Source organism: Nocardia sp. NPDC050713 (assembly GCF_040654315.1).
Taxonomy (GTDB): domain Bacteria; phylum Actinomycetota; class Actinomycetes; order Mycobacteriales; family Mycobacteriaceae; genus Nocardia.
Genome location: NZ_JBFAHS010000001.1, coordinates 461,373 through 576,715 on the forward strand (window position 1 = coordinate 461,373; position 115,343 = coordinate 576,715).

Here is a 115,343-nt window from a genome sequence, read left to right on the forward strand (position 1 = left end):
GAAACCGGTGTTGAAGAACATCAGCAGCGTGTTGACGATCGTGATCAGGCTGACCAGCAGCACGCCCTCGGTGAGCGTCGCGAGCGCCGTGCACAGCACCGCGAAGCCGATGCCGAACAGCACCGGGATGCAGATCAGCGCCGCCGCCGCGAGCGGCCCCTGGCCGAACCGGAAGCCGAGCGCCATGCCCACCGCGATGACGAACAGCGTGGTGATCAGCACCCGCACCGCCTCGGCGAGCAGCCGTCCCGTCAGGCTCGCCGCCCGGTTCATCGGCATGGTCCAGAACCGGCTCAGCAGGCCGGTGGCCTTCTCCACCTTGAAACCGAGCGCGCTCACCACCGCGCCGGACATGGCCGCCACCAAGGTGATCAGCGGCACCTGACCGTAGATGGCGTCCATACCGGTGTTCCTGGTGATGGTCCCGCCGAGCACGACGTCGAACATCAGCAGGGTCAGCGCCGGATAGACCAGCGTCTGGATGGTGGTCGCGGGATCGCGCATCCACCCCATCAGCAGTCGCTTGCACTGCAACAGGCTGTGCTGCGCCCAGGTGCCGATCGCCTGCTCCGAGCGCGGCGTCACCGTCGGCAGCGGCGCGAACTCCGTGCCCTTCTCCTCGGACTCCGTCGTCACAGTCATGACCGCCTCACACTCGCCCACACCGCGAACGGCGTGAACACCACCGTCAACCCGATCAGCCACAGCAGCGGCACCCACAGCACGCCCCAGCTCACCCCGTCGCCCGCCATGTCGCGCAGCGCGAAGGAGAACTGCGAGATGGGCTGGTTGCGCACGAACGGCTGGATCCACTCGGGGAAGCTCTTCTCCGGCACGAAGCCGCAGGACAGCATGCCGAAGATCAGCGTCGGCAGGGTCAGCGCCTGACTGAGTTGCTCCGGACTCTTGGTGAGGCTGCCGAGACCGTCCGCGCCGATGGCGAGCACGGTGCCGATGGCCAGGGAGAACGCGCAGAACAGCACGGCTTGGCCGAATCCGGCGCTGAATTCGAAGCCGATCAGGTACCCGAACAGCACGGCGCCGGTCAGCGAGGTCACCGAGCGGACCAGACCCGCGCAGATCCGTGAGGTGAACGGCACCAGCGTGCCGATCGGCATGGTCTGCAGGCGGCTGCTCAGGCCGGTCATCGCCTCGAACGCGGCGAGCTGCGCGTTGGACAGCATGGTGAACGCCATGGTCTGCAGCACGATGATCGGCATGACGAACTGCGCGTAGTCGATGCCCTGAAGCTTCATCACGAAGCGCAGCGGCAGATAGAAGCCAAGGGTGAACACCAGCGGCGTCACGAAGGCGACGATCAGCTCGCCCTTGGTGGCCATGGTCTTCACCACGCGACCGGTCAGCGCCTGCCACTGCGCGAAGGAGGACGGCCGGGCCACGGGTAGCTCGGCGAAGAGTGCGGCCCGGGTGTCCGGTTCGGTGGCGCTCGCGGTCACGAGTGGCCGCCCGAATGGCCGGTGAGGGAGAGGAAGACGTCGTCGAGCGAGGGCCTGCGCAACGCGATGTCGGCCAGCGTGACTCCCGCGCTGTCGAGCCTGCGCAGCGCCTCGGACAGGGTGGTCGCGCCGTGCGGGGCGGGGAACGAGAGCCGGTCGCTGCCGTCGAGTTCGGCCATGACGGCGGCGGGCACCAGGTCGCCGAGCGCGTACCCGGCGGTGAGCACCTGCTTCGGATCGAGCGGGACCACCTCGCAGTAGCTGCCGCCGGTCTTCTCCTTGAGTTCCTCGGCGGTGCCCTCGGCGATCACCGTGCCCTTGTCGATGACGATGATGTTGTCGCTGAGCACGTCGGCTTCCTCGAGGTACTGCGTGGTCAGCAGCACCGTGATGCCCTGCTCCTTGAGCACGTTCACCAGATCCCAGACGCCTTGGCGGCTGCGCGGATCCAGACCGGTGGTCGGCTCGTCGAGGAACACCACCTCGGGACGCACGACCAGACCGCAGGCGATGTCCACCCTGCGCCGCATGCCGCCGGAGTACTGGCGCACCGCGCGCTTGCCCGCGCTCACCAGGTCGAACTCCTCGAGCAGGGTGTCGGCGCGCTTGCGGGCGGCGGACCTGCCCAGACCCATCAGCCTGCCGAACAGTTCGAGGTTCTCGCGGCCGGAGAGGTTCTCGTCCAGCGCGGCGTACTGCCCGGTCATCATGATCGAGCGCCGCACGCCCGCCGGATCCTCGCGCACATCGTGGCCCGCGACGACGGCGGTGCCCGAGTCGGGGCGCAGCAGCGTGGAAAGGATCTTGACCGTGGTGGTCTTGCCCGCGCCGTTGGGGCCGAGGATGCCGAGCACACTCGCCTTCTCGGCGGTGAAGCTGATCCCTTGCAGTGCGTGCACGTCGCCGAACGACTTGCGGACGTCCTCGACGCGGACGGCAGGCTCGTGCTCCGTCGCTTTCGATTGACGTGCCGGCGATTCTGCTTGGTTCAAGCTCGGCATCAACTCTCCACTATCGGCCGGGGGCGGCGATCCGATCGCCGAACGCACACGAATGCGTCGGGGTGGTGATCCCTGCCGCCTGGCGTGATGTTACCGGCATCGCGCGTCCCGGAACGACGACTGCTCAGTACCCACTAGCGAACCCGGATAAGTGTGTGCTTCATCACATTCCGAGCCTCGTGCGCACGCCACGCCCGATCGGCGCTGGTCGAGGCGTGACAAGGGCAGTGCAAGGGCGGTGACGCAGTCTTGTCGGCCGGGGGCGACCGACCATAGTCTGCTGAACGGGGGCATACACGCACTCACTCGTCTGTGGCGGGACCGCGCTGGGAGCCGGTCCGTCAGGGGTCGGCTCGATTCGGGTGGGAGCAACGCGGGTCGAGACTGCGAAGAGGTGACCATGGCCGAGTCCGCGCAGCCACGTTTGGCAGCGCATCCGGGAGGAACGGGCCGATCGAACGTGCTGATATCCCATGATCCGCGCACCGGGGAGGTAGTCGGGAATTACGCCGTGATGGGCGGCGGCGAGCTCAATCGCACCGTCCGCGCCGCACGCGCCGCCGAAAAATGGTGGGCCGATTTGGGTTTCAGCGGCCGCAAACGCTGGCTGCTGGACTGGAAACGCAGCATCGCAAGGCGGGCAAGCGAATTGGTGGAGCTGGTCTCCGAGGAGACCGGAAAACCCGCGGCAGACGCCGCGATCGAGGTGATGCTCGCGATCGAGAATCTGGATTGGGCCGCGCGCAACGCTTCTCGCGCGCTGCGGCGGCGCAGGATCGGTTCGAGCTGGCTCAGCCGCAATCAACAGGGTTCGGTGGGTTATCTGCCGCTCGGCGTGGTCGGGGTGCTAGGGCCGTGGAACAACCCGGTCTTCACGCCGATGAGCTCGATCGCCTACGCCATGGCGGCGGGCAACGCGGTGGTGTTCAAGCCGCACGAGCTGACCACCGGCGTCGGGGTGTGGCTTGCCGAGAGCTGGGCCGACCTGGCCCCGAACCAACCGGTGCTCCAGGTGGTGACCGGCGACGGCGGCACGCGGACCGCGCTGTGCCGGGCCAAGCTGGACAAGATCGCCTACGCGGGCTCGGAAGCGGGTGCGCGGGAAGTGATCTCGCTGTGCGCGCAGACCATGACGCCGGTCGTCGTCGAGCGCGGTGGCAAGGGCGCGATGGTGGTGCACGTCGACGCCAAGCTCGACGAGGCCGCCGAGGCCGCGGTGTTCGGGGCGATGGCCAACGCGGGTCAGAATCCCTCCGGCTTGCAGCGGGCCTACGTGGCGGATTCGGTGTACGACAACTTCCTCGGGCTGGTCGTCGAGCACGCCGAGCGGCTGCGTCCCGGCGCGGACAAGCGCGCGTCCTACGGTCCGATGATTCTGGAAACCCAGGTCGACGTAGTGCGCAAGCAAGTGCGCGATGCGCTCGCCAGGGGTGGTCGCGCGGTGGTCGGTGGGCTGGAATCGATTCGCGAGCCGTACGTCGAGCCGATCGTGCTGGCCGAGGTGCCGGAGGAGAGCATCGCGGTCACCGGCGAGGCGATCGGACCCGTGCTGATCGTGAACCGGGTGCCGAATATCGAGGAGGCCGCCAAGCGCATCAACGCCACCGGCAACGGTGTGGCGGTCTCGGTGTTCACCAGGGACGTGCACAGCGTGGAGTCCTTCGCGGAGACGCTGCGCGTCGGCGTGGTGACGATCAATTCGACCACCGCTCACCTCGGCATTCCCGCGCTGCCCATCGGCGGCGTCGGCGAATACGGCCAGGGCCACAGCCACGGCGACCACGGGCTGCGCGAGTTCAGCAGAACGCTGGCCGTCGCCCGCAAGCGCTATCGCGCGCCGATGAACCTGGCCACCTTCGACCGGCACCCGCGCCATCTGCGGATGGCCAAGGCGCTGTTCCGACTACGCCACGGACGCCCCGGCTGAGCGAGATTCGCGCCTCGAGTTCGCGCAGACAGGCCACGGACAGGGATGAGGCGGTGTGGAAGAGCCTCGCCCGCCGGTCCATCCGCGGCGTCTGCGCGGACGGCGGCGACCTCAGCCGAGGAGAACCGCGTCCATCAGCGCCGTCACCCTGGCCAGCTGGGCCGGGCGGGCGTCGAAGCGGATGAGCCTGCCGATGTCGATGACCTGGCCGATGGCGGCGTGCACGCGGAAGCGGGCCTCGACCGCGTCGCCGTCGAGCAGGTTGGCCCACTCCAGGACGTTCTGGCGCTGGATGGCGCGCAGCTTGTGTTGCTCGGCCTGCGGCAGGTTGCTGAACTCCGCGTAGTAGACCGGCATGATCTCCGGGGTGGAGAAGGTCAGCTTGGCGTAGCGCGCGGCGATCAGGCGCACGGCTTCGGGCCTGCTGGTCGCCTCGGCCAGCGCTTCGGTCATGGCGACCGAGACACGGTCGCCGGTCCGATGGAACGCGGCGGCGAGCAGATCGGACTTGCTGCTGAAGTACCGGTAGACGCTGGACGCGTTGATACCGACCGCGGCGCCGATCTCCTCAATGCTCGCCTCGTGATAGCCCTGGCGACCGAAGATCCGGATGGCCTCGGCGAGCAGCTGTTCGCGCTTGGAGGTGACCGGCAGGCCGCGCGCGACGGGCCCCTGGTCCGGTTGCGTCGGCGCGGGCGGCAGCTCGGCGCGCAGGACCGACCAGCACATGTCGCGCAACAGCGGAAGCAGCCGCGCACCGGACAGCGCCGAGCGGTGCGCGGAGATGCTGGCCACCACGCTGAGCACCGAGGCGGCGAGCATCCGCAGGTCGGCCTCGGGAGCGTCCGGCCGGAGTTCGGCGATGGGCGCGGCGATGGTGTCGTTCAGATCGTCGTAGATCTTGCGGATCCGGATCCGATCTTCACGCTCCAGGTAGCGGCGCTCCCACCGGTACAGGCCCGCCTCGCGCCGGATGTCGATGGTGTGTTCGGCGATCGCCTTGATCAGTCCGTCGAGCCGCGGTTCTGGGTCCAGCTCGGGATCGTCGGCATTGCGCGCGACGGTGAGCAGGTGTCGTGCGCCCTCCTCGGCGGCGGCGACGAGCAGCGCGTACTTGTTCGCGAAATGCCGGTACAGGGCGGGGCCGGAAATGCCGACGTCGGCGGCGATCTCGTCGACGCCGACCGGGTAGTACCCGCGCTCGCTGAAGGCGCGCGCGGCGGCCCGGATGATCTGCGCCTTGCGGTCCTTGGGGCGGCGGCGAACACCGGCGTTCTCCGCTCCGGCCCTTCCCCCGTTTGGTTCGGGCCGCGCGGGCGCGAGGTCTACCTCGCCGTGTTCCGCGACCATGCACCTCTCCGTTCTGGGACGGCGCCGCCTGGTTGACAGCGCCGGACAAGTCCACATAAGTTAACCACAATTCGCAAAGTTAACCACCATTCACAGCCCGGCGTCCGCCGAATCGCTGACCAGGAGCGAAAAATGAGCAATACCGATTCCGCATCCGCCGCGACGGCTCCCGCCGGCTTCACGGCGGTGCAGGACGGCAAGGTACTGCGTATCACCCTCACCAAGCCCAAGCGCAAGAACGCCATCGATTACGACACGATGGTCGCGCTCGGCGACACCTTCCTGGCCGCGGCCGAGAACCGCTCGGTGCGCGCGATCGTGCTGACCGGCGCGGGCGACGACTTCTGCACCGGCGCGGACTTGGCCGCGGGCCCCGGCGAGGCGCAGCGCGGCATCACCTCCGACATGGTGATGGACGCCGCCAACCGGTTGGTGCGGGCGATCGTGGACGCGCCGGTTCCGGTAGTCGCGCGGATCAAGGGCGCGGCGGCCGGTGTCGGCGTCGGCATCGCGCTGGCCGCCGACCTGGTCTACGCGAGCGAGGACTCCTACCTGCTGCTGGCGTTCATCAACATCGGCCTGATGCCCGATGGCGGCGCGGCCGCGCTGGTGGCGGCGGCCGCGGGACGCCCGCTGGCCGCGGAGATGGCACTGCTCGGCGAGCGCCTGCCCGCGCCCGCCGGGAAGCAAGCCGGACTGTTCACCGCCGTGCTGCCCGACGACGAGCTCGACGCGGCGGTGGAGGCCGCGGTCGCCAAGCTCGCCGCGGGCCCGCGCCGCGCGCTGGAACTCACCAAGAAGGCGCTCAACCAGGCCACGCTGACCGCACTGGACGCGGCGCTCGCGGCCGAGAAGACCGGCCAGAGCGAGCTGCTCGCCTCCCCCGATTTCCGCGAGGGAGCCACCGCCATGCTGACCAAGCGCAAGCCGGTCTTCGCCGACTGAAAATGCCTCTCGGCGCCGCGGCGATCCCGCGGCGCCGACGGAAATCCCGGACACAGCTGGGTGCGCGGGAACGGTCGTTCGCGGGTGGCAAACCGGTAGCTCGGGCCCGCGAACACCACCCTCCCCCGGCAGGTCCCCATGTGAGTAGACGGCCCACGAACAACCCGGTCATATCCGTTGGCAGGTGCTCACACGGAGAACCCCGCCATGAGCAGGCACACCTGCCCCCACTATGTTGATCCGCTATGACTTACCTGGTTACCGGAGCAACTGGGTTCATCGGTCGTTTTCTGATCCCCCAGCTGCTCGAGCGCGATACGGACATCCACGTGCTGGTCCGGCCCGGTCAGCAATCGGCCGACCGGTACGCCTGCTGCGCCAGGGAATGGGACGCGGGCGATCGGGTGCGTCCGGTCCGGGGCGACCTCGGCGCGCCGAGCCTGGGCATCGACAGCAACTGGCTGGCACAACACCGCGGCGCCATCGACCACGTCTTCCACCTGGCGGCGGGCTACGACCTGACCGAACGCGGAGCGGGCACCCGCAATGTGGTCGACGCCGCCGAGGAACTGGGAGCCGGTCTGCTGCACCATGTTTCGACCGTCGAGGTGGCGGGCTCGTACGAGGGCCTGTTCACCGAGGAGATGTTCGACAAGGGACAGGCGCTGACAACTCCGTTGCAGCAGGCCAAGTTCGAGGCGGAACGCATCGTGCGGGACTCGAATCTCGCCTGGCGGATCTACCGGCCCTCGATCGTCATCGGCCACTCCAGGACCGGCGAGATCGACCGCATCGACGGTCCCTACTACTTCTTCCGTCTGCTGCGGATGGCGGCGCAGCTGCCGCGCATTCTCCCGGTGCTGGTGCCCAAACTCGGCGAAACCAACATGGTCCCGGTCGATTTCGTGGCGCGGGCCCTCGACCACATCGCGCACCAGCCGGGCCCGGCGTCGAGCACCTACCATCTGGTCGACCCGCGCCGGATGAGCGCGGTCGAGGCGCTGAACCTGTTCGCCGACGAGGCGGGGGCGCCGCATCTGGTCGAGGTGATGCCCAAGCGCGCGATGAACATGCTGCTGCGGGTGCCGGGCGCCAACTGGATGTTGCCGCGCGTCGGCGTCCCGCTCGACGTGCTCGAGCACAGCGAGTTCACCTGCTGGTTCGACGCCAAGCGCGCCACCGACACGCTGGCGGGCACCGACATCAAGGTGCCGCCGCTCGCCGCGTACGCCCCGCTGATCTGGAAGTACTGGATCGAGAACTGGGTGTAGCCGTAAACACGACCGCCCTGGTCACACGAGGGGTGTGACCAGGGCGGTCGATGCGAAGCGGGTGGTCTCAGAGACCGAGGCCCTTGGCCAGCACCGGCCAGGAGCGGGGGAACTCGTCGTTCCAGTAGCCCCACGAGTGGGTGCCGGTCGGACGGAAGTTGAAGGTCGCCGGGATACCCAGCTCGTTCAGCTTGGTCTGGAGGTTGTGCGTGCAGTAGTTGGTGCCCGCCTCGATCACGCCGCCGATCAGGACCTGGTTGGCCAGACCGTAGGCGCCGGGCAGGGCGTACTCACCGTTCAGCACGTCGTGCTCGCCGGGAATACCGGTGCCGGTGGAGATGTAGAGCTCGAGACCGCGCAGGCCCTCGGCGTTCACGTACGGATCGTTCTTGACCCATCCCTCCGAGCCCTGCGGACCCCACATGTTCTCGGTGTCGCCGCCGCCCCAGGTCTCGACGGTGAGCTTCACGAACTCCGAGCCGACCGGGTCACTGGTCTGGGCGCAACCGCTGTAGGCGGCGGCCGCCTTGTACAGGCCGGGCTTGGCGATCGGCAGCGCCAGCACGGTGGTGCCCGAGGTGGACAGGCCCGCGATGGCGTTCACGCCGTTGGTGCCGAGCGCGCCGTCGACCAGCGGCGGCAGCTCCTCGGTGAAGAAGGTCGTCCACTTGTTGCGGCCCAGCGTCGGGTCGTCCTTGATCCAGTCGGTGTAGTAGCTCCACTTGCCACCGATCGGCTGGATCACATTGACGTTCTTGTCCTTCAAGAAGTCCAGCGCTTCGGAACGGGCCACCCAGGACGCGTCGTCCTCGCCGCCGCCCGCGCCGTTGAGCAGGTACAGGGTCGGCCGCGGCTCCGAGGCGTCGGCCGGACGCTGCACGTCGATGATGACGTTCTCGTCCATCGCGGCCGAGTACACGTGCAGCCGGATGTTGCGGGAGTCCTTGATTTCCGCCTTGACGATCTTCGAGCCGTCGGAGGAGACCGGGTTGGCCAGCAGCGCCTTCGACTCGACGATCGGGTCAGCAGTGGCCGAGGATGCGCCGAATCCGGACATGAGTCCCGCGAACACCGCAGTAGTCGCGATCATCGCCGCGGCACGCGTGCCACGGCGCCGGGTCTGTCGACGTATCAATTTCGCACCTTCACTTCGTATCGGGATCACGGATGGGCTTCCCCTGGCCGCCGGACGTCCACGCGTTGGCGCCACGCCCAGACCATACGGCCTATGTAGTCGTCAGAACAGGGGGCATTGTTACCTACCCGTTGCCCCATCATGCCTGACCAGCCGGATTGTGATCTTCTCCGGCCCCGGGAATCAATGACGACAGTCTCGGTCCGATCTCGGCTAGCGCCATCTGCGAGGTCATCTCGTCGTGCGTCGTCTGAATCGGGTGATCGGCGACGACGCCGTCGACGAACGGTTGCCACTTGTTCGCCGAGGTCTCCGGGTCGATGCCGTGCACCAGGTTCGCCCCGAGGATCCGGGCGCTGAAGTACTCCAGCCTGCCCCGGAACACGCCGGGCCGATGCTCGGCGATCAGCTCCGCCGAACGGACCGCGCTGCGGTAGATGCGGCGCAGCCGTTCCGGCGTCAGCACGGCCAGCTCCGGCGGGATGGTGGCGTGCAGCGCGGCGAGCGAGGCATCGCTGAGATCGTGCACGTCACCGCCGCCGAGCAGGTCGTCGGCGCCGATGCCGATCTCGGCGAGCGCACCACGCAGCGCGTCGCGGAAATCACCGGCGCCGATGTCGTGGTGGCTGTCCAGCATGGCGAGCAGCGCGACCCGCTCCCCCGCCGCCTGCAACCGCACCGCGACCGCGTGCGCCAGGATGCCGCCGAGCGACCAGCCGAGCAGGTGGTACGGGCCCTGCGGCTGGACCGAGCGGATCTCGGCCAGGCAGCGCGCCGCCATCGCGTCGAGCGACTCGGGCAGGTAGTCGTCCTCGGAGAGCGCGGGCGACTGGAGACCGATGATCGGACGCGACCGATCCACGTACGGCACCAGGCCCGCGTAGCTCCACGAGAGTCCGGCCATCGGATAGAAGCAGAACAGCGGCTCCGCCGAACCGGTGCCGCGGATCGGCAGCAGCGGGCCGAGGGCGGCGGCCGAATCGGCCGAGTAGTCGACGCCGTTCTCCTGCGCGGTGCTGATCTTGGCGGCGAGCGCGGCGACCGTGGAGTCGGTGAAGAACCACTGCACCCGCACCTCGGCGCCGGTCAGCCCGCGCAGCCTGCCGACCACGCGGGTCGCGACCAGCGAGTTGCCGCCGAGATCGAAGAAGTCGTCGTCGGCGCCGACCCGGTCCACGCCGAGCACCTCGGCGAAGACCGCGGCGACGGCCTGCTCCATCGGCGTCGCCGGTGCGCGGTAGTCGCGGGACGCCAGCTGCGGCTCGGGCAGCGCCCGGCGATCCAGTTTGCCGCTCGCGTTCAGCGGCATCGCCGTGAGCGGCACGATCGCCGAGGGGACCATGTACGCAGGCAGCGCGGCACGTGCGTACGCGAGGAGGTCGTCGATGTCCACGGCCGAGCCGGGCACCGGAACGACGTAGGCGACCAGCCGATCGCCGGTGGCGAGCCGGACCAGCGAGACCGCGACGTGGCGCACCTCGTCGTGATCGGCGAGCACGGCCTCGATCTCGCCGAGCTCGACACGCTGACCGCGCAGCTTGACCTGGAAGTCGCTGCGGCCCAGGTATTCCAGCGCCGCGCCGTCGCCGACCGGACGCCAGCGCACCACGTCGCCGGTGCGGTAGAGCCGCTCGCCGTCCTCGTGCGCGACGAAGCGTTCCGCGGTGAGTGCGGGCGCGCCGTGGTAGCCGCGGGCCAATTGCACACCCGCGACGTACAGTTCGCCCGCCGCGCCGAGCGGCACCGGGCGCAGCTGGCGGTCGAGCACGTGCACCTGGGTGTTGGCCACCGGCATACCGATCGGCACGGCCGAACCACCGTCCGCGTGGCCGGGGTGCGCGGTGACGACCGTCGCCTCGGCGGGGCCGTACCAGTTCACCAGCTCGGCGTCGGGCAGCGCGGCGGCGAAGGCCTCGGCCGTCTCCGCCGAGAGCGCCTCACCGGCCGCGAAGACCCGGCGCAGCGCGGGGAGATGGGCGTCCTCGTCCGCACCGTCCAAGAACGCGTCGAGCATCGAGGGCACGAAATGCACCGTGCTGACGCGATGTTCGGCGATGACCCGTGCCAGGTAGGCCGGATCGCGGTGCCCGTCGGGCTCGGCGATCAGCACTGCGGCGCCGGTCTGCAACGGCCAGAACAACTCCCACGTCGAGATGTCGAAGGTGATCGGCGTCTTGTGCAGCACCACGTCGGAGCCGTCGTGCGGGTACGCGCGCTGGGCCCAGCGGAACTGGTTGGCCATCTGCCGGTGCGTGATCGCCACGCCCTTCGGGCGGCCGGTCGAACCGGAGGTGTAGATGACGTAGGCGACGTTGTCGGCCCGCACCGGCGCATCGGCGGTCGCGACAATGCTCGGGGCGTACTCGAGCGCGTCCACCGCGACCACCGGCACACCGGTGGCCGTGCCGAAACCGGTACGCGCCGTGGTCAGTACGCACACCGGCGACGCGCCCGCCAGCACGTACTCGCTGCGCTCCACCGGATGGTCCGGGTCGACCGGCACGTACGCGCCGCCCGCGCGCAGCACGGCGTAGATGGCGACGACCAGATCGACGCTGCGCCGCATGGCCACGGCCACCAGCGATTCCGGGCCGACGCCGCGCGCGGAAAGCTCCCGCGCGAGCCGCCGCGACCTGGCGTCGAGTTCGGCGTAGCTGACCTTGGTGTTGCCGAAGATCAGCGCTGTCGCGTTCGGTGTCTTGGCCAGCTGGGCGTCGAACAGCGAGAGCAGCGTCGAATCGTCCAGCAGCTCGGGCACTTCGGTGGCATTGCGGGCGGTCAGCGCGGCTCGTTCCTGACCGAGCAGCGCGTCGACCTCGGCGACCCGCGCGCGCGGCTCGGCGACGAACGCGCCGATCAGCGCGGCGAGCCGGTCGGCGAGGGTCCGCGCGGCGGCCTCGTCGAACAGGTCGCGCAGGTACTTGATCCCGACGTGCAGCTGCTCGCCGAGCGCGACGATCACCGACACCGGGTAGTGCGTCCCGTCGGCGACGTGCACGCCGCTGACGCTCATGCCGTCGATCGCACTGGCGCGGCGCAATCCCTCCCTGTCCACCGGGTAGGACTCGAACACCACGAGCGAATCGAAGAGGCCGTCCACACCGATGGTGTTCTGGATCTCGCTCAGGCCAAGGTAGTGGTAGTCGAGCAGGGCCGCCTGCTCGTCCTGCAGCGTGCGAAGCAGCTCGGCGAGCGTCTGCGTCGCGTCGAGGCGCACCCGCACCGGAATGGCGTTGAGGAACAGGCCGACCATGGTCTCCACGCCGTCCAGCTCGGCGGGTCTGCCGGAGACGGTCGCGCCGAAGACCACGTCGTCACGGTCGGTGACACGGCCGATGAGCAGCGCCCACGCGGCCTGCACCACGGTGTTCACCGTGACGCCCGCGCGCGCGGCCGCGCCGGTCAGTGCCGCGGTCTGCTCGGGCGAGAAGACGAAGTCGACTTCGCCGATGCCCGCGGCGATCTCGCGGTTCGCCGCGCCGACCAGCGGGGTCGGCTCGGTGACGCCCGCCAGCGCCGAGCGCCACGCCTGGCGCGCCGCGTCCGGATCCTGCGCGACCAGCCACTCCAGGTAGTCGCGGTAGGGCCGGATCTTCGGCAGATGACGAGAGCGGACGCCGAGCGCGTAGACGGTCAGCAGCTCACGCATCAGCAGCGGCACCGACCAGCCGTCGAGCAGGATGTGGTGGCTGGTCACGATCAGGTGGAACCGCTCGGTGGCCGTGCGCAGCAGCGTGAAGCGCAGTAGCGGCGCGGTTCGCATCTCGAAGTGCTGCGCCATGTCGGCGGCCTTGATCCGCTCCGCCTCGCTCGCGGCGACGGCCGGATCGAGGTGGTCGAGCGCGATCTGACGCCACGGCGCCTGGACCGAATCCGGCACCACCTGCACCGCGCGGCCGTCGCCGGTGTCGGCGAAGGCGACCCGCAGGTTGGCGTGCCGATCGAGCAGCGCCTGGGCCGCGGCGTGCAACCGCGCCGCGTCCACCCTGCCGTCGAGGTCGAGCACGAACTGCAGCATGTACGCGTCGATGGAGGCGTCGGCGAGCTGCGCGTGGAACAGCATGCCCGACTGCAACGGCGTCATCGGCCAGACGTCGCCCAGTTCGGGGTACGCGCCGCCGAACCGGTCCAGATCGGACTGGGTGAGCCGCACCAGCGGGAAGTCCGACGGCGTGTAGCCGCCCGCGCCGGGGCGCAGGGCGTGCTCGGCGAGACCGCCGAGGGCCCTGACCCAGTGCTCGGCAAAGGTTTTCACGTCGTCACCGGCGAAAACGGCTGCGGCGAAGTCGAACCTGGCGCGCAGGCCCTCGCGGGTGGCCTCCACGACGATGTCGAGCAGCAGATCCTCGGCCGCGGCGTCGGTGTGCATCTTCGCCGGGCGCACGTCCCGGTAGCGCAACCGAATCAGGCCCGCGGCGGGCAGTTCGGCCGCGCCGTTGAGGTAGCGCAGCAGGCCGTAGCCGACACCGCCCGAAGGCACCGAGCGGCGCAGCTCCTTGATCTGCCCGAGCGCGACGCCCGCGGCCGGACCGCCGACCAGTGCGTCGGCGATGTCGACGCCGGACAGCACCAGCGGCAGCGGGTAGTCGGTGGTGAAGCCGCCGACCAGGTCCGAGTGCGCCCGGTCGCGTGCGTCGGCGGTGAGCCGGACCACCGGACCCGCGGCGCGCACGAGGGTTTCCTTCCCTGCCGTGCGCATGGCGATGGCCAGCGCGGTGAGCAGCACCTCGTCGACGGTGGCGTGGTAGGCCTGCGCCATCGTCGTCACCGCGGCCGCACCCTCGGAGGTGATGGTGAGCGAGACGCGCGAGCGAATCGAGAGATCGGCTCCCGCAGGCGGTTCCGCCGTCACATCCGCCAAGGTCTGCTGCCACCAGGGCAATTCGGCGAGCGTCGCCGGGTCCTCGGCCTTCGCGGCGAGGGCGCGCAGCACCGTGCCGAGACCGGATTCGGTCGCCTCGGGCGCGGCGTGGCGGTGCCGCGACCAGCCCGCGGTGAGCTGATCGATGACGGTGCGCCACGAGTGGTCGTCCAGCACGAGCCCGTTGGCGACGACGACCAGTTGGGCGGCCGTGTCCGGACCCATGCGGACGAACCGGATGTTGCGCCCCTGCGTCGGGTCGAGCGCCGCGGCGGCGGCCTGCACCACGTCGTCCAGCGGGACGGCGGCGGCCGCGGTGTCCTCCAGCAGGTAGAACGGCTGGTCGTCCGGCGTCGGCGCGGCGGGCAGGTCGAAGGCCGCGGGAACGCCGTCGGCCGCCGGGCGCAGCCGCACCCAGAGCATCGGATTCTGCTGCAGCACCGCGTCGATCGCGGCCCGCACCATCGGCACCGGGCGGTCGGCGGGCACATCGAGCACGATCGCCCGCACCTCGACACCGTCCGGACGCGCCGCGAGCAGGCGGGCGGCCTCCGGGGTCAGCGGCAGCTCGCCGGTCTGCTCGGCGACGGCGGCTGCGGCCGAGGTGGCGACCGTGGCGAGCGCCGCGACGGTGCGCGCCTCGAAGACGTGGCGTGGGGTGAACAGCACGCCCTTGGCCCGCGCCCGCGCCACCACCTGGATGGAGACGACGCTGTCGCCGCCGAGGGCGAAGAAGTCGTCGTCGACGCCGACGCGCTCGATGCCGAGCACCTCGCCGATGACCGACGCGATGACCTCTTCCTCCGCCGTGCGCGGCGCGCGGTACTCGCGGGTCGGCAGCACCGGCTCGGGCAGCGCCGACCGGTCCACCTTGCCGACCGAGGTGAGCGGCAGCTCGTCGAGCACCACGACCGCCGCGGGCACCATGTAATCCGGCAGCTGGTGGCCCAGCTGCGCGACGAGCGCGTCGGGGTCGAGCCGCGCGCCCTGGAGCGGCACCACGTAGGAGACGAGAGTCGTCGTCGCGCGCCCGCCGGTTTCGCGGCCGACGGTGATCGCGAAGTCGACGCCGGGCTGCGCGGTGAGCGCGGCGTCGATCTCGCCGAGCTCGATGCGGAAACCGCGGACCTTCACCTGGAAGTCGGTGCGGCCCCGGTACTCCAGCTCGCCGTCGGCGTTCCAGACCACCAGGTCGCCGGTGCGGTACATCCGCGCGCCCGCGTCGCCGGAGACCGCCGCGGCGATCGGATCGGCGACGAAGCGGTCGGCGGTGAGACCGGGACGCGCGAAGTAGCCGCGCGCCAATTGCGCACCGGCCAAGTACAACTCGCCGGGCACGCCCGCGGGGACGGGTCGCAGCATGGCGTCGAGCACGTAGACGCGGCTGTTCCACTCCGGCACGCCGATCGGGACGGAGCCCGCATCGGCATCGGTGACCGGGTGGTTGGTGATGGACACCGCCGCCTCGGTCGGACCGTACAGGTTGAACAGCTCGGTGCCGCCCGCGCGGACCCGCTGGGCCAGCGCGGCGGGCAGCGCCTCACCGATCGCCAGCACCCGCCGCAGCGACTCGGGCAGCCGCCCTTCGGAGTCGGTGAGCAGCGCGTCGAGCATCGACGGAACCACATGCAACGTGGTCACACCCGTCGAACGCATCAACGCGTTCAAATACGACGGATCCCGATGGCCATCGGCGGAGGCGACGACGAGGCGACCACCGCTGACCGCCGCGGACCAGAACTCCCACACCGACAAGTCGAACGTCGCCGCCGTCTTCAGCAGCACCACATTCTCGCTGTCGAGACCGAATTCGTCCGACTTCCACAACAACTGGTTCACGATCGCCGCGTGCGGCACCGCCACACCCTTGGGCTGACCCGTCGAACCCGACGTGAAGATCACATACGCCGTATTCGCCGCAACCAGAACACCATTGCGCTCGTTCGCCGCGATCGGCGCGGGTGAGAAGGCCGTCAGGTCCAGCGTCTCCAGCGACACGGTCGCCGCGGCGGTGCTGGCGAAGCCGTCGGCCGCGGTGGTCAGCACGCAGCGCGGGGCCGCGGTGTCCAGGATGTAGTCGACACGCTCGGCGGGCTGACCCGGATCGATCGGCACGTACGCCGCACCGGCCTTGGCCACCGCGTACATCGCGATCACCAGATCCGCCGACCGGCGAATGGCCAACGCCACCCGATCCTCCGGACCCACACCACGACCGATCAGATACCGCGCCAACCGGTTCACCCGAGCGTCCAGCTCGGCGTAGGTCAGCTCGAGCAGGCCCGCGCCGGTGTCGGCGACGAGCGCGGGGGCATGCGGCGAACCGGCCACGGTCGCGTCGAGCAGCGACACCAGGGTCGCCGCGGAATCCACCGGGTGCCCGGTGTCGTTCCAGGACCGCAGGATTCGCTCGCTCTCCTCCGCGGAGAGCAGATCGATCTCGCCCACCGACACCGCGGCGTCGGCGATCACGGCATCCAGCACGCGCTCGAACCGCTCCGCGAAGCCGCGCACGGTGGCCTCGTCGAACAGGTCGGTGGCGTAGCTGAAATCGGCGACCAGCTCCGCGGGCGCGCCGTCCACGGCGTAGCGGTCGGTCACCGTCAGCTGCAGATCGGTCTTGGCCAGCCTGGCGTCGAAATCCACCGCGCCGACCGTCATTCCGGGCAGCTCGAAGGTGGACTCGGCGAGGTTCTGGAACGAAAGACCGATCTGGAACAGCGGATTGCGCGCCGTCGACCGCGCCGGGTTGAGCACCTCGACGAGACGCTCGAACGGCACGTCCGCGTTGGCGAACGCCTCCAGGTCGCGTTCGCGGACCTCGGTGAGCAGGTCGGCGAACCGCTCGCCGGGGCGCACCTTGGTGCGGAACACCACGGTGTTGACGAACATGCCGATCAGGTCGTCGAGTTCGCGCTCGCCGCGACCCGCGAGCGGGGTGCCGACGGCGATGTCGTCGGTGCCCGAGAGCCGCGCCAGCAGCACCGCCAGCGCCGCGTGCACCACCATGAACAGCGAGGCGTGGTTGGCACGCGCCAGCTCGTGCAGCGCGGCGTGCCGGTCCGCCGGGATCACCGTGCGCAGCGTGGCGCCGCGGAAGGACTGCACCGGCGGCCGCGGACGGTCGGCGGGCAGCTCCAGCTGATCGGGCAGCCCGGCCAGCGCCGTGCGCCAGTAGGAGATCTGCTGGGCGGCAATGGATTCCGGATCGCTCTCGGAACCGAGCACCGCGTCGTGCCACAGCGCGTAGTCGGCGTATTGCAGGGGCAGCGGCGCGAAGCTCGGCGCCGCGCCCGCCGCTCGGGCCGCGTAGGCCGTCATGACGTCGCGGGCCAGCGGGTTCATCGAGGCGCCGTCGGCCGCGACGTGGTGCACCACGATCGCGAGGACGTGCTCGGTGGGGGCCAGCCGGAACAGCGTCACGGCGAACGGCACCTCGGCCGTCACGTCGAAGGTGGTCAACGCGAAATCGACCACCGCGGACTGCAGATCGCCCTCGGTGATGTCGATCGGGACCAATTCGGCGGGCTGCTCCGACGCGGGATGGACGAGCTGGTGCGGCGCCTCGTCCGAGCCGGGGTAGGTGGTGCGCAGCACCTCGTGCCGCGCCACCACGTCGGCGATCGCCTGGCCGAGCGCGTCGACGTTGAGCGCACCGGTCAGCCGGACCGCGAGCGGGATGTTGTCGACGGCCGACGCGGCGGTGTCGAACTGGTTGAGGAACCAGTAGCGCCGCTGCGCGGGCGAGAGCGGAATCCGCTCCGGGCGCGGACCGGCGACCAGCGCCGGTCGAGCGGGTGCGGCTCCTGGGCTCTGCGCCAGCCGCGCGGCCAGACCGGCCACGGTCGAGGCGTTGAACAGTTCGCGCACCTCGAGGCGACCGCCGAGCGCGCTGCCGAGGCGGGCCATCACCTGGGTCGCGATGAGCGAGTTTCCACCGAGCGCGAAGAAGTCGTCGTCCGCGCCGATCGGCTCCTCGGAACCAAGAGCCTCGCCGAACAATTCGGCGATGAGCTGCTCCAGCGGCCCGCTGGGGGCGCGGAACTCCTTGATCTGCAACTGCGGTGCGGGCAACGCGCGACGGTCCAGCTTGCCCGCCGGTGTCAGCGGGATCTCGTCGAGGACGGTGATGGCGGTGGGCACCATGTGGCGCGGCAGCGTCTCCTCCGCGAACGCGGTCAGCGTCGCGACGTCCACCAGCGCGCCGGGCGCCGCGTGCACGTAGGAGGCGAGAATCGTGCTGCCGCTGTCGAGTTCGTGTCCGACGGTGACCACGAAGTCCACGCTGTCGTGCGCCGCGAGCACCGCGTCGATCTCACCGAGCTCGATGCGGAAGCCGCGGACCTTGACCTGGAAGTCGTTGCGACCCAGGTACTCCAGATCGCCACGCGGGGTCCAGCGGACCAGGTCGCCGGTGCGGTACATGCGCGAGCCGCCCGCGGCGAACGGATCCGCGACGAAGCGGCTCGCCGTCAGGCCGGACTGGCCGCCATAGCCGCGCGCCAGCTGCGCGCCCGAGACGTACAGCTCACCCGCCACGCCGGTCGGCACCGGGCGCAGCCGCTCGTCGAGCACGTACGCGGCGATGCCGCGGATCGGCGCGCCGATCGTCACCGGCAAGTCCGGCATCATCGACGACGTCACGTTGGTCATGACCGTCGCCTCGGTCGGACCGTAGGCGTTGAAGAACTGCCGCATGCCGTGCGCGACCGGAATCACCCAGCGCCGCACCAGTTCCGGCGGACACGCCTCGCCGCCGGTGATCAGCACGCGCAGTTCGTCCAGACCGGCCGGGTCCATGGACGCCAGCGCCGCGGGCGTGACGAACGCGTGCGTCACCCGCTCGCGGCGCAACAGCTCCGCGAGACCGGCGCCGCCGTAGACCTCCGGCGCGGCGACCACCATCGTCGCGGCGCCGCCCACCGCGAGCAGCAGCTCGAGCACCGAGGCGTCGAAGGACGGGGACGCGAAGTGCAGCGTCCGCGAACCGGGCGTCACCCGGTAGCGCTCGCGCTGTTCGTCGCAGAAGCCCGAGAGACCGGCGTGTGTGACGACGACACCCTTGGGCGTGCCGGTCGAGCCGGAGGTGTAGATGACGTAGGCCGGGTGCTGGGGCCGCAGCGGACGCACCCGGTCGGCGTCGGCGATCGGCTTGGCCGAGTACACCGCGAGCCCGCTGACGAATTCGATGTCGTCGAGCAGCAGCCATTCGACGAGCCCCGGCAGCGCCCGCTGGGCGTCGGAGACCGTCAGACCGAGCACCGCGCCCGAATCCTTGACCATGTGGCCGATGCGCTCGGCCGGGTAGTTGGTGTCCACCGGCACGAAGGCGGCGCCGGTCTTGGCCACCGCCCAGACCGCGAGCACCGACTCGACCGAACGCGGAATGCCAACGGCCACCACGTCGTCCGGGCCGATGCCGCGATCGATGAGCAACCGGGCCAGGAGCGTCGAGCGCAGATCCAGGTCGGCGTAACGGAGTTGGGCGTAATGCTCGGCGGCGTCGGCGACCACGACGGCGATGCCGTCCGGGTTGGTCTGCACCGCGGTGCGCAGCAGCTGCGGCAGCGTGATGTCGCGCGACACCGGAATACGGTTGGGGCGCAACCGGTCCCGCTCGACCGGCTCGAGCAGGTCGATCGCGCCGACGCGCTGGTGCGGGTCGGCGGCGACCGCGCTGGCCACCATGGCGAGGCGGCGCGCGAACGAACGCACGGTCGCCTCGTCGAAGATGTCGATGGCGTAGGTGAAGACGGCGGCGAGCTCGGCGGGCGAACCGTCCTCGCGGTGGCGCGGCTCGACGTTCAGCAGCAGGTCGAACTTCGCCGCGATCGACTCCGAGTCCAGCACGCCAACGGTCAGGCCGGGCAGCTCCAGGGTCGGCCGCTCCAGGTTCTGGAATGCCAGAACCGCTTGGAACAGCGGATTGTTCGTGCCCGCGCGACCGGGTGCGACGGTCTCGACGACGCGCTCGAACGGGATGTCGGCGTTGGCGAACGCCGTCAGATCCGTCTCCCGCGCCGCCTGGACCAGTTCGGCGAAAGTGGCGTCGGGATCGACGGCGGTGCGCAGCGTCAGGGTGTTGACGAACATGCCGACCAGGTCGTCGAGCGCGCGGTCGCCGCGGCCGGCGATCGGAGTGCCGATGGCGACGTCCGAGTCGCCGGTGAGGCGCGCGAGCAGCACGGCGAGCACGGCGTGCAGCACCATGAACAGCGACGAGTTCTGCTCCCGCGCGAGGCGGGCGAGTTCGCCGTGCACGTCCGCGGGCAGCCGGAAGCCGACCGAGGCGCCGCGCATCGACGGCACCGGCGGGTGCGGGCGGTCCTGCGGCAGCGCCGCGGCGCCGGTGAGACCGGCGAGCTGTTCCGACCAGTACGCCAATTGCCGTGCGGCGACGGAGTTCTCGTCCTCCACCACGCCGACGACGTCGCGCTGCCACAGCGCGTAGTCGGCGTACTGCACGGTCAGCGGCGCCCAGCCAGGCGCCTCGCCCTCGGTGCGGGCGATGTAAGCGGTCATGAGGTCGCGGGCGAGCGGCGCGAGCGAGGCGCCGTCGGCGGCGATGTGGTGCGTGACGAGGACGAGCAGGTGCTTGTCCGGAACGCCGCCGTTGAGCAGCGCGATCCGCACCGGCGGCCGCTCGGTGACGTCGAAGCCGCCCGACATGAGTTCGACGACGCGGCCCATGATGTCGGTCGGCTGCTCCACCGCGAGCCCGCCGGGCAGCGTGTCGGCGACGGTCGAGATCTCTTGGTGCGGAAGCTCGCCCGCGGCGGACACGGGGTAGCTGGTGCGCAGCGCCTCGTGCCGCTCCAGCACGTCGAGCACGGCCTGTTGCAGCGCGGCCACGTCGAGCCTGCCCGCGAGCTGGATGGCGAACGGGATGTTGTAGGCCGCCGAATCCGGGTCGATCTGGTTGATCACCCACATGCGCTGCTGGGCGAGCGAGAGCGGCACCAGGTCCGGACGGACAGCGGCCACGAGCGGCGGCCGGGCGTCGCCGGGCTCGCCAGGCACGACGCGCGCGGCGAGCGCGGCCACCGTGGGAGCCTCGAACAGTTCGCGGACCTCGATGTTCGCGTCCAGTGCCGCGTTCAGCCTGGCCACCACCCTGGTGGCGAGCAGCGAGTTGCCGCCGAGCGCGAAGAAGTCGTCGTCGAGGCCGATCTCGTTCGCGCCGAGCAGCGCCGCGAACACCTCGGCGACGGTCTGCTCGATGGGCGTGCTGGGCGCGCGGAACTCCGAGCCGCCGCCGAACACGGGCGCGGGCAGTGCCTTGCGGTCCAGCTTGCCGGAGGGGTTCAGCGGGAAGGCGTCCAGCACGACCAGCGCCGCGGGCACCATGTAGCCGGGCAGCACTGCCGCGAGCTCCTTGCGCACGGCCTCGGCTTCGAGCGACGAATCCGGCTCGGCGACAACGTAACCCACCAGCTGATCACCGGCGTGCGGATCGGTGCGCAGCACCACCACCGACTGCGCGACACCCGGCTGCGCCAGCAGCGCCGCCTCGATCTCGCCCAGCTCGATACGCAGACCACGCAGCTTCACCTGGAAGTCGGTGCGGCCCAAGTACTCCAGCTCACCGTTCGCGTTCCAGGTCACCAGGTCACCGGTGCGGTACATGCGCGAACCAGCGGCGCCGTAAGGATTGGCGACGAAGCGATCCGAGGTCAGGTCGCTGCGGCTCAGGTAGCCCAGCGCCAGCTGATCGCCCGCCAGATACAGCTCACCCGCGACACCCGGGGCGACGGGGTGCAAACGCGAATCCAGCACGTACAGCTGGGTGTTCCACACCGGACGGCCGATCGGCACCGAGGTCTCGTCGGCGTCGATCACCTCGTGGTAGGTGACGTCGACCGCGGCCTCTGTCGGGCCGTACAGGTTGTGCAGGCGCGCACCGGTCAGCTCACGCAGGCGCTGTGCGGTCGGCGCGGGCAGGGCTTCACCCGAGGCGAACACCTGACGCAGCGGCGGCACCGGCGCACCGTCGGCCAGCGTCGAGACGAACACCGAAAGCATGGAGGGCACGAAATGCGCCGTGGTGACGTTCTGTTCGAGCATCACCGTGGCCAGGTACAGCGGGTCGCGGTGACCGTCCGGCTTCGCCACGACCAACCGCGCACCGACCTGCAAGGGCCAGAAGAACTCCCACACCGACACGTCGAAGGTGGCCGGAGTCTTCTGCAACACCACGTCGTCCGCGCCGAGCGGGTACTCGTACTGCATCCACAGCAGGCGGTTCACGATCGCGGCGTGGGTGACGGCCACGCCCTTCGGGCGGCCGGTGGAACCCGAGGTGAAGATGACGTACGCGGTGTCGCCCGGCCGAATCGGGCGCGCCCGTTCGAAATCCGAGATCGGCGCGGATTCGTAGCCGTCGAGTTCGAGCGCGTCCACCGCGAGGACGGGCGCGGCGGAGGTGTCGAAACCGTCCCGCTGGGTGGTGAGGACCAGGGCCGGACGGGCCGTCTCCAGGACGTAGTCCACGCGCTCGGCGGGCTGGTCCGGGTCGAGCGGAACGTAGCCCGCGCCCGCCTCCAGCACCGCGTACATCGCGACGACCAGCTCGGTCGAGCGTCGAATAGCCAGCGCCACAAGCGAACCGGGACCGACACCGGCGGCGAGCAGCAGCCGGGCCATGCGGTGCACCCGGGCGCCGAACTCCGCGTAGGTAAGCCGCTCGTCCTCGAACACCAGCGCGGTCGCGTACGACGTCGCGGCCCGGCGGCGCTCGAACAGCGAGACCAGGGTGGCGGCGGGCACCGGGTACGCGGTGTCGTTCCAGCCGGTGAGCACCGCGGCGCGCTCCTCCGGCGCGAGCAGGTCGATGTCGCCGATCACGGCGGTGGGATCGCCCGCGATCGCCGCGAGGACCAGCGCGAAGCGGTCGGCGAACCCGCGCACCGTCGCGGGATCGAAAAGGTCTGTGGCGTAGGTGATCTCGGCCGAGATGCCTGCGGGGGCACCACTGGAATCGACCCGCTCGGCCATCGAGAGTTGCAGATCGAACTTGGCCAACGGCACCGTCATGTCCACGCCGGACACGGTCAGTCCGGGCAATTCCAGTTCGGTGCGTGCCAGATTCTGGAAGGTCAGCATCACCTGGAACAGCGGGTGCCGCGCCGCCGAGCGCACCGGGTCGAGCAGCTCGACGAGCCGCTCGAACGGCAGGTCGGCGTGCCCGAAGGCGGCGAGATCGCCCTGCCGGACCGCAGCGAGCAGCTGATCGACCGTCGCGGCCGGGTCGACATCGTTGCGCAGCACGAGCGTGTTGACGAACATGCCGATCAGATCGTCGAGCGCGGCGTCACCGCGGCCGGCGACCGGCGTGCCGATGGCGATGTCCCTGGTGCCCGACAGCCGAGCCAGCAGCACCGCCAACGCGCTGTGCACCACCATGAACAGCGTCGCGTGATGGCGTTGGGCCACCCCGGCGAGCGCGGTGTGCAGTTCGGCGTCGATCTCGAAGCGCAGCACATCGCCGCGGTAGGAGGCGACCGACGGACGCGGACGGTCCGCGGGCAGCTCCAATTGCTCGGGCAGCCCGGCCAATTCCGCGCGCCAGAACGCGACCTGCTCGGCGAGCACCGATTCCGGGTCGTCCTCCGCGCCGAGCACCTCGCGCTGCCACAGCGTGAAGTCGGCGTACTGCACCGCGAGCGGCGCGAGCTGGGGCGCGCGCCCGGCGACGCGGTCCGCGTAGGCGGCCATCAAGTCGCGGGTCAGCGGGCCCATCGAGAAACCGTCGCCCGCGATGTGGTGCACCACGCAGACCAGCACGTGCTCGGTCTCGCTCAACGCGAGCAGGCGCAGCCGGATCGGCGCCGCCGCGGTCACGTCGAAGCCCTCGGTCACGGCCGCCGCCACCAGGTCGAACACCTCGGCCTCCGTGGCGGTCTCGGCGACCAGCTCGGGCAGCGCGCGCGGGTCGTCGGCGGGCAGCACGAGCTGGTAACCGGCGCCGTCGAATTCGGGGTAGACGGTCCGCAGCACCTCGTGCCGCTGCACGAGGTCACGCACCGCCGCGCCGAGCGCGGTCACATCGAGCGCACCCGAAAGCCGCACGGCGACCGGGATGTTGTTGACCCCGCTGGCCGGATCGAAGCGGTTCAGGAACCACATGCGCTGCTGGGCGTACGACAGCGGGATCCGCTCCGGACGCGGCTGCGGCTCCAGCGCGCGGCCGAGCGCCGACCCGGCATGCTGCTCCAGCAGCGCGGCAAGCCCGGCCACCGTGGAGGCGTCGAAGAGCAGCTGCATCGGCACCCGCGTCCCGAGGGCCGTGCCGATCCGCGCGATGGCCTGGACGGCGAGCAACGAGTTACCGCCCAGGTCGAAGAAGTCGTCGTCCGCGCCGACGCGGGCGTCCGGGTCGTCCGTCAGCAGCAGGGCCGCGAACACCTCGGCGACGATCTCTTCGGTCGGGGTCGCGGGCGCGCGGTACTCCTTGACCGCGAAGACGGGCTCGGGCAACGCGTTCCGATCCAGCTTGCCGACCGGCGTGAGCGGGATCTCGTCGAGCACCATGATCACCGCGGGCACCATGTAGCCGGGCAGCGACCGGCCGACGAACTCCGTGAGCGCGTCGGTGTCCACGCTCGCGCCGGGCCGCGCCAGCACGTACGACACCAGCGCGGTCGCGCCCGAGGGCAGCGACCGGCCGAGCGTCGCGGCGAAGTCGATGTCCGGGTGGGCGGTCAGCGCGTTGTCGATCTCGCCGAGCTCGATGCGCAGGCCGCGGATCTTCACCTGGAAGTCCGAGCGGCCCAGATACTCGATGGTGCCGTCGATCTCACTGCGGCGCACCAGGTCACCGGTGCGATACAACCGCGAGCCCACCGGATCGGACTCCCCGCCGAACGGGCTGGCCACGAAGCGTTCCGCGGTGAGGCCGGGACGGTTCAGGTAGCCCTGCGCCAGCGCGGGGCCGGAAAGGTACAGCTCGCCGACGACACCGGCGGGCACCAAACGCATCCCGCTGTCCAACACGAACGCGCCCATCCCGGAGATGGCCGAGCCGATGGTGATCGGCGCGTCGGCGTGCAGCGGCGCGGTGCTGGTGGCGACGATGGTGGCCTCGGTCGGGCCGTAGGCGTTGTAGACCTCGCGCGTGCCGTCGGCCCAGCGGGCGACCAGTTCCGGGCCGATCTTCTCGCCGCCGGCGATCACGACGCGCAGGTCGTCGAGTCCGGTGGGGTCCACCGACTGCAACGCACCGGGGGTCATCAGCATGTGCGTGACACCCTCGCGGCGCAGCAGATCCGTGAGTTCGTCGCCGCCGTACACCTTCGGCGGCGCGATCACCAGGGTCGCGCCCGCCGCGAAGGTCAGCAGCATTTCGAACACGGACGCGTCGAAGTTCGGCGACGCGACGTGCAGCATCCGCGAGTCGCCGTCGAACCCGAAGTGGTCGCGTTCGGCGGCCACCAGACCCGCGAGACCGGTGTGGGTGACGACGACGCCCTTCGGCTTACCGGTCGATCCGGAGGTATAGATGATGTAGGCCGGGTGGCGCTCGTCCAGCGCGCGAACCCGGTCGGCGTAGGTGATGGGCCGCTCTTCCCGGTGCAGGATGCGCTCGGCCACCACCGGGTCGTCCAGCTCGATCCAGTAGACGCCGGTGCCTAGCGCCCGTCGGTGCGCCGAGGTGGTCAGGCCGAGCGCGGCCCCGGAGTCGGAGACGATGTGCGCGATGCGGTCCGGCGGGAAGCTCGGATCCACCGGAACGTAGGCCGCGCCGGTCTTGGCGATGGCCCAGACCGAGAGCACCGACGCGACGGACCGCGCGATACCGATGGCCACCACGTCGCCGGGGCCGATGCCCCGCTCGATCAGTTCCCTGGCCAGCCGAGACGAGTCCTCGTCCAGCTGGCGGTAGGTCAACTCGACTGCGGTCTCGGGGTTGTTGGCGGGGTCGAAACGCACCGCCACCTCATCGGCCGCGGACTCCACCGCGGCAGTGAGCAACTGCCCGAACAGGAGACTACCTGGCCTGCGGCGACGACTACCACGCGTAGAGCGACGGGCAGTTTCCATTCGAGCGTATTCACCTCTCGCGTCGAGCTATCACCGCACGACCGAAAGCAGATCAGTCCCCGCCCATCCTGAACTGCCGTGGGTCGGCGCGGTCCGAGCAATCACATCAGTGTAGGCGGGCGGCCGCAACAGGCCGACCGGTCTGATCTACTCGGTTACCAGACCAATCGTTGACGCTTGCGCCGCGTTACACCCTGGTCGAGGCTACCTTCACCCTTTTGTGGCAGCTCACAGCCACCCTCGGCGGGTGGCTTGTACACCGGCCTGGAAGCGAGTACTCGCACCGAGGCGTTCCAACAGGCGGGCGGTGCGGCGGACCACCGTGCGGCGGGACATGCCGAGCCTGCGGGCGATCGTGTCGTCGGTGGCGCCGAGGCCCATAAGGGTGAGGATCGCTTTGTCGCGGTCGTCGAGTTCGTCGGCGCTCGGGTTCACCGAGATCGGCGCGGCCAGTGACCACAGCACGTCGAAGGTGCGCACCAGCAGGCGCAGCGCCGGGGATCCGGTGAAGCGCAGACCCATCGGGTCGGGACGGCGTTCGTCGGCGTGCAGCACCAGGTTCGCCCGCTCGTCGTCGACGATGATCAGTTTGAACGGCGGTTCGGGCAGCGTGCGCGCTTGAGCGCCGCTTGCGTTGGTGGACAGCGCATGCCGTAGCCGTTCCGCGTCCTGGTAGATCGTGTCCTGGTAGAGGGTCTGATAGCGGATGCCCTCGCCGAGCCTGGCCCGCTTCAGCAGGTATTGCTGGTTCTCGCGCTCGATGTCGCTGAGGTAGGGGCCGCGTTCGATGATCTTGACCGAGGTGCGCGCCGAGGTCTGCATCTCCTCGAAGTCGGCCAGCATCTCCAGGCGTTCGAAGACCGGGACCACGGATCCGTTGCCGCGCGGCGAACGTCGCACCGAGCGGAAGGTCTCGCTGAGACGCGCTGCCGCGGCGTGCATCTGGTTGATCTCGTGCTGGCGGCGCCGAGCCTCGGTCTCGGACAACGATTCCGGGGCGTGCGCGTCCCAAACCGGTTCACCTTCGGCATCTTCGAGCCGGACCGCGGCCTGCAACGCACAGAGAAGTTCGAGGGTGGCGGCGGCCTCTTCCGGCGTCACGTCGAGGTAGCGCGCGATATCGGCGAGGCCGGATCGGGGGTGGTGCACCAGCACGGCGTAGGCGCGCCCGTGCGGTGATCCCGGCTCGAAGATATCGCCCAGATCGGTCACGAAGCGAGCCTAACGGGCGCTGTCGGACGCCAGTCCGACGTCAACCGGCGCACGGCCAGAGCGAAGGCGGAGATACGCCGAATCGGTACTGCCGAACGCCAATCCGTCGTCAACCTGGCCGCAGCGAAGGAGGAAGTACGCCCGACCGGCGCTGCCGACGGCGGGATCAGACCGCGGATGGCCGCGGCGGAGGCGGAGCTACGCCTGAATCGCACTGGTGGACAGCGGAATCAGTGGGCGGAGGGGCCCCAGTGCATCGGGACGCCCTTGGAAGCGAGGTACGGCAGCGGGTCGATCTTCGCGCCGCTCTGGTCCCAGATCTCCAGGTGCAGGTGCGGGCCGGTGGACTGGCCGCGGTTGCCGACGGAGGCGATCACGTCGCCAGCGCGGACCCGCTGGCCCTCGGCGACATACATGTCGTTGACGTGGCCGTAGACGGCGGTGGTGCCGTCGTCTTGCAGCACCCGCACCCACAGGCCGAAGCCGGAGGCGGGACCCGCCTCGATGACGGTGCCGTTGCTGACCGAGTGGATCGGCGCGCCGAGCTGGTCGGCGAAGTCGATGCCGTAGTGGAACTGGCCCCAGCGGGTGCCGTAGCCGGAGCTGATCGCGCCGGCGACCGGGCGCACCGCGGGCGCGGGAGCGACCTGCTGGTGCACGCCCTTGAGGATGTCCTCGACCTGGGCCAGCGGGCCAGCGATCTCGGGCGGCAGGTTGTTGAAGCCGAACGGGGCGGCGACGGGCGCGGCCACCTGGGTCGCCTCCGGCGCGGGGGCAGCGATATCGGCGACCGGCGCCGCGACCTGCTTGGCCGCCGCGACGTTCTGGATGTCGGCGGTGCCCTTGAAGGTGATCTCGTCCGCGGCCTGGTCGGCGTCACGCGAAGGCGCCAGCGGGGAGGCGTTGGCGATGGCCGGGGCGACCTGGGCGACACCGCCGATCAGCGCACCGGCGGCGACGGCCGCACCCGCGGCCGCACGAACCCGCTCGACCTGCGACGACTCGGCGCGGTGCCGCGTCGGCCGACCCGTCACGCCATCGCCGATGAGGCTCTCGACCGTAATGGAACTGGGGCCTACCCGGTGCTGCGACAATGCTTCGTCCTAGCGTCCGACTACATTTCGGAACGAAGGCCGCCGCGTCGCGAACGAGATACCGGTGAAGTCGTTAGGCCCGAGGGCTCAGATTTCCCGGTGACCGAAGTTTGTAACGTTTCGGCATCCGTTGTGACGGGAACTCTACCCTGTCGTGACCATTCCGCAACCTTCGATCGCGAAGTCGCAGGTGAGGGCTGGATCACAGGTCTCGATGGGCGAGACTTGGACCGTGATCATCGACGAATTGCGCGTCCCGATAGTGCTCGCCCCGATGGCGGGCGGCCCGTCCACCCCCGAGCTGACCGCCGCGGTCGCGGAAGCGGGCGGACTCGGCGTGCTGGCCGCCGGTTACCTGAGCGCGGCCGACACCGCTGCCCGGATCGCCGCGACTCGCACCCTGACCGACGCGCCGCTCGGCGTGAACCTTTTCGCGCCGGGACCGCCGACCCCGCCCGCCGAGTACGCGGACTACCTCGCCGAACTCGGCGCCGGCCACGAGCTCGGCGCGGCGAAGCACGACACCGACGACTGGGACGCCAAGCTGGACCTGCTCGTCGAGTCGCCGGTCGCGGCCGTCACCTGCACCTTCGGCTGCCCCACCGCCGCCGAGGTGAACCGGCTGCACGCGGTGGGCTCGGAGGTCTGGGTGACCGTCACCTCGGTCGCCGAGGCCGAGACCGCGGTGGCCGCGGGCGCCGACGTGCTGATCGCCCAGGGCGCCGAGGCGGGCGGACACCGCGCCACCTTCGTCGACCGGGTCGCCGACGACGCCGCCGATCCGCTCGGCCTGCTCGCCCTGCTACAACTGCTCACCGCCGCGGTGGACCTGCCGATCGTCGCCGCGGGCGGCATCGCGACCGGCGCGGGCATCGCCGCCGCGCTCACCGCGGGCGCGTCGGCCGCGCAGCTCGGCACCGTCTTCCTGCGCTGCCCCGAGGCGGGCACCAACCCGGTGCATCGCGCCGCACTGCCGAGCACCGCCGCGACCATGCTGACCCGCGCGTTCACCGGACGGCGCGCCCGCGGCCTGCGCAACGAGTTCATGGACTCGCACAGCGCGACGGCGCCCGCCGCGTATCCGGAAATCCACTACGCGACAGGGCCGTTGCGGGCCGCCGCTCGCGCCGCGGGCAACCCCGAGGAAGTGAACCTGTGGGCTGGCCAAACCCAAGCGCTGACGCCGGAGCTACCCGCCCGCGAACTGATCGCCGAGCTGGCCGCCGCGACGAAAACCGCACTGAACTCGGCACTTTCGCGGCGAATCCAGGATTGTTGACAACCACTTTCGATTAGACTTCAGGGGCATCGCACCGCCATCCACCCCTTCCCAAGGAGGAGAGCGCTATGTCCCTCGATGTTCCCGCCGCACTGCTCGAACGCGCCGAGCGTGGCGAAGTCGACGACGCCGAATTCGTCGAATGTGTCCGGAACTCGCTGCCCTACGCCTGGGAAGTCGTGAGCCGGGTGGCCGGTGAATTGAAGTCGGGCACGGCCGAATTCGCCGACAACGTGGTCCCGCCGCCGGACGAGGTGGCCCGGGGTCAGCTGCTGCGCGCCCTGGCCTCGGACGCCATCCGCGGCGGCCTGGAGCGGCACTTCGGCGTGAAACTCGCCTTCCAGAACTGCCACCGGGTGGCGGCCTTCCCGATCGCGGCGGTGGGCGGCGAGACCTACCGCACCTTCATCGGCACCAGGGCGCAGCTACTCAACCAGAGCCCGGAGCTGCGCAACTGCTGAGGTGTTGCTCGGGGCAGTCCTCCGTGACGCGCGCACGGCGGGATCGGAGGAACGCCTGGAGACGTGGCGCTGTCGGCGGTTGGGGCCGACAGCGCCCGTCGGACAAGGGGATTCGCCCCCGCTCGGTCGGTGCAGGAGGACGACCGAACGGGGGCGTTTCGCGTTCAGACGCCGACCCGAGCCTCGTCGTAGTCGGACGGCTCGAAAGTCCTTGTCTTCCAGCGATACAGGACCGTCGCCCCGGGCCAGTTGTTGGTGATGCGCCCCGCCGCGTTGCGGTACCAGCTGGAGCAGAAGTTCCACGGGGTGTCCTTCAGCCGCCGCTGCAGCCAGTCGTCCCACCGCTGTTCGACCTGCGCGCTGGCGGCGAGGAAGCGGCCGGGATGCTCGGCCAGATATTCCACGACCTGCCGGATGTAGCGGGCCTGCGACTCCAGCATGTAGATGATCGAGCCGGAGCCGACATTGGTGTTCGGCCCGTACATCATGAACATGTTCGGGAAGTTCGGGACCGAAAGGCCCAGGTACGCACGGGCTCCCGCGTCACCCCAGACATCGGCGAGCTTGCGGCCGCCGAGGCCGTAGATGTTCATGGGGGCAAGGAACTCGGTGCCCTTGAAACCGGTGCCGTAGACGATCACGTCGACCAGGTGCTCGACGCCGTCGGCGGTGCGGATGCCGGTCGGCGTGACGGCCTCGATCGCCGTAGTCTCCACCGTGACATTCGGCTGGGCGAGCGCGGGAAAGTACTCGTTGGAGAACAGGCCGCGCTTGCAGCCCGCCGCGTAATCGGGGGTCAGCTTCGCGCGCAATTCCGGGTCGGGGACCTGCTTTTCGCGGTGCCGGTCGGCCAGCGCGATCACCGGGGACTTGATGGCCGGGATGTCGGTCAGCGCGAGTGCGAGCACCTCGAAGAACGACCAGATCGCGAACCGCTCGGCCCACCGGCTCGGCGGAAAGTACTTGAACAGCGCGTGGTGCAGCCCGTTGTACTCGACATCCGGCTTGGGCAGCACCCAGGCCGCGGATCGCTGAAAGAGCGTGAGGTGCTCGACCTTCGGCTGGATGCGCGGAATGTATTGAATCGCACTGGCTCCGGTGCCGATGCAAGCCACCCGCTTGCCGGTCAGGTCGACCTCGTGGTTCCACTCGGCGGAGTGGAAGGCCACGCCGGTGAAGGTGTCGATGCCGGGCAGGTTCGGCAGCGCGGGCCGGGACAGCTGGCCGACCGCGGGAATCAGGACGTCGGCACTCAGCTCCGCGCCGTCCGCGGTGGTGACCCGCCAACGGGCGGTGCCCTCGTCGAATTCGGCGTCGGTGACCTCGGTGCCGAAACGGATGTAGCGGGCCAGGTCGTGCTTGCGCGCGACGCCGCGCATGTAGTCGTGGATGTCGCGCTGTTCGGAAAAGCGCCGCGGCCAATCGGATTTGGGCTCGGAGGACCACGAATACAGCGGTGAGGGCACATCGCAGGCGGCGCCCGGATAGGTGTTCTCCCGCCAGACCCCACCGAGATCGGCGGCCCGTTCCAGGATGGTGAAGTTCTCCAGCCCGGCGCGCCGCAGCTCGAGCGCCATGCCGAGCCCCGCGAACCCGGCCCCGATGATGATGATGGACGGCGTTGACATGCTTCGAGGGTAAAGCGGGCGACGTCCGCCACCGAGGCATCAGCGGTCACCTAATCGACATTTTCGGCCACGTTGTCCATGGCCGCTGGGGACATGCTGTTCTATTATCTGCGTATGAATGCAGATAGCGACCAACCGCGGTTGCCGCTCGCAGAGGACCAGGTTGGGCTGGTCGTCGAGGTGTTCCGGATGCTGGCCGAGCCGACCCGCGTGCAGCTACTGTGGGCGCTGGTCGATCGCGAGCTGTCGGTGAACGACCTGGCGGGCGCGGTCGGCAAGCCCGCGCCGTCGGTCTCGCAGCACCTGGCGAAGCTGCGGATGGCCCGGCTGGTGCGGCCGAGGCGGGCGGGCACCACGATCTTCTACAGCTTGGAGAACGAGCACGTCCGCCAGCTGGTGGTGGACGCTGTGTACAACGCCGAGCACGCCGGACCCGGCATCCCGCCGCACCACCGCGGCGACGGCGCGGTGGTCGAACTGCCGAATCGGAATCGAGCGGCGCGGTGACTCATACGAAACGGCAAGCGGGACAGATCTCGTCGGCGGCCACCGGCGAGAACCGTGAGGCCGAGCGCCACGGGCACGAGCACGGGCCTGGGCACGGCCATGAGCACGAGCACGACGGCGGCCCCGAGCACCGGCGCGAGCACGAGCACGACCGCGAGCACGAGCACGAGCACGAGCACGAGCACGAGCACGAGCACGAGCACGGCAACGAGAACGGTTACGACCACGGTGACGAGCACGGGCACAAGCAAGGCCACGGGCATCGGCGCGGCCACACGCACGCGCACGGCCACACGCACGAGGACGGCCATGGGCATGTAGGCGGCCTTCGGGGCGCGCTCCGGGAGATCTTCGTCCCGCACAGCCACGACGCCGCCGACAGCATCGACGACGCGCTCGAGGCCAGCGCGGTCGGCATCCGCGCGGTCAAGCTCAGCCTCGTGGTCCTCGGACTCACCGCCGCACTCCAGGCGGTCGTCGTCGCGGCCTCGGGGTCGGTGGCGCTGGCCGCCGACACCATTCACAACTTCTCCGACGCGCTCACCGCGGTGCCGCTGTGGATCGCGTTCGCACTCGGCAGGCGCGCGGCCACCCGCCGCTACACCTACGGCTTCGGCCGGGCCGAGGACCTCGCCGGGCTCTTCGTCGTCGCGATGATCGCGCTCTCGGCGCTGATCGCCGGGTACGAGGCGGTGCGCAGGCTGATCAATCCGGTGCCGATCGACCACCTCGGCTGGGTCGCGCTGGCCGGGCTGATCGGGTTCCTCGGCAACGAGACCGTGGCGCTCTACCGCATCCGGGTCGGGCGGCGCATCGGGTCGGCGGCCCTCGTCGCGGACGGATTGCACGCGCGCACAGACGGTTTCACCTCGCTGGCGGTGCTACTCGGCGCGGGCGGTGTGGCACTGGGCTTCCCGCTCGCCGATCCGATCGTCGGCCTGCTGATCACGCTGGCCATCCTGGCCGTGCTGCGCACCGCGGCGCGCGACGTCTTCCACCGGCTCATGGACGGGGTCGAACCGAGCCTGGTGGCGAGCGCGGAGCGGGCGCTCGCGGCCGAGCCCGGCGTCGAGGGCATCCGCAGCCTGCGCATGCGCTGGATCGGGCACCGGCTGCACGCGGATGTCGAACTGGACATCGAGCCGACCATCACCCTGGCCGACGCGCACCGTCTCGCGCACGAGGCCGAGCACACCCTCACGCACGCCGTGCCGAAGCTCGACACCGCCTTGGTACACGCGTATCCGGCCCATATCCATTGACAGCTCACGCTTTTCGACGGCCGCGCTGACCTGGGAAAACTGAGGGCATATGCCCCGGCTTTTGATTTCGGTCACGGCCGGTCGCGGTGTGACGACGGTTCGGTAGCATCGCCGATGTGACGTGGCTCATGCCGGCCACGAGGATAAGGAGTACCCGATGTTGAGCACCATGCAGGACGAGCCGCTCTCGCTCGCGACGCTGCTGAAGTACGCCGCTACCTTCCAAGGCGACAGCACCGTGTCCACCTGGACCGGCACGGGCGTGCGCACGATGACCTACCGCGAGATGGGCGCCGAGGCGGCTCGGCTGGCGAACGCGCTGCGCGGGTTCGGCATCGGCGTCGGTGATCGGGTCGGCACCTTCATGTGGAACAACAACGAGCACATGGTCGCCTACATCGCCGTGCCCGCCATGGGCGCGGTGCTGCACGCGCTCAACATCCGGCTGTTCCCCGAGCAGGTGGTCTACGTGGCCAATCATGCCGAGGACCAGGTCGTCATCGTGGACGGCACCCTGGTGCCGATGTTCGCCCAGCTTCTGCCGAACCTGAAGACGGTGCGCCACGTCATCGTCGCCAACGGCGACGCGTCCGCGTTGCAGGCTCCCGAAGGCGTGCAGGTGCACTCCTACGCCGAGCTGCTCGCCGCCCAGCCCGACACCTTCGACTTCCCGGTGATCGACGAGAAGTCCGCCGCCGCAATGTGTTACACCTCGGGCACCACCGGTGATCCGAAGGGCGTCGTGTACTCGCACCGCTCCAACTGGCTGCACGCCATGCAGGTCTGCTCCCCGATGGGCATGGGCTTCACCGGAGCCGACTACGTGCTCGCCATCGTGCCGCTGTTCCACGCCAATGCCTGGGGCCTGCCCTACGCGGCGCTGATGTCGGGCGCGAACGTGCTGATGCCGGACCGTTTCCTGCAGCCGGGACCGCTGCTGGAGATGATGGCCGACCAGCAGCCGACCTTCGCCGCGGCCGTCCCGACCATCTGGGGCGGCGTGCTGGCGGGTCTGGCCGCCAAGCCGCAGGACATCTCGCACCTGCGCACCGCGGTGGTCGGCGGTTCGGCGGTGCCGCCGTCGATGATGCGCGCCTTCCAGGAGCAGCACGGCATGCGCATCCTGCACGCCTGGGGCATGACCGAGACCTCGCCGCTGGGTAGCGTCGCGCACCCGCCCGCGGGCGTCACCGGCGAGCAGGAGTGGGAATTCCGTTACACGCAGGGCCGTTTCCCCGCCAGCGTGCAGGCCCGGCTGGTCGGCGACGACGGCAGCGTGGTGCCCAACGACGGAGAATCGCTGGGCGAGTTGGAGGTTCGCGGTCCGTGGATCACCGCCTCCTACTACTCCCCCGACGGCGGGGTGATAGACCCGGACAAGTTCGACGACGGCTGGCTGCGCACCGGCGACGTCGGCAAGATCAGCCCGAACGGCTACCTCACGCTGGTGGACCGCTCCAAGGACGTGATCAAGTCCGGCGGTGAGTGGATCTCCTCGGTGGACTTGGAGAACGCCGTCATGGGCCACCCGTCCGTCGCCGAGGCCGCCGTCATCGGCGTGCCGGACGAGAAGTGGGACGAGCGGCCGCTGGTCGCGATCGTGCTGAAGGAAGGCACCGAGGCCAAGGCCGAGGAGCTGCGCGACTTCCTCGCCGACAAGTTCGCCAAGTGGCAGCTGCCCGAGCGGTGGACGTTCATCGCGGAGGTGCCCAAGACCAGCGTCGGCAAGTTCGACAAGAAGCGCCTGCGGGCCCAGTACGCGGATGGTGATCTGACCGTCACCACGCTGTCCTGAGTTGATCGCGAAGCCCGGTTCCGTTGTGCGCCAGAGGAACCGGGCTTCGTGCTGACAGCGACAGGTTCCGCCCCCCGCGCGCGATCGGATTCCGGCTTCGCTGCGTGCCACCAACCAGGCCTCGCACGGTCAGGAACCCCGGTCTCGCTGCGCGCCACCGGGTCGAGCCTTGCGCTGGTGCCGCGTCGAGAATGGGCGCGTAGCCGACCGAAGGCCCCTTCATCCCGCCAAACCGACCGGAGTGACCTTCATTCACCCGACCTGCGCGCCCCACGAACTGGCCGAGGGCGACCTTCACCGCCGTAACCGGAGCCTGTGCAAGTCGCTGAAAGCGGGCAAAAGGCTGTCAGGGCGCTGGATCGGCTCCGGCTCGACGGGCGCGTTTGGCCTGGGCGCGGTCGATGCGCGGATCTTCCGTGACCTCATAGCGTTTCAGGTACAGACTCACGAAGGACTGCACGGTGGCGGTGGCCGGGATGGCGAGCAGCGCACCGATCGCGCCAAGCAACGCTCCACCCGCGAGCACGGCGAGCAGGGCGACGGCCGGGTTGACGTCGACGGTGCGCGCGGTGAGCTTCGGTTGCAGCACGTAGTCCTGGAACTGCTGGTAGACGATGACGAACAGAATCACCCAGACCGCGTCCAGCGGCCGGATCGTGAGCGCGACCAGCACCGGAAGCACCCCGGCGAGATAGGTGCCGACGGTCGGCACGAACGAGGCGACCACGCCGAACCAGACGCCCATGGCGATCGCGTTGGGCACGCCGAGCACCGCGAGGAAGACGCCGTGCGCGATCGCGGAGATCACCGCGAGCAGCGCGCGGGAGTAGAGATAGCCGCCCGTCTTCTGGATGGCGAGATCCCAGGCGCGCAGCACCGCGTCCTGCCTGGTCGGCGGCAGCAGCGAGCACAGCGACCGCCGCAGCCTCGGCCCTCCCGCGGTGAGATAGATGCTGAACAGAGCGATCAGCAGCAGTTTGGCCAGCCCGCCGACGATCGTGGCGGACAGGCCCCAGGCATGGTTGGCCGCGCGCTCGGCGTAACCGGTGAGGGTGTCGGTGTCCTTGGTCAGCTGTTCGCGGAGCTGGTCGAGGGTGAAGTCCTGGTCGAAGGTGCGGTTCACCCAGTCGACCAGGTCGTCCACCAGCCGCGGCAGCTCGATCACCAGGTCGTGGACGGTCTCCACCAACAGGATTCCGAGCGCGAAGACGAACCCCGCGACGAACAGGAACACCAGCACGAACACCACCGCGGTGCCGAGTCCACGGGACATGCCGCGCGCGTCCAGACTGTCCACCGCGGGTTCCATCGCCAGCGAGACGAAGAACGCCACGAACAGCACGAGGAACAAGCCGATCAGCCGGTGCGCCGCCCAGTCGAGCAGCTGGAAGGCCCCTAGTAAGAGGAAGGCCAGCACCAGCGCCCTCGGCAGCCAGGCGGGCATCCGGGCACGGTCTCGCGTGGAAACCGGCTCCTCGCGCGCCGCGACCTCGGAGCCCGCGGGCTCCGATGCCTCGGGACCCGGCTCGGCGTCGGGCGGGTGGGCGGCCACGAGCCCAGTGTTGTCCATCCCGCCGTGAATCCCGGGTTGCGACCCGCGCCGGATTCGGGCCGTTCGCTTTCGCTGCGCTGTGTCCCCTCGGCCGCTATGCGGTGTGGTTCAGCGCTGGGCTCTGTCGCCCGTCAGGAATGCGGAGATGGCCGCGCGGACCGTATCGGGTTGGTCGAGCATCGACAGCACGTAGGCGTCCTCGATCTCGATCAGCCGGGCGCGCGGGATCAATTCGGCCAGACGGCTGCCGTGCTCGCGCGGCATCACCTTGCCCGCCGAGGACCACAGGATGAGCGCGTTGCCCGAAAAGTTGCGCAGCGCTTCGGTGTTCGCGATGAGCTCGGGCTTCGGGAAGCCGGATTTGGTGTAGGCGAGCAGATCCCGGCGGATTCGTTTGTCGCGCAGGCCGGGCTCGGTCCAGCCGCGCACCAGTTCGTCGGAGAGTGGAGTGCGCGCCATCCAGCCGAACAGCAGCGGCGAGGCGCGAAGCCACGGTACGCGTAATTGCCGCAGCGCCAGCGTTATTCCGCCGGGAACAGCGGTCGCGAGGGCGGCCATCTTGCCGGGCAGGCCGGGCGGGAAGTTGTCGAACGCCTCGCACGGCAGCACGATCAACCTGCCGACCCGCTCGTCCAGGCCGTAGGCGGTGAGGAACAGGCCGCCGCCCCAGTCGCTGTGCACGAGGGTCACATCGCGCAGGTCGAGCGCGGCGAGGAAGTCCGCGATGAGCTGATTCAATCCGCGCAGACTCAGGTCGACGCCAGGCTTCAGCGGAATCGGATGCGCGCCGAGCGGCAGGTCCGGCAGCACGTACCGAAACCCCGCGGGCAGCCGGTCGAGCACCGAGTCCCAGACCGTGTGATTCATCAGCAGCCCGTGCAGCAGCACCACCGGCGGCCCGTCGCCGCGCTCCACATAGTGCAGTTGACCAGCGGGAAGATCGACCGTCGGCATCGGTTTCCTCCATTCGAGCGATCGCTCTAGAGTATTTGCTCTAGTCTGGAACGGTGACCGAGAAGATGTCAACAGGCACCCGCGACCGCCTGGTCACGGCCATGGCGGAACTGATGCGCACGCGCGGCTACAGCGCGACCAGCGTCAAACAGATCACCGTGGCAGCGGCCGCGCCGATGGGCTCGCTCTACCACCACTTCCCCGCGGGCAAGCCGCAAATCGCCGCCGCCGCCCTGCGCACCTCCGGCGCCGCCTACATCCAGCTACTCCCCCTGCTCATGGACCCCTACGACGACCTACGCGTAGCAGTGCCCGCCGCCTTCACCGCCGCCGCCGAACAGATCGAGCAGACCGACTGGATCAACATGTGCCCCGTCGGCACCGTCGCGGGCGAGATCGCCGACAGCGAGCCGGAATTGCGCGAGGTCGCGGCGGAGGTCATCGGATTCTGGATCGAGAAAGGGACGAACTACTTCGTCCGCCGCGGCGTCGACACCGGCGCGGCCCGCGACCTGATCCTTGCGATCCTCAGCGCGCTCGAGGGCGCCTTCGTGCTCAGCCGGACGCTGCGATCGGCGGAGCCGTTGCATTCGGCCGGGCGGGCGATGGGGGCGCGGGTGGAGGAGATGCTGGCCCAAGCAGGTGCGGCGGCCCGGCCACAGTAGGAGCACGTCGGCGGCGGTTTGCGACGTCGTTCATGCCGGCCGGTAGGCCGCGCAGCCCTCGGGCCGAAATTGATGCAGTCGGCGGCTGCCGCGATACCACCAACATCGATGCGGTGGAGCGCGAGACGTCCCACCCCACTTTCCGCCGGGCCTCGGGCAGCGCGCGAATCGGCGGCGGTGGCTCCGTTCCGCGGGTCCTCAGTCGTGGACTCGGACGACAGAGGCGTGCACATCTGTTCCGGGTTCCGCGCTGAAGCTGACATGCTCGACTACCTTGTGAGATCGACGCTGTTCGCCCGCAGAATGAACCGTTCGGTGTGACGGTTGGCCAGCGATGATGAGGGGAACGAGCGATCGCTTCAGCGACCTTGGGTCCGATCGGGTCGGCTTTCGTGGCCCGGGCAAGGTTGGCGTGGTGGATCAGCCCCGCAGGGCGTCGATGATCTGGGCGGGCCAGCGCTACCTCGGCATCCCAAGGCTGGTTGCCCATGAGATGAAGGCACTTTCTTCATTAGTTTTTGGCGTCAGCGGGCGTTTGCAGTAGTTGAGGATGTTCACAGCCGGGCCAAGTGTCGCGCCCAGCATTGCCTTGAAAGCAGCGTTTTGGGATGAGAAGTATTCGTTGAAGATGACCAGCGTGGTCTTCTCGAAGACTTCGAGGTCTATCTCGTACATATCGCTGGCGATCGCCGTTAGGCCAGTTGCCACGTTCAAAACCGAACAAATATCGGTGTGTATACGTACGAACAGTTCGCCCACCCGCAATGCCGGGCTCCATACTGTCTGGTCATCGACGTCGAATACGTAGCTCATAATTCCCTAGCTGACTAGCCCCGACCGCGAACAGTGCATCACACCCCAGGCCATTGGCGAAGCCGCAAGGGGCGGCGGTGGGCGTCCTGGAGACGATCGGGTACGGATGTCCCGTTGACCGATGCGTTTCCATGTTCGCTGTGCCCTACCACTCCACAGGGTGAACGCGACTGACCGGGGCTTTCGTGATGAGACTTCCTCGGAATCACGAAGTAAGAAGCCGATGACCTGAGGAAATCGTTGTCGCATGTTGGTGCCCTCGGCAGGATTCGAACCTGCGACACCCGCTTTAGGAGAGCGGTGCTCTATCCCCTGAGCTACGAGGGCTGACCAGATGGTCGTGTGTCCGACCCGGACGGCGGGGAGTCTACCGGTTGATGGGCTGAGGAACAGCATGGACGGTGCGGGGCGGGGCAGGCCGCGCAGGGCGATCGCATGTTGGGACTGCGGCCCGATGACCGCCGGTTCGGATTGGCCCCGTTTTGGTAGTCGCGCGGTGGCGCCGCGCGACTACCTTCGGGTCAGTCCAGGAGTTCGGCGAGGCGCGGGCCGATGACGGCCAGCGCTTCCGGTGCCGTCATTCGCCAGTGGGTGACGGGGACCTGTTCGACGTGGACCGGGCCGTCCACCGCGTCGCGCCAGCTGGCGGGGCCGCGGGTGGCGGTCGGGTCGTCCTGGGCCGCGTTGAAGTACAGGACTTCACCGCGATAGGGACGGGGGCGGTAGGCGCTGCTCAGCTCGAGGGATCGCACCGCGGCGTCGATGACTCGGTCGAGGCGGGCCGCGCCGAAGGAGGCGAATGGTTCGCCCAGTTCGGCCAGCCTTTCGCCGAGCCCGTCCCCATCGAGGGTCGCGTCGAAGTCGGCCGCGTGCTCGCCGAGCAGTCCACCCAGCAATTCGGTGACGGTCGTCTCGGTGCCGCCGATCGGCTGGGCCTCTGTCGCGGCGGGCAGGTGGCTGTCCAGCATGACGAGCAGCGCCACCGACTCCCCCTCGTCGCGCAGTTGCACCGCGATGGCGTGGGCGAGCACGCCGCCGAGCGACCAGCCGAGCAGGTGGTACGGCCCCTCGGGTTGGACCGAGCGCATCTCCTTCACGTACAGGCGCGCCCACTCCTCCACCGACTCCGGCATGTCCTCGTCCGCCAAGGCGGGCGACTGCAAACCGAAGATCGGGCGGTCGGGGTGGATGTGGGCCGCGAGCCCGGCGAACGACCACGAGATGCCGCCGACCGGGTGGATGCAGAACAGCGGTTCGCGCGTCCCGGCGCCGCGCAGCGGCAACAGCATGTCGAACGCCGTGGTGGTGTCGATCCCACCGGCGGGGCGCAACCGGTCGGCCAGGGCGGCCGGGGTTGGCGCGAGGAAGATGTCCATCACCGTGACCGGACGGTCCAGGTCCGCACGGAGGCGAGCGACGAGAGTCGTCGCGGACAGCGAGTTGCCGCCGGACTCGAAGAAGTTGTCGTCCAGGCCGAGACCCTCCGCAATGCCGAGGACTTCCGCGAAGGCGGCCACGACGGCGTGCTCGACCGGCGTACTCGGGGCGCGGTATTCGCGAGCGGCGAACTCCGTCTCCGGCAACGCTTTACGGTCCAGCTTGCCGTTGACGTTCAACGGCAGCGCGTCCAACACCACGAACGCCGACGGCACCATGTACGACGGCAACGCCGCCGACAACGCCGACTTCACCTGCGCCACATCGACATCCGCGACACCAGGCACCAGATAGGCAACCAACCGATCACCCATGCGCTGATCGGACTTGGCCAACACCGCAGTCTGGGCGACCTCCGGCAACGCCAACAACGCCGCCTCGATCTCACCCAACTCGATACGGAAACCACGAATCTTCACCTGGAAGTCCGTACGACCCCGATACTCCAGCTCTCCATCGCCGCGCCAGGCCACCAGATCGCCGGTGCGATACATCCGCTCACCCGCCGCGAACGGGTCTGCCACGAACCGATCCGCGGTCAGCTCCGCGCGACCGAAATAACCGCGCGCCAGCTGAGCACCCGCGAGATAGAGCTCACCCGAAACCCCGTCCGGCACCGGTCGCAACCGACCATCGAGAACATAGACCCGGCTGTTCCATTCGGGCGCGCCGATGGACACCGAACCGGTGTCGGCCTCGGTCACCAGATGGGACGTGATCGACACGGCCGCCTCGGTCGGACCGTACAGATTGAACAGCTGCACGTCCGGGTTCGCCGCACGGAATCGCTGCGCCACCGACGACGGCAACGCCTCACCGATCGCCAGCACACGCCGCAACGAATCAGGGAGCACTCCACCGGATTCGACCAACAACGCATCCAGCATCGACGGGACCACGTGCAACGTCGTCACCCGCTCACGAGCCATCAACTCGTTCAGATAGCTCGGATCACGATGACCCTCAGCCGAAGCGATCACCAAACGACCACCCGACACCGCGGCCGACCAGAACTCCCACACCGACAGATCGAACGTCGCCGCGGTCTTCAGCAACACCGCGTCGTCCACGTCGAGATCGAATTCCGCTGCCTTCCAGAGCAACTGGTTGACGATCGCCGAATGCGGCACCGCCACGCCCTTCGGGCGCCCCGTCGAACCCGACGTGAAGATCACATACGCGGTATTCGACGAACGCAACCGCGCGACCCGCTCGAAGTCGGTGACCGCGCCGCCGTACACACCGGACAGATCCAGCTCGTCGAGCGAGATCAGCGGCGCTACCTCGGTGGCGAAGTCCGCTGCGGCATTGGTGAGCACACACACCGGCTCGGCCGTCTCGAGAATGTAGGCCGTACGCTCGGCGGGCTGATCCGGATCCACCGGCACATACGCACCGCCCGCGACGGACACCGCGTACATCGCCACGACCAGGTCCACCGAACGCCGCAACGCCAGCGCGACGCGCTGCTCCGGACCCACACCCAGCGAAATCAGGTGCCGCGCCAGGCGATTCACCCGCCGACCGAGCTCGTCGTAGGTCAAGGACGGGCCATAGGGCCCGACCAGCGCCACCGCGGTCGGCTCGGCCGCGACGGTCGCCGCCAACATCGACGCCAACGTCGCCCCGGCGTCGGTCCGGTGCGCGGTCGCATTGCGAGCCGTGAGCAGCTCGGCCCGCTCGGCCGCGGCCAGCAGCTCGATGTCGCCGACCGGCGCCGTCGGCGCAGCGACGATCTCGCCGAGCAGTCGCACGAACCGATCCACGAAACCCTGCACCGTCTCGCGCTCGAACAGGGCCGTCGCGTAGGTGACCGAGCCATCGATGCCGCACGGCGCGCCCGACTCGTCATAGTGATCGGCCACGATCCAGTGCAGATCGAACTGCGACACATCGGCCAGCGCGTCCACACCGGACACGGTCAGGCCGGGCAGCTCCAGGCTGGACCGCACGAGGTTCTGGAACGACAATCCCACCTGGAACAGCGGGTGCCGCGCCATCGAACGCGCGGGGTTGAGCACCTCCACCAACCGCTCGAACGACACATCGGCGTGGGTGAACGCCTGGAGGTCGCCTTCCCGCACCCGTGCCACCAGATCGACGAAACTCTCGGCCGCGTCGACCCGCGTGCGCAGCACCAACGTGTTGGCGAACATGCCGATCAGATCGTCGAGTTCACGCTCACCACGCCCGGCGATCGGTGTGCCGACGGCGATGTCGTCGGTGCCCGACAGCCGAGCCAACAGCACCGACAGCGCGGCGTGCACCACCATGAAGATGGTCGCGTTGTGCGCGCGCGCCAATTCCGTGAGCGCGGCGTGTGTTTCGGCGTCGACTCGCACCTCGACGCGCTCGCCCGCGAAGGACTGCACCGCGGGACGCGGCCGATCCGACGGCAGCTCCAGCTGGTCCGGAAGTCCGGCCAGAGCCTGCTTCCAGTAACCGAACTGCTTGGCCGACAACGATTCCGGATCGCGCTCGTCGCCGAGCAGCTCGCGATGCCAGACGCTGTAATCCGCGTACTGCACGGGCAACGGAGCCCATCCCGGCTGCGCACCCGCCGACCGCGCCGCGTACGCGACCATCAGATCGCGGGTCAGCGGAGCCACCGACGAACCGTCGGCGGAGATGTGGTGGACCACCATCGCCAGCACGTATTCGTCCGCCGCGCCGTCGATCTGGAACAACTCGACCCGCAGCGGCACCTCGGCGGTGACGTCGAAGACGGTGGCGCCCAGCTCCCGCACCGCACGCTCGATCTGGTCGGCGGGCACCACACGTACCGCCAACTCGGGGACCGAGTGCCCCGGAGACAGAATCGACTGCACGGGCCCACGGTCGGTCTGCGGGTACACGGTGCGCAGGATCTCGTGCCGGGCGATGAGATCCGCGACCGCGGCACGCAGGGCGTCGACATCGAGCGCACCCGACAACCGCACCGCCACCGGGACGTTGTAGGCCGCGGAATGACCATCGAGCCGGTTCAGGAACCACATGCGCTGCTGCGCGGGCGACAACGGAATGAACTCCGGACGAGTGACCGACGTCAACGCGCGACGTCCGCCCGCACCGGCCAGCTTGCCGACCAGCACGGCGAGCCCGGCCACGGTGGAGGCCTCGAACAGCGCCCGCACCGGCACCCGCGTATCCAGCGCCGCACCGATGCGCGCGGCCACCTGGGTGGCCAGCAGCGAGTTGCCGCCGAGACCGAAGAAATCGTCGTCCGCGCCGACCCGGTCGCCGCCGAGCACGTCCGCGAACACGCCCGCCACGATCTCCTCGATCGGAGTCGACGGTGCGCGGAAAGCCGTCGACTCGAACTCCGGCTCCGGCAACGCCTTACGATCCAGCTTGCCATTGACGTTCAACGGCAGCGCGTCCAACACCACCAACGCCGACGGCACCATGTACGACGGCAACGCCGCCGACAACGCCGACTTCACCTGCGCCACATCGACATCCGCGACACCAGGCACCAGATAGGCAACCAACCGATCACCCATGCGCTGATCGGACTTGGCCAACACCGCGGTCTGGGCGACCTCCGGCAACGCCAACAACGCCGCCTCGATCTCACCCAACTCGATACGGAAACCACGAATCTTCACCTGGAAGTCCGTACGGCCCCGATATTCCAGCTCACCGTCACCGGTCCAGGCCACGAGGTCACCCGTGCGGTAGATACGGGAACCGTCGCCCTCGAAGGGATTCGCGACGAAACGATCCGCGCTGAGGTCCGGGCGGGCGAAATAGCCGCGTGCCAACTGCGCACCCGCGAGGTACAACTCGCCGGATACGCCTACCGGCACCGGCCGCAGCCGGGCATCGAGGACGTACACGCGGCTGTTCCATTCGGGAGCACCGATGGACACCGAACTCTGATCCGCATCCGAGACGAGATGCGAGGTGATCGATACCGCCGCCTCGGTGGGGCCGTACAGGTTGAACAGCTGAGCGTCCGGGTTCGCCGCACGGAACCGCTGCGCCACCGACGACGGCAACGCCTCACCGATCGCCAGCACACGCCGCAACGAACCAGCCAGCGCCCCACCGGATTCGACCAACAACGCATCCAGCATCGACGGCACCACGTGCAACGTCGTCACCCGCTCACGCGCCATCAACTCGTTCAGGTATCCGGGATCGCGATGCCCATCGACGGACGCGATCACCAGACGACCACCGGATACGGCCGCCGACCAGAACTCCCACACCGACAAGTCGAACGTCGCCGCGGTCTTCAGCAACACCGCGTCATCCGAACTCAAACCGAAGTCCGCGGTCTTCCAGAGCAACTGGTTGACGACCGCCGAATGCGGCACCGCCACACCCTTCGGCCGCCCCGTCGAACCCGACGTGAAGATCACATACGCGGTATTCGACGGAAGCAACGGCGCGATCCGGTCGGAATCCGTAATCGGCTCAGCGGCAAAGGATCCCAGATACAACTCGTCCAGGCGCACGACCGGCGCGAGATCGGTCGCGAAGCCGGACGCGGTATCGGTGACCACGCACACGGGCGCGGCGGTCTCGAGGATGTACCCGGTCCGCTCGGCGGGCTGATCCGGATCCACCGGCACGTACGCACCACCGGCGACCGACACCGCGTACATGGCCACCACGAGATCCACCGAACGCCGCAACGCCAACGCCACGCGCGTCTCCGGCCCCACGCCCACCGAAATCAGATACCGCGCCAGGCGGTTGACGCGATTCCCGAGTTCGCCGTAGCTCAGCGCGAGCGTCCCCTCGGACGTGTCCGCCGCCAAGGCCACCGCGTGCGGTGTCGCCGCGGCGCTCGCCGCCAGCAGCGACGCCAGAGTCGCGGAGGTGTCCACGGCCTGTACCGTGTCGTTCCAGTGGTCGAGGATGCGCACACGCTCGTCCGGAGCAAGCAGTTCCAGCTCACCCACCGGCGCGTCGGGCGCCGCGACAATGGCCTTCAGCAGCCGCGTGAACCGATCCACGAAGCCCTGCACCGTATCCCGGTCGAACAGCGCGGACGCGTAGGTGACGGCGCCGCCGATACCGCGCGGCGCGCCGGACTCGTCGTAGCCGTCCGAGACGACCCAGTGCAGATCGAACTGCGAGATCTCCGGGAAGATATCGAGCCCGGACACCGCGAGTTCCGGCAGTTCCAAGTGGGATTCGGCCAGGTTCTGGAAGGACAGACCCACCTGGAACAGCGGATGCCGCGCGGTGGAGCGCACCGGGTTGAGCACCTCCACCAGACGCTCGAACGGCACGTCGGCGTTGGCGAAAGCCTCGAGGTCCTGTTCGCGCACCCGCGTCAGCAGAGCGGTGAAACTCGCCCCCGCGTCGACCTGGGTGCGGAAGACGACCGTGTTGACGAACATGCCGATGAGGTCGTCGATTTCGCGTTCGCCGCGTCCGGCGATCGGGGTGCCGACGGTGATGTCATCGGTGCCCGAGAGCCGGGCAAGCAGCACCGACAGCGCGGCGTGCACGACCATGAACATGGTGGCGTTGTGCTTGCGCGCCAAATCCACGAGCGCACCGTGGATTTCGGCAGGTACCCGCACCTCGACACTGCCGCCGTGGAAGGATTGCGCGGCCGGGCGCGGACGGTCGGTGGGCAGTTCGAGCTGATCCGGCAGTCCGGCCAGCGCCTGCTTCCAGTAGCCGATCTGCTTGGCAGACAGCGACTCCGGATCACTCTCGTCGCCCAGCAGCTCGCGCTGCCAGATGCTGTAGTCGGCGTACTGCACGGGCAGCGGCTCCCACGCGGGTTCCTGTCCGGCGGCGCGCGCGGAGTAGGCGACCATGAGGTCGCGGGTCATCGGCCCCGAGGAAGAGCCGTCGCCCGCGATGTGGTGGATCACCATGGCGAGCACGTATTCGTCGGCGGCGTCCTCGATTCGGAAGATCGCGACGCGCAGCGGCACTTCGGCGGTGACGTCGAAGGTGGTGGAGAACAACTCCAGCACAGCCGATTCCAGGTCCGCCGCGGCCACGGTGTGCAGCGGAAGTTCGATGGCCACCTCGCCGACCGGCAGGATCACCTGCACCGGCCCGTCCTCGGTCTGCGGGTAGACGGTCCGCAGGATCTCGTGGCGGGCGATCAGATCCGCGAGCGCGCCGCGCAACGCGCCGATATCGAGGGCACCGGTCAGGCGCACCGCGACGGGCACGTTGTAGGCGGCCGAGGTGTCGGTGTCGAACTGGCTCAGGAACCACATGCGCTGCTGCGCCAGCGACAGCGGAATGCGCTCCGGGCGCGGCCCGGCCACCAAGGCCTTGCGATCACCGGCGCCGGCCAGCTCACCGAGGCGAGCCGCGAGCTCGGCCACCGTGGCGGCCTCGAACAGCAGGCGCACCGGCACCCGGGCGTCGAGCTCCGCGCCGAGTCGCGCCATCACCTGGGTGGCGATGAGCGAATTGCCGCCGAGTTCGAAGAAGTCGTCGTCCGCGCCGACCGGCTCGGTGCGACCCAGCGCTTCGGTGAAGACCGCCGCGACCCGTTCCTCCATCGCCCCGCTGGGAGCGCGGAATTCCTTGGCGCGCAGCACAGGTGCGGGCAGCGCGGCGCGATCCAGCTTGCCGACGGGGGTCAACGGGATCTCGTCCAGCACCGTGACGACGGTCGGAACCATATGGGCGGGCAGGCGGCCAGCGGCATGCTCGGTGAGCTCGTCGGCATCGGCCCGCGCACCCGGCGCGGCATGGACGTAGGACACCAGAATGGTCGCGCCGGTCTCCAGGGTGTGCCCGATGGTCACCGCGAAGTCGACGCTGTCGTGTCCGGCCAGCACCGCGTCGATCTCGCCGAGTTCGATACGGAAGCCGCGGATCTTCACCTGGAAGTCGTTGCGCCCCAGGTAATCGATCTCCCCACCCACGAGCCGACGGACCAGATCTCCGGTGCGGTACAGACGGGAGCCGGGCGGTCCGAACGGATCGGCGACGAAGCGCGCGGCGGTCAGGCCGGGCCGCTCGTGGTATCCGCGCGCCAGCTGCGCGCCGGAGATGTAGAGCTCACCCGCGATCCGGTCGGGCACCGGATGCAGCCGGTCGTCGAGCACGTACTCGGTGATCGCGCGGATCGGCGCGCCGATGGTCACCGGTTCACCCGGCGTCAGCGGCGCGCTGATGTTGGTCATGATGGTGGTCTCGGTGGGCCCGTACCCGTTGAAGAACTCCCTGGTACGGCGACCTGCGGGAATCGCCCAGCGCCGCACCAGTTCCGGCGGGCACGCCTCGCCACCGGCGATCACCACGCGCAGCCGGTCCAGCCCCTCCGGGTCGACCGAAGCCAGCGCAGCGGGCGTGATGAAGGCGTGCGTCACCCGCTCCCTGCGCAGCAGCGCGGCCAGATCCGCGCCGCCGTAGACGGTGGGCGTGACGACGACCATGGTGGCCGCGCCGCCCACGGCGAGCAGCAGTTCCAGCACGGAGGCGTCGAAAGACGGCGACGCGAAATGCAATGTGCGCGAACCGGTGGTGACCCGGTAGCGCTCCCGCTGCTCGGCGCAGAAGCTACTCAGACCGGACTGGGTGACCACTACGCCCTTGGGCTTACCGGTGGAACCGGAGGTGTAGATGACGTAGGCCGGGTGCGCGGCGCGCAGCGGGCGCACCCGATCGGCGTCGGTCACCGGTGTGGCCGGATAGCCGCCGGTGTCGGCGGCAACGATATCGATCCAGTCGATGCCCTCGGGCAAGTCGGCGCGCACCGCGCCGACGGTGAGCCCTAGTACCGCACCGGAATCCGTGACCATGTGCGCGACGCGGTCGGCCGGGTAGTTCGGGTCCACCGGTACGAAGGCCGCTCCGGCCTTGGCGACCGCCCACACCGCGAGCACCGATTCGATCGAGCGCGGAATTCCCACCGCCACCGTGGTCTCCGGGCCGACACCGCGGTCGATCAGCAGTCGGGCCAAACGGGTCGACTGCTCGTCGAGTTCGACATAGTCGATCTCGGCCAGGGTTTCGGTGGCGTCGGCGAGGATCACGGCCACGCCGTCCGGGTTCTCCTCTACGGCCGCCTCGAGCAGCTCAGGCAACAGCCGTACCGGCGCGGATTCGACCGGGACACTCGGTGCGACGGCGGCCGAAGCCGGACGGCGCTCCTGGGCGTCGAGAATGTCGATGTCGCCCACCGCGATTCGCGGGTCGGCGACGACGGCCGTGAGGATGCGTTCGAAGCGGCGGGCGAAAGCGCCGACCGTCGATTCGTCGAAAAGGTCGGTGGCGTAGGCGAAGACGACAGCCAATTCGCCCGTAGCACCGTTGGCGCCGAGACGGGGCTCGACATTCACCTGAAGGTCGAACTTGGCCGCGACCTCGCCCGTATCGAGGGCGGCGACGGTCAGGCCCGGCAGTTCCAGGCTCGCCTGTTCGGTGTTCTGGAAGGCCAGCATCACCTGGAGCAGTTGGGCGCCTGCGCGATCGGGAGCTACCGCCTCCACGACCCTCTCGAACGGAACGTCGGCGTTCGCGAAGGCGTTGAGGTCGATATCGCGAACCTGCTCCACCAGTGCGTCGAAGGAGGCAGCGCGGTCCACCTCGGTACGCAGGGCGAGTGTGTTGACGAACATGCCGACGAGCTCGTCCAACGCCCGCTCACCACGACCCGCGATCGGGGTTCCGATGGTGATGTCGGAAGTCGCCGAGAGGCGCGCCAGCAGCACCGCCAGCGCGGTGTGCACGACCATGAAGAGGGTCGAGTTGTGCTCGCGGGCGATATCGGCCAGTCCCGAGTGCACCGGCGCGGGCACCGTGAATTCCACCGCGGCGCCGCGCATCGAGGCGACGGCGGGGCGCGGCCGGTCCTGCGGCAGCGGAAGCAACTCCGGGATCCCGGACAGCTGTTCCCGCCAGTACGCCAATTGCTGTGCGGCGACGGAGTTCTCGTCGTCGTAGGAGCCGAGCACCGCGTGCTGCCACAGCGCGAAGTCGGCGTACTGCACCGAAAGCGGCTGCCAGGCTGGAGCGGTGGCCGCGGTGCGAGCGATGTAGGCGGTGACCAGATCCCGCGCCAGCGGAGCCAGCGAGGACCCGTCGGCGGCGATGTGGTGCACCACGAGCACCAGCAGGTGGTCGCCCACGGCCGGATCGGTGAACAGCGCGACGCGCAGCGGCGGTGCGGTGGTGACGTCGAAACCGCTCGCCATCATGGCGGCCACGGCCTCCATGACGTTCGCGACGCCGTCGTGCACCGGCAGTCCGCCGGGCAGCGTGTCGGCAACCGACAGGATCTCCTGGTGCGGCGAGCCCGAGTCACCCGCGGGGAAGCGGGTGCGCAGCGCCTCGTGTCGTTCCAGCACATCGGCGACCGCCGCGCGCATCGCGGCGGCGTCGAGCGCGCCGGTGAGCCGAATGGCGAAAGGCAGGTTGTAGGCGGGCGATTCGGGGTCGATGCGGTTGATCACCCACATGCGCTGCTGGGCCAGCGACAGCGGCAAACGGTCGGGGCGCGGCGCCGCGACCAGGGGCGGCCGGGCGTCGTCACCCGCGCCGGGCACGATTCGGGCCGCGAGCGCGGTCACGGTGGAGGCTTCGAACAGCTCGCGCACGGCGACCCGCGCGCCGAGCGCCTCACCGATGCGCGCCACCACGCGGGTGGCCAGCAGCGAGTTGCCGCCGAGAGCGAAGAAGTCGTCGTCGGCACCGACCTGCTCCACACCCAGCAGCTCTGCGAAGACGTCCGCGACGGCCTCCTCGACCGGTGTCGCGGGAGCACGGAACGCACGGGCCGCGAAGGTCGGTGCGGGCAGCGCTTTGCGATCCAGTTTGCCGCTCGCGTTCAGTGGGAACGCGGCGAGTGCCACGATGGCGGCCGGAACCATATAGGCGGGAAGGACTGTCGCGATAGCGGCGCTCAGCTCGGCCTGATCGATGACCTGTCCCGGCGTCGGCACCGCATACGCCACCAGCTGCTCGCCCAGCGGCGTGGCCACCACGAGCGCGGCGGCCTGGGAAACCGAAGGCTGTGCCAGCAACGCGGTTTCGATCTCGCCGAGCTCGATCCGCTGGCCGCGGAACTTCACCTGGAAATCGGTGCGGCCGATGTACTCCAGCCGCGGAGACAGGTCGCCGCTCTGCGCCCGCCACACCACAAGGTCGCCGGTGCGGTACATGCGCGCACCGCCGCCGAACGGGTCGGCCACGAAGCGATCCGCGGTCAGATCCGGGCGGCGCACATAGCCGCGCGCCAGCTGGTCACCGGCCAGGTACAGCTCACCGGGGACACCGGCCGGAACCGGGCGCAAGCGCGCATCCAGCACGTACACCCGGCTGTTCCACTGCGGCAAGCCGATCGGCACGGTACGGGTGTCGCGGCCGTCGGCGAGCCAATAGGTGATCGACACCGCGGCCTCGGTGGGGCCGTACAAGTTGTGCACACGAGCCGCGGACATGGCATGCACCGCGGCCACCGTCTCCGGCGGCAACGCCTCACCGATGACGAAGATGTCGCGCAGCGTCGGCACACTGCCCGCCGGAACGTGCGCGGCGAAGACCGTCAACATCGACGGCACGAAGTCGGTGACAGTAACACCTTGCGCGGCAATCGTTTCGGCGATGTAGGCCGGATCGCGGTGACCGTCGTGGGTGGCCACGACCAGTTTCGCGCCCGCCCGCAGCGGCATGAAATAGCCCCACAGCGAGACGTCGAAGGTGGTGGCGGTCTTCTGGAAGTACACATCCGAAGGACCGAGCGGGTACTGCGCCAGCATCCATTCGGTCTGATTGTGGATGGCGGCATGCGATACCGCCACGCCCTTGGGGCGACCGGTCGAGCCCGACGTGAAGATCACGTACGCGGGGTTCTCGGGGCGGACGGGGCGCAGCAATTCCTCCGCCCGTACCGGAGCGGCGTCGACGACGGCCGTATCGAGGGTGTCCAGGTAGAGCACCGGCGTTTCGTCCGGCATCGCGACGGCGTCGGCGGTCGTGGTCAGGACGCAGGCGGGCCGCGCGGTATCGAGGATGTGCGCGATGCGCTCGGCCGGATGATCCGGATCCAGCGGTACGTACGCACCACCGGCCGTCACGATCGCGTACATCCCGACGACCAAATCCAGCGAACGCCGAACGGCCAGACCGACCAGCGATTCCGCACCGACCCCTTGGGCGATGAGCACCCGAGCCAGGCGATTGACCCGCTCGTCGAATTCCCGGTAGGTGAGCTCACTGCCCTCATAGGCCACCGCGACACGGTCCGGATGAGCCGCCACCGCCCTGCGGTAGCCGTCCAACAGCAGTTCCGGGACGACCGGATGACCAGTGTCGTTCCAGCCCACCAGCATTCGCTCGCGTTCGGAGTCGGCGAGAAGTTCCAGGTCGCCGATCGGACGCTCCGGCGTGGCCGCCACGGCGACGAGCAGGTCCCGCAGCCGCCGCGCCAGCAGGGCCACGGTGGTTTCGTCGAACAGGTCCACCGCGTAGGTGATGGACGCCGACATGCCCTCGGGCTTGCCGTCGGTCTCGCGCGGCGCCACCGTGAAGTCCAGATCGAACTTCGCCAGCGGCACGTCCATGTCCACACCCGTGACGGTCAGTCCGGGTAGTTCCAGTTCGGTGGGTGCGAGGTTCTGGAAGCTCAGCATCACCTGGAACAACGGGTGCCGAGCCGCCGAACGGGCGGGCTCGAGCAGTTCCACCAGTCGCTCGAACGGCACGTCGGCATGGGCGAAAGCGGCGATGTCCGCGCGGCGCACCTCGCGCAGCAGTTCGTCGAAGCCGAGCGCCGGATCCACCCTGGTGCGCAGCACGAGGGTATTGACGAACATGCCGATGAGATCGTCCAGTTCGGCTTCGCCGCGACCGGCCACCGGGGTGCCGATGGCGATGTCGTCGGTACCCGACAACCGAGCGAGCAGCACCGACAGCGCCGCGTGCACCACCATGAACAGCGTCGAATTGTGCTGCTGCGCCACAGCGGACAGCGAGGCGTGTAGATCGGCGTCGATCTCGAAGTCGAAGGTCGCACCGCGCCCGGACGCCGTCGCGGGCCTCGGCCGGTCCGACGGCAGATCCAACTGCTCCGGGACACCGGCCAGCTCATCGCGCCAGTACGCGATCTGACGGGCGAGCAGCGAGCTCTCGTCGGATTCGGACCCGAGCGCCTCGCGCTGCCACAGCGCGAAATCCGCGTACTGGATCTCGAGCGTATTCCACTGCGGCGCAACATCATTCGTGCGCGACGCGTACGCCGTCATGAGATCGCGGGTCAGCGGGACCAGTGAAGCGCCGTCACCGGCGATGTGGTGCACCACGCACACGAGGACGTATTCGGTGTCGTCCAGACGCAGGACGCGCAGCCGGACGGGCGGCGCGGCCGTGACGTCGAAGCCCGCGACGACGGCGGCGGCTATCCGTCCCCCCAACTCGTTCTCGGCGCAATCGATGACCGAGATATCCGGCCCCGCAAGGGGATCCGAGGCAGCCAGGACCTCCTGGAACCCCTCGCCGTCCACCTCGGGGTAGCGGGTGCGCAGCACCTCGTGCCGCTCGACGAGATCCGCGGCGGCGGCACGCAGCGCCGCCAGATCGACCGCGCCGGAAAGCCGCACGGCCAGCGGGATGTTGTTGATCGCGCTGGCCGGGTCGAAGCGGTTGAGGAACCACATGCGCTGCTGCGCGAACGACAGCGGAATGCGTTCGGGGCGCGGCATGGGTCGCAGCGCCGGACCGGAGGCGGTCTCCTGCGCCTCGGCGTAGCGCGCCAGCGCCGCCACCGTGGCCACGTCGAACAGGGCATGGACCGGCACCTGGACGCCCAGCGCCGTCCCGATCCGGGACACTGCCCGGGTCGCGAGCAGCGAGTTGCCGCCCAGTTCGAAGAAGTCGTCGTCCGCGCCGACCCGGAGCGGGTCCGCGCCGGGCGGGGTGAGCAGCGCCGCGAAGATCTCCGCGACGACCGTCTCGGCCGGGGTGGACGGCGCACGGAACTCGCGTGCCGCGAACACCGGTTCCGGCAGGCGAGCACGGTCCAGCTTGCCCGCCGGGGACAGCGGGATCTCGTCGAGCACGATGATCGAGGCCGGAACCATGTAGGCGGGCAACGATTCTCCGACGAAGGAGGCGAGCGCCGCCGGATCGACCTCGCCGCCGGATCGCGGCAGCACGTACGCCACCAGCGCGGCGGCGCCGGTGGGCAGGGTAACGCCCAGTGTCACAGCGAAATCCACATCCGGATGCGCGGTCAGCGCGGAGTCGATCTCACCGAGTTCGATGCGCAGACCGCGAATCTTGACCTGGAAGTCGGTGCGGCCCTGGTATTCGAAGACGCCGTCCTCGGTACGTCGCACCAGGTCACCGGTGCGATACAGCCGCGAGCCCGGCTGCTCGAGCTCCGCGCCGAAGGGGTTGGCCACGAACCGTTCTGCCGTCAGGTCGGGACGGTTCAGGTAGCCGCGTCCCAGCGCCGCACCCGTCAGATAGAGCTCGCCGACCACGCCCGTCGGCACCGGACGCAGATGCGAATCCAGCACGAACGCGCCGATTCCCGGCAGCGCGGCGCCGATGTGCGTGCCCTCGCCGGGCCGCAGCGCGTCGGTACCGGTAGCGATGACGGTGGCCTCGGAGGGGCCGTACTCGATGTGGAAGGCACGGCCGTGCACCGCCCAGCGGTCCACCAGCGTGGGGCTGACGCGCTCGCCACCGCTCATCACGACCCGCAGGTCGTCGAGCCCGGCCGGATCGAGCGATTCGAGCGCGGCCGGGGTGATGCACAGGTGCGTGATCCGCTCCCGCCGCAGCAGCTCGGCGAGTTCCTCACCGCCGAAGACGGTGGGCGGCACCACGACCAGCGTCGCACCCGCCGAGAAGGTGTACAGCAGTTCCACGATGGAGAAATCGAAGCTCGGCGTGGTCAGGTTCGTCAGCCGCGACTCACCGGTCACCTGACGGCTCTCGCGCTGCGCCGCCAGCGCGCCGACACCGGCATGGGTGATCGCCACGCCCTTGGGCTTACCGGTGGAGCCCGACGTGTAGATGACGTAGGCGAGGTGCTGCTCGTGCAGCGGCCGCACCCGGTCGGCGTAGGAGATGGGATGCGCGGGCCGCGCCGCGATGCTCTCCCGTCGCACTGGATCGTCCAGTTCGATCCAGTCGATCGAGGAGCCGAGCGAGCCGCGGTGCGCGGAGGTGGTCAGACCGAGGGTCGCGCCCGAATCGGTGAGGATGTGCTCGATGCGGTCGGCCGGATAGTTCGGATCCACCGGCAGGTAGGCCGCGCCGGTCTTGGCGATGGCCCACACCGAGAGCACGAATTCCACGGAGCGCGCGATGCCCATGGCGACCAGGTCACCCGGGCCGACTCCCCGCTCGATCAGCTCGCGCGCCAGCTGCGAGGACCGCTCGTCGAGTTCCCGGTAGGAGAGTTCGCGTTGGTCGGCCGGGTCCCCCGTGGGGTTGTACCGGACCGCGATCGAGTCCGCCGCCGAGTCCACCGCCGCGGTGAGCAATTGCCCGAAAGACAGGGTGCCGGAACGGCGACGCCTGGCTCCACGCGCGGAACGGCGAACAGTACTCATCAGGTGTCACTCCTTGATTTCCCCATCCCCCGCCAATGGCGCAAAGCCACGGGGTACCCACAAATCCTATCCAGGACACTTGACGACGCGACCAGCGCGTCCGGGCCGTCGCCGGTAGGTACACATACGCTGGGGAAACGATGTTGATATGACATGCATCACACGCTGAGCGAACCGCATGCGCCGTATGGAACCGCGTACCGGCGGCGTGCTTTCGAGCAGGTTAGCGAGAGACGCACCGGTGTGCGACTCGACACTCCGGCTCGCCGTCGATCACTCTCGGCCACGAGCATCAAGTTTTCGAATCGGCCCACCGACGAGGATGCGCCGGTAACACGGCCTTTGGCGGCGCTGCTCACGAGAACACTTGTGTAGCAACAGATTTCGCCCAACACGTTCAGCGGGCCACGACCGGCGCCGCTACCGCAGCGGACGGCGACACGATCCAGGGTGCCCTCGGCAGGATTCGAACCTGCGACACCCGCTTTAGGAGAGCGGTGCTCTATCCCCTGAGCTACGAAGGCCGATTAGGCGGGACGGTCGCAGTCTACCGGGTCGGACGCTCGGGAACAGCATCGCGCCGCTCGCGCCGCTCAGAATCCGCCGTCGAAGCCGCCGCCTCCGTCGAAGCCCCCGCCGTCATAGCCGCCACCGTCGTAGCCGCCACCCTCATACCCGGCGTCGTATCCGCCCCCGTCGTACGGCGCGGTATCCGATCCCCACTCGTCACCCGCCGCGACGCCATCCTGGTAGCCCTCCCCGTAACCGCTCTCGAATCCCTGCGCGCCGTATCCCACGCCCGACATTCCCGCGAACAGCGAGGTGAACAAGAGCACGGAGCCGATTCCCCACGCGCCGCCGATGAGCGCGGGCTTCCACCAGGGTTCGGAGTACCAGCCCGCGGGCACCGGCCGCCCGGCGACGCGGCCGCCGGGATAGTAGTTCGGCGTGGCCGAGGACGGATTGGGTGATGCGGCGATCTCTCTGCCCTCGTAGGCGATGACCCGATCCTCGCTCACCCGCCCGGCCACGGCCTGGCCGTCGAGCTCGGGAATCGACGGGCCCGGGTCCATTCCCATCGCGGAGCGGGCGGCCCGGATGTAGTAGAGGCCTTCGAGTGCAGTCTGTTTCGCGAGTCTGGCCTGGGCGGGCGTTGCGGCCTGGTCCAGCTGCGAACCCGCGGCGGCGTATCGCTCCGAGGCGTCCACGAGAGCTTGCTTCGCCGCATCGTTGCTGGCGCTCAGGTGGTAGATCTGACCCCCGAGCCGCTCGTTCACCTGACGGGCGTCGGCGAGCGCGTCGGCCAGCTCGGTCGCCGTCCGTTGCTTCCCCTCGCGCCCACGCATGAGCAGCAAGATCGCCACGGCCACGACCACTATCAGAACCAGCAGCCACTCCATCGTTCGCCCGCCTTCCGTATACGGATGGCCCCGAAATCGAGTTTACTGACGGCTTGCCGATTGGGGGGTTGGCGTCCACGCCCCGCACTGCCCACAAGCCGAGCCACCAGGCGACCATCAGTATCGGCGGGCGCCCGCGTAGGGCATCGAGGAGATCGGCGACATCACGACACCCGTGCCGTACGTCGACGCGTGGATCACTTGACCGTCCCCGGCGTACAGGCCCGAGTGGCCGCCGCCGTAGAAGGACACCATGTCACCCGGTTCGAGTTCGTCTCGCGACACCGGCGTGCCGGAGGACAACTGTTGATAGCTGGTGCGCGGCACGTCAACGCCTGCCTGCTCATACGACCACTGCACGAGGCCGGAGCAGTCGAAGGCGTCGGGGCCTGTCGCACCCATGCTGTAGTTCGAGCCGATCTTGCTGCGCGCGGCCTCGACGGCGACCTCGCCGGGCGACGGCTCATCGACGACCTGCGGCGCGAATGGGGCGAACGGCGCGGGCAGCACCGGTTCGAGCAGTTCGGCGAGGTACGGGAGATGGGTGCGCAACAGATCGACGGGCGTCGTCGGCGCGGTCTCCGGTTTCGCCGGTTTCGCGGGGGACCCCGGGGTGGCCGCGAATTCGATCACCGCGATCGGCGTGGTGTAGACGACCTCGGCGGGTTCGACGAGGGCGGGCGCCGGTGTCACCGGCAGGGCTGGCGGTTCCGCCACGTAGATGATGTCCGGCATGACCACCGCGCCCGGGAGGTCGGCGGCCGGGATCTCGATCAGCGTCGGAATATCGGTGGAGCGATCCACAACGGCCGGAACGACGACGGCCGGGTCTACCTGAATATCTGGGTAATCGATTTGGGAGAAATTCGGTGGTACCGGAATGACATCCGGAACTTCGAAAGCTCCGATGCCGGGAATTTCGATCGGTTTGGCCGATGCCTGTCCGGCGCCCAGGAACAGGGCGCCGATCGCCGCCGCGGCGGCAGCCAGGCTCCAGAAAATCGCGCGTCGCATGAAGCGCGAATATCGACCCTCAGCGGTTGATGCCATGATGCGGTCCTCCGATGCTCATATCGAAGACCTTCGGCTCAGGTCGTGCGGCGCCGGTGCTCCGGCGGGGCAGGACATCACCCAGACCTTCGAATTCGATTCGAAAAACATCACGGTGTTCAGTCCAGCGGATCCGAGCGTCCATCTTTCACAGATAAACGGTGTTCGTAAACCCCAACACGCAAATTGATGATAACAAAACAATAACCAAGAGAAACAATTTCTTCGCCACCGAAATACGACGGCGCCCCGCGCAGAATTGGTAATCCGTAGCGGGGCGCCGTTTCGCGAGGAATCAGGCGGTGATCTGCTCCTCGATTTGCTCGGCGAGCGTGCGCAATCGGGCCGCGAATTCGCGGGCCGCGGCCGGATCGCCGCTGGAACCCTTCACGACCCGCCTGCTCAGCGCGACCAGCCGTGATTCCATCGTGGAGAACAGATCGACCGACCGATCGCCGCCCGTTTCGATCACTTCGCCGCGCAGCCAGGCCTGCAATCGCTCGACCACCTCGGCCTCGTCGAAACGCTCCGGCAGCAACGCGATCGCCTCGCGCAGCTTGCCCGCCGTGACCTTTCCGCCCGGGCCGCCCGCGATCGTGGTGTACACGGTGACCGCCGCGTCCTCGCCGTGCTCCGCGGCCACCGGGAGCAGCTCGCGAACCTGCCCCTCGTTGATCGTCGGCGCGACCGGGTGCAGCCGGGCGGCCAGCGGCCACGCGCGAATCAGCTTGTGCGCGTAGGACCGCTGCATATCCCAGCGCTGCTCGACGTAATCGTCGAAACTGGAGTACCGAGCGCGGTAGAGACGCCCGTCCCGCACGATCTGCAACGCGCGGCCCGCCGCCCAGAACGCGATGCGCAGCGAGTCGATCGAGGACTCGCACGCGCTGAGCTGCTCCTGTTCGCGCCGGTTCAGCGGACCGTCGCCCGCGGCGGGTAACGGCATGGTGAGCACGTCGGCCAGCTGCTCCGTCGCCGTCGACGTCGGATTCGCGACGACCGGTTGCACCGACGACGAATTCGCGGTCCCGACCACATTCGGTTGCGCCGCAGGACTGTTGGGTATGGGCGCGGCCTGCCGGAGCGATTGCGCCGTGCCGGGCCGCTGCGCCTCCGGCCCGCGGGACGGCGAATCCGGGACAACCGGCGGTGTTTCCGTGCCGCGCGATTCCGTGAGCACTTCCGCGACCGGCCGGAGCCGCTCGGACCGCCATTCGGCGTCGCGCAGCGGCGAGACGGGCGGTGTGTGTTCGGCGTTGTCGGACAGTGGATTAGCGGACCCGCCGATGGAACCCTTCCTACGTTGCGGAGGCATCAGGCCGGCACCTCCACCGCGACCCGGTACGGAGCGACGAGTTCGTCTCCGACCTGCCGGTACTCGCCGAGATCCGCGATCGGGTTCTCGGCGCCGTCGCCGACCTCACCGTCGGCGGCCTCGCGATACCACTTCCACGCGCTCAGATAGGACGCGAAGACGTCGTACCCGGCGTCTTCCAAATTGCCGCGCTGCGTGCGGTATTCGGTGGAGACGTTGACGCCGTTCTTCATGGTGACCGGCACCTTCGTCATCAGCACTCGCACCCGGATCTCCCGGTCGGTCCCGGCGGCGGCCTCCGCGGCGGCCCGATAGGTACTGGGCACGCGCTTCACCTCCGACGGACTCACACTGGTCAGCAATACCAATTCGTCGCTGGCCGGAATGGCCGCCTTGAATATCTCGGCCGATTCACCGCCCGCGTCGACGATGACGACGTCGTATTTGTTCGCGTTGTCGTGAATGCAGTCGTCGACGTGCCGGGACGGAAAGGCGATCAATTCGAACGGCACTGCGACCCGCCCCTTGAGCAGCCTGCGATACCAGGAATAGCCGGTCTGGCTGAGCGGGTCCGCGTCGATGACCAGCACCCGCAGCTCGTGCACTCTGGCGAAATAGCACGCCAAGAAGAAGGCCGAGGTCGTTTTTCCGACACCGCCCTTGAGATTCCCCAATGTGATCACCAGGGGTTTGGGCAGTTCTAACGGCGCAACAGAATTCGTCATGGACAGTCCTCCGAGTGTGAGGAGTGCAAGAAACTCTGGCGGAACGAGTCTTACACAGTTCGAGCGAAGTACCGTTGATTTGAGGCACTTCTTTTTCGGAGACCGTGTCCAATTGGACACAGCGGCCCCGGCGGCCGGTCGGCGATCGGTGTGGCCGGAAACTGCCCCGGCGGACACCGCCGAGGGGATTTAATTAGCAAAGCTAATAATATCGGTCTATCCCCAGGTCAGCCAGCGATTAGCCCGCTACGCAGCGGGTAGCTCCCGATCATGGACCACTCACAAGCTCCCCTGGTGGACGCACTCGCCGCGTATCACCGCGTGGGCCGGTACGGGTTCACCCCGCCGGCTCACCGGCAGGGACGCGGCGTCGACGAGCGTGTGCTCGACGCGATCGGGGGCGACGCGTTCCGCTCCGATGTGCTGGTCGGGCCCGGTCTGGACGACCGACTGGCCCGCGGCGGCTATCTGAGCAAGGCCGAGGAACTGATGGCCGACGCGGTGGGCGCCGACACCGCCTTCTTCTCCACGTGCGGCAGCTCGCTGTCCGTGAAGGCCGCGATGATGGCCGTGGCGGGCGGCCAGGGCGGCGGTTTGCTGGTGGCCCGCGACAGCCACAAGTCCATCGTCGCCGGGCTGATCTTCGCGGGCGTGCGGCCCCACTGGATCACGCCGCGCTGGGACGCCGAGCGGCACTTCTCGCATCCACCGTCGCCCCAGCAGGTGCGCGAGGCGTGGGAGCGCAATCCCGACGCGGCGGGCGCGTTGATCGTCAGCCCGAGCCCGTACGGCACCTGCGCCGACATCGCGGGCATCGCCGCGGTCTGCCACGAACGCGGCAAGCCGCTGATCGTCGACGAGGCGTGGGGTGCCCACCTGCCGTTCCATCCGGAGCTGCCCACCTGGGCCATGGACGTCGGCGCGGATCTGTGCGTGGTGAGCGTGCACAAGATGGGCGCGGGCTTCGAACAGGGTTCGGTGTTCCACCTCCAAGGCGACTTGGTCGACTCGGCGCGACTCAGCGCCTGTGCCGACCTGCTGATGACCACCAGTCCGAGCGTGCTCGTCTACACCGCGCTCGACGGCTGGCGCAGGCAGATGGTGCAGCACGGGCGCGAATTGCTCGACGCCGCGCTGCGCGTCGCCGACCAGGCCCGCGTCGAGCTGGACCGGATACCGGGCATCGAGGTGATGGAGGACGAACTGCTCGGCGTGGAGGCCTCCCACGATTTGGATCGGCTCCAGGTGCTGATGGATGTATCCGGCACGGGCGCAATGGGTTACGACGCCGCCGACTGGCTGCGCGAACACCGGAACATCGATATGGGACTCGCCGATCATCGCCGGGTGCTCGCGACGCTGTCGATGGCCGACGACAAGGACACCGTCACCGCGCTGGTCGAGGGCATGACCGCATGGCGCGACCAGTTGAAAGACCCCCGGCCGCCGCAGATCCGGCTGCCCTCCCCCGAAGAGTTGCAGCTCGAAACCGTCGAACTGCCGCGCGACGCGTTCTTCGGTGAGGTCGAGGTCGTCCCGATCGAGAAGGCGCCGGGCCGGATCGCGGCCGAGCAGCTTACGCCGTATCCGCCCGGTATTCCGGCGGTGGTGCCCGGCGAGCGGATCAACGAGGCGGTGATGGACTATCTGCGGTCCGGTCACGAAGCCGGTATGAACGTCCCGGACGCCGCCGACGGCAGCCTCGACACAGTGCGCGTCGTTCGCGAGTGAGACGCCGCGCCAGGAGGGATTCGCCGCATCGGGTGCCCACGCACGGTTGGCACGATGCCCTCCGCGCGCTCCTGTGACGTCCCCCAACGCTCTGACTATGGCCTCCACCTGCGCGCGGCGTGGCCGTAAGGTGGCGATCATGTCGACGACCGAGATTTCCGAGCTCGTCCAGTCCGTCGTGGAGGCGTACCTGCTCGACGGCGAGCGCAAGTACAACCGCGCCGAGGTGGCCGAGCGGTCCGGGGTGTCGCCGTCGATCTCCAAGCGGTTGTGGACGGCGCTCGGCTTTCCCGAGAATCCCGACAACGCAGTCGATTACACCGATGCCGACGTCGACGCGGTGCAGCACTTCCGCGGGCTGAAGGTGGTCGCCGCCTCCGATGTACGCCAGCAGGCCGCTGCGGCGCGCACCCTCGGTCAGTCCATGGCCCGGCTCGCGGAATGGCAGGCCGACCTGGTGCTGGCCGAGATCGCGGCCAAGGTCGCCGACGCCTCCCGCGACGGCGCGACCGACCCGGCCGAGATCGCCAGGATCGCCACCCAGGAGACGGTCTCGGTGCTCGAGGAGTTGCAGACCTACGCCTGGCGCAGGCACCTGGCCGCCGCGCTGGCCCGCTCCTTCGACAACGAGAGCCCCGCCGAGGATTCCACCCGGGAGCTCGCGGTCGGCTTCGCCGACATGGTCGGATACACCAGGCTGACCAGGCACCTGCACCCCGACGAGCTGTCCACGCTGCTCGAGGCCTTCGAGTCGACGACGACCGAGGCCATCAGCGAGAACGGCGGCTGGGTGATCAAGCACGTCGGTGACGAAGTGATGTTCGCGGCGGAGACGGCGCAGGCGGGCGCGCGCATCGCGCTGGCCATCCAGGAGTCGACCATGATGGTCGGCGGCACCCCGGATTTGCGCGTCGCGCTGGCTTACGGCCCGGTGCTGCAACGCTTCGGCGACCTGTACGGCTCGGTGGTGAACATCGCGTCGCGCCTCACCGGCGTCGCCCGCCCCGGCACCGTCCTCATCGACGACTCGGCCGCAGCGCAACTGGCCGACGACCCGGAATTCGCTGTGCGCCACCTCCGCAGCGTCCGAGTCCGCGGCTTCAACCGCCTCCGCCCCCACGCCCTACGCCGCCCCTGAGCCCGCGCCCGGCCGAGCCCCACCTCGGAGCACTGCCTGCGGCCGGATACCGCCCGGCGGCTGCGCGTTGCGGCGGCCCGAGCACCGAGTACCCGGCCGAGCACTGCGCCGCCGCCGAGCACTGCGATGCGGCTGAGCACACCTGGCGCCGCAGCCGCTCAGCCTGCGGCAGGGTGCCGCGCGGCAGTCGGCTCCGCCCGCAATCGGACACAGCGCGGCAATTCGGCACAGCAAGCACCACTCCGGCACCGCCGCCGAACCCAGGCCTGCGGTCGGACACAGCCCCGCAGCCAAGCACTACCCGGCACCGCCGCCGAACTCAGGCCCGCGGTCGGGCACAGCCCCGCAGCCGAGCACTACCCGGCACCGCGGAGCTGAGCTGGCGGTCGTGCACCGCACGGCGATCGGGCACTGCCGCGGCCGAGCGAGGCACCGCGGCCGAGACCCGCGAACGCCGAGCGAGGCACCGCGGTTCAGCACCGTGTCGCGGCTGGGCGTCGCTACCTTCCCCTATCGCGGCACACCGCCGACGCCTGAATGCCACGTATGCGCGACGGGTGGGGGCGGCGGGGCGACGTAAGGTCGTGCGGGTGGAGACCGATTGGTTGCGGTTGCGGGAGCGCTGCTCGATCGCGGAGGACGAGGCGATCCTCGCGCTGAACAAGCCCGCGGGGATCTCGGTCACCGGGGAGCGGCACGACACCGACATCGTGGAGCTGGCGGCGGCGACCGGCGAGACGCTTTACCCGGTGCACCGGATCGACAAGGTGACCTCCGGGTTGGTGCTGCTGGCCAAGGAGCTGGGCGCGCACGGCCAGCTGACCAGGCAATTCAACAAGCAGACGGCGGAGAAGACGTACTTGGCGGTCGTCGATTCGACCGGGTTGCCCGAGCACGGTGTCATCGATCTGCCGTTGAGCGTCGGCCGGAAGAACCGGGTGCGGATCGCCGCGCCACGCGAAAGCATCAAAGCTGAAGACGACCGCTGGTTCGTCGACGACGCCGACCTGCTCGACACCAAGAACTATCCGTCGCTGACCCGCTTCGCGACCGTGTTGCGCACCGAGCGGCGCACCGTCCTCGCGCTGCGCCCGGTGACCGGCCGCCGCCACCAGATCCGCGTGCACCTGGCCTGGATCGGCCACCCGATCCTCGGCGATCCGCTCTTCGACAAGTCCGGCGCCTATCCGCGCGCCCATCTGCATTCCTGGCGACTCGGACTTGCCGCGTCCTGGCGCACCCCGCCCGAACTGAATTTGGACGCTCCGCCCGGCGAGGACTTCTGGGCCCCGGTGTCCCCGACCGATCCCGGCGAACTCCTCGACCGCGCAACGGAATTGCTCCGCGTGAATTCCTGACCCCCGCACAAACTGGGCAGACCTTCGCAGCCGACCGAAGGTCGCGCCAGCACGGGCTCAGACGCCCGAGGCGGCCCCTGGCCTCCGTCTCCCCCACCGATCCCAGCGAACTCCTCCACCGCGCATGCAACCTGACCCGCGTGCATTCTCGACGGAAGCTCGCGGATTTACGCGCGCGCTGAAGTCGGCGTCCACTCGGGCGAGCGGCCGAGCTGTCGCAGCACCCGATCCATGGGCGAACCCGAGTCGGCCCCCGCGACCACCGGCGCGAACGCCGCGCCCGGCTCCGATCGGAAAGGACCGTCCGGAACCGCCTCCGCGATCTCCAGCGCCATCAGCACCACCTCCGGGTCCGGGTCGATCGTCTCGCCGATCGATCGCGCGACGTCCCACGCGTGCACGACGCTGTCGACCAAGTGGAACCCGATGACGGTTGCGGCGGGAAAGCGGTGCTCGCTCGACAGTTCCGCCAGCAGCACGGTGCGCTCGAAGACGTCGGGCTCGGCGAATGCGGCGACTACCTCGTCCGCGGCCGCGAGGTAGTCGGCGACCGGATCCGCCGCGACCCGCACCTCCCACGCGCCAGGGTCCTCCGAACCGCGCGCCGCCCCCGCGAATCCGCGGTCCTGAGTCGCCATGTGCGCCAGCAGGGCGCGCAAATCCCATTCCGAGCATGGCGTTTCGACCGAGAGATGGTCGGGTTTCACCTGCGAGACGGCTTCCGCGCACAGCCGGACGGCACTGGCGTGCAGTCGGCGGAGCCGCTCGTTCGATTCGGTCGTGCTGGCATCTTGTTCGAATATCGTACTCATGCGCTTATCGTAAGCATCTACATATCATCTGCCAAGCACTATTTTCTAGACATGCCAGACCCTGACCGACCCGATCTCGCGGCAATGGTTGTTCCGCTCGGCCGCGCCCTCGTCGCCGCGGAACTACCCGTCCTGGAACGCAACGGCCTCACCATGTGGGCCTACGGAGTGCTGCTCGGCCTGGAACCGGAGCCGGTGTACACCCAGGCCGCGCTTGCCAAATCCATCGGCGCGGACAAGACCCGGATCATCGGCGTCCTCGACGACCTGCAACGCCGCGGCCTGATCGAACGCTCGCCCGACCCCGCCGACCGGCGCGTCAACCTCGTCTCGCTCACCGAGGAAGGCAAGGCGGCCCTCGCCCGCGCTCGACACGAGATCCGCGAACAAGAGGACGAGCTGCTGGCGGCACTCCCCCAGGCCGACCGCAAAGCTTTTCTCCGCGCCCTGCACACCCTGTGGTCGAATACCACCACCGAGCGCGACTCATAGGCGTATCTCCGCCCGCGCTCCGGCAATGCGCAGTTCGATGGCGGCTGTCGCCCGCCCACACCGGTCGGGCGTACCTTCGCCTTCGCGCTGGCCATGAGCAGCCGAGGTCCGACCGGCCCGGAAGCATCCATTCAGGCGTACCAATTGTGACCGTCGCCACTGCGGAACTAGGTCCTCCCACGCGGTGGCGAGCCTCATGGAGACGGACAATGCGCAGGTCATCTAGCCTGAGAAAGTGCCGGGCACACGATGCGGGCACCCTCTGACGCAACGGAGCGATCCCTCAGAGAAAGCGAACGCCGATGATCCTGGTGGCTCAGGTCAGCGATACACACTTCGATCTCGGCACCCGCAACGCCGAACGCGTCGAGCGGGTGATGGCCTTCCTCGCCGACCTGCGCCGCAAGCCCGACGCCATCCTCGTGACCGGCGACATCACCGACTCCGGTAAGGCCGAGCAGTACGCCGAGGCGCGCGTCGCGCTGGCCGCCGACATCCCGGTCTTTCCGATGCCGGGCAACCACGACGACCGCGCCCACTTCCGCACCGCGCTGCTCGGCGAACCGGCCGCGACCACGCCGATCAACAACGCCCACCGGATCGGCGAATTGACTGTCGCCCTGCTGGATTCGAGCGTTCCCGGGGAAGCGGGCGGCGCGTTGAGCGAGGAGACCTACGACTGGCTGGGCGGCGTGCTCGCGGACGCGCCCGCCGACGGACCGATCCTGCTCGCCATGCACCATCCGCCGGTGCACCTGCACAGTCCGATCATCGACGGCATCACCCTCGCCGACCCCGAGCGCCTCGCCGCGCTGGTGGCCGGGGACGACCGCATCCTCGGCGTGCTCACCGGGCACGCCCATTCCGCCGCGACCACGACGTTCGGCGGCCGCCCGCTGCTGGTCGCGCCGAGCACAGCCTCGGTGCTCGGCGGCGAATGGGAGCTCGAATTGCCGCATCACGTCATGGATTACGCGCCGGACCCGGCCGTCGCGCTGCACATCATCGACGAGAACCGCAATCTGACAACACATTTCCGCCCGGTCCCGATGGGCGGCTATCTCGGCGTTCAGCCGGACTGACTCGGCGTTCCGCCGGATTGCTCAGCGCAGCGAAATCCGTTCGCGCCGATACGCGGCGGGTGTCACCCCCGTCCAGCGCTTGAAGGCGTAGATGAAGGTCGAGGACTCGGCATAGCCGAGTCGGATCGCCACGTCGCTCACCGAAAGCGGTGTGGCGGTAAGCATTTCCTCGGCGAGCGCGCGACGCACCTCGTCCAGCAGGGCGCGATAGCTGGTCCCCGCGGCGTCGAGGTGCCTGCGCAAAGTCCTTGTGCTCATGTTCAATTCGCGCGCCACCAGATCGATACCGGGTGGCGCGGCGAAACCGTCGGCGCCGCCGGGCACCAGCAGTTCGCGCACCTCCGCCGCGATGCCGGTGCGGGCGCGGCGGCGGTCGACCAGCTGACGGCACTGCGCGAGGCACATGGCCCAGGTGTGCTCGTTGGCCTGTGGCAGCGGCTGTTCCAGCATCTCCGGGTCGATGGTGAACACGTTGTGCGCGCGGCCGAAGCCGGGGCGGACGCCGAAGACCTCGGTCATCCGATCGGCGTATTCCGGTTCGGCGAAACGGAATTCGGCGCGCAGCAGCGGCACCTGGCGTCCGAGCAGATCGCTCATCACCTGGTACATGGCCGTCACGTCGCGCTCGACGAGGAACTGACGCACGTCGGCGGGCACCGACTCGTCGTGCACCCGCGCGACGAACTCACCCGCCTCCCAGTGCGCGACCGGCAGGCAGAAGGTGAAGCTCAGATCCAAGAAGCGCAGCGCGAAGGAGATCGCCTCGCCGAGGGTCGGGCTGCTCACACAGGCGAAGCCGAAGATGCCGAAGGTGGTGATCCGGTATCGCCTGCCCAGCTCGACGCCCAGCGCGGGCGCGTCGACCTCGCGGACCAGATTGCGGATCACCGCGAGTTCGGTGTGCGCGTCGATCTGGGCGTCGGGATCGCGCAGCAGGGGCTCGGTCAGCCCGGTACCGGCCAGCATCCGCGCCGCGGGCACCCCGCGCTCGCCCGCGTACCCCACCATCAGGGCCACGCTGGCGATGCCGCGCGGGAAGTTCCAGTCGCGGATTCCGGTAGCCAGTACCCGCTCCACAGCGCACATTATGGCCGAAAGTCTCGATGCGCCCGGTGGCACCGGTTCTAGAGTGGAGTTCATCGGACGTGGTGAGGAGTGTCACATGACAGCTGGTGACCGGCCATCGGTTCTCATCATCGGCGCGGGTTTCGGCGGCATCGGCATGGCGATCGAACTGCGGCGCAACGGGGTCCGCGACATCACGATCCTGGAGCGGGCCGCCGATCTCGGCGGGGTATGGCGGGAGAACACCTACCCCGGCGCGGCCTGCGACGTGCCATCGCCGCTCTACTCCTTCTCCTTCGAACCGAAGCCGGACTGGCCGCAGCGCTACTCCGGCCGCGAAGCCATCCACGACTATCTGCGCGGCGTCGCGCGCAGGCACGGGCTGCTCGCGGACATCGTCTTCGGCGCCGAGGTGACCGACGCCGAATTCGACGAGCGAACCGGCCGGTGGACGGTCCGCACCGCCGACGGCGCCGCGCGGACCGCCGACGTGCTGATCTCCGCGGTCGGCCAGCTCTCCCGGCCCGCGCTGCCGGACATTCCCGGCATCGACACCTTCGCGGGCGCGTCCTTCCACTCCGCCGAGTGGAACCACGACGTGGAACTGGAGGGCAAGCGGGTCCTCTGCGTCGGCACCGGGGCGAGCGCCATCCAGTACATCCCGGAGATCCAGCCGAAGGTCGAGCACCTGACGCTGTTCCAGCGCACCGCGGCCTGGGTCATCCCCAAATTCGACACCGACTACAGCCCGCTCCAGCACAAGCTGTTCGCCAAGGTGCCCGGTGCGCTCCTGGTGGAGCGGTTCGGCTGGTGGTCGACCGGGGAGTTCGTCTCGCTCGGGCTCGTCGAGTTCCCCGCGATCGCGCGCGGCGTCGCCAGGATCGCCGAGAAACACCTGCGCATGCAGGTCCCCGATCCGGAGCTGCGGGCCAAGTTGACCCCCGACTACCCCATCGGCTGCAAGCGCGGGCTCTTCTCCAACGACTACTACCCCGCGCTCAGCCAGCCCAATGTCGCGGTCGAGACCACCGCGATCAGCGAGATCGTGCCCGAGGGCGCGCGCACCGCGGACGGACGGCTGCACGAGGCCGACGTGATCATCTACGGCACCGGTTTCAAGGGCACCGAATTTCTCTGGCCGATGCAGATCTACGGTCGCGGCGGTCGCAAACTCGCCGACGCGTGGGCCGACGGCGCGCACGCCTACCTCGGCATCGCCGTGCCCGATTTCCCGAACCTCTTCCTGGTCTACGGTCCGAACACCAACCTCGCCGCGGGCTCGATCATCTACATGATCGAATCCCAGGCCCGCTACATCCGGCAGGCCGTGCGGCTGCTCGCCGAGCACCCCGGCCACTGCCTCGAGGTGCGCGGCGAGCAGGAGCGCGAATTCAACGACGCGCTCCAGCGGCGCCTGGCCCGCACGCCGTGGAACTTCTGCACCAGCTGGTACCGCACCGCCTCGGGACGCATCACCAACAACTGGCCGGGCACCGTCTCCAGCTACCGCCGCCGCACCCGCAGGCTGAACCGCGAGCACTACACCCTCACCAGGGCCGCCTGATCCGGCGAACCCGCCCTCCTCCGCCACCCCTGGCAGACTTGTCACGTGAGTGATCTGCCCACGGCCGACGGCCGGACCGGTTTCGAAGAGCGCGGGCCGCTGCGCCCGATCGAACTGGCCACCGGCGCGGTACTGGGCGGCGTGACGGTCGGGCTGGTCACCGTCGGGTCCGTTGTCCCGCTGGCAGCCGCCCTGCAAATCGTCGCGGCCGTGCCGATGGGGATGCTCGCGCACCGCTACCGGCCGCGCGCGCTCGTCGCGGCGACCGCCTCCGCCACCCTGGTCACCTTCGTCGCGGCGGGCGTCATGCCCGCGCTCGGTGTGGTCGCGTCGGCGACGATCGGCGGCATCATCGGCGGGGTCAAGCGCCGCGGCGGCGGGCTGTTCTCGGTCTTCCTGCTCGCGTCGCTGGCGGGCGCGCTGTGGGGCGCGTTCAGCGTCGGCTCGCTGCTGGTGGCCGGGCGGACCCGCGAGCTGCTCTTCGACGCCATCCGCAACACCGCGAACGGTGTGCAGCGGATCGCCGCGAGACAACCCGCGCTGGAGCCGCTCGGGCGGGCCGCGGCGGATGCCACCGACGCCGTGCTCGCCTGGTGGTGGGTCTATGTCGGCGGCGGCGTCCTGCTCGGCGTGGTGGTGAGCGCACTGTTCTCCTGGTTCGTGCTGGGCTCGGTGCTGGACCGACTGGCCTGGCTGCCCACTCGGGACCGTCTCGACGCGCCGGTGGACGATCGACCGATCGCGCCGCTTCCGGTGACGCTGCACTCGGCGGGTTTCCGCTATCCGGGCGCGCACACCGACGCGCTGCGCGACATCGACCTGAGCGTGCGGGTCGGCGAGTTCGTCGCGATCGTCGGCCACAACGGCTCCGGCAAATCCACCCTCACCCGGCTGCTCGCGGGTCTGCCGCCCACCTCGGGCACGGTCCAGCGTCCCGGCTCCGCGGGCCTCGGCCACCTCGGCGGGACGGCCCTGGTGCTGCAACGACCCGAAAGCCAGACCCTCGGCGTCCTGGTCGCCGACGACGTGGTCTGGGGACTGCCGCCGGACCTGGCCGCCGAAGTCGACACCGAGGCGCTGCTGGGCGAGGTCGGCCTGGCGGGCATGGGCGACCGCGAGACCGCCACCCTCTCCGGCGGACAACAGCAGCGCCTCGCCGTGGCGGCGGCGCTGGCCCGCCGTCCCGCGCTGCTCATCGCCGACGAGGCCACCTCGATGATCGATCCCGAGGGCCGCCGCGAACTCGTCGCCCTGCTCGGCGAGCTGCCGCGCCGCCATCCGATGGCCGTGGTGCTGGTGACCCACCACGAGGCCGATGCCGCGGCCGCGGACCGCGTGGTGCACCTGGCGGGCGGCCGCACCGTAGAGCACTTGCCCCGCTGGCCGCAACCGGTGCGCGACGCCCGCCGCAGGCCCGTCGGGCAGACGATCCTCGAACTGCGCGACGTCCGGCACACCTACAACCGGGGCACGCCGTGGGAGGCGCCCGCCCTGCACGGTGTCGACCTGGTGGTGCGCCGCGGCGAGGCGCTGCTGGTCGTCGGCGGCAACGGGTCCGGCAAATCGACGCTGGCTTGGATCATCGCGGGCCTGATCCACCCGACCTCGGGACGATGCGATCTCGGCGGCCGCCCGGTGACGCGCCAGATCGGCCGGGTGGAGCTGGCCTTCCAGCACTCCAGGCTGCAATTGCAGAAGCAGACGGTCGGCGCGGAGATCTCCGACTGGGGCGGGCGCGCCACCGGGTCCGGCGCGGTCGGCCGTGCTCTGGACGCTGTCGGCCTGGACCGCGCGCTGGCCGCCCGCTCCATCGAGGAACTCAGCGGCGGGCAGGCCAAGCGCGTCGTCCTCGCCGCCATCGTGGCGAGTCACCCGCAGGTCGTCGTGCTCGACGAGCCGCTGGCCGGTCTGGATCCGGAGGGTCGCGCCGACATCGTGGAACTACTTGCCCGGCTGCGTGATTCCGGGCTGACGCTGATCGTCATCTCACACGACGTGGCGGACATGGCCGCCGTGTGCGATCGCACCGTGCACCTCAGTTCGGGTCGCATCCTGGAGACGCAGCCGGTCTCCGACGCCGCGCCCGCGGCGCATCGCTTCGATCCGCGGTCGGCCGCACCGCCACGGCCGGGCGACGCGGCGTGGCGCTTCGGACACGGGGGTGCGGAATGAGCGAACGGAGTGAGCGAATCATGTGCCAGCGCGTCGTGCGCATGCCGGAGCCGAGCGTCAGCGAGGCGCAGGCATGAGTACCGTCCTGCTTCGCCAAGTACCGGTGTCCAGCCCGGTGCACAACCTCTGGGCAGGCACCAAGATGATCGCCGCGTTCCTGATCAGCCTGCTGCTGATGTTCTGGCCGACCTGGCCGGTGCTCGGCGCGATGGTCGTCTTCCTGCTCGCGATCGGTCTGCTCGCCCGGCTGCCGCTCGGCACTCTGCCCAGGCTGCCGTGGTGGTTCTGGGCGCTGCTCGGCGCGGGCGCGCTGATCAATCTGCCGGTGGGCGGCGCCGCGGTGCTCCGCTACACCCAGGTGATGATCTTCGGCCTGATCCTGGTGGCCGCCTCGTTCTTGATCGCGTGGACGACGCCCATGGGCGAGATCGCCCCCGCACTGGCCAAATTGGGCGCACCGCTGCGCAAACTGAAAATCCCGGTGGACGAATGGGCCGTCGTGGTGGCGCTGACGCTGCGCGGACTACCGCTGCTGCTCGAGGAGATCCGGGTGCTGCGCGCGGCCCGCAAACTGCGGCCCAAGGACCGGTTGCTGGACCGCGCGTCCGACAACCCGATCATCGACATCCTCACCGCGGCCATGGCCGTCGCCACCCGCCGCGCCACCGAGCTCGGCGAGGCCATCACCGCCCGCGGCGGCACCGGGCAGCTGACCGCCCGGCCGAGCGCGCCGGGCCGCCGCGACGCGGTCGCGCTGAGCCTCGTCGTGCTCGTGTGCGCGGGCTCGGTGCTGCTCGACGTGCTGATCTGAGCGGCCTCGGAGGCTGGGACGACAGCGCGAACCGCGACACGGCAGACTGAGGGGAACCGATCATCGGCGCGGCGCGTCGAAATCCATGACGGACCGGAACTCGAACGAGCGGGGGTGGCCGATGGCCGACAGTGAACGCGCGGCGCAGCTGGCGCGCAACGAGGCGCTGCGCGGCGAGATCGACGACTTGATGGAGGTTTTCGAGCAGCAGCGCAGGGAGCTGGCCGAGGCGAGCGCGCGGCTGGCCGCGGCCACAGTGACCGCGTGGTCCTCGGACAATCTGGTCCGGGTCACCAGCAATTCCGCGGGCGTGCCGGTCGAGGTGCACGTCGAGCCGGACGCCTTCAAACGCTCGACGCCGCAGAAGCTCGGCGCGGCGATGACCGAGGCGACCCAGGCCGCCGCCCGCTTGGCCAGCGAGGAAGCGCAGCGCACCTTCGGCGCGTTCGAGCAGGTGGGCGCCGACATTCCCGATCTGCCGGACCTGGTGCCCGGTGCGCCGAGCATCAAGGATCTGGTGAATTCCCTGTTCCCCGAACCGGTCTCGGTCGAGGCGACGGTCCAGCCCGCCGAGCTGGACGACGAAGCCGAGGACGAGTACTACCGGAACCGCGGGTATTTGGAGGGCGGTAGATGAGTAGCTTGCAGGTCGACCCCGATGCCCTTCGCTCCACCAAGCCCGGCTTCGCCGCGGCCGCGGAAAAGGTGCTCGAGGCGGTAAAGAACGTGCAGACCACGGTCGCGGCCGAGGGCGAGTGCTGGGGCGGCGACGAGATCGGCCAGAACTTCGCCAAGGAGTACACGCCGGGCGCCGAGGACGGCATGAAAGGCATCGAGGGCCTCGGCAAGTCGATCGAGGCGCTCAGCGGCGGCGTCGACGCGATCGCGTCGGCCTTCCAGCAGCAGGACGAGCTGAACGCGAAGGCGATCGAGAAGATCAAGAGTTCCGTCGAATAGGAGCTCTCCGCATCGGCGAGTCACGTACCGCCGGTTGTAGCAAACCTCCAGTGCGACATACCTTCACGCAGCTTCGGCCGCGTGCGCCTTCGACGGACTTCGTTCGTAAAGGCGCACTGGGCCAGGGATGACGCTTTGACGTGCCCGTATAGCCAAGTGGCATAACACCTTCGGCAATGGCGCGACAACCGAGAGCGATAAGAAACGGGAATACCCCCCAATTTCAGGGTCCAAACGGGCAATCGCCCAGTAGTGTGGCAGACGGCGCAGCTGTTCTCTGGATCACATCAAGGCTTCGCACGCGTTGAGGGGGAAGGTTTTTCGGCGTGCGAGGCGTTCGTAGGGCATGAAAACCTGATGCAGATTGGAACTCTGGAAATGATTCTCCGCAAGATCACCGCGGCAGCCGTACCGCTCGTCGCCGCCGTCGCCGTCGGCGCGGGCACTGTGCACGCACAACCGGCCGCCGCCCCCGTCCCGAACATCGGGTACGAGGCGAAGCTGGTCGGCGACAAGATCATCACCACCCTCACGGACGGTTCTTTCGAACTGACCGGCAACTCCGTGGACATCAACGACTCCGCCGGGAACGCGGTCCTCACCCTGCCGCTCTCGGTCCGGCAGGACGGGCTGGAATTCCCGCTGCCGCACGAGATCCGCGACGGCGGCCGGGTGCTGGAGCTGACGGCGGTCGCAAACGTCGCGCAGGCGCGTCCGGCGCAGGTGTTGCCCGTAGCTTCGCCTATCGAGAACCAGCGCGCCATGGACTCGTTCCTCTCCCAGTTCAGCATCGCGACCGCGATCGGCAGCTTCATCGGGTTGGTCATCGGCGGCGCCGTTGGACTGATCGGCTTCGCAGGCGGTGTGCTCGGCATTGCCACGGTTCCCGTCGCCGCCGCCATCGGCGCGATCATCGGCACCATCGCGGTCGGCGGACCGACCTTGCTCGTCGCGGGCATCGACCTGATCAACACCCTGAACGCCCCGCCGGGCACCACCAAGTGGGCGGAACAGGCCGGATCCCCGGCCAACTGAGCCACCCTTCCCGAACGCGGCGCGCACCGACGACCCCTCGAGTCGGTGCGCGCCGCTCTTCGTCCAGCGTCAGCGAGGGTGGCACCCCGCCGCTACCGGTACCCCCGCGAACCGATCGGCGAGATAGTTCATCGCCCCGATCGCCTCGACGATCGCGGTCGGATTGTGGCCGGGCAGCGTCGAATGCGTGAAGGTGATGTCCGCGCCGAGCGCGCAGTAGCGGTCCAGCAGCGCGGTGAAGCCCGCGACGGGAATCACGTCGTCGGTGGTGCTGTGGTAGAGGTAGGACGGTACCCGCGGCGGGCTCGCGCCCAGCTCCTGCGCGTCCGTCGCCGCGCGGAAGGCCGGATGCGCCAAGAGGTCCGGCTCGATCGTGAAGTCGTCGACGCGCGTGCCGTTGTACTTCAGTATCAGGTCCAACCCGCAGGCCGAGCCGTCCTCGGCCAGCATCGCGTGCCCGCGCTCGTTGAGCAGCTCCGCCACGCCGTATCCCGGATGGTCGCGGGCGATCGCGAGCACGATCAGCAACGCCAGCCCGGCCTGCATGCCGCCGTCCACGCCGCGGGCGATGGCGGGCCAGTCGGCGGGCACTCCGCCGGAGGTGATCCCGGCGAACGCGACGTCCGGTGCGTAGTCCGGTTGCAGCTGCGCGGCCCACAGCGTCGCGTAGGCGCCGCCCGAATACCCGTACGCGCCGATCGGACTCGTCGGCCCGACGCCGCCCCCGCCGAACGCCCTTGCCGCCCGGATGCCGTCGAGCACGCCACGCCCTGAGTTCACCCCGTCGAGGAAGCGGGACCACGGCCCCTCGTAGTCACTGACCACCACCGCCCAGCCGCGGCGCAGCGCGTCCGCGAGGAAGGGCGTGTCGATATAGGTGGTCACGCCGCTCAGTTCCCACCCGCCGCGCAGCGCGTAGGAGGGCGCGCAGTGGCTGCCGAGACTGTCCTCGGGCACTTGATAGGACAGCAGCGGTCGCTCGCCCTGGCCCCACCACGGCAGAATCGGGGCCAGCACCGTGGCCATGCCGGGGATGGGCTCGTCGTTCGCGTCGTTGGTTCGGTACTGCACCTGCCAGGCCGAAATCGGCAGCGGCAGACCGAGCGGCGCGATCGGCCGGGATCTGATGACGGCGCCCGCGGGATACTCGGCGAGGTCGGCGGGCGCGGCGTAGAACGGGTCGGCGTCGGGCCGTGGAATCGCCGCGCTCGGGGCGACATGCGCGAGCAGACTGAGCGACACCATCGCGGCGACCGCGAATCCCCGCAGCAGCGCGCCGAATGCCAGGACCGAACGGCCGTTCTTCGTCCTCATTTCGAGCTCCAGGTTTCACCGAGGCGCACCCGACCTCGCCTCGAGTCAATCGACGGTACTGCCGTGGCGGCCGCCCGGCAACATTCTTGGCGCGCGTGGTTACAGTGGTGCGAAAGTGCCCTCAGCGCAACCGAATCGCCGCTCAACACGGCCCGGCGACGCGGTCATCGAGAAGGAGAGCTGACCATGCGGTACGGCAACGGACTGGACATTCCCGAGGGGCTCGCCGATGTGTGCGGTCCGGACCGGATGGCGGTGATCGTCTACGACATGCAGGTGGGTGTGCTGTCGCAGCTGCCGGACGGCCCCGAGATCATCCAGCGGGTGGTGCCCGTGGTCGAGGCGGCGCGGCGCGGCGGCTACCCGGTCATCTTCCTGCGGCACTTCTTCCTGCCGCACCGGCTCAGCGGCAAGTTCGCGCTGCGGATGGCGATGAGCTGGCAGGGGGTCGACTCGGCCGACGAGGTGAAATCCATTCTCCAGCGCGATACCCCGCCCTTCGAGCTGGTGCCGGAGCTGCGGCCACGGCCCGACGAGGTCGTCTTCGACAAGACCTCGATGTCGGCCTTCGAGGGCACACCGCTGGCGAGCACGCTGCGCGACCTCGGCATCGGGGCGTACGCCATCATGGGCGTCGCGATGGAGATCGGCATCGCGCCGACCATCACCCACTCCACCGATCTCGGGTTCGTCCCGGTGGTGATCAGCGACGCGTGCGGCGGCCGGGATCAGGACGCGATCGCGCGCGCCTACGCGGATTTCGAGTTCCAGGGGCACGCGATCGTGACGGATTCCGCGACCATCACGCCGCTGCTGGCGGGCGAGAAGGAGTGAACCGGACCCTGTCGGCCCGGCGCGCGCCGGGCCGACAGGTATCGGTCAGCCTTCTTTCCGAACGGCCTTCTTCGCGGCATCCTGGGCCGAGTCGACCTGGCCAGGCCTTGGCAAACCCTTAGCGAACGGCGTCACACCGTCATTCGGATTCACCGGCCCAGCCCGGATGCCACAGCCGTCCGGTCTCGGTCCAGTTCATGAAGCGCACGGTGCCCGCGATCTTCGGCGACACCCACACCGCTTCCTTGCGTTCCTCGGCGGTCAGCGGATTGTCGAACGGACTGGTCTTGCGTCCCAGCTTGCGCAGCCGTGCGGCCAAGTCCCGCATCCCCGCGTCGTCGAAACCGGTGCCGACCCGGCCCACGTAGATCAGCCGGTCCTGGTACGGAATGCCGACGAGCAGCGACTTGAACTCGCGCGCCTCGCTGCGCCGCCAGCCGCCGACCACGACCCGCTGGGTGCGCCAGTTGCGCTGCTTGACCCACGAATGTCCGCGCTTGCCCGGCAGATACACCGAGTCCTTGCGCTTGGCGACGACGCCTTCCATGCCGTGCTGCTGGCTGTAGCGCAGGGCGGTGGCGCCCGGACCGTCCAGCCGGGGCGGCACGCGCAGCGACGGCGCGTTCGCGGCCAGCGCCTCCAGCACCCGCCGACGATCCGAATAGCGTTTGCGGACCAGCGAGGTGCCGTCCAGATACAGCACGTCGAACGCGACGAAGACGGCCCGGGCCGCATCCGCTTGCAGCAGGCCCAGATTCGCGACGCCGTGATCGTCGAACACCACCGCCTCGCCGTCCAGGACGACGCGGTGACCGTCCAGCTCCTCGGCCAGCACCCCGATGCCGGGGTAACGGGAGGTCACCACGTTGCCCGCGCGGCTGCGCAAAAGCACCGCGCCGGAGTCGATCTCGGCGATGAGCCGGAAGCCGTCCCACTTCGTCTCGAAGCACCATTCGACCTCGTCCAGCTCGGCGACGTCACCGGAGACCGCGAGCATCGGCGCGAGACCGCGGGGAAAGGGCGCGGAACCGCCCGCAGGTACGGCCGTTTCGATCGGTGCCTTGTAAGCCGATTCGTCCGCGGGGCCGGGCTCGCCGCGCGCTCCGTTGGCCGACTCGGCAGCCGAATCCGGCTGGTCCGCAATGGCTTCCGCGCCCTGCTGCTGATCGCGCATGAGGTGCATCAGCCACTGGTTGCCGTTGGTCTGGATGAGCGCGTAACGGCCGGTGAGCCGTTCGCCGTGGAAGCGGACGATCACCTCGTCGTCGCGCCACTTCTCGGTCTCGTAGGTGCCGGTATCCCAGATGGTCATCTCCCCCGCGCCGTACTCCCCCTTCGGGATCTCGCCGTGAAAGTGCAGGTACTCCAGCGGGTGGTCCTCGGTGTGCACCGCGAGCCGGTTCTGCCGCGACGAGGTCGGCGGACCCTTCGGCACCGCCCAGGACACCAGCACGCCGTCGCGCTCCAGCCGGACGTCCCAGTGCAGCCTGCGCGCGTGATGCTCCTGCACCACGAACCGGTCTCCGGCGCCCGGTGCGGGCGGCGCGGACGGCACCGGCTCCGGTGTGCGCGCCGGATCGCGCATCGAGCGGTACTTGCTCAGCGCGTCGGTGCCGCCTCGGGAATCCGGCGGGTCCATCTCGGCGAGCAGATCCCCGTCGTCCCGCCAGCGCGCGAGCACTTCCTCGAAACGCAAGTGCCGCAGTTTCTTCCGGTTCTCGATCTCGGCCCAGGTGCGTGGCGCCGCGGCGTTGGGCTCGGCGCGGCCGCGCAGCGAATAGGGCGCGATGGTGGTCTTGGCCGGGTTGTTCTGGCTCCAGTCCAGGAAGACCTTGCCGCGCCGCACGGATTTGGCCATCGTCGCCGTGACCAGTTCCGGGTGCAGCTTCGCCAGATTGGTGGCCACCTGTTTGGCCACCGTCGACGCGCCACCGGAACTCAGCACCCGGTCCAGCGGGACGTAGAGGTGAATGCCCTTGCTGCCGCTGGTGACCGGGAACGCGTGCAGTCCGATCCCCTCGACCATCTCCCGCACGGCGAGCGCGACCGTCGCGCATTCCGGCAGACCGGCTCCGGGTCCCGGATCGAGGTCGAAGACGATCCGGGTCGCCGGACCCATCTCGTCGCCGTCGAAGCGCCATTGCGGCACATGGACTTCCAGCGAAGCCTGCTGCCCGATCCAGGCCAAGCCCGCCTCGGAGTCGATCAGCGGATAAGCCACCCGCCGATCGGAGTGCGCGAGCGTACGGCGCTCGATCCAGGACGGTGCGTGTTCGGCGAGGTTCTTCTCGAAGAAGGAGGGTTCGTCGACCCCGTTGGGCCAGCGCTTTCGGGTCACCGGACGCCCGGCGATATGCGGCAGCATCGCCGGGGCGATGGCCGAGTAGTAGGCGATCACCTCGCCTTTGGTGGTCCCGGTCGCCGGATACAGCACCTTGTCGAGGTTGCTGAGTTCGACCTCGATACTCGGTCGGCCAGGACCACCACCGAATGCACGGCGGGACACCATGACTCGATACTACGGCCGGGGACCGACAGGTGGGCGGTCCCCGGCCGTGCGTCCTCAGGCCTTCGGTGTCGGACCCGGCTGGCCGGGCTGCCCGGGCTGGCCGGGATGTTCGGGCGGCACCACCTTCTTGGCGGCCTCCTTGCCCTTCTCGATCTTGTCCGTGTACTTCCCGTGCGTCTTCTGGTCGATGAAGTCACCGGCCTTGTCGACCGCCTGGTTGATCTTGTCGGCGTTCTTGGCCGCCGCGTCCTTTCCCTTACCGACCAGGCCTTTCAAAGTGTCCGCCAGGCTCATCGCCGTCGTTCCTTTCCTGTCGCCAATCGGGATGTCGGAGATACCGACAGGTCAACCTACATTTTCCCACCACGAATCGCGGGGAGGGAGGGCATGCGGCAACAAACGCTGTCCCGGCATCGGCACCGCGACCGAGGTGCCCGCCCGCTGCGCCGCGTCGACCATCCGGTGCACCGGCTCCGACCATCCGTGGAAGGCCAGATTGAACGTCGCCCAGTGGATCGGCACGAGCAAGCCGTGGCCCGGATCATCGACGCACAGGTCGGCGTGCGCGCGCACCGCCTCCTCCGGGTTCATGTGCACGTCGGCCCAGCGCTCGTCGTACGCGCCGATGGGCAGCAGCGTCAGATCGAACGGCCCCAGCGCCGCGCCCGCCTCGGCGAACGCCTTGGTGTAGCCGGTGTCGCCGCCGAAGTAGACCCGCCGGGTCGGACCCACGATGGACCAGGACGCCCACAGCGTGGTGTTCCTGACCAGTCCGCGGCCGGAGAAGTGCCTGGCCTCGGTGCAGGTGAGCACCAGGTCGGTCCCGTCCCGTTCCCGGCCCAGGGCGGCGAGGGAAACCGAACCGCCCCAGTCCAATTCGACGATGCGATGCTCGGGAACGCCCCAGTGCCGCAGGTGCGCGCCGATGCCCATCGGCACCAGGAACGGCGTGGACTGGCCGACCACCAGCGCCCGGATGGTCTCCTTGTCGAGATGGTCGTAGTGATCGTGCGAGATGATCACCGCGTCGACCTGCGGCAGGTCCGCGAGCGGCACCGGAACCGGATGCAGCCGCGCGGGCCCGATCAGCGGGGAGGGCGAAACACGTTCGCTCCACACGGGATCGGTGAGAATTCGGTATCCGTCCACCTCGATCAGCGCCGACGCGTGGCCGTACCAGGTCACCGCCAGATCGGCGGCCTCGGCGGGCGGCTGCGGCTTCTGCAGCGGAACCACCCCGCGCGGGCGGCCGATATTGCGCTTGGTGAACGCCGAATACAGCAGGGAGGGAACCGAACCCGCGACGATCTGGGTGCTCGGCTCCCTGTTGTGGAATTGGCGATCGCGGTAACTCACCGATCCGGCCGCGTAGGGCTGGATGGCCGACATGGAGGCGCCGATCGCTGACGGTATGTCCCACGCGGCACGCACCACCCAGGTGAGCCCGACCGCGCCCGCCGCGTAACCGAGCAGTCGTTTGATCCGCATCATCGCCCCACGAACTTCGCCGCGCGCTTCTCCTGCCGTGCCACGCGCCCTTCCTCAGCATCGGCGCTGGTCCACGCGGCCTCCAGGGCGGCGCGCTGCTGCGCGGACTCCGGATCGCGGGTGCCATCGTCGTTGAACACCAACTTCAGGTGCCGCAGCGAGAGCGGCGCCAGATCCGCGATCGACTTGGCCCACGCCTGCGCGTCGGCCAGGGTGCCGATCTTGTTGGCGAAACCGAACGAGTAGCAGTCGGCGGCCTGAATCGGTTCGGCGCCAATGAGAATGGTGCGCGCCGGGCCGCCGCCGATCAGCGAGACCAGCCGCCGCACGGTCCAGCGGTCCACGGTGATGCCGAGCTTGGCGGCCGGGATGGCGATGTAGGCGTCCGGCGAGATCACCCGCAGGTCCGAGGCGAGCGCGATTTGCACGCCCGCGCCGAGCGCGCCGCCGTTGATGGCGGAGATGATCGGCACCGGGGCCGACTCGATCGTGTGCAGCATGTCGAGCAGGCCGGAGAGGAAATCGTCGGAGTAGACGCCGGACAGATCGGCGCCCGCGCTGAAGATCGGGCCGCGCCCGGTCAGCACGATCACCCGTGCGCCATCGGCGACGGCGGCTAGGACGGCCTCGCGTAGCCGGGTCACGAGTTCGCTGTTGAGCGCGTTGCGTCGCTCCTCGCGTTGTAATTCGATGGTGACGACATCACCATCTCGGCTAACACCGAGCATGCATCCTCCCCAACTGAACGTGTCGTTTGGTTACTCTCACTCTGCCACAGGCGGCCGCGGGAGACGCCGAAGGCGATACGATCGGCGGCTGTGCCGACCGACTTCGACATCCTGGTGATCGGCGCTGGTCAGGCGGGGCTGTCGGCCGGCTACCACCTCCGCCGCCTCGGGTTGCGCCCCGAACGGGACTTTCTCATCGTCGACCACGCGCCGGGGCCCGGCGGCGCCTGGCAATTCCGCTGGCCATCGCTGACGCTCACCACCGTCAACCGGGTGCACGACCTGCCCGGCATGTCATTCGCCGAGACCTTGCCGCCCGGCTCGGAAAGCGCGCCCGCCGCCACGGCCGTCCCGCACTATTACGAGCTGTATGAGAAGCGCTTCGATCTTCGGGTGCGCAGGCAGGTGTCGGTCGACGTGGTCTGCGACCGCACCGAGGACGGGCAGCGCTGCGACGGGCGCGGCGCCGTGCTCAACGCGGAGACCGACAGCGCGGGCACGCTCCGGGTGCGCGGGCTGATCAACGGCACCGGAACGTGGGAGCGGCCGTTCGTCCCGCGCTACCGCGGGCAAGAGAGCTTCGCGGGACGTCAGCTGCACACCCGCGACTATCGGACCGCCGAAGAGTTCGCCGGGAAGCACGTCGTGATCGTCGGCGGCGGTATCTCGGCGGTGCAGTTGCTCGACGAGATCTCGAAGGTCACCGCGACCACCTGGGTCACGCGGACCGAACCGGTGTTCCGCGACGCGGAGTTCACCGACGAGGCGGGCCGAACCGCGGTGGCGATGGTGGAGGACCGCGTGCGCGACGGGCTCCCGCCCGGCTCGGTGGTCTCGGTGACCGGGCTGCGCTGGGACGATCGCCTGCGTGCCGCCGACGCGCGCGGCGTGCTGCGCAGGCGGCCGATGTTCGACCACATCGAACCCGACGGCGTGCGCTGGGCGGACGGAACTTTCCAGCGGGCCGATGTCATCCTGTGGGCCACCGGTTTCCGCAGCGCGCTGGACCATCTGGCCCCGCTGCGGCTGCGCGGGCCGGGCGGCGGGATCACCATGACCGGGCGGCTCGCGACGCAGGTCGCCGTCGATCCGCGCGTCCACCTGATCGGCTACGGCCCGTCGGCGAGCACCATCGGCGCGAACCGCGCTGGTCGCGCCGCCGCCGTCGAGCTGACGGAGTTTCTTTTCAGAGACCGGCGGTGAAGGTGTCCGGGTTCGGACCGATGCGGCCGCCGCGGTCGAGTTCGTTGATCGCGTCCATCTGCTCGGGCGTGAGCTCGAAGCCGAACACGTCGAAGTTGGCGGCCATCCGCGACGGGGTGACCGACTTCGGAATGACGATGTTGCCGAGCTGCAAGTGCCACCGGATGATCACCTGAGCGGGCATGCGGCCCAGCTCGGCGGCGATCGCGGTGATGGTCCGGTCTTCCAGCAGGGTGCCCTGGCCGAGCGGGCTCCACGCCTCGGTGGCGATCGCGTTCTCGGCGTGGAAGTCACGCAGCTCGCGCTGGGCGAGACCCGGATGCAGCTCGATCTGGTTGACGGCCGGGATCTCGCCGGTCTCCTCGATCACCCGGCGCAGGTTCGCCACGGTGAAATTGGACACACCGATCGACCGGACCCGGCCCTGCCGCTTGAGCTCCTGGAAGGCGCGGAAGCTGTCGACGAACTTGCCGGCGATCGCCACCGGCCAGTGGATCAGGTAGAGATCCAGGTAGTCCAAGCCGAGCTTGTCCATGCTCGCGTCGAAGGCGCGCAGCGTGGCGTCGTAGCCCTGATCCGAGTTCCATAGCTTCGTGGTGACGTAGACCTCGTCGCGCGGCAGCCCGAACGCGCGAATCGCCTGCCCCGTCCCCTGCTCGTTGTTGTAGGCGGCGGCGGTATCGATGCTGCGGTAGCCCGCCTCGAGCGCGGCGGTCACGACATCGGACACATCCTCGGGCGGCACTTGGAACACGCCGAATCCGAGTTGCGGGATGACGTTGCCGTCGTTCAACACGATCGACGGCACGGCGGAGGTCTCGCTTCGGAAGCTCACCCGATCGACCGTAGAAGTGCGGGGGCGAACCGTCAACGACGCTTATGCGCGTGTTGACACCCGGTTCAAAACGCGTGCACCAGCCATTTCGCTCGACGGTTCGGGTCGAATGGGTCGTCTGGGCGTCGGTCCGGGGGTGGTTCAGCGGCCCGCCGGAAGGCCGAGTCTGCGGTAGCGCTGGTGCCGTGCGCGTTCGAGATCGTGCAGGGGCAGGCCGCGCAGGAGGCTCAGCTCTTCGCCGATGGCGGCGACCATGCGGCGGGCGAAGTCGACAGGTTCGTCGGCGGCGTCGGGACGTTCCGCAACGATGCGGTCGACGATGCCGTCGGCGAGCAGCGTGGGGGCGCTGATGCGTTGGGCGGCGGCGAGTTCCGGCGCGTGTTCGGTGTCGCGGAAGACGATCGCGCTGGCGCCTTCCGGGGGCAGCGGGGCCAGCCAGGCATGCGTGGCGGCCAGCACGCGGTCGGCGGGTAGCAGCGCGAGCGCGCCGCCGCCGGTGCCCTGGCCGAGCAGCACCGAGACGGTCGGGGTGTCCAAGGTCACCAGATCGGCGATGCAGCGGGCGATTTCCGGGGCGAGTCCGCGCTCCTCGGCCTCCTTGGACAGCGCAGCGCCGACGGTGTCGATCACCAGCACCAGCGGTATCCGCAACTCTTCGGCCAACGCCATGCTGCGCCGCGCCTCGCGCAACGCGGCCGGTCCCATCGTCTCGCCGAGGCGTCCGGCGCGATCGTGCCCGAAGACCACGCACGGCTGTCCGCGGAACCTGGCGAGCGCGTGCACCACGCTGCGATCGGTCTCACCCTGTCCGGTGCCGCTTAGCGGAACCCGTTGCGTGACATGGCGCAGTAGATCGCGGAGGCCGGGACGGGCGGGGCGGCGGGAAGCCCGCACCGACTGCCAGGCGGCGTCGGCGGTCGAACCGGCTCCGTCCGCTGCCGATTCGGGCGGTCCGCTCGAGCTCGCGCGTGAGACGGCGCTCTCCCCAGAGGAGGACAGCAATGCGTCGGGCCGCCCGATCGTCACGGTCGGATCCGCTTGCCGAGGATTGGTCGCGATCGCGTCGTCCGCCCGCACTTCTCCGCTGAGCACGCTCAGCGCGCGATGGGCGATCCTGCGGAAGACGTGCACCGGCACCACGCCGTCGATGACGCCGCGGTGGTACAGGTTCTCCGCGATCTGCACGCCCTCCGGGAAGTCCCTGCCGTACAACGCCTTGTAGACGCGCGGACCGAGGAACCCGATCAGCGCGCCCGGCTGGGCGAAGGTCATGTGGCCGAGCGAACCCCACGACGCGAACACACCGCCCATGGTGGGGTCGCGCAGGTACACGAGGTAGGGGTGTCCGGCGGACTTGTGCGCGGCGACCGCGCCCGCGATCTTCACCATCTGCACGAAGGCGACGGTGCCCTCCTGCATGCGGGTGCCGCCGGAGGTCGGTGACGCGACGAGGGGAAGCCCCAGCTCGGTCGCCCGTTCGACGGCGTCGACGATGCGTTCGGCCGCCGCGACGCCGATCGAGCCCGCGAGAAAGCCGAACTCGCAGGCGATCACGGCCACCCGGCGGCCGCGCAACAGTCCTTCCCCGGTGAGCACCGACTCGTCGGTGCCCGCCGCGGCGGTCGCCTTGCGCAGATCCTCGCGGTAGCGCGGGGACGCGGCCACCTCGAGCGGTGGCCGATCCCAGCTGACGAAGGACTCCGCGTCGAGCAGTTGCCCGAGCCACTCACGCGCCGAAATCCGCATCGCGCGAGCATATCGGCACGATCGGACGGCGTAGCCGCCCGCTGCGGAACGGTCGGTGAGAGACAGCCGCGGTGAGCCGCGGCCGCCCCCGCGATCAGTAGCCCTGCATCACCTTGCGCAGGGCGTATTCGGTGAGCGACACCAGCGCCTGCTTGGCGGGCTCGCGCCGACGCGCGTCGATGGACAGGATCGGCACATCCGCGGGCACCGCGAGTGCCTGACGGATGTCCTCGATCGGGTATCGCGGTGCGTCGTCGAACTCGTTGAGCGCCACCAGGAACGGTAGGTTGCGCGCTTCGAAGTAGTCGACGGCCGCGAAGCTGTCCTCCAGCCTGCGGGTGTCGACGAGGACCACGGCGCCGATGGCGCCGCGGATCAGGTCGTCCCACATGAACCAGAACCGGTACTGGCCCGGCGTACCGAACAGATAGAGCACCAGATCGTCCGCGAGGCTGATCCGGCCGAAGTCCATGGCCACCGTGGTGGTGGACTTCATCGGAATGCCGGTCAGGTTATCGATTCCGGTACTGGCATTGGTCACCAATGCCTCGGTACGCAGCGGAACGATCTCCGAGACGGCACCGACCAACGTGGTCTTGCCGACACCGAAGCCACCAGCGACCACGATCTTCGCCGACGTGGGCTTGCTGGTGCGGGTATCGACCTGTGCCGTCGAATCAAATACGCCGGAGTCCACTGAGAACCCTTTCGATCAGCTCGCGACGTTCATCGTCGCTGGAATCGTCTTTCAAAGTCGCGGAAACGCGTACATGACCGGCCTCGATCAGGTCGGCAACGAGTACTCGTGCCACACCTATCGGAATTCCCAGTCGAGCCGCTACTTCGGCAACGGACGGCGATTCTCTGCACAACTCCACGATTGACGTTTCGATGTTGGTCAGTTCGAACTGCCGCTCCAGGGCGACCGGATGCGATGCGACGAGCGCCTCCAACGCCAACTCGACCGTGGGCCTGGTACGGCCCGCGGTCAACGAGTATGGGCGAACGAGGCTCGGCTCGGCGCTCCCCACGCGGTGATCTTCTATGTCCATCCCACCATCAGGAACCCATCGTGACGCGTGGCGTGGCCTGCACAGTCTGGCCAACACGCTCGACCAACAGAGCCATCTCGTATCCGACCTGTCCGATGTCGCAGGACGTGTTGGTCAGTACCGCGAGATAGGAGCCGTCGCCCACCGCCATCAGCAGTAGGTATCCGTGTTCCATCTCGACGACCGACTGCAGCACCGTACCGCCCTCGAACAGGTTCGAGACGCCGACGGAAAGGCTGGCGAGGCCGGCGGTGACCGCCGAGAGCTGTTCAGCGCGGTCGACGGGCAGCTGGGCACTCGCGGCCATGAGTAGGCCGTCAGCCGAGACCAGTACGGCATGAGCTACGCCAGGAACCTCGTTGGCGAAGTTCGAAACCAGCCAATCCAGCTGACGATTCGTACCACCTAGATCGGGGTTCATCGGTCTCCTTTGTCTCCGGTTAGGTTCATTTCTCTCATCGCACGGCCATCCCGGACGCCCTGCTGGTGACGGCTCAAGCTGGACCTGATCGATTCCGGATCTCGGCTAGGCGCTCGATCCGCGGAGCCGCTGACGGCGCCGGGGACCAGCCTCCCGCCCGGATTGCGTTGAGGCAAGCCCGCAGCCGTTTTTGTTTCGGCTTGCGCCTCACTGGCCCGTCGTGCGGCCTGCCAACCCTCGTCGCCCGGCGACTCGAAGGAGGCCGCGATCTGGGACCGATCCGGGTTCGGATCGGCCAGCCACGCCGACATCATCTCGGCGAAGATCGGGCTGTCCATCGGCGACCCGGTCTCGACCGCGGGCTGCAGGCGAGTCTGGAAGAACGACGCCGTCTTGGACGGGTTGGATTTGTAGCTGTGCTTGCCGGGATCGCGACCGCCCTGCGGCGTGCTCGACTCGGCTTCTTTCTGGTCCGAGCTGGTCGCGGCGGGCTGCACGGTGCGTTCCCGTTGCGGCAGGCCGACTCCCGGCGGCACCTCGCGCTGCGGCATCACCGTCGCGCCGGGATCGCGCTGCGGCAGACCGCCGGGCGACGGCGCGGCCGACGGACGCTGCGGCAGACCGCTCGGCGCCTCGCGCTGCGGCAGGCCGGTCGACGCGGCGGGCCGCTGCGACAGACCACCAGGCGCCTGTTCCCGGCGCGGAGCGCCACTGGCGCCCGGTTCGCGCAGGGGCAGTCCGTTGCCGGTCTGCGGACGCTGCGACAGACGGTTCGCGGCGGGATCGCGCTGCGGCAGACCACCGGAAGCGAAATCACGCTGCGGCAAGCCACCGGCGGCCGACTCACGCTGCGGCAGACCACCCGACGCGGACTCACGCTGCGGGAGACCACCCGCTGCCGAATCACGCTGCGGCAAGCCGCCCGAGGCGGACTCACGCTGCGGCAAGCCGCCCGCGGCCGAATCACGCTGCGGCAGACCACCCGACGCGGACTCACGCTGCGGCAGACCACCGGAGGCGGACTCACGCTGCGACAGACCGGCGAACGGATCGCGTTGCGGCCGACCCGTTGCCGAATCGCGCGACGGCGCACCGTTCGTACCGGGCTCCCGCTGCGGCAAGCCGTTCGGTGCCGCGTCGCGCTGGGACAGACCGTTCGAGGCGCTCTCGCGCTGCGGTAGACCCGGGGACTGACGCGGCGGCATCCCGTTGGCGCCGGGCTGACGCTGCGGCAGGCCACCCGCGGCCTGATCGCGCGGCGGCAGACCGCCCGAGGCGGACTCACGCTGCGGCAAGCCACCGGGCGCGGCATCCCGCTGCGGCGGTTTGACGGCACCGGAATCACGCGGCGCCAGGCTCGACGAAGCATCCCGTGCGGGCGCACCGTTCGTGCCCGGCTGGCGCTGCGGCAGACCCGTCGCGCTCGGCTTCGGCGCACCGTTGGCGCCGGCCTGACGCTGCGGGAGATCGCCGGAGTTCGGCGTCTCGCGCTGCGGCAGCGACCCGCTGCCGGTGTTCGCGTTCGTGCCGGTCGGCGGCGTGGGCGGCCGCTGCGGGCCGCCCGGGCCTAGGCTGCGCTTGGGCAGGCTCGCCGCGGCGAGCTTGCCGCGCTGCGGGCCGCTCGGTGCCTGGCCGGGCTGTGGGCGCAGGGTCGGACTCGACTGCGCCGAGTCCTGGCGCAATCCGGTCGCCATCGAGTTGCCCGGCTGCCGCTGCGGAAGTCCCGCGTCGCCGCTCGGGTCGGCGGGCGTCGCGGCCGGGATCGGTCCGCTCACGCCGGGATCGACGGTGACCATCATGTTGCCGCCTGGCGTACGGGTGATCGAACGCATCTGCATCGACGACTGCGACGACTGGCGCTGCGGCGCGGCGGGCGAGGGCGTCGGCGTCACGGGCTGCGCCGTGATCGTCTGCCCTGCGACGATCAGTCCCACCGGCACGTGCACGGTCACGGTCACGCCGGGATCGCGCGCGGTGTCGAAGGTCGGGCGCAGTCGCACGGTCAGGCCGTGGCGCTCGGCCAGGCGGCCGACCACGAACAGACCCATGTGCCGCGCGGTGTCGGGACCCGGCTCGGCGGTCTGCTCGAGCTTCTTGTTGATCTCGGCCATCTCCGACGGCGGCATACCGATGCCGCGGTCGGCGACCTCGATGAGCATGCCCTGGTCGTGCGCCTGCGCGAAGGTGAACTTCACGTCGGTCTCGGGCGGCGAGGCCCGCAGCGCGTTGTCCAAGAGCTCGGCGAACAGGTGCGCGAGGTCGGAGGCGGCCGGTTCCTTGAGCGAGCCGCGCGGCGTGGCGCCGAGCTTGACTCGCTCGTAGTCCTCGACCTCGGAGATCGCGGCGCGCAGGACGTCGGCGATCTCGACGGGCGCGGACTTGCCGCGGCGCTGCTTGGTGCCCGCCAGAATCAGCAGGTTGTCGCCGTTACGGCGCATACGGGCGGCGAGGTGGTCCAGCCGGAAGAGGTTCTCCAACAGGCGGGGGTCCTTCTCGTCGTACTCCATCGCCTCGATGAGGCTGAGCTGATGGTCGACCAGCGACTTGGAGCGTCTGGCCAGGGTCTCGAACATATCGTTCACCTGGCGACGCATCTGCGCCTGGTCGCTCGCGAGGCGCAGCGCCTGGCCGTGGATGTCGTCGACGGCGCGGGCCAGCTGGCCGATTTCCTCGGTGCTTCGCACCGGCATCGGCTCCAGCGGCACGTCCTCCGGCTTCGCGCCGTTACGCAGCTGGGCGACCTCGTGCGGCAGATCGCTCTCGGCGACGCGCAGCGCGGCGAGGCGAAGGCGGTGCAGCGGCACGATCATCGAGCGCGCGACGAACACCGCGAGCAACAGCGCCGCGAGGATGGTCGCGATGACGATCGCGGTGTAGCTCCACGCGTCCCGGTTGGCCGTGGCGGCCAGCGAGTCCATCGCGCTGTCGATGTCCTTGGTCGCCTTGGCGACCACGAGCTCGTAGACGTCGACGCTGCCGGTCAGGGAGTTCTTCAACTCACCGATCGGGATCTTGCCCGCCTGCGCCTCCGGGCTGTTCAGCAGCGAGACGCGGTTGTCGATGCCCGCGCGCAGATCCGCGATCGAGGCGTCGCCGTCGGGGAAGCGGTGCGCGAGCACGTTGAGCAGCTGGCGCTCGGAGTTCGCCGCGATCAGGAAGGACTGGATGCCCGACTCGGTGCTGTGCAGCACGTCGTTGAACGCGGCCAGCTCGCTGACCAGGGTGGCTCGGGTGTTGAGCGAGTCGACCAGACGCAGCTTCGCCGCGTCCAGCGCCGGGTCCGAGACCTGCGAGACCGTGCTCTCCACGATGCTCACGCTGTCGTTACGGATCCGGTCGATCCCGCCCAGCGCCTCCGCCGGGTCGGCGGCGGCCTTGCCTCTGGACAGGATCGCCTTGGCCTCGGTGATCATGTTCTGCAGCGCGGACTCGGCCTTCGGCTGACCCGACAGCTTGCTCACCGCGCTCTGCGCAGCACTGATCGCCTTGTCGAGGTCGCTGAGGTTCTGGTCGGTCACCACGCTCTGGCCTGGCAACAGCGAGACCATCTGCGAACCCGCCACCGTGGCCGAGTTCGCACTCAAGCCGGTGACGGCCGGGATCGCCTCGATGTTCGAGGCGACCCCTTCCAAGCGGTTCGCCTCGGTGAACTCCGAGGTAATCCTCGACACGCCGAGCCCCACCGCGACCGCCAGCGGCACGGCCAAAACCGCCGTAACCTTCCAGCGCAGGTCCCAATTGCCGAGCGCCCAGCGCTTCTTGCCGGACCTAGCGGCGTCACGCATCTCCCACTCACTTTCCAAACTGGCCCCATCCACGCGCCATCAGCGAACCTCCACAATCGCATGCTGGCTCGACGGGTGGAGCTGGCCGAGAACTGCGGCTGGCCGAGAAATTGCGTCTACGACGGCCCAAATAAGTGACATCAGATTCTAACGGATCAATAACAGCTTGGGTGACATCGAGTATAGCTACGGGCCTTGACCTGCCCGTTCCAGGCAAAACCAGAGGTCGCGGCACCCACCCGGGCGTCGCGTGAAGTCTGCCACAATCATGCAGATCTATCGAGGCGGGCATCGAGGCAAGCTAGGGAGTCACGGGTTTGAGCACAGCATCACAGGGTGATTCGGTGGGGGGCGGTGGCCGGGGACACGCGAAGCACGACTACCGACCGGTCTATCAGACCAGCCTTGTCGATCCCGCCGTGTTCTGGGCCGAAGCGGCCGAAGCGATCGACTGGGAGGTGTCCCCCGGCCAGATCGTCGACACCACCGCCCGCCCTGTGGCCAGGTGGTTTCCCGATGCGAGCCTCAATACCTCCTTCAATGCACTCGACCGCCATGTGCGCGGTGGCACCGCGGACGAGGGAGGTCTGGCCGATCAGCCCGCCCTAATATACGACTCCGCTATGACCGGTGCCAAGGTCGTTTTCAGCTACGCCGAACTGCTCGCCGAGGTGGCGACCTTCGCGGGCGCGATGACCAGACTCGGCGTCCGCAAGGGCGATCGCGTGGTCATCTACCTGCCGATGATCCCGGAAGCCGTGATCGCGATGCTCGCCTGCGCGCGGATCGGCGCGGTGCACTCGGTGGTGTTCGGCGGCTTCGCCGCGCCGGAGCTCGCCGCGCGCATCGATGACGCCCAACCTGTGCTCGTCATCACCGCCTCCGGCGGCATCGAGCCCGGCCGCAAGATCGAATACCCGCCGATCGTCCTGCAGGCGCTCGACATCGCCGAGACCACCGCGCCGCGGCACGTGATCGTCAAGCAGCGCCCCGATCAGTTCACCCCGATCACCTTCGCCGCGCCGCAGGACGCCACCGAGACGCTGCCGAGTTCGGCGGCGACCGTCGCGGCGCAATGGCTGGACTGGGAAGACGCGGTGCGCGACGCGGAACCCGCCGACCCGGTGCCGGTCGCGGCCACCGATCCGCTCTACATCCTGTACACCTCGGGCACCACCGGGAAGCCGAAGGGCGTGGTGCGCGACAACGGCGGGCACGCGGTCGCGCTGGCCTGGTCGATGCGCAACATCTACGACGTCGGCCCCGGCCAGGTGATGTGGGCCGCATCCGACGTCGGCTGGGTGGTCGGCCACTCCTACATCGTCTACGCGCCGCTGCTCGTCGGCGCGACGACCCTGCTCTACGAGGGCAAGCCGATCGGCACTCCCGACGCGGGCGCCTACTGGCGTGTCATCGCCGAATACGGCGTGCGCGCACTGTTCACCGCGCCGACTGCGCTGCGCGCCATCCGCAAGGCCGACGCCACGGCGAAGCTGGCACGCAACTACGACCTGTCCTCGCTGCGCGCGCTGTTCTGCGCGGGCGAGCGGCTCGACCCGGCCACCTACGAGTGGGCCACCGAGACGCTGCTCGCCGACCGGCCCGACTGCCCAGTCGTCGACCACTGGTGGCAGACCGAGACCGGCTGGCCGATCTGCGCCAACCTGCTCGGCTTGCAGGAACTGCCGATCAAACCCGGCTCGGCCTCGGTTCCGGTGCCCGGCTACCGCCTGCGAGTGCTGGACGCCGAGGGCAATCCGGTCCCCGTCGGCACCGAAGGCAACATCGTGATCGGGCTTCCGATGCCGCCCGGCACGCTGACCGGGCTGTGGCAGGACGAGCCGCGGTTCATCCGGTCCTACATGTCGGCCTTCCCCGGTCACTACCTGACCGGCGACTCCGGCTACTTCGACGAGGACGGCTACCTCTACGTCCTCGGCCGCAGCGACGACGTGATCAACATGGCCGGGCACCGGCTGTCCGCGGGCAGCATCGAAGCCGCCATCTCCGGGCACGAGGCGGTGGCCGAGTGCGCGGTGATCGGCCTGCCCGACGAGCTCAAGGGTCAGCGCCCGATCGCCTACGTGGTGCTCAAGGAAGGCGTCGAGGTCGACCCGACCCGGTTGCGCGAGGAACTGGTCGAGCGGGTGCGCGAGCAGATCGGCGCGATCGCCACGCTGCACGACGCGGTGATCGTGGCGGGGCTGCCGAAGACCCGGTCGGGCAAGATCCTGCGCAAGACCATCCGGCAGATCACGGCGGGCGACACCTACGACATGCCCTCCACCATCGAGGACCCCGCCGTGCTCGCGGCGCTGGAGGATCAGATCATCACCACGCGAGCCGACGAGGAGGCGAACGCGGCGGCGGACAACGGCGACGCGACCGTGCCGGACTCCGATCCCGTCGCGCCGTCCTGACGAATCGCGCTGCGCTGTCCGGCCCCATGGCGTCGTGCGTCCAGACGAATCGCTATGCGCTGTCCGGCCCCTTCGTGCTGTGCCGTCCAGACGCATCCCGTCGTGCCCGTCCGCGACGCATCGCATCGTGGCCCTCCCGACACATCGCGCTGTGCCGTCCCGCCCATCGCATCGTGTCGTCCCGGCGCAACACCCCTCAGAGCTTTCTCAGGGATCGTTCACACCCGTGCCAGCGCTTCGCAATAGCGTCGGATGCGCTTCTATCCCTCGAAGAACTGGAGGCATTCCCGATGCACTCTTTCCGTCGCCGCACCGGTCTCGCCGCACTGGCCGCGGGCAGCATGGCCACGGTGGCCGTGCTGCTCTCCCCGGCCGTCGCGTCCGCAGACCCGACGGAACTCGCCGGTCCGCTGCTGAACTCGGACTGCACCTTCGCCCAGGTCGACGCCGCCCTGCACGACCAGGCGCCGCAGCTGGCCGCGATGCTCGACGCGAACCCGACCCAGAAGGCGGAATTGCAGCGCCGTTTCGACCAGCCGGTCGAGCAGCGCCGCGCCGAGTTCCAGCGCCTGCTCGCCGAGAACCCGGAGGCCGCGCGCGAGGCGGAGAACGATCCGCGCGCCGCCGGACTGCGCCAGACGATCGAGGCCGTCGCGGCGACCTGCCACAACTACTGATCGACTCCTGACCGACGACCGCACCCGCGAACGGCAGAATGAACGACGTGACCCCCTCGACGCCGACCGTCCTCGTTGTCGACGACGACGAGGACGTGCTCGCCTCTGTCGAACGCGGGCTGCGGCTGTCCGGCTTCCGGGTGCTGGTCGCCCGGGACGGCGCCGCGGCGCTGCGCAGCGTCGGCGAGCACGCTCCCGACGCCATCGTGCTGGACATGAACATGCCGGTGCTGGACGGCGCCGGTGTGGTGACCGCGCTGCGCGCCATGGGCAACGAAGTGCCGATCTGCGTGCTCAGCGCCCGCGCCTCGGTGGACGACCGGATCTCCGGCCTGGAATCCGGCGCCGACGACTACCTGGTGAAGCCGTTCGTGCTCGCCGAACTGGTGGCCCGCATCCGCGCGCTGCTGCGCCGCCGCACCGACGCGCCCGCCCCGGCAACACCCGGTGCGATCACCGTCGGACCGCTCGAGGTCGACGTCGCCGGTTATCGCGCGCTGCTGCACGGCACCGAGATCGAGCTCACCAAGCGGGAATTCGAGCTGCTTTCCACGCTGGCCCGCAACGCGGGCGTGGTGCTGAGCCGGGAACGTCTGCTGGAGCTGGTGTGGGGCTACGACTTCGCCGCCGACACCAACGTGGTCGACGTCTTCGTCGGCTACCTGCGCCGCAAGCTGGAGATCGGCGACACTCCGCGGCTGCTGCACACCATCCGCGGCGTCGGATTCGTGCTGCGAGCGCCGAAATGAATCCGAAGCTGCCATGAAAACACAAGGGCGCAGGACCTTTTCGCTGCGCACCCGGGTGGCGGGTGCGGCAGCGGCCGGCGCCGTCATCATCGTGACCGCGCTGAGCGCCATCACCGTGCAGGCGATCGAGCGCACCAACCTGCAACAGAGCGATCAGCAACTCTCGGTGGCGTCCCGCCTCGTCCTGCTCGACCCGGTGATCGCGGTGGGTGTGCTCGGGTTGACCGGGCTCAACGACGACATGGCGATCACGGTGCGCGACAGCGGGTCCGTGGTGGCGAGCAGCCCGGTCCAGCTGCCGGACCTGGCCACCGGATCGCGCACCGTCACGGTGGGCGGCGTCCCGTACCGGGTGCTCACCACGACGGAGAACCAGCCGCCGGATCGCACTGTCTCCCTTGGTATTCCGGCCGACGAAGCGGCCCGTGCCACCGCCGAGCAGCAGCGCTGGGTGATGGGCGGCGCGCTGCTCGCGGTGGCCGCGGCGGGCGCGCTCGGCTGGTTGCTCGCGGGCCGCGCGGTGCGCCCCATCGTCGACCTCACCCATCAGGTCGGCACGCGCAGCGCCTTCCCCGACCCCGACAATCCGCAACCCCCGGTCGACGGAAAAGGCATGCGCGAGGCCGAGAAACTCGCCGACGCGGTGAACCGCATGCTGCAGCGGGTCGACCAGGCGCAGGAGGAGACCGCGGCCGCGCTGGAGACCGCGCGCGATTTCGCCGCCGTGTCCGCGCACGAACTGCGCACCCCGCTCACGGCCATGCGCACCGACCTCGAGGTGTTGCGCACCCTCGACCTGGACGAGGCGCAGCGCGCCGAGATCCTCGCCGACCTGCAACGCAGCCAAGGCCGGGTGGAGACCACGCTCGCCGCGCTGGAGCGGCTCGCCACCGGCGATCTCACCAACGAACGCGACCACGTGGACACCGACGTCGGCGACCTGTGCGACCAAGCCGCGCACGACGCCATGCGCCACTTCCCTGGCCTCACCGTGCGCATCGAGACCGACGCGGAATTGGTGACCCGCGGCCTGCCCGCGGGTCTGCGCCTCGCGGTGGACAACGCGCTGGCCAACTCGGTGAAGCACGGCCGTGCCACCGAGGCGCTGGTCTCGGCGCACCGGACGCCGCACGGGCACATCGTGATCGCCGTCGACGACAACGGGCACGGCATCCCGGTCGAGGAGCGGGCCGCGGTCTTCGAGCGGTTCTACCGGGGTAGCCAAGCGAGCAAAGGCGGCTCCGGACTAGGGCTCGCGTTGGTCGCTCAGCAGGCCCAATTGCACGGCGGGCGGGCGTATTTCCAAGACAGCCCGCTGGGCGGCGCCCGGTTGGTCCTGGATTTGCCGGAGCGGCACCGTATGGATCAGTCTCCCTCGACCGGGTCCCGCGCCCGCTGAATTCGCTGCCGGATCCCGGCATACCGCCGGAGCCGCGGGCCGCGCGTATTCGTGCCTGGAGCGACACGCATCGCGAGGGACGCGCCCCGCGCAACGGAAGTCCTCGTGCCCTTACCGAACTCTCAGAGAAACGCCAATGGGGCCGTTAGCGGCGGTCCTTAGGGTCGGTGATCGTGATCGGACATCGCGCCCGCTGGGGCTTGCTCGCCATTGGCATCGTCACCGCGGGAGCGATCGGGGGTGGTGTCACCGCCTGCGCGGGCTCGGAATCAGCGCCGTCGGGGATCGCCCTGGTCAACGCCGACACCGGACCGACGGGCGCGCGGATCGTGCAGGCGCTCGAGCAAGACGGCGCGGGCTACGAGTGGACGATGGTGAAACCGGGCGAGGCGAACACCGACGACTACGCGGCCGTCATCACGCTGCCCGCCGACCTCACCGAGTCCATGGGCACGCTGGCCGGTCCGGTGCCGCAGCGCGCCATCGTCACCGTCGCCGCCAACGACGACGCCGACGGCGACCTGGTGAACGGGGCGATCCAGGCGGTGACGCACCGCATCGGCGCGACCGGGGTGGACGCGGCGCTCGCTGCCGTCGCCCAAGCCCGCAGCCAGCTCACCGGGGTCCAGTTCACCGCCCAGCTGCTCGGCGCGGGCGTGAACGCCGCGGCCTCGGGCGCGGACCAGTTCAGCGCGGGCGCCGACCAGCTGCTCGGCTTCCTGGATTTCGCGAAAGAGGGCTCCGCCCAGCTGACTTCGGCCATCGCCATGCTCAACGACACCGTCGACGGCGCGGCCGTGCAGGCGAATCAGCTTGCCGACGCGCTGGATTCGACCGGCATCACGATCGCGCAGGTGCAGCAGACGGCAGGCACCGTCAGCTCCGGCCTGGACCAGATCCTGCCGCTGCTGCGTGCGCTGCCCTTCGCCAACGATCCGGCGCTGGCCGACATCATCGGCAAACTCGAAGCGCTGCGGGCCGTTTCGGGTCAGGCGGGGTCCCAGCTGGACGGCCTCGACCTGCTGGTCGGCGGCGCCGTCGACCCCAACACCGATCTCGGCGCCCTGCTGCGCACCGTTGTCGGTCGTCTGCAATCCGCGAGCGCCCAGCTCAACGAAGGCGCCAAGCTCGCCGAAGGCCTCCCCCAGCTCGCCGAGCAGGGCGGCGCGCAGCTGGTCGACGCGATCGGCCAGCTCACCGGCGGTGTCACCCAGCTCCAGCAGATCGTGACCAACCTGAACACCCAGACCAACAAGGCCATGGACGCGCTCCCCGTCCGCAGCACCACCCAGCAGTCCGCGATCGCGCTGGCTCTGACCGACCCGGTGGAAATCGTCCGCGAATGAGGCTGGCGCGCTTTGCTTGTCAGCCGCTCCGGATGCCTACCAGCCGTTCCGGCGTGGTGCGCCGAGTTGCTCGTCCTCGGCGTCCCGCAGTCGTTGCGCGGCGCGGTCGAGCCAGGTCGCGAACGTGGTCGCGAGGTCGGCGGGCGTGGTCGGTCGCACGCTGACGTGCTGGGCGCGGATCTCCGTGTAGCGGCCGTCCTCGGCGATGTCGTACCACTGCACCGTGTCCTCCGCTTCCGGGCGGGTGTGCAGCGGGCCGACGCGCAGCCCGGCCGAACCGCCGCCGTCGGCGGGCCGTCCGAGCAGCCGCTGGTACTGCTCGCGCGGGGTGTTGCGGGCGTTGTCCCGCAGGTAGGTATCCCGGTTCGGACGCAAGTCGTCAGGGTGGAAGGTGGCGGGCGGCCGCTTGCCCGGCGGGCAGGGTGGAAGTGATTTCACGATCTGGACGGCCAGCGATTCCGGACCGCAGGTGCGCAGCCGGATCGGACCGTTCTCCTCGGCGCGGACGGTCTGGAACGCGACCACCGCGTGAGAATGGTTGCGGGCGCCGACGATTCGGTACTGCTTGACGTCACCCGTGCTGTTCTTGTGCTTACGCGAGCCACCCAGGATCTCGATGCGCATATCCGAGGTGGACAGCGTGTGCATGGCGAGTTCGATCTCCTCGAGCTCGTCGCCGGAGTAGCTCGCGCGCACCCGAAGGCGGTGCTGGTCGAAATCGTTCTGCACGGCGAAACGGCTGAGGTACTTGAGCGGGCGGGGGAACCGGTCGTTGGCTTCGCTGTACCAGAGCGCCGCGAAATCCTCTGGGTCCCAGTTCCATTCGGGCATTGTCGGGTCCGTTCGTTCGTGCGAGTGATCGGAAGCGTGGCGGGTCGACCATGGGGTCGGGGACGAGGGTGGCGGGCCGATCGTGCGCGAGGTTCGGGCGCGGAGGGTCGTGCGCCGCGAAGGTTGGCCGCACACGCAGGGGCTGTGCGCCCGGCGACGGTTGGCCACGCGGGTCACTACTCGGGCGGATGCTCCCCGATCACGCCGCCCGGCAACGTCTTCGGCAGCTCGCCGAGCAACTCCTCGGTGTTCTCCATGGTGATCAAGTACTCCGGGATCTTGTGGTCGCCGTCGTCCTCGGACTTGCCGCCGGGGCGCGCGCCGAGTCCACCCATTCCGGGCATACCGGCCATACCGCGGCCGGGGGTGGTGGCCGCCGCCGCTGCTCCGGCCGGATTCGTTCCGGGAGCGCCCGGGGCGCCGGGGATACCGCGACCAGGAGATGGCGTCCCGGTACCGGGTCCGGGGCCGGGGATGCCGGGGCCCGGGCCGCCCGGTGTTCCGGCGGGGTTGGTGCCCGCAGGCACGGTGGGCTGATTGGCGCCGGGCTTGGTCGGGTCGGTACCGGCCGGGGTCGTCGAACTCGGCGTGGTGTCCGTGGAACTCGGGTCGGTGGAGGTGTCGTCGGTGGTCGACTCGTCGGTCGGCTCGTCCTCGGCGCCCGGGTCGTCCGTGGTGTCCTCGGTGGTCGTCGGGTCGTCCCCTGGGTTCACGCCCGTGTTCGTCCCGTTCCCATTGCCGTTGCCGTTGCCGTTCCCATCGCCGTTGCCGTCGCCGTTCTTGGTGGGCGCCGAGATATCGAGCGGGTTGGTCGGATCGATCGGCTGCGGAAGGACCGGGATCTTGCCGTCGAGACCGACGAATGGCGTGACGTAGTAGTCCTTCATCACCGCCTGGGCTTCCTCTTGGCGGTCCTCGATCACACCGTCGCGATTGGTGCCGACCCAGGGCCAGGAATCCTTGTGCCACCAAGCCTTTTCCTCGACAGGTTCGGGGAGGCGGCTGTTGGTGTCGGCGATGGCTTGGGCGGCTTCGCCGACTCGGGTGCCGAGGTTGGTGAGCGGAGTGGTCAGATCTTGCGCGGACTTGGTGTAGCGCTTGATCGCGTCCAGGGCCTTGTCGGCGGCATTGCCATCCCAAGCGCCATCGATCGATTTCTTGATGCTCGAGTAGAAGACTTCGACGCCCGCTTCCCACTGCGTGGCAAGGGTTTTGTAGCGGTCCGCGATGCCGTGCGCCAGGGTCGGCTGGAGCGGGTTGAACGCGCCGCTGATTTCGACGTGCTTGTACTTCTTCGGTAGTTCGCCACCACCGGTGATGCGGGCCGGTTCGTTCTCGTTCACGACGGAGTCCCCTGTGGCGAAAGTACTTCGGGCTGACCGACACCGGGCTGACTCTGCGCGGGATCGATGGGGGTCGGCTGCTCGGGGAGCTGGGCCAAGAGGTTGTTCACGCGCGCCGCGAAGGTGGCGTCGGCATCCACGTAGCGCTGGCGGATCTCCCGGTGGAGAGTTTGGATGTCCTCGACGATTCGGAAGTGGTCCTCGAGGATCGCGTGGATGCTGTTGTCGGAACCTTTTCCCTTGGTGCGGAACCGGTCGACCAGGGTTTGCGCTGAGGTAAGAATCGCGTTGTCTGCGCCGATACCCCACTGCTTTTGTTCGATTTCCGAAATCGCTTGCGCCTCATGTTGCATCGACTGGATCAAGAGTTTGAACCGCTCGCAGTCGCGATCGATGTAGACGAACTCTTCTGGCTCGATTCGCAGCGTCAACCGACCCTCGCGAGCTTCTGTGATGAGGTTCGCGATGGGCCGCGGCGTACTGTCTGTCATGTCGTTCTCTTCCCTCCCCGATGTGGTCTCCCCATTGGTATTCGTCGTTATGCACCGGCAGGCAGCGTAGGGACGACCTTCTCGGCAAGGGCGAGTCCCAGCTGACACGTATCGATATGGCCTGTTTCTCGACGCGACGGCGGATTGTCGAGATGAAACTCCAACGTGCCGCCTCGCATCTCCACATTGATGCTGCACACTTCACTGCTGCGTGTGTCACTTCGCCGAGCAGTGATCGCTGGGCGACTCGCGATCGCAAGCTCGCGGACGTCGTTGAAGTAGTTCTCGCGAACGTACGGAACAGTCATGTTGGTCACCTGGATGCTTACGGCGTATCCGTTCGATTGCACCCATCGACATCCCCGCCACTTGACCCCATCGGGCCCGTCGGCATTCGCCTTGTTATCCGCGACGGCTTTCACCAACCGCTCCGACTTCAAAACACTCTCCGGCACATCCGTACACGGGTTGTAACTCTGCGGCACATCCACCGCCAACCCCGACGCCGTCGTCGCGCTGGTAGCCGCGGAACTCGGCCGCGCCTCCCCCTCGGTCGACCCCCCACACCCCGCCAACCCGACCCCCGCGGCGAGCACCCCCACCATCAGCACGGCCTTGTCCATCGCTCGCATGCTCACCCTGCTTCCCCTCCGCGCGTAGGTCTTCCGGCGACTATAACCAACGCCCACACCGCGAGCCGGTCCGATGACGGCGGCTCGGAGCGCAGGCGGCGGCCGCCCTCGTCCGAGAAGCGACGGCGCCGAACAATGCCCACACCCTCTTCGACGCATCGAAACCCGTTCTGGTTCCACCGACTCGAGCCGGATACGACTGTGGCCCGCACTCCGGGGGAGTACGGGCCACGATTTCGTCGCTTACGACAAGACGTCGATCAGGTCGATCACGAAGACCAGGGTCTTGCCGGAAAGATGGTGACCCGCGCCGGCCGGGCCGTAGGCGAGCTCCGGCGGGATGGTGAGCTGGCGGCGGCCGCCGACCTTCATGCCGGGGATGCCGTCCTGCCAGCCCTGGATCAGGCCGCGCAGCGGGAAGCTGATGGATTCGCCACGCTTCCACGACGAGTCGAATTCCTCGCCGCTGTCGAATTCGACTCCGACGTAGTGCACCTCGACGGTGCCACCGGGCACGGCTTCCTTGCCCTCGCCCACGGTGAGGTCCTTGATCACGAGCTCGGTGGGCGCGGGGCCCGCTTGGAATTCGACAACCGGCTTGGTCATTCGGCTATCCCCTTCGATAGGTGGGTTGGATTGTCAGCGGTTGGTGATCTCGCGGTAGTCGCGCGCGCCGTAACCGGTGTAGATCTGGCGCGGACGACCGATCTTCAGCGGCTCGCTGTGCATTTCGCGCCAGTGCGCGATCCAGCCGGGCAGCCGGCCCATCGCGAACAGCACGGTGAACATGCGGGTCGGGAAGCCCATGGCCTTATAGATGACGCCGGTGTAGAAGTCGACGTTCGGGTAGAGCTGACGCGAGATGAAGTAGTCGTCGGTCAGCGCGGCCTCTTCGAGCGCCTGCGCGATGTCGAAGAGTTCGTCGTCCCCGCCGAGCTTGCGCAGGATCGCGTCGGCGTGCTTCTTGGCGATGGAGGCGCGCGGGTCGTAGTTGCGGTAGACGCGGTGCCCGAAGCCCATGAGCTTCACGCCGTCTTCCTTGGCCTTGACCTTGCGGATGAACTCCTTGACGTTGCCGCCCTGAGCCTTGATGTCGTCGAGCATTTCCAGGACGGCCTGGTTGGCGCCGCCGTGCAGCGGGCCCCACAGCGCGTTGATGCCGCCGGACACCGAGGTGAACAGGTTGGCGTCCGAGGAGCCGACCAGACGCACCGTCGAGGTGGAACAGTTCTGCTCGTGGTCGGCGTGCAGGATCAGCAACATGTCCAGCGCGGCGGCCACTTCGGGGTCGACCTCGTAGGGCTCGGCCGGGAAGCCGAAGGTCATCCGCAGGAAATTCTCCACCAGGCTCAGCGAGTTGTCCGGGTAGAGGAACGGCTGGCCGACCGACTTCTTGTACGAGTAGGCCGCGATGGTCGGCAGCTTGGCGAGCAGCCGGATGGTGGACAGCTCGACCTGCTCGGGGTCGCGCGGGTCCAGCGAGTCCTGGTAGTAGGCCGACAGCGCGTTGACCGCGGAGGAGAGCACCGGCATCGGGTGCGCGTTGCGCGGGAAGCCGTCGAAGAACCGCTTCAGATCCTCGTGCAGCAGCGTGTGGCGGCGGATCCGGTCGGTGAACTCGTCGAGCTGGGCCTGGGTCGGCAGCTCGCCGTAGATGAGCAGGTAGCTGACCTCGATGAAGGTCGAGGAACCGGCCAGCTGGTCGATCGGGTAGCCGCGGTAGCGCAGGATGCCCGCTTCGCCATCGATGTAGGTGATCGCCGACTTGGTCGGGGCGGTGTTCATGAAGCCGGGGTCGTATGTGACGTACCCGGTGCTGGCCAGCAATTTGCCGAGGTCGACACCGTCGTTGCCTTCGGAGGCTTCGGTGATCGTCATGGCGTATTCGCCACCCGGGTAGCTCAGCACCGGTTTGGCGTCGTTGATGTCGTTCTCGGGCACGGAAGGATCCCTCTCAGGCTAGGACCGTCGGCATCGGAGTGCGGTCGGCACGGCGGTGCGATTACCTAGACGCTAGTCGCTGTCCACGCGGCCCGACCACGAGGGTGCCCACCTGACGACCTCACAAACGCCGTGTCGTCACGTGAGGTTTCGTCGGTCAGGCGGGCAGCGATTCGGTGTGCGCGCGGGCGACCCGGTAGCGAACGAAAGCCGGGAAGGCCAAGGCGGCCAGCAGGACCCCGATCACCACGAGAACTCCGCCGCCCGCCGCGGCCACCGCGGTACCCAGGCTCGCCGCGGCAAAACCGTGGGCAACATCACCGATCCGCGGGCCGCCCGCGACCACCACGATGAACACGCCTTGCAGCCTGCCGCGCATCTCGTCGGTGGCGACGGTCAGCAACATCGTGGTGCGCAGCGCGGCGGAGACCATGTCGACCGCGCCGCCGAAGGCGAGGAACGCCACCGCGATCCACAGCCAGACGCCGAGACCGAACAGGTGACCGGCCAAGCCGACCGCGAGCCCGAAGCCGACCATCGCGACGCCCCACAGCGCGATGCAGACGACGACGGCGAGCCCTTGGCGGCGGAGGCGCGGAATCCAGCCGGAGAACACGCCGCCGAGCACCGCGCCCGCCGACATGGCCGCGAACAGCAGGCCGAGCGCGACACCGCCGGTGGCCGGGTCGCCGAAGGTCTCGTGCGCGATCTGCGGGAACAGCGCCCGCGGCATGCCGAACACCATCGCGATGACGTCGACGAGGAACGAGGCGAGCAGAATGCGCTGGGTGGCCAGGTAGGTGAAACCGTCCAGGACCGTGCGGAATCCGGCCCGGCGCGCGTCGCCGGTCGGCGGGAACGCGGGCAGCCGCCAGACCGCCCACAGCGTGACGAGCAGTGCGATGGCGTCGACGAGATACAAAGTGGACAGCCCGATCAGCGGGATGAGCGCACCGGCGAGCACCGGCCCCGCGATGGCGCCGACCTGCTGCACGGTCATGCTCAGCGAGCTCGCGGCGGCGAGTTGCTCGGGCGGCAGGATGCGGGAGATGGCCGCGCTGCGGGTCGGCTGGTTCACCGCGAAGAACGCCTGTTGCAGCGCGAACAGGATCAGCACCACCCAGACGTTGTCGAGCCCGGCCGCGGCCTGCGCCCAGAACAGCACGGCGGTCACGCCGGTGCCCGCGGTGGTGATCACCATCAGCTTGCGCCGGTCCATGACGTCGGCGAGCGCGCCGCCCCACAGCCCGAACACGATCAGCGGCACCAGGCCGAAAAGTCCGGCGAGGCCGACATATCCGGAGCTGCCGGTGATCTGGAAGATCTGCTGCGGCACCGCGACCACCGAGAGCTGCGCCCCGATGACGGTGACGATGTTGGTCGTCCACAGCCTGCGGTAGTCGGGGTTGCGCAGCGGGGTGGTGTCGGCGAGCAGCTTCACCGGCCGGAGGTTAGCGAGTTCCCGGTCGGCGAGACGACGCGAGATTCATCACATGATTCATCTGTTGTCACGGTTGCAGCCGGTCGACGCGCATGCGTCCCTCGGCGACCCGCACCCGGATCCGGTTGTGCAGCCGACCCCTTCGGCCCTGCCAGAACTCCACCTCGTCGGGACGCAGCAGATAGCCGCCCCAGTGCGGGGGCACCGGGATCACGTCGACGTCGGCGAAGCGCGCGGTGGTCTCGGCCAGCGCGCGGTCCAGCTCGGCCCGCGAGCCGATCGGGCGGGACTGCTGCGAGGCCCAGGCGCCGAGCTGCGAGTCGCGCGGACGCGAGCGCCAGTACACCTCGGTCTGCTCGACGGAGGACTTCTCGACCGGTCCGCGCAGGTGCACCTGCCTGCCGAGCGCGGGCCATAGGAACGTCGCCGCGGCGAACGGGACCGCGGCCAGTTGCGCGCCCTTGGCGGAGTCGTAATTCGTGTAAAAAGTCACACCCTCCGGCGAGAGTCCTTTACACAGCACCGTTCTGGCGACCGGTCGCGGCGTGCCGTCGACGAGCGACACCGTGGCGAGAACCATCGCGTTGGGTTCGGCGATGCCGACCGCGGTGGCCTGCTCGATCCAGTGCCGGAGCAGCGGCTCCCAGCCCCCTGCCAGCCAGGTTTCGTCCAGGTCGATGTCCTCGCCGGAGCCGAACGGCGCGCCGCCGTATTCCACTCGCATCGCGGACAGATCGGAGCTCACCGGGAGCTCCATCGCGTCCCCGTTCGCGTCCGGCGGGAACAGGGCGGGATTCGACGCTGAATTGTCCAGGTCACGCATGGGCCAGACGTTACTCCGCGGTAGCAGGGAGCTAAGGTTTTGGTGATCGGCATGTGCTCGGCGGAGCGACACCCTCGGCTGTTGTTTCCAGCGACCTGCAAGCAGTCGCTAGCGGCGTTGCTTCGAGCGGCCTGCAAGCAGTCGCAAGCGGCGAGAACTCGTGCGACCCGAAGTGCAAGGAGAGTCACAACATGACTACCAGCCCCGCTGTTCCCGGTGGCCAGGCCACCGTACCGAGCGATTTCGTCAGCGGCCTCGAGGGCGTGGTGGCCTTCACCACCGATATCGCCGAACCGGACAAGGACGGCGGCGCGCTGCGCTACCGCGGCGTCGACATCGAGGACCTGGTCGGCGGCCGGGTGACCTTCGGTGACGTGTGGGCGCTGCTGGTCGACGGGGAGTTCGGCCACGGTCTGCCGCCGGCCGAGCCGTTCCCGCTGCCGGTGCACACCGGCGACGTGCGCGTCGACGTGCAGGCCGGTCTGGCCATGCTCGCGCCGATCTGGGGCTACCAGCCGTTGCTCGACATCGACGACCAGGAAGCCCGCGAGAACCTGGCCCGCGCCTCGGTGATGGCGCTGTCCTACGTCGCGCAGTCGGCGCGCGGCATCTACCAGCCCGCGGTGCCGCAGAAGAAGATCGACGAGTGCACCACGGTCACCGAGCGCTTCATGACCCGCTGGAAGGGCGACCCGGACCCGCGGCACACCGAGGCCATCGACGCCTACTGGGTCTCCGCCGCCGAGCACGGCATGAACGCCTCCACCTTCACCGCCCGCGTCATCGCGTCGACCGGCGCGGACGTGGCGGCCTCGCTCTCCGGCGCGATCGGCGCGATGTCCGGCCCGCTGCACGGCGGCGCACCGGCCCGCGTGCTGCCGATGATCGAAGAGGTCGAGAAGACGGGCGACGCCCGCGCGCTGGTCAAGGGCATCCTCGACCGCAAGGAGAAGCTGATGGGCTTCGGCCACCGGGTGTACCGGGCCGAGGACCCGCGCGCCCGCGTGCTGCGCGCCACCGCCAAGCGTCTGGGCGCCCCGCGCTACGAGGTGGCGGCGGCGCTGGAGCAGGCCGCGCTCGCCGAGCTGCGTGAGCGTCGTCCCGACCGCGCCATCGAGACCAACGTGGAGTTCTGGGCCGCGGTCATCCTCGATTTCGCCGAGGTCCCCGCGCACATGATGCCCGCCATGTTCACCTGTGGCCGGACCGCGGGTTGGTGCGCGCACATCCTGGAGCAGAAGCAGCTCGGCAAGCTGGTGCGTCCGGCTGCCATCTACACCGGCCCCGCCGCGCGCAAGCCGGAAGAGGTCGCGGGCTGGTCCGCCATCGCCCACCTCTGAGCATCGAACACGTTCGCGAGCCGGACGCCTCGACGGGTTGACTTGCCCGTCAAGGCTTCCGGCTCGTGTCGTATCCGGCGACGCTGGAGAACGGCTGTTGTGACGCGGTCTAGCGCGCGCCGATCGGCTTGCCGAAGAACGACGCGACGGTCTCACCGAAGACCGAGGCCAGGAAGGGCAGCTCCCCCGGAGTCGCGAGCATGGTCGGCATGTCGGTGGTGGCGCAACCGGACGCCGCGGGCACGCCGTTCAGCCGGTCCCGCAGCCACAGCAGCGCCGCCGGTCCACCGGCGACCTCGGCGAGGATGTGTTCGCTGGCGTGGTCGCGGGTGTACTGGACCCGCGCGTCCGGGTTCTGGCAGTAGGTGTTCACCAACTGGTCGGTCGAGCCGAGCGGCAGGATCTCGTCCCACGCCGAATGCCAGAGGAACATCGGCATGTCCGGCACGGTCTTGCCGAGCTTGGTGTCCTCGAGCATGGCTTGGACCACGGGGTCGTGCAACGGGTCCCCCTGCGTCCGCAGCAGGCCCTTCATGTTCAGGAACGGGAACAGCGCCGACTGGTATTGCACGCACAGCGGCGCCTTCAAGGCCATCAGCGCACGACCCAGGGGGTCGATGTTGCGGTCCAGGAACGCCGCGAAGTCGGGGTACTCCCGCGCGAGGCCCATCACCGCCGCGAAGACCAGTCCGGACGTCGCCTGGTTGTTCGCCATGTTCAGCGTCGCGCCGAGATCGGCGCCGACGCCGCCCTGCGCCGCGGCGACGATGTTCAATTCGGGCGCGTAGGTCTTGTGCAGCTCGGCGGCGTGTCCGGTCGGCATCGACCCGCCGGAGTAGCCGTACATTCCCACCGGCGCGTCCGGTCCGACGCCGAGCGGCTCGAAGGCCGTCGCGGCGCGGATGCCGTCCAGGGTGATCCGGCCGCCGAGCGGCCCCGCGGCGTACGCCGAGTTCGGGCCCTGGTGATCGGGGATGACGACCGCCCAGCCCTGCTGCAACGCGGCCTGCGCGAAGACGAACTCGCCGGGCGCGACGATCTGGCCGACCAGCGGCGCGATCGATAGATGCTGCAACGCGTACGACGGGGTGCAGTAGCCCGCCGTCGAGTCCTCGGCGATCTGCACCGAAAGCAGCTTGCGCGGTTCCGGCGCGACGCCGCGCGGCTTGATGAGCGTGGCGACCGCCGAAATCGGTTGGTCGCGACTGTCGTTGGAGCGGTAGGACACCTGCCAGGCGTCGACGTTGAGCGGGATCAAACCGAAATTGGCGACGTTGACCTGGCGTACCGCGATCACCTCGCCCGGTGCGGTGGCGGCGAGCACCTCCGGTGGTTGGCGATAGAAGCCCGGATCCAGCTCGGGCGGCAGCGGCAGCACCCGCGCGGCCTCGATGGGCGGAGCCTCGGGCGCGCCGGGCTCGGCGCCTGCCTGCGCCCCGACCCCCGCGACCGCCGCGGCCATCGTCAACACCGCCCCGGCGCGCATCGACACCGCCCCGGCGTTCATCAACACAGTGTGGAACCGGCGCGTCCAGCGCGATCCGGTGACGGTCCTCATCGACCCACATCCTTCGACTTCGCGATTGAGACTCCCGCGTCTCAATGTGGGCCACACTATGGCACGAATGTGGTGTCGATCGCAATCAGTTGGCCGCGCCCTCTGGCAACGCGAGTGCTCTGAGCAGGGTGGTCAGCACGTCGACGAGGACGTCCACCGGCGGACGCGGCTCGTCCAGGCTCCACTGGTGCACCACGCCGTTGACCGCGCCGATGAACGCGGCCATCGCGACGCGCCAGCCGCCCGGCGGGGTGCGCACATCCGGCAGCGCCGCCGCGGCCACCTCGACCACCGCGCCCCATTCGTCCCTGACCCGCGCGCGATGCAGCTCGACCGCCTCGCTGACGCCGACGATCTCTACGAAGGCCACTTTCGCCTTGCGGATGTCGCCGACGACCGCTCCGACATAGGCCCGAATGCCCGCGTCGAGCAGCGTGCGCGTGTCGGTGGTCCCGGCCGCGGCGAGCGCCTCGGCGACGGCCGCGCGCGCCTGCGCGTGGATCCGGTCGTAGACCTCGACGAGCAGTTCCTCCCGCCCGGAGTACTGCTCGTAGAACTGCCGCCGCGACAGACCCGCGGCGGCGCACAGATCGGTGATCGAGCTCTGCGCGTACGTCTTCTCCGCGAAGACGGTGAGCGCCGCCTCGAAGAACAGCGCCCTGCGCTCCACCTGCCGCTCCGCGACCGACTGCCCGGAGTAACTGTGTCTGGACCGCGCCGCACTCACACCGGCGACCCTAGTGCGGGCCATTGCAACCAAGGCGTCTCAGCCAGCGCACGCCGGAATCCCCCCTGCGGCGGGCTACTCCTCGCCGAGCGAGGCGGCCCAGTCCACCGCCACGGACTCGCCGTGATCGACGGCGAAGAACGCCACCTCGAGATGCTGACCGAGATCGATGAGGCCGATCGCGGCCAGCGGCAGCGGCTGGATCAGGCGGACCCGCCACGGCCGCGGTTCGTCCCAGGCCCGCAGCTCGAGATCGAGGCGAAGCACCGGATCGTCGTGGCCCGCGTAATCGGCCGCCACCGGAGCGGCGGCGAGCACGGTGGCGTCGGCCCTGCGGCCGTCGGCGAGAATCTTGGCGATGCTCACCCTCGTCGCCTCGTCCGCGTCGGGGATGTAGAGCACCAGCCGGTCCCGGTCTCCCGGATCGACGCGGCAGGCAACGACGTCGCCGGGTTGCATCCACTCCAGGTCTTCCTCGCGCGTGCGCTGCCGAACCCGGGTCTCGTACGGGACCGCACCGTCGATCTGCACCCGAACCCAGAAGACGTGGCCGGGCTCCCGCCGCGGCTGCGGTCCTGGGCCACCGAACGTCCTGGCGAACGACGGCGACGAGATCTTGCGCCCGAGGATGGTCGCCGATCCCGCCGTGCCGTGGATCAGCAGTTCACGCCGCGCCGCGCCCGACAGCGCGCCCGCCCGCAGGCCGAAATTCCGTGATCGCCGTGCCCGCAACCGCCACCCCGAGTTAGCCGACGCCATGCCCATGGCCGAAAAGGGTAGCCGCACTGTGTCGTACGCCACAGCAATACGGCTTCCCTATGAGTAATTGATCACACCTTCGCCGATTTGCAGGACGTGACGGCCCTGCGGCACCCACCCGCACGAACCGAGCAGGTCGGACACGCTTTACCCTATTGGCCATGACCACTGCGTTCCCGACCATTCCCGACGACCTCAAGCCCGCCGACGGACGGTTCGGCTGCGGCCCCTCCAAGGTGCGCCCGGAACAGCTGGAGTCCCTGGTAAAGGTGGGGGCCTCGGTGTTCGGAACCTCGCACCGGCAGAAGCCGGTCAAGGACGTGGTCGCGCGCGTGCGCAACGGCCTGCGCGAGCTCTTCGGCCTGCCGGATGGTTACGAGGTCGTCCTCGGCAACGGCGGCACCACCGCGTTCTGGGACGCCGCCGCGTTCGGCCTGATCCGCGAGCGTTCGCTGCACCTGACCAACGGCGAGTTCTCCAGCAAGTTCGCCGCCGTCGCCAAGGGCAACCCGTTCATCGGCGACCCGATCGTCGTCTCGTCCGAGCCGGGCAGCGCCCCTGAGCCGGTGGCCGACCCGTCGGCCGACCTCATCGGCTGGGCGCACAACGAGACCTCCACGGGCGTGGCCATTCCGGTGCAGCGTCCGGCCGGTTCGGAGCACGCGCTGATCGCCATCGACGCCACCTCCGGCGCGGGCGGCCTCCCGGTGAACATCACCGACGCCGACGTCTACTACTTCGCTCCGCAGAAGTGCTTCGCCGCCGACGGCGGCCTGTGGGTCGCGCTGATGAGCCCCGCGGCGCTGGCCCGGGTCGAGGAGATCAAGAACAGCGGCCGCTGGACCCCCGAGTTCCTCTCGCTGCCGGTCGCGATCGACAACAGCACCAAGGACCAGACCTACAACACCCCGGCGCTGGGCACCCTGCTGTTGTTCGCCAACCAGATCGAGTGGCTGAACGGCAACGGCGGCCTGGACTGGGCGGTCAAGCGGACGCTGGATTCCTCCTCGCGGCTGTACTCGTGGGCCGAGTCGAGCGAATACGCCACCCCGTACGTCACCGATCCGGCGCACCGCTCGCAGGTCGTCGGCACCATCGACTTCGCCGACTCGGTGGACGCGGCGCAGGTCGCGAAGGTGCTGCGGGCCAACGGAATCGTCGACACCGAGCCCTACCGCAAGCTGGGCCGTAACCAGCTGCGCGTCGGCATGTTCCCGGCGATCGATCCGGACGACGTGAGTCAGCTCACCCGCAGCATCGACTGGGTCGTCGAAAAGCTGTCCTGAGCGAATTCTTTCGATGCCCGTGGTTTCACCGAGACCACGGGCATCGTGCTCTGATCACCCACCGAGAGCCGCACCCTCGTAAAGACCACTGAACACCCGCGCTACCAGCCTGGATTCGTGAACGATCAGATTATCGAGCGGTCCAGGCGCATGCGCGACGGGCGCGAGTCTCGACCGCTCGAAAACGCGACACGACAGGTCGCGCACCCGCGCACAAAGAGGACACATTAGCGTTTTCCGTCTGGGGGCGGCAGATTTTGGTGCAGCGTGTCTTGCCTCGAGATCATCGAGTGTGCACTACTGTTTCGGAAAGTGGGCGGTGTCGCGAGCCGACGCGATAAGGAGGTAACGGTGCGTGAACTTCGAGTGATCGGGGTGACGCCCGACTCCACGCACATCGTGTGCATCGACACCGAGTCCGGCCAGAAGTTCCGGCTGCCCGCAGACGACAAGCTACGAGCCGCCGCGCGCGGAGACCTTGCCCGATTCGGCCAGATCGAGATCGAAATGGAAGCTTCTATGCGTCCTCGCGATATCCAGGCTCGTATCCGCGCCGGAGCCTCCGTCGAACAGGTCACCGAAGAATCCGGCATGCCCGCCAGCCGGGTCGAGCGTTTCGCGTATCCCGTGCTGTTGGAGCGCGCCCGCGCCGCCGAGCTCGCCCAGAAGGCGCACCCGGTCCGCCCCGACGGCCCCGCCGTGGAAACCCTGATCGATATCGTCACCGCCGCGTTCACCGAGCGCGGGCACACGCTCGAGAACGCCGAGTGGGATGCGTGGAAGGACGAGAAGGGCTTCTGGGTCGCCCAGTTGCAGTGGCAGAACGGGCGTTCCGAGATCGCCGCGCACTGGCGCTACCAGCCCGACGCGCACGGCGGTTCGGTCTCGCCGCTCGACGATCCCGCCGCGGATCTGATCGATCCCGATTTCGGCCGTGCGCTGCGCGGTCTGGCGACCGTCCTGCCGCCGCAAGCCGAGCTGGAGGCGCCCGCGCCGACCGAACCCGTCGTCGAGCCGCGCAAGGAAACTCCCGCGGCGCCCACCGCGCGTCCCGCGACGGCCCGGCAGCCGCAGCCGACCCTGGACGAGTACTTCGAGCAGCGGGCAGTGGCCGCGGGCGGTAGCGCGGCGACGATCCCGGCCGCGAGCACCAGCACCGCGACACCGGCGGCGAGCACCAACACGGCGCCCGCGCCGAGCGCCAAGACCACTCCCGCGGCGAGCGCCAAGACCACTCCCGCGACGAGCACGACCGCCACCCCGGCGGCGAGCGCTCCCACCACCAGCGCACCGGCCGCCGCCGCGAACACCTCGGCTCCGGCCGCGAACGCCGCGCCCGCCGAGGAGAACACCAAGCCCGGCAACGCAAAGTCCGCGCCCGCCAAGCCGAACCGCACCAAGCGCGGCAAGGCGCCCATGCCGTCCTGGGAGGACGTGCTGCTCGGCGTGCGCAGCTCGGGTCACTGACCGGCCGCGCCGCGGTTTTCGGCGCACCCGGAAGTTTGCTGAATCGCTAGTCGAGGTTGCTGGATCACAGTTCCACCCCGAAAACTCGATTGCGCCCCGAAATTCTCTTCGCGCTGGCGTGTTCCGTTGCCGAAGCTGCGTCGCGGGTCGTCCGAGGCGAGTAGATTTTCCGATGTGTCGAAGACGACGTGCGCCGTCATCCGACACGGACGGTAGCTGGAAGTTCGCGGAGTAGTTTCGTGCGACCATCGGGAGGTGCCGGAAATGCTGTCCAAAGCCTCGTCTCTCTGGTATGTCGACGCCCCCGACCCGTTGGCGGTACTGCGCGCCGATCACGACCCGGAGCCCGAGGCCGCGCTGGCGCTCGCCAAACAGCTCTACGGCGACCACGACGTGGTGCCGAAGATGGTCGGCACGCTCGGCGGCTGCGCGGGCCCGGACACCGACGAGGTGTACATCGGCTGCTATCCCGGTGTCACAGTTGTGTGTTCGGCACAGGCCGCGCTACCGAGGCCGACACGATTGCCGGAGCTGCTTGTTCGCCCGCTCGCCTCCGACCACACCTATCTGATCTCCTTCGACACCCTCATCGGCTGGGGCGCGTTCGCGCACTGGGAGCGCGGGGAATTCCGCCGTGCGTTCAGTTCGACCAGGGTGAACATCCTGGAGGACGAGGGACTTCCGCTGGTCTGGGAGCGGTCGTACTGGGCGGGTGAGCATCCCGTTCGCTGGCATGCCGGAGAATTGCCGGACCCGCAGACGCTGCCCTTCGACCCGCCCGATTTCGCCGACGCCGCCAACAACGAATGGCTCGGCTTCCACTACCGGGCTCCCTCGCCGCAGGGCGCGCTGGCGCCGGGCGATATCGCGGTGTGCGGATTCACGCTGTACCCGAAAGGCGAGGCTCCGGATCGCTCGAAGTCGATCGGCCCGGAAGTGATCGAGCCCGCGATCAAGCCGAGGCGTGGGCTGTTCGGTTGGCTGCGCGGCGGAGATCGCGTCGGCTGAGGGCGATCGTCTCGGCCGCCGAATGTCCCGGCGCCGGATCACTCGCCGCCGGAGTCACAGCGCCGGATCGTCCAGCGCCGCGGCATCACAGCGCCGACAAACCCTCGACGATCAGCGCGAACCACCCGAGCACAACGCCGACACCGCAGCCGAGCAGCACCCACCTGGTCACCGGCGTGAACCGCGAGCGCCACGCGGTCGGCGCCGCGCCACCGGCGGCGACCAGGTTCACCGCGACGGCCAGCAGCGGATGCACCTGGGCGAGGGCGATCCCGAACGCGTAGACGGCCACCGCTGCCAGCAGCGCCACCATCACCACCACGGTGATACCCGCGGCCCACGGCGTCGGGTCCTGCGCGGGCGGATAGCCGCGGTACGCGCCGTTCGTCGGGTGATCCACCATGTCCTCGTCCCTCACGACGTTCTCACTCGTTCATAGAACGCCATGGCCGCGGCCGTGGCCACATTCAGCGAATCGGTGCCCGGCGACATCGGGATGCGCGCGCGGATGTCGGTCGCCCGCATCGCTTCCTCGGTGAGTCCGGGCCCCTCCGCGCCGAGCAACAGCGCGACCCGCTTGCCCGTCATCGCGGCGGCCAGATTCGGCGCCGTGGGGTTCGGGGTGAGCGCGATGATCTGAAAGCCTTTGCGCCGCAGTAGTTCCAGGCCGTTCGGCCAGTCCGGCACCGACGCGAACGGCACCCGCAGGACATGCCCCATCGACACCCGGACCGCGCGCCGGTACAGCGGATCGGCGCACCGGTCCCCGAACAGGATCGCCTCGGCCCCCAGCCCCGCCGCATTGCGGAACATCGACCCTAGATTCTCGTGATCGTTCACGCCCTCCAAGACGGCGACGGTTCGCGCGCCCTCGGTCACCTCGTCGAGCGTCAGCTCGGCGGGCCGCCGCGCCACCGCGAGCACCCCGCGATTGAGATGGAACCCCACGATCTCGGCCATGACCTCGGCCGTAGCCCGGTAGAACGGCACATCCACCGCGGCCAGATCCTCGGCCAACTGCTCGTACCTGCGCGCGACCCCCATCAGCGCGCTGGGCCGGAAGCGCGAGTCCAGCATCCGTTGCACGACAACCACGCCCTCGGCGATCACCAGCCCCTTGCGCCCCGGCAGGTCGGGCCGCCGATCCGCCGACGCCAGGTCGCGAAAATCGTCGACCCGGGAATCGCTGGGATCATCGATATCGATCACTTCGGCCACCGCCATATCCTGCCCGCCCCCGGACCCCGACCAGAAACCGCCACCCGCGAATCGTTCCCTCCCGTTCCCGGGCCGCCGACCGGCGCGGTGACGCAGCGAAATTCCGGTGCGCGGCGGTGTTCATACATGGGACGATCTGCCCATGACGCTCGTACCCGGCATCACCATTCGATCGGCGACCGAGGCGGATGCCCCGGGGATTCGGTTGCTCGTCGAGACCTCGTTCGGTACTCGATCGGACGAGGAGTGGTTGGGGCGGGCGGCGCAATTGTTCGCGCCGCTGGACTCGATCGTGGCGGTGGACGGTGATCGAGTAGTCGGGCACGTTCGCTCGCGAGAGATGATCCTGACCGTGCCGGGTGAGCGAACGGTCTCGGCCCGCGGCATCGCGGGGGTCGGTGTGGCGCCGACGCACCGCAGGCGCGGCATTCTGCGGGCGATGTACGTCGAACAGCACCGGCGCACCGAGGCGCAGGGCCTGCCGCTGACCATTTTCACGGCCAGCGAGGGCGGCATCTACGGTCGGTTCGGCTACGGCCCCGCGGTGCGCCAGAACGCGGTCACCATCGACCGCAGGTTCGCCGAATTCCTGCCGACCACACCGGATCCGGGTGGCGTCGAGCTCGTGATGCTCGCGAGTGTCACCGACCGGGTTCGCGAGATCTACGACCGCTGGCGCAGGCTGACGCCGGGCGCGCAGGTGCGGCCGGACGCGTCGTGGGGCAACCTGTTCGCCGATCCGGAGCGGTTCCGCCGCGGCGGCTCCGACCTTTTCACGCTGCTGCATCCGGACGGCTACGCGCTGTATCGCTACCACCACGAAGCCAGGGAGATGACCGTCGAGATCGACGAGATGCGGGCGGTCACCGCCGACGCGCACGCGGCGCTCTGGCGCGCGCTGTTCGGTCTGGACCTGGTCACCCGGATCAAGGCGGAGCTCAGCGACAACGACCCGCTCCCCTACCTGCTGAAGAACCCGCGGCTGGTTCGCACGACCGCCCGCTACGACGGCCTCTGGCTGCGTCTCATGGACGTCCCCGCGGCGCTCGCGGCCCGCGACTACCGGACCGATCTCGATGTCGTCCTCTCCGTCACCGATCCCTTCCGCGACGCGGGCGGCGTTTTCGCGCTCACCGTGCGCGACGGACGCGCCGAGTGCGTGCGCACCGACCGGGCCGCCGACATCGAACTGGGCATCGACGTGCTCGGCAGCATGTACCTCGGCGCGTACCCGGCGCGCGCGTTCGCGGCGGCGAATCGGTTGCAGGCCAAGGATTCCGCCAAGCTGCGCACGCTGGAGGAGGCGTTCGGCGCCGATCGCGACGCGGTGCTGGGTTGGTTCTTCTGACGAAGGGGCCGGTTCTCCCGGCCGACGCGCCCGGCCGGTAACTTCCCCGCGGCCGGGCGCTGGCTGGCATCCTGGAGATATGAAGCCGCTTCAGCTGGTCCTCAACATCATCTGGCTCATCTTCGCCGGGTTCTGGATGGCGCTCGGCTACATCCTGGCCGGGATCATCTGCTGCATCCTGATCATCACGATCCCGTTCGGCATCGCCTCGTTCCGCATCGCGGCCTACGTGCTGTGGCCGTTCGGCCGCACGACGGTGGAGAAGCCCGGCGCGGGGGCGGGCTCGCTGATCGGCAACATCATCTGGTTCATCGTGGCGGGCTGGTGGCTCGCGCTCGGCCACCTGCTGACCAGCATCCCGCTGTTCCTGTCGATCATCGGCATCCCGTTCGGCTGGGCGAACCTGAAGTTCATTCCGCTCTCGTTGTTCCCGCTCGGACGCGAGATCGTCGACAGCGACCAGCCGTTCGCCGCCAGGTAGGGAAGCACCACTCGCGATCCCGCGCGAAGCGGACTACTCCGATTCGGAGACGATCTGCTTCATGATGGCGACGGCTCGGGTGAGGATCTCGAGCTGGTCGCCGGTGAGGGTGGAGAGCTGTTCGGTCATCCAGGCTTCGCGGGCGCTGGCCTCGTCGGCGATCAGCGCCCGGCCGGATTCCGAGAGAGAGACGATGATTTGGCGGCCGTCTGTCGGGTGCGGCTTGCGCTCCACCAACTTCAGATCGGTCAGCGACGCGATGACCCTGGTCATCGACGGCGGCTGCACCC

77 protein-coding genes and 2 tRNA genes (2 of these 79 cut by a window edge) are annotated in these 115,343 nt (G+C 69.2%); 33 read left to right on the forward strand and 46 right to left on the reverse strand.

Annotation, left to right across the window (positions count from 1 at the left end):
- The 3 genes in view from AB0H49_RS01715 to AB0H49_RS01725 are tightly spaced (at most 53 nt apart) and all read right to left on the reverse strand, a layout consistent with a single transcriptional unit that may run on beyond the window.
- Positions 1 to 642: the 5' portion of an ABC transporter permease gene (locus AB0H49_RS01715; RefSeq protein WP_357246021.1), read on the reverse strand. The gene continues 210 nt to the left of window position 1, outside the view; 642 of the gene's 852 nt are visible here — the first part of the coding sequence; the start codon lies at positions 640 to 642; its stop codon lies beyond the left edge, outside the window.
- The gene (locus AB0H49_RS01720; RefSeq protein WP_355000542.1) at positions 639 to 1,400 is read right to left on the reverse strand and encodes an ABC transporter permease; all 762 of its coding nucleotides are present in this window, start codon (positions 1,398 to 1,400) and stop codon (positions 639 to 641) included. Before AB0H49_RS01720 ends, AB0H49_RS01715 begins: the two co-directional genes overlap by 4 nt.
- Positions 1,401 to 1,453: 53 nt before the next feature.
- Positions 1,454 to 2,458, reverse strand: coding sequence for an ATP-binding cassette domain-containing protein (locus AB0H49_RS01725; RefSeq protein ID WP_355000190.1), 1,005 nt, complete (start codon positions 2,456 to 2,458; stop codon positions 1,454 to 1,456).
- Positions 2,459 to 2,918: 460 nt separating this feature from the next.
- On the opposite strand from AB0H49_RS01725, the gene AB0H49_RS01730 reads away from it, so the two are divergent.
- The gene (locus AB0H49_RS01730) at positions 2,919 to 4,385 is read left to right on the forward strand and encodes an aldehyde dehydrogenase family protein (RefSeq protein WP_357246024.1); all 1,467 of its coding nucleotides are present in this window, start codon (positions 2,919 to 2,921) and stop codon (positions 4,383 to 4,385) included.
- A gap of 111 nt (positions 4,386 to 4,496) precedes the next feature.
- Here AB0H49_RS01730 and AB0H49_RS01735 read toward each other — a convergent pair whose 3' ends face one another.
- Positions 4,497 to 5,735 (reverse strand): TetR family transcriptional regulator, encoded by a 1,239-nt coding sequence (locus tag AB0H49_RS01735; protein WP_355000192.1) that lies wholly within the window; start codon positions 5,733 to 5,735, stop codon positions 4,497 to 4,499.
- A gap of 132 nt (positions 5,736 to 5,867) precedes the next feature.
- On the opposite strand from AB0H49_RS01735, the gene AB0H49_RS01740 reads away from it, so the two are divergent.
- Both AB0H49_RS01740 and AB0H49_RS01745 read left to right on the forward strand, forming a co-directional pair.
- On the forward strand, positions 5,868 to 6,680 hold the full coding sequence (locus AB0H49_RS01740) for an enoyl-CoA hydratase-related protein (protein WP_357246027.1): 813 nt from the start codon (positions 5,868 to 5,870) through the stop codon (positions 6,678 to 6,680).
- Positions 6,681 to 6,925: 245 nt separating this feature from the next.
- Positions 6,926 to 7,951: an SDR family oxidoreductase gene (locus AB0H49_RS01745; RefSeq protein WP_355000194.1), complete on the forward strand. Its 1,026-nt coding sequence runs from the start codon at positions 6,926 to 6,928 to the stop codon at positions 7,949 to 7,951.
- Positions 7,952 to 8,018: 67 nt separating this feature from the next.
- On the opposite strand, the gene AB0H49_RS01750 is transcribed toward AB0H49_RS01745, so the two are convergent.
- From AB0H49_RS01750 to AB0H49_RS01765, 4 genes are all read right to left on the reverse strand, one after another.
- A complete protein-coding gene (locus AB0H49_RS01750; RefSeq protein ID WP_355000195.1) occupies positions 8,019 to 9,041 on the reverse strand; it encodes an alpha/beta hydrolase family protein in 1,023 nt (340 codons plus the stop codon).
- Between the two features lie 184 nt (positions 9,042 to 9,225).
- Entirely contained in the window at positions 9,226 to 25,917 is a 16,692-nt protein-coding gene (locus AB0H49_RS01755) for an amino acid adenylation domain-containing protein (RefSeq protein ID WP_357246030.1), read from the reverse strand.
- Positions 25,918 to 26,214: 297 nt separating this feature from the next.
- Positions 26,215 to 27,198 carry a LuxR C-terminal-related transcriptional regulator gene (locus AB0H49_RS01760; protein WP_355000197.1) on the reverse strand — a complete coding sequence of 328 codons (984 nt, stop codon included), beginning with the start codon at positions 27,196 to 27,198 and terminating at the stop codon, positions 26,215 to 26,217.
- Positions 27,199 to 27,428: 230 nt separating this feature from the next.
- Positions 27,429 to 28,232: a M23 family metallopeptidase gene (locus AB0H49_RS01765; protein ID WP_357246033.1), complete on the reverse strand. Its 804-nt coding sequence runs from the start codon at positions 28,230 to 28,232 to the stop codon at positions 27,429 to 27,431.
- 274 nt (positions 28,233 to 28,506) lie between these two features.
- On the opposite strand from AB0H49_RS01765, the gene AB0H49_RS01770 reads away from it, so the two are divergent.
- Both AB0H49_RS01770 and AB0H49_RS01775 read left to right on the forward strand, forming a co-directional pair.
- Positions 28,507 to 29,571, forward strand: a complete 1,065-nt coding sequence (locus AB0H49_RS01770) for a nitronate monooxygenase (RefSeq protein WP_357246036.1) — start codon at positions 28,507 to 28,509, stop codon at positions 29,569 to 29,571.
- Between the two features lie 68 nt (positions 29,572 to 29,639).
- Positions 29,640 to 30,032, forward strand: coding sequence for an SCO5389 family protein (locus tag AB0H49_RS01775; RefSeq protein ID WP_355000200.1), 393 nt, complete (start codon positions 29,640 to 29,642; stop codon positions 30,030 to 30,032).
- Positions 30,033 to 30,196: 164 nt separating this feature from the next.
- Here the strand turns inward: AB0H49_RS01775 and AB0H49_RS01780 are convergent, their stop codons facing one another.
- Positions 30,197 to 31,660, reverse strand: a complete 1,464-nt coding sequence (locus AB0H49_RS01780; protein WP_357246039.1) for an NAD(P)/FAD-dependent oxidoreductase — start codon at positions 31,658 to 31,660, stop codon at positions 30,197 to 30,199.
- Between the two features lie 114 nt (positions 31,661 to 31,774).
- Between AB0H49_RS01780 and AB0H49_RS01785 the strand changes: the two genes are divergently transcribed.
- The 3 genes from AB0H49_RS01785 (at position 31,775) to AB0H49_RS01795 (ending at position 35,224) form a co-directional block, all read left to right on the forward strand.
- On the forward strand, positions 31,775 to 32,167 hold the full coding sequence (locus AB0H49_RS01785) for a metalloregulator ArsR/SmtB family transcription factor (RefSeq protein ID WP_355000202.1): 393 nt from the start codon (positions 31,775 to 31,777) through the stop codon (positions 32,165 to 32,167).
- Positions 32,164 to 33,429: a cation diffusion facilitator family transporter gene (locus tag AB0H49_RS01790; RefSeq protein ID WP_357246043.1), complete on the forward strand. Its 1,266-nt coding sequence runs from the start codon at positions 32,164 to 32,166 to the stop codon at positions 33,427 to 33,429. The genes AB0H49_RS01785 and AB0H49_RS01790 overlap by 4 nt, the downstream gene beginning before the upstream one ends.
- Before the next feature lie 157 nt (positions 33,430 to 33,586).
- On the forward strand, positions 33,587 to 35,224 hold the full coding sequence (locus AB0H49_RS01795) for a long-chain fatty acid--CoA ligase (RefSeq protein ID WP_355000204.1): 1,638 nt from the start codon (positions 33,587 to 33,589) through the stop codon (positions 35,222 to 35,224).
- 346 nt (positions 35,225 to 35,570) lie between these two features.
- Here AB0H49_RS01795 and AB0H49_RS01800 read toward each other — a convergent pair whose 3' ends face one another.
- Both AB0H49_RS01800 and AB0H49_RS01805 read right to left on the reverse strand, forming a co-directional pair.
- Positions 35,571 to 36,776, reverse strand: coding sequence for an AI-2E family transporter (locus AB0H49_RS01800; RefSeq protein WP_357246047.1), 1,206 nt, complete (start codon positions 36,774 to 36,776; stop codon positions 35,571 to 35,573).
- A 108-nt stretch (positions 36,777 to 36,884) separates the two neighbouring features.
- Complete coding sequence (locus AB0H49_RS01805; protein ID WP_357246050.1) at positions 36,885 to 37,730, reverse strand: alpha/beta hydrolase; 846 nt, start codon at positions 37,728 to 37,730, stop codon at positions 36,885 to 36,887.
- A gap of 53 nt (positions 37,731 to 37,783) precedes the next feature.
- Here AB0H49_RS01805 and AB0H49_RS01810 point away from each other — a divergent pair, with 53 nt between their 5' ends.
- Positions 37,784 to 38,395 carry a TetR/AcrR family transcriptional regulator gene (locus tag AB0H49_RS01810; protein ID WP_357246053.1) on the forward strand — a complete coding sequence of 204 codons (612 nt, stop codon included), beginning with the start codon at positions 37,784 to 37,786 and terminating at the stop codon, positions 38,393 to 38,395.
- A 459-nt stretch (positions 38,396 to 38,854) separates the two neighbouring features.
- Here AB0H49_RS01810 and AB0H49_RS01815 read toward each other — a convergent pair whose 3' ends face one another.
- From AB0H49_RS01815 to AB0H49_RS01850, 8 genes are all read right to left on the reverse strand, one after another.
- Entirely contained in the window at positions 38,855 to 39,208 is a 354-nt protein-coding gene (locus tag AB0H49_RS01815) for a DUF6086 family protein (RefSeq protein ID WP_357246055.1), read from the reverse strand.
- A 251-nt stretch (positions 39,209 to 39,459) separates the two neighbouring features.
- Positions 39,460 to 39,535, reverse strand: a tRNA-Arg gene (locus AB0H49_RS01820).
- 194 nt (positions 39,536 to 39,729) lie between these two features.
- A complete protein-coding gene (locus AB0H49_RS01825; RefSeq protein WP_357246058.1) occupies positions 39,730 to 55,146 on the reverse strand; it encodes a non-ribosomal peptide synthase/polyketide synthase in 15,417 nt (5,138 codons plus the stop codon).
- Positions 55,147 to 55,597: 451 nt separating this feature from the next.
- Positions 55,598 to 55,670, reverse strand: a tRNA-Arg gene (locus tag AB0H49_RS01830).
- A 69-nt stretch (positions 55,671 to 55,739) separates the two neighbouring features.
- The gene (locus AB0H49_RS01835) at positions 55,740 to 56,546 is read right to left on the reverse strand and encodes a DUF1542 domain-containing protein (RefSeq protein ID WP_355000210.1); all 807 of its coding nucleotides are present in this window, start codon (positions 56,544 to 56,546) and stop codon (positions 55,740 to 55,742) included.
- Positions 56,547 to 56,663: 117 nt separating this feature from the next.
- A complete protein-coding gene (locus AB0H49_RS01840; RefSeq protein ID WP_355000543.1) occupies positions 56,664 to 57,185 on the reverse strand; it encodes a C40 family peptidase in 522 nt (173 codons plus the stop codon).
- A 706-nt stretch (positions 57,186 to 57,891) separates the two neighbouring features.
- The gene (locus AB0H49_RS01845; RefSeq protein WP_357246062.1) at positions 57,892 to 58,911 is read right to left on the reverse strand and encodes a hypothetical protein; all 1,020 of its coding nucleotides are present in this window, start codon (positions 58,909 to 58,911) and stop codon (positions 57,892 to 57,894) included.
- Positions 58,911 to 59,636, reverse strand: coding sequence for a ParA family protein (locus AB0H49_RS01850; protein ID WP_355000212.1), 726 nt, complete (start codon positions 59,634 to 59,636; stop codon positions 58,911 to 58,913). The genes AB0H49_RS01845 and AB0H49_RS01850 overlap by 1 nt, the downstream gene beginning before the upstream one ends.
- A 270-nt stretch (positions 59,637 to 59,906) precedes the next feature.
- Between AB0H49_RS01850 and AB0H49_RS01855 the strand changes: the two genes are divergently transcribed.
- From AB0H49_RS01855 to AB0H49_RS01865, 3 genes are all read left to right on the forward strand, one after another.
- Positions 59,907 to 61,367 (forward strand): ornithine decarboxylase, encoded by a 1,461-nt coding sequence (locus AB0H49_RS01855; RefSeq protein WP_357246066.1) that lies wholly within the window; start codon positions 59,907 to 59,909, stop codon positions 61,365 to 61,367.
- 136 nt (positions 61,368 to 61,503) lie between these two features.
- Positions 61,504 to 62,505 (forward strand): adenylate/guanylate cyclase domain-containing protein, encoded by a 1,002-nt coding sequence (locus AB0H49_RS01860; protein WP_355000544.1) that lies wholly within the window; start codon positions 61,504 to 61,506, stop codon positions 62,503 to 62,505.
- 590 nt (positions 62,506 to 63,095) lie between these two features.
- Positions 63,096 to 63,863 (forward strand): RNA pseudouridine synthase, encoded by a 768-nt coding sequence (locus tag AB0H49_RS01865; RefSeq protein WP_357246069.1) that lies wholly within the window; start codon positions 63,096 to 63,098, stop codon positions 63,861 to 63,863.
- A gap of 167 nt (positions 63,864 to 64,030) precedes the next feature.
- Here AB0H49_RS01865 and AB0H49_RS01870 read toward each other — a convergent pair whose 3' ends face one another.
- A complete protein-coding gene (locus AB0H49_RS01870) occupies positions 64,031 to 64,675 on the reverse strand; it encodes a TIGR03086 family metal-binding protein (RefSeq protein ID WP_357246072.1) in 645 nt (214 codons plus the stop codon).
- Positions 64,676 to 64,726: 51 nt separating this feature from the next.
- Between AB0H49_RS01870 and AB0H49_RS01875 the strand changes: the two genes are divergently transcribed.
- Both AB0H49_RS01875 and AB0H49_RS01880 read left to right on the forward strand, forming a co-directional pair.
- On the forward strand, positions 64,727 to 65,167 hold the full coding sequence (locus AB0H49_RS01875; RefSeq protein ID WP_357246075.1) for a MarR family winged helix-turn-helix transcriptional regulator: 441 nt from the start codon (positions 64,727 to 64,729) through the stop codon (positions 65,165 to 65,167).
- 302 nt (positions 65,168 to 65,469) lie between these two features.
- Positions 65,470 to 66,249 carry a metallophosphoesterase gene (locus AB0H49_RS01880; protein ID WP_357246078.1) on the forward strand — a complete coding sequence of 260 codons (780 nt, stop codon included), beginning with the start codon at positions 65,470 to 65,472 and terminating at the stop codon, positions 66,247 to 66,249.
- Between the two features lie 21 nt (positions 66,250 to 66,270).
- On the opposite strand, the gene AB0H49_RS01885 is transcribed toward AB0H49_RS01880, so the two are convergent.
- Positions 66,271 to 67,326, reverse strand: a complete 1,056-nt coding sequence (locus AB0H49_RS01885; protein WP_357246081.1) for an AraC family transcriptional regulator — start codon at positions 67,324 to 67,326, stop codon at positions 66,271 to 66,273.
- 85 nt (positions 67,327 to 67,411) lie between these two features.
- Between AB0H49_RS01885 and AB0H49_RS01890 the strand changes: the two genes are divergently transcribed.
- The 6 genes from AB0H49_RS01890 (at position 67,412) to AB0H49_RS01915 (ending at position 73,853) form a co-directional block, all read left to right on the forward strand.
- Positions 67,412 to 68,878, forward strand: a complete 1,467-nt coding sequence (locus AB0H49_RS01890; RefSeq protein ID WP_355000219.1) for an NAD(P)/FAD-dependent oxidoreductase — start codon at positions 67,412 to 67,414, stop codon at positions 68,876 to 68,878.
- 45 nt (positions 68,879 to 68,923) lie between these two features.
- Complete coding sequence (locus AB0H49_RS01895) at positions 68,924 to 71,050, forward strand: ATP-binding cassette domain-containing protein (RefSeq protein WP_357246085.1); 2,127 nt, start codon at positions 68,924 to 68,926, stop codon at positions 71,048 to 71,050.
- 73 nt (positions 71,051 to 71,123) lie between these two features.
- A complete protein-coding gene (locus tag AB0H49_RS01900; protein WP_357246088.1) occupies positions 71,124 to 71,861 on the forward strand; it encodes an energy-coupling factor transporter transmembrane protein EcfT in 738 nt (245 codons plus the stop codon).
- A 121-nt stretch (positions 71,862 to 71,982) separates the two neighbouring features.
- On the forward strand, positions 71,983 to 72,498 hold the full coding sequence (locus AB0H49_RS01905) for a YbaB/EbfC family nucleoid-associated protein (protein WP_357246090.1): 516 nt from the start codon (positions 71,983 to 71,985) through the stop codon (positions 72,496 to 72,498).
- Positions 72,495 to 72,818, forward strand: a complete 324-nt coding sequence (locus AB0H49_RS01910; protein ID WP_355000223.1) for a hypothetical protein — start codon at positions 72,495 to 72,497, stop codon at positions 72,816 to 72,818. Before AB0H49_RS01905 ends, AB0H49_RS01910 begins: the two co-directional genes overlap by 4 nt.
- Before the next feature lie 357 nt (positions 72,819 to 73,175).
- On the forward strand, positions 73,176 to 73,853 hold the full coding sequence (locus tag AB0H49_RS01915; RefSeq protein ID WP_357246093.1) for an ammonium transporter: 678 nt from the start codon (positions 73,176 to 73,178) through the stop codon (positions 73,851 to 73,853).
- Between the two features lie 69 nt (positions 73,854 to 73,922).
- Here the strand turns inward: AB0H49_RS01915 and AB0H49_RS01920 are convergent, their stop codons facing one another.
- Positions 73,923 to 75,167, reverse strand: coding sequence for a lipase family protein (locus tag AB0H49_RS01920; protein ID WP_357246096.1), 1,245 nt, complete (start codon positions 75,165 to 75,167; stop codon positions 73,923 to 73,925).
- 186 nt (positions 75,168 to 75,353) lie between these two features.
- On the opposite strand from AB0H49_RS01920, the gene AB0H49_RS01925 reads away from it, so the two are divergent.
- Positions 75,354 to 76,001 carry an isochorismatase family cysteine hydrolase gene (locus AB0H49_RS01925; RefSeq protein WP_355000226.1) on the forward strand — a complete coding sequence of 216 codons (648 nt, stop codon included), beginning with the start codon at positions 75,354 to 75,356 and terminating at the stop codon, positions 75,999 to 76,001.
- Between the two features lie 139 nt (positions 76,002 to 76,140).
- Here AB0H49_RS01925 and AB0H49_RS01930 read toward each other — a convergent pair whose 3' ends face one another.
- Genes AB0H49_RS01930 through AB0H49_RS01945 form a run of 4 tightly spaced genes read right to left on the reverse strand, consistent with a single transcriptional unit; the run spans position 76,141 to position 80,726 of the window.
- On the reverse strand, positions 76,141 to 78,510 hold the full coding sequence (locus tag AB0H49_RS01930) for an ATP-dependent DNA ligase (protein WP_357246099.1): 2,370 nt from the start codon (positions 78,508 to 78,510) through the stop codon (positions 76,141 to 76,143).
- Positions 78,511 to 78,564: 54 nt separating this feature from the next.
- The gene (locus AB0H49_RS01935) at positions 78,565 to 78,804 is read right to left on the reverse strand and encodes an antitoxin (protein WP_355000228.1); all 240 of its coding nucleotides are present in this window, start codon (positions 78,802 to 78,804) and stop codon (positions 78,565 to 78,567) included.
- 51 nt (positions 78,805 to 78,855) lie between these two features.
- Positions 78,856 to 79,998 carry an MBL fold metallo-hydrolase gene (locus AB0H49_RS01940; RefSeq protein ID WP_357246102.1) on the reverse strand — a complete coding sequence of 381 codons (1,143 nt, stop codon included), beginning with the start codon at positions 79,996 to 79,998 and terminating at the stop codon, positions 78,856 to 78,858.
- Positions 79,998 to 80,726 (reverse strand): enoyl-CoA hydratase, encoded by a 729-nt coding sequence (locus AB0H49_RS01945; protein WP_355000230.1) that lies wholly within the window; start codon positions 80,724 to 80,726, stop codon positions 79,998 to 80,000. The genes AB0H49_RS01940 and AB0H49_RS01945 overlap by 1 nt, the downstream gene beginning before the upstream one ends.
- A gap of 90 nt (positions 80,727 to 80,816) precedes the next feature.
- On the opposite strand from AB0H49_RS01945, the gene AB0H49_RS01950 reads away from it, so the two are divergent.
- On the forward strand, positions 80,817 to 81,929 hold the full coding sequence (locus AB0H49_RS01950; RefSeq protein ID WP_355000231.1) for an NAD(P)-binding domain-containing protein: 1,113 nt from the start codon (positions 80,817 to 80,819) through the stop codon (positions 81,927 to 81,929).
- Here AB0H49_RS01950 and AB0H49_RS01955 read toward each other — a convergent pair.
- The 6 genes from AB0H49_RS01955 to AB0H49_RS01980 form a co-directional block, all read right to left on the reverse strand.
- The gene (locus tag AB0H49_RS01955; protein ID WP_355000232.1) at positions 81,913 to 82,764 is read right to left on the reverse strand and encodes an aldo/keto reductase; all 852 of its coding nucleotides are present in this window, start codon (positions 82,762 to 82,764) and stop codon (positions 81,913 to 81,915) included. The genes AB0H49_RS01950 and AB0H49_RS01955 overlap by 17 nt on opposite strands.
- A 141-nt stretch (positions 82,765 to 82,905) precedes the next feature.
- The gene (locus AB0H49_RS01960) at positions 82,906 to 84,510 is read right to left on the reverse strand and encodes a carboxyl transferase domain-containing protein (RefSeq protein WP_357246107.1); all 1,605 of its coding nucleotides are present in this window, start codon (positions 84,508 to 84,510) and stop codon (positions 82,906 to 82,908) included.
- 94 nt (positions 84,511 to 84,604) lie between these two features.
- Positions 84,605 to 85,207 (reverse strand): ATP/GTP-binding protein, encoded by a 603-nt coding sequence (locus tag AB0H49_RS01965; protein ID WP_174414979.1) that lies wholly within the window; start codon positions 85,205 to 85,207, stop codon positions 84,605 to 84,607.
- On the reverse strand, positions 85,188 to 85,562 hold the full coding sequence (locus AB0H49_RS01970; RefSeq protein WP_067785475.1) for a DUF742 domain-containing protein: 375 nt from the start codon (positions 85,560 to 85,562) through the stop codon (positions 85,188 to 85,190). The genes AB0H49_RS01965 and AB0H49_RS01970 overlap by 20 nt, the downstream gene beginning before the upstream one ends.
- A gap of 7 nt (positions 85,563 to 85,569) precedes the next feature.
- Positions 85,570 to 85,983 (reverse strand): roadblock/LC7 domain-containing protein, encoded by a 414-nt coding sequence (locus AB0H49_RS01975; RefSeq protein WP_011207200.1) that lies wholly within the window; start codon positions 85,981 to 85,983, stop codon positions 85,570 to 85,572.
- Positions 85,980 to 89,768 (reverse strand): ATP-binding protein, encoded by a 3,789-nt coding sequence (locus AB0H49_RS01980; RefSeq protein WP_357246111.1) that lies wholly within the window; start codon positions 89,766 to 89,768, stop codon positions 85,980 to 85,982. The genes AB0H49_RS01975 and AB0H49_RS01980 overlap by 4 nt, the downstream gene beginning before the upstream one ends.
- 344 nt (positions 89,769 to 90,112) lie before the next feature.
- Here AB0H49_RS01980 and AB0H49_RS01985 point away from each other — a divergent pair, with 344 nt between their 5' ends.
- The 5 genes from AB0H49_RS01985 to AB0H49_RS02005 all read left to right on the forward strand — a co-directional run bounded on the left by AB0H49_RS01985 (position 90,113) and on the right by AB0H49_RS02005 (position 96,359).
- Complete coding sequence (locus AB0H49_RS01985; RefSeq protein ID WP_357246588.1) at positions 90,113 to 92,188, forward strand: AMP-binding protein; 2,076 nt, start codon at positions 90,113 to 90,115, stop codon at positions 92,186 to 92,188.
- Positions 92,189 to 92,478: 290 nt separating this feature from the next.
- Positions 92,479 to 92,865: a hemophore-related protein gene (locus AB0H49_RS01990; RefSeq protein ID WP_357246114.1), complete on the forward strand. Its 387-nt coding sequence runs from the start codon at positions 92,479 to 92,481 to the stop codon at positions 92,863 to 92,865.
- Positions 92,866 to 92,903: 38 nt separating this feature from the next.
- The gene (locus tag AB0H49_RS01995; protein WP_355000236.1) at positions 92,904 to 93,614 is read left to right on the forward strand and encodes a response regulator transcription factor; all 711 of its coding nucleotides are present in this window, start codon (positions 92,904 to 92,906) and stop codon (positions 93,612 to 93,614) included.
- A gap of 13 nt (positions 93,615 to 93,627) precedes the next feature.
- Positions 93,628 to 95,013 (forward strand): HAMP domain-containing sensor histidine kinase, encoded by a 1,386-nt coding sequence (locus AB0H49_RS02000; RefSeq protein WP_357246118.1) that lies wholly within the window; start codon positions 93,628 to 93,630, stop codon positions 95,011 to 95,013.
- Positions 95,014 to 95,186: 173 nt separating this feature from the next.
- On the forward strand, positions 95,187 to 96,359 hold the full coding sequence (locus tag AB0H49_RS02005; RefSeq protein WP_357246120.1) for a hypothetical protein: 1,173 nt from the start codon (positions 95,187 to 95,189) through the stop codon (positions 96,357 to 96,359).
- Positions 96,360 to 96,395: 36 nt separating this feature from the next.
- Here AB0H49_RS02005 and AB0H49_RS02010 read toward each other — a convergent pair whose 3' ends face one another.
- The 8 genes from AB0H49_RS02010 to pdxH form a co-directional block, all read right to left on the reverse strand.
- Complete coding sequence (locus tag AB0H49_RS02010) at positions 96,396 to 97,190, reverse strand: ESX secretion-associated protein EspG (protein ID WP_357246123.1); 795 nt, start codon at positions 97,188 to 97,190, stop codon at positions 96,396 to 96,398.
- Between the two features lie 176 nt (positions 97,191 to 97,366).
- Positions 97,367 to 98,533, reverse strand: coding sequence for a WXG100 family type VII secretion target (locus AB0H49_RS02015; protein ID WP_357246126.1), 1,167 nt, complete (start codon positions 98,531 to 98,533; stop codon positions 97,367 to 97,369).
- The gene (locus AB0H49_RS02020; protein ID WP_357246129.1) at positions 98,530 to 99,024 is read right to left on the reverse strand and encodes a hypothetical protein; all 495 of its coding nucleotides are present in this window, start codon (positions 99,022 to 99,024) and stop codon (positions 98,530 to 98,532) included. Before AB0H49_RS02020 ends, AB0H49_RS02015 begins: the two co-directional genes overlap by 4 nt.
- A gap of 47 nt (positions 99,025 to 99,071) precedes the next feature.
- Positions 99,072 to 99,647: a DUF3558 domain-containing protein gene (locus AB0H49_RS02025; RefSeq protein ID WP_357246132.1), complete on the reverse strand. Its 576-nt coding sequence runs from the start codon at positions 99,645 to 99,647 to the stop codon at positions 99,072 to 99,074.
- 252 nt (positions 99,648 to 99,899) lie between these two features.
- Positions 99,900 to 100,262: an FKBP-type peptidyl-prolyl cis-trans isomerase gene (locus tag AB0H49_RS02030; protein WP_355000243.1), complete on the reverse strand. Its 363-nt coding sequence runs from the start codon at positions 100,260 to 100,262 to the stop codon at positions 99,900 to 99,902.
- 33 nt (positions 100,263 to 100,295) lie between these two features.
- Positions 100,296 to 101,597: a citrate synthase gene (locus AB0H49_RS02035; protein ID WP_355000244.1), complete on the reverse strand. Its 1,302-nt coding sequence runs from the start codon at positions 101,595 to 101,597 to the stop codon at positions 100,296 to 100,298.
- 157 nt (positions 101,598 to 101,754) lie between these two features.
- Positions 101,755 to 103,038 carry an MFS transporter gene (locus AB0H49_RS02040; RefSeq protein WP_355000245.1) on the reverse strand — a complete coding sequence of 428 codons (1,284 nt, stop codon included), beginning with the start codon at positions 103,036 to 103,038 and terminating at the stop codon, positions 101,755 to 101,757.
- Positions 103,039 to 103,105: 67 nt separating this feature from the next.
- A complete protein-coding gene (pdxH, locus tag AB0H49_RS02045; protein WP_355000546.1) occupies positions 103,106 to 103,795 on the reverse strand; it encodes a pyridoxamine 5'-phosphate oxidase in 690 nt (229 codons plus the stop codon).
- Between the two features lie 257 nt (positions 103,796 to 104,052).
- Here pdxH and AB0H49_RS02050 point away from each other — a divergent pair, with 257 nt between their 5' ends.
- Positions 104,053 to 105,201 carry a citrate synthase 2 gene (locus AB0H49_RS02050; RefSeq protein ID WP_355000246.1) on the forward strand — a complete coding sequence of 383 codons (1,149 nt, stop codon included), beginning with the start codon at positions 104,053 to 104,055 and terminating at the stop codon, positions 105,199 to 105,201.
- Between the two features lie 109 nt (positions 105,202 to 105,310).
- Here AB0H49_RS02050 and AB0H49_RS02055 read toward each other — a convergent pair whose 3' ends face one another.
- The 3 genes from AB0H49_RS02055 to AB0H49_RS02065 all read right to left on the reverse strand — a co-directional run bounded on the left by AB0H49_RS02055 (position 105,311) and on the right by AB0H49_RS02065 (position 108,251).
- Entirely contained in the window at positions 105,311 to 106,759 is a 1,449-nt protein-coding gene (locus AB0H49_RS02055) for a lipase family protein (protein WP_357246137.1), read from the reverse strand.
- 85 nt (positions 106,760 to 106,844) lie between these two features.
- The gene (locus AB0H49_RS02060) at positions 106,845 to 107,486 is read right to left on the reverse strand and encodes a TetR/AcrR family transcriptional regulator (RefSeq protein WP_357246140.1); all 642 of its coding nucleotides are present in this window, start codon (positions 107,484 to 107,486) and stop codon (positions 106,845 to 106,847) included.
- 75 nt (positions 107,487 to 107,561) lie between these two features.
- Positions 107,562 to 108,251, reverse strand: a complete 690-nt coding sequence (locus AB0H49_RS02065) for a hypothetical protein (RefSeq protein ID WP_357246142.1) — start codon at positions 108,249 to 108,251, stop codon at positions 107,562 to 107,564.
- Between the two features lie 155 nt (positions 108,252 to 108,406).
- On the opposite strand from AB0H49_RS02065, the gene serC reads away from it, so the two are divergent.
- The 3 genes from serC (at position 108,407) to AB0H49_RS02080 (ending at position 112,006) form a co-directional block, all read left to right on the forward strand.
- Positions 108,407 to 109,531 (forward strand): phosphoserine transaminase, encoded by a 1,125-nt coding sequence (gene serC / locus AB0H49_RS02070; protein ID WP_355000250.1) that lies wholly within the window; start codon positions 108,407 to 108,409, stop codon positions 109,529 to 109,531.
- Between the two features lie 351 nt (positions 109,532 to 109,882).
- Positions 109,883 to 110,998, forward strand: coding sequence for a septation protein SepH (gene sepH, locus AB0H49_RS02075; RefSeq protein WP_357246145.1), 1,116 nt, complete (start codon positions 109,883 to 109,885; stop codon positions 110,996 to 110,998).
- 264 nt (positions 110,999 to 111,262) lie between these two features.
- Positions 111,263 to 112,006 (forward strand): hypothetical protein, encoded by a 744-nt coding sequence (locus AB0H49_RS02080; protein ID WP_355000252.1) that lies wholly within the window; start codon positions 111,263 to 111,265, stop codon positions 112,004 to 112,006.
- An 85-nt stretch (positions 112,007 to 112,091) separates the two neighbouring features.
- Here the strand turns inward: AB0H49_RS02080 and AB0H49_RS02085 are convergent, their stop codons facing one another.
- Both AB0H49_RS02085 and AB0H49_RS02090 read right to left on the reverse strand, forming a co-directional pair.
- Entirely contained in the window at positions 112,092 to 112,409 is a 318-nt protein-coding gene (locus tag AB0H49_RS02085; RefSeq protein WP_357246592.1) for a DUF2537 domain-containing protein, read from the reverse strand.
- A gap of 11 nt (positions 112,410 to 112,420) precedes the next feature.
- Complete coding sequence (locus tag AB0H49_RS02090) at positions 112,421 to 113,224, reverse strand: RNA methyltransferase (RefSeq protein ID WP_357246148.1); 804 nt, start codon at positions 113,222 to 113,224, stop codon at positions 112,421 to 112,423.
- A gap of 142 nt (positions 113,225 to 113,366) precedes the next feature.
- Between AB0H49_RS02090 and AB0H49_RS02095 the strand changes: the two genes are divergently transcribed.
- Entirely contained in the window at positions 113,367 to 114,572 is a 1,206-nt protein-coding gene (locus tag AB0H49_RS02095; RefSeq protein ID WP_357246151.1) for a GNAT family N-acetyltransferase, read from the forward strand.
- Between the two features lie 79 nt (positions 114,573 to 114,651).
- Positions 114,652 to 115,053: a YccF domain-containing protein gene (locus tag AB0H49_RS02100; protein WP_355000255.1), complete on the forward strand. Its 402-nt coding sequence runs from the start codon at positions 114,652 to 114,654 to the stop codon at positions 115,051 to 115,053.
- Positions 115,054 to 115,086: 33 nt separating this feature from the next.
- On the opposite strand, the gene AB0H49_RS02105 is transcribed toward AB0H49_RS02100, so the two are convergent.
- Positions 115,087 to 115,343: the 3' portion of a MarR family transcriptional regulator gene (locus tag AB0H49_RS02105; RefSeq protein ID WP_357246154.1), read on the reverse strand. The gene runs 181 nt beyond the window's last position; only the last 257 of its 438 coding nucleotides appear in the window; the start codon falls outside the window, past its right edge — the gene reads right to left on this strand; the stop codon is at positions 115,087 to 115,089.

Bases quoted from the DNA above. Each gene is read 5' to 3' on its own strand.
- AB0H49_RS01725 (WP_355000190.1), bottom strand. From the start codon at position 2,458: ATGCCGAGCTTGAACCAAGCAGAATCGCCGGCACGTCAATCGAAAGCG.
- AB0H49_RS01735 (WP_355000192.1), bottom strand. From the start codon at position 5,735: ATGGTCGCGGAACACGGCGAGGTAGACCTCGCGCCCGCGCGGCCCGAA.
- AB0H49_RS01740 (WP_357246027.1), top strand. From the start codon at position 5,868: ATGAGCAATACCGATTCCGCATCCGCCGCGACGGCTCCCGCCGGCTTC.
- AB0H49_RS01745 (WP_355000194.1), top strand. From the start codon at position 6,926: ATGACTTACCTGGTTACCGGAGCAACTGGGTTCATCGGTCGTTTTCTG.
- AB0H49_RS01750 (WP_355000195.1), bottom strand. From the start codon at position 9,041: ATGATCGCGACTACTGCGGTGTTCGCGGGACTCATGTCCGGATTCGGC.
- AB0H49_RS01770 (WP_357246036.1), top strand. From the start codon at position 28,507: ATGGGCGAGACTTGGACCGTGATCATCGACGAATTGCGCGTCCCGATA.
- AB0H49_RS01775 (WP_355000200.1), top strand. From the start codon at position 29,640: ATGTCCCTCGATGTTCCCGCCGCACTGCTCGAACGCGCCGAGCGTGGC.
- AB0H49_RS01780 (WP_357246039.1), bottom strand. From the start codon at position 31,660: ATGTCAACGCCGTCCATCATCATCATCGGGGCCGGGTTCGCGGGGCTC.
- AB0H49_RS01785 (WP_355000202.1), top strand. From the start codon at position 31,775: ATGAATGCAGATAGCGACCAACCGCGGTTGCCGCTCGCAGAGGACCAG.
- AB0H49_RS01795 (WP_355000204.1), top strand. From the start codon at position 33,587: ATGTTGAGCACCATGCAGGACGAGCCGCTCTCGCTCGCGACGCTGCTG.
- AB0H49_RS01805 (WP_357246050.1), bottom strand. From the start codon at position 37,730: ATGCCGACGGTCGATCTTCCCGCTGGTCAACTGCACTATGTGGAGCGC.
- AB0H49_RS01815 (WP_357246055.1), bottom strand. From the start codon at position 39,208: ATGAGCTACGTATTCGACGTCGATGACCAGACAGTATGGAGCCCGGCA.
- AB0H49_RS01825 (WP_357246058.1), bottom strand. From the start codon at position 55,146: ATGAGTACTGTTCGCCGTTCCGCGCGTGGAGCCAGGCGTCGCCGTTCC.
- AB0H49_RS01835 (WP_355000210.1), bottom strand. From the start codon at position 56,546: ATGGAGTGGCTGCTGGTTCTGATAGTGGTCGTGGCCGTGGCGATCTTG.
- AB0H49_RS01845 (WP_357246062.1), bottom strand. From the start codon at position 58,911: ATGCCTCCGCAACGTAGGAAGGGTTCCATCGGCGGGTCCGCTAATCCA.
- AB0H49_RS01850 (WP_355000212.1), bottom strand. From the start codon at position 59,636: ATGACGAATTCTGTTGCGCCGTTAGAACTGCCCAAACCCCTGGTGATC.
- AB0H49_RS01855 (WP_357246066.1), top strand. From the start codon at position 59,907: ATGGACCACTCACAAGCTCCCCTGGTGGACGCACTCGCCGCGTATCAC.
- AB0H49_RS01870 (WP_357246072.1), bottom strand. From the start codon at position 64,675: ATGAGTACGATATTCGAACAAGATGCCAGCACGACCGAATCGAACGAG.
- AB0H49_RS01875 (WP_357246075.1), top strand. From the start codon at position 64,727: ATGCCAGACCCTGACCGACCCGATCTCGCGGCAATGGTTGTTCCGCTC.
- AB0H49_RS01880 (WP_357246078.1), top strand. From the start codon at position 65,470: ATGATCCTGGTGGCTCAGGTCAGCGATACACACTTCGATCTCGGCACC.
- AB0H49_RS01890 (WP_355000219.1), top strand. From the start codon at position 67,412: ATGACAGCTGGTGACCGGCCATCGGTTCTCATCATCGGCGCGGGTTTC.
- AB0H49_RS01900 (WP_357246088.1), top strand. From the start codon at position 71,124: ATGAGTACCGTCCTGCTTCGCCAAGTACCGGTGTCCAGCCCGGTGCAC.
- AB0H49_RS01905 (WP_357246090.1), top strand. From the start codon at position 71,983: ATGGCCGACAGTGAACGCGCGGCGCAGCTGGCGCGCAACGAGGCGCTG.
- AB0H49_RS01910 (WP_355000223.1), top strand. From the start codon at position 72,495: ATGAGTAGCTTGCAGGTCGACCCCGATGCCCTTCGCTCCACCAAGCCC.
- AB0H49_RS01915 (WP_357246093.1), top strand. From the start codon at position 73,176: ATGCAGATTGGAACTCTGGAAATGATTCTCCGCAAGATCACCGCGGCA.
- AB0H49_RS01920 (WP_357246096.1), bottom strand. From the start codon at position 75,167: ATGAGGACGAAGAACGGCCGTTCGGTCCTGGCATTCGGCGCGCTGCTG.
- AB0H49_RS01925 (WP_355000226.1), top strand. From the start codon at position 75,354: ATGCGGTACGGCAACGGACTGGACATTCCCGAGGGGCTCGCCGATGTG.
- AB0H49_RS01930 (WP_357246099.1), bottom strand. From the start codon at position 78,510: ATGGTGTCCCGCCGTGCATTCGGTGGTGGTCCTGGCCGACCGAGTATC.
- AB0H49_RS01935 (WP_355000228.1), bottom strand. From the start codon at position 78,804: ATGAGCCTGGCGGACACTTTGAAAGGCCTGGTCGGTAAGGGAAAGGAC.
- AB0H49_RS01940 (WP_357246102.1), bottom strand. From the start codon at position 79,998: ATGCGGATCAAACGACTGCTCGGTTACGCGGCGGGCGCGGTCGGGCTC.
- AB0H49_RS01945 (WP_355000230.1), bottom strand. From the start codon at position 80,726: ATGCTCGGTGTTAGCCGAGATGGTGATGTCGTCACCATCGAATTACAA.
- AB0H49_RS01960 (WP_357246107.1), bottom strand. From the start codon at position 84,510: ATGCGGATTTCGGCGCGTGAGTGGCTCGGGCAACTGCTCGACGCGGAG.
- AB0H49_RS01970 (WP_067785475.1), bottom strand. From the start codon at position 85,562: ATGGACATAGAAGATCACCGCGTGGGGAGCGCCGAGCCGAGCCTCGTT.
- AB0H49_RS01975 (WP_011207200.1), bottom strand. From the start codon at position 85,983: ATGAACCCCGATCTAGGTGGTACGAATCGTCAGCTGGATTGGCTGGTT.
- AB0H49_RS01980 (WP_357246111.1), bottom strand. From the start codon at position 89,768: ATGCGTGACGCCGCTAGGTCCGGCAAGAAGCGCTGGGCGCTCGGCAAT.
- AB0H49_RS01990 (WP_357246114.1), top strand. From the start codon at position 92,479: ATGCACTCTTTCCGTCGCCGCACCGGTCTCGCCGCACTGGCCGCGGGC.
- AB0H49_RS01995 (WP_355000236.1), top strand. From the start codon at position 92,904: ATGAACGACGTGACCCCCTCGACGCCGACCGTCCTCGTTGTCGACGAC.
- AB0H49_RS02000 (WP_357246118.1), top strand. From the start codon at position 93,628: ATGAAAACACAAGGGCGCAGGACCTTTTCGCTGCGCACCCGGGTGGCG.
- AB0H49_RS02010 (WP_357246123.1), bottom strand. From the start codon at position 97,190: ATGCCCGAATGGAACTGGGACCCAGAGGATTTCGCGGCGCTCTGGTAC.
- AB0H49_RS02020 (WP_357246129.1), bottom strand. From the start codon at position 99,024: ATGACAGACAGTACGCCGCGGCCCATCGCGAACCTCATCACAGAAGCT.
- AB0H49_RS02025 (WP_357246132.1), bottom strand. From the start codon at position 99,647: ATGGACAAGGCCGTGCTGATGGTGGGGGTGCTCGCCGCGGGGGTCGGG.
- AB0H49_RS02030 (WP_355000243.1), bottom strand. From the start codon at position 100,262: ATGACCAAGCCGGTTGTCGAATTCCAAGCGGGCCCCGCGCCCACCGAG.
- pdxH (WP_355000546.1), bottom strand. From the start codon at position 103,795: ATGGAGCTCCCGGTGAGCTCCGATCTGTCCGCGATGCGAGTGGAATAC.
- AB0H49_RS02050 (WP_355000246.1), top strand. From the start codon at position 104,053: ATGACTACCAGCCCCGCTGTTCCCGGTGGCCAGGCCACCGTACCGAGC.
- AB0H49_RS02055 (WP_357246137.1), bottom strand. From the start codon at position 106,759: ATGAGGACCGTCACCGGATCGCGCTGGACGCGCCGGTTCCACACTGTG.
- AB0H49_RS02065 (WP_357246142.1), bottom strand. From the start codon at position 108,251: ATGGGCATGGCGTCGGCTAACTCGGGGTGGCGGTTGCGGGCACGGCGA.
- serC (WP_355000250.1), top strand. From the start codon at position 108,407: ATGACCACTGCGTTCCCGACCATTCCCGACGACCTCAAGCCCGCCGAC.
- AB0H49_RS02080 (WP_355000252.1), top strand. From the start codon at position 111,263: ATGCTGTCCAAAGCCTCGTCTCTCTGGTATGTCGACGCCCCCGACCCG.
- AB0H49_RS02085 (WP_357246592.1), bottom strand. From the start codon at position 112,409: ATGGTGGATCACCCGACGAACGGCGCGTACCGCGGCTATCCGCCCGCG.
- AB0H49_RS02095 (WP_357246151.1), top strand. From the start codon at position 113,367: ATGACGCTCGTACCCGGCATCACCATTCGATCGGCGACCGAGGCGGAT.
- AB0H49_RS02100 (WP_355000255.1), top strand. From the start codon at position 114,652: ATGAAGCCGCTTCAGCTGGTCCTCAACATCATCTGGCTCATCTTCGCC.